This window comes from Phyllobacterium sp. YR531 (assembly GCF_000282595.1).
GTDB lineage: Bacteria > Pseudomonadota > Alphaproteobacteria > Rhizobiales > Rhizobiaceae > Phyllobacterium.
In genome coordinates this window covers 1-113,487 of record NZ_AKIZ01000014.1, presented here as the reverse complement: position 1 = coordinate 113,487, position 113,487 = coordinate 1, and the positions used below count along the sequence as shown (strand labels likewise).

Below are 113,487 nucleotides of genomic sequence, written 5' to 3'. Positions count from 1 at the left end.
GACGAACCATTGGATTCGGTGATCTCGGAAACCGTGCGGAGCGTGTAGGGGAACTGTTCCTTGGCAGGCAGAACCGGATGGATAGCGCGCCATGCAAGCTTGCCATGACCGATTTCACGACGGCCGGGCGAACCCATGCGACCTGTTTCACCGACCGAATAGGGCGGGAAATTGTAGTGCAGCATGAAGGTTTCTTTGTACATTCCGGTCAGCGAGTCGACATACTGCTCGTCTTCGCCTGTGCCGAGTGTGGCAACAACGATCGCCTGTGTTTCACCGCGTGTGAACAGTGCAGAACCGTGCGTACGTGGCAGAAGGCCAACTTCCGAAACGATTGGACGAACTGTGGAAAGGTCACGGCCATCGATACGGCTGCCTGTATCGAGAATGTTCCAGCGAACGATTTTCGCCTGAACCGACTTGAATACAGTTGCGATTTCTTCTGCCGAGAATTCTGGTTCTTCAACGCCTTCAGGGAAGAAGTGCGCCTTTACCTTTGCCTTGGCAGCATCAACCGCATTGTAGCGATCCTGCTTGTCCGTGATCTTGTAAGCTGCACGCAGATCGGTTTCGGCAACCTTGAGAACAGCTGCTTCAGCTGCTGACACGTCGTCTGCCTGGAAGTCACGAGGCTCTTTCGCAGCAACTTCAGCGAGCTTGATGATCGCATCGATTACCGGCTGGAAGCTGCGGTGACCGAACATGACAGCGCCGAGCATAACGTCTTCGGCCAACTCCTTGGCTTCCGACTCAACCATCAGAACAGCATCGCCAGTACCGGCAACAACCAGATCGAGGCTCGATTCTGGCATCTCGTCGACAGTTGGGTTCAAACGGTATTCGCCGTTGATATAACCAACGCGAGCGCCGCCAATCGGGCCCATGAATGGAACGCCGGAAAGGGTCAGGGCAGCCGAAGCGCCGATGAGCGAAATTATGTCCGGATTGTTTTCAAGATCATGCTGGATAACAGTCAGAACAACCTGTGTGTCGTTCTTGTAACCATCGGCAAATAACGGGCGGATCGGGCGGTCGATCAGGCGCGAAACCAGAGTTTCATTTTCGCTTGGACGGCCTTCACGCTTGAAGTAGCCACCGGGGATCTTGCCGGCTGCGTATGTCTTTTCCTGATAGTTTACGGTCAGAGGGAAAAAGTCCTGACCTGGCTTTGGTGACTTTGCGGAAACAACAGTAGCGAGAACGACTGTCTCACCGTAAGTGGCGAGAACTGCGCCATCTGCCTGGCGGGCAATCTTGCCGGTTTCCAGAATGAGCGGACGTCCGCCCCATTCGATTTCAACTTTGTGTTGATTAAACATATCTTGTCCTTGAGTGGAGAAAAACGCGCTTCCCTTTGGATCGCAGCATCTTTCTACCGTTTCGTTTCGACCAATCACGGGCAAGACAATTTGCAACTCGCATTCCGAGTTGCCAGCAATCCTGCCCCATGACCTGTCACATGGGTATTCTTCATCCCCTTAAAGGATGAGCAGAAACCGGCGGGACATGAATGCCGCCGCCGGTTTCAATCCGTTATTAGCGGCGCAGGCCGAGCTTTTCGATCAGCGTCTGGTAGCGGCTCTGATCAATCTTCTTGAGATAATCAAGAAGGCTGCGGCGCGTCGAGACGAGCTTGAGAAGACCACGGCGGGAATGGTTATCCTTCTTGTGATCCTTGAAATGTTCGGTCAAATTGACAATGCGCTCTGTCAGCACGGCAACCTGGACTTCCGGAGAACCGGTATCGCCTGGCTTCGTTGCATATTCAGTGATCACTGCCTGCTTGCGTTCAGCGGTTATCGACATCGTATATCCTTTCTTTTGAAGAGGAAAACAGGATGCCCACGGCCGGGATGTCGTCCAGCGGGGGCCAGTTAAAGCAACGGGCAAAGCCTGAAGCTTGGGGCCGTATAGTCGAAATTGTGACGAATTACCAGCCGCAAATGATTCCCCGCCCAAATGGCGCATTAGACTAATTGCTATATTGCATATTTGCCCCAGAAGAAGGCAGGTGATCCTTTTATACAATTCATAGGAACACCGATGGACGTATATCGCCCACAAGCCTCTGTCCGGGCAAAAGCAATTGGCCTTGTATGGAAGGCAGACAAGTTTTTGGCATTTGAGGTTGAGAACGGTGACGGAGAAGTCGATGGGGTCCGCCCGTTTGGCGGCCTTATTAAAACGGGAGAAACCAAGGAGAATGCCCTGGAGCGGGAGTTTCTCGAGGAGCTTGGCAGCCCGATCAAAATAGTCGGCCCATGGCATGATTTCGAGAGTAAGGAATACTCAGGTCAGGAACATCTGTTCGTAACAACCGTCGAACTAATGGATAAAAGCTATTATGCCCGCGAAGAAATCATTCATCGCGAAGCGGGTGATACAACCTGCTGGGCCAAATGGTACGATCCGCTGGAACTGAAGGCGGCAAACCTAAAACTGTATCCAGCCGGGCTTGATACAATCCTGTCCAATAGACGCGAGCATTCTTATCACGAATAATCAATAACCCATCGCAGGTGCAACATCCGCATCAATTGCACCGCTTTCCGAGTGCAGTATGCAATGGCTCAACCAGCTATTTTCTCCAGAAGAAATCAGTGGTTCTAACGCCTCAGTCCACGAGAGGAAAATTCAGTACAGTAATATGTGGATTGCACGCATCCGTTAGCTGTTGTGCGGTATTTTCAGGCTACGGTGGTAGAAACAATCTTCACCAATTACCCGGGGAGCCCAATGAGCGAAGACGCTATAATAAACCTGTTCTCCTACGGAACCCTGCAGCTGGAAAGTGTTCAGTTGTCTTCCTTTGGCAGGTTGCTTACCGGCACCAAGGATTCCATTTCCGGATTCCGCAGCGCGATGGTGGAAATCACCGATCCTGAAGTTATCCAGGCCAGCGGCAGCAATTTTCACCCTATCGTCGGACCAAGTGACAATCCTGCCGACGAGTTGGAGGGAACCGTATTCCAGATCACCGAGCGGGAACTGGCAGCCGCAGATGATTATGAGGTTTCGGACTACAAACGCATTGAGGTGCGCCTGAAGTCGGGTATCCAGGCTTGGGTCTATGTAAAAGCCTAGATAGTAAACACGCGCTTTGGATTAAACTGGCCGTGTTCTATGAAGCCGATCGCAAGCAGTTTGCCCTTTGCAGTTACACAAGCTTCATCCGCCTCCACGGGTGCGTCGCGACCACGCAGGATGATAGGGTTACCCATACGAATACGGTGGGCCTGATCATCCGTTATTGCCACCTGTGGCAAGCTTTCCAACGCAGCGCCTGTCTCAATGAGAAAGGCATCCATAACGGAAAATCGATCTGCAAGGCGCTCATATCCGCCCTCGTCGCCGGTCTCATCTGTTGGGACTGGCGGATGAGCAGCTTCCAATTCCTCCAGCGTCACAAAATCGGCTTCGTCAAAGGGAGCAACCTCTATACGACGCAGGTCAGCAATGTGACCGTAGCACCCAAGATCGCGGCCCATATCACGCGCAAGCGAGCGAACGTAAGTTCCCTTACCGCATTCCACTTCGAAAACAGCCGTTGCGTCATCAGGTCGCTCAATCAGCTCAAGGCGATCGATCTCGACTTCCCGTGACGGTATCTCGACCTCCTCGCCACCGCGAGCAAGATCATAGGCCCGCTCACCTGCAATCTTGATCGCAGAAAATTTTGGCGGCGTTTGCTGAATAACTCCGGTATATTTGGGCAGCAGTGCTTTAATTGCCGTCTCTTCCGGTCGATTGTCAGATGTCGCGCTGACTTCGCCTTCCAAATCATCGGTAGTGCGCTCGGCACCCCAACTGACCGTAAAGCGATAGATTTTTGTTCCATCCATGACATAGGGAACAGTCTTGGTCGCCTCGCCAAGAGCAATCGGCAACATGCCCGATGCCAGAGGGTCGAGCGTACCAGCATGACCCGCTTTTTCAGCCTTGAACAACCATTTGATCTTGGAGACCGCCTCCGTTGAACCCATACCCTTAGGCTTGTCGAAGATCAGCCAACCGGAGACCGGACGGCCCTTTTTCTTGCGCTGTCTTGCCATTTAATTATCGCCATGTCCTGGCACATCGCCCGGGTTGGGGTCGCCGCCGTCATCATCGTCATTGTCATCATCGGTGAGATCGCGGGTGACCTCCGGCTTGCGCAGCAGGGCATCAATTTTGGCGTAATTGTCAAAACTCGTATCAATGCGAAAACGAAATTCCGGCATATATTTCATGGACTTGAGATACACACCCGCGCGTCCGCGAATGAATCGCGCATGTTTGTTCAAGGCGCTAATAACCGCCTCGCTGTCTGTAGCTCCAACTGGCGAGACGAAACATGTGGCAATTTTCAGATCCGGAGACATACGCACTTCCGAGATCGCAATCACTGCATTCTCCAGTTGATCATCGCGAACATCGCCACGCTGCAGAACTTGCGATACTGCATGGCGCACCTGTTCGCTAACGCGCAACTGACGTTGGGAAGGACCTGATCCGGTAGCAAAACGAGCCATTATTACCTATCCAGACAAACAAGAGATCGCCGGATATTATTCCGGCGATCCTGTTATCATTAATCGAGACGCTTGGGTTTAGAGCGTGCGGGTCACATGTTCGACGCGGAAAGCTTCGATTGTATCGCCTGCGCGAATATCCTCGTAGTTTTCAAACGCCATACCGCATTCCTGACCCATCGGCACTTCGGATACTTCGTCCTTGAAGCGCTTGAGCGTCTTGAGTTTGCCTTCGTGGATGACAACGTTGTCGCGGATAAGGCGTACACCTGCACCACGTTCGACCTTGCCTTCCGTAACACGGCAACCGGCGACCTTGCCGACCTTCGTGATATTGAAGACTTCCAGAATTTCCGCGTTGCCGATGAAGGTTTCGCGGCGTTCTGGAGAAAGAAGACCGGACATCGCAGCTTTCACATCGTCTACGAGATCGTAAATGATGTTGTAATAGCGAATTTCGATGCCTTCACGTTCGGCCAGATCGCGGGCCTGCTTGTTGGCACGCACATTGAAGCCGATAATTGCGGCATTCGATGCTTCTGCAAGAGCGATATCGCTTTCAGTGATCCCGCCTGCCCCGGAGTGAATGATGCGCGCGCGCACTTCTTCCGTACCAAGCTTGTCGAGGGCGCCAGCAATCGCTTCGATCGAGCCCTGAACGTCGCCTTTGATGAGTAGCGGGAACTCTTTCAAGCCGGTGACCTGCAACTGGCTCATCATCTGTTCCAGGGAACCACGTGAACCAGCCTGTTTGGCCACAGCCTTTTCGCGAGCAAGACGTGTGCGATATTCGGAAATTTCGCGCGCCTTGGCTTCATTCTCGACGACGGCAAAGCGATCACCAGCCTGTGGCGGTCCGCCAAGGCCGAGAACCTCAACCGGCATGGCCGGTCCGGCATCCTTCATGTTTTCGCCGCGGTCATTGACCAGCGCACGTACACGGCCCCACTCGCTGCCTGCAACGATGATATCGCCCGGATGCAGAGTACCCTTCTGGACGAGAACGGTTGCTACCGAACCACGGCCACGGTCAAGCTTGGCTTCAATAACCACGCCCTCAGCGGTACGAGTCGGATCAGCCTTGAGATCCAGAACTTCAGCCTGAAGCAGGATTGTTTCGAGAAGCTTGTCGAGGCCAACACCAGTCTTGGCGGAGACTTCAACGTCGAGCGTTTCACCGCCCATTGATTCCACGAAAACTTCATGCTGGAGCAGGCCGTTACGCACCTTTTGTGGATCAGCGGAAGGCTTGTCGATCTTGTTGATGGCAACAATGATCGGAACCCCAGCAGCCTTGGCATGATTGATTGACTCAATCGTCTGCGGCATGACGCTATCGTCAGCAGCAACCACCAGAATGGCAATATCCGTCGCTTGCGCGCCACGTGCACGCATTGCGGTAAATGCGGCGTGACCCGGCGTATCGATAAAGGTGATCTTCTGGCCGTTCTGTTCGACCTGATAAGCACCGATATGCTGCGTGATGCCGCCTGCTTCGCCCGACACGACATTCGCCTTGCGGATCGCATCAAGCAGCGATGTTTTACCGTGATCGACGTGACCCATGATGGTCACAACTGGTGGACGGGAAACAAAAGCTCCCTGATCGTCTTGAACGTTGAAAATGCCTTCTTCAACGTCAGATTCAGCAACACGGCGGACCGTATGACCGAATTCTTCAGCAATCAGTTGGGCCATATCCGCATCAATCAGATCGCCCGGTTTCATCATCTGGCCTTCTTTCATCAAATATTTGATGACGTCGACCGAACGCTCAGCCATACGCTGGGCCAGTTCCTGAATGGTGATGGTTTCCGGAAGCACGACTTCACGCGCGATCTTCTCGCGTGTTTCCTGCTGCATGCCGCGTTTGAATTTTTCCTGGCGACGACGCATCGCGGAAAGTGAACGGCTGCGACCTTCATCATTGAGCGCGGAGCCCAATGTAAGCTTGCCACGACGGCGTTCATCTTCACCTTTTACAACCTTCGGTGCACGAACTTCAGGCTTTGCCGGAGCAGCACTGCTGCCACGGCGTGCGCCTGCCGGTCCACCGCGTCGTGTCTCTTCTTCTTCCGCAACATTGGTCTTGCGGACAGAAACTTTCGAGCCGGTATCTTCCGCAGCCGATGGTTCAGGCTGGCGCTTGCGCGATTCTTCCTCAGCGCGTTGCTTGGCTTGGGCTTCCTTGCGAAGGCGCTCTTCTTCCTCTGCCTGACGGCGTGCTGATTCTTCGCGTTCCTTGGCGCGCAATGCATCTTCTTCCGCGCGGCGGGCCGCCTCAACAGCGGCCTTTGCACGATCTTCGATATCACGCGCCTTTGAACCCTCAAGGGCCTTGCGGCGTGCCTCAAGTTCTGCTGCTGAAAGTGTATTCAACACCATGCCGGAGCGATCGTTCGGGCGCTGTCCTGCCGGACGATAGGGCTGCTGGCCCGCGCGCTGCGGCGAAGATGGCTGGGTTGGACGGCTCGCAGCAGGGCGCGCAGTCGAAGTCGATGCTGGCGCACTGGCCGCTGGTGCAGCGGGGGCTGGCGTCGGACGCGGGGCTGGCGCTGCTGCAACTGGCTGCGACGCAACCGTCGGCTGCGGTGCAGCAACAGGCTGTGGTGCAGGCGCTGCTGCTACTGGCGCGACCGGCTTGGGCGCTGCCGTCGGCTGGACTGGCGCTGGCGTTGGCGCAGCAACAGGTGCAACCTCCGGCTTTTGGTCCGGCAGGCTGAACTTGCGCTTCTTCGTTTCAACGACAACAGACTTAGTCCGCCCGTGGCTGAAATTCTGGCGCACCGTGCTTTGTTCGATACCGGGCCGCTTCAGGGTCAGGGTTTTCTTGTTGACGCCAAGCGTCTTGTCGTCTGTCGATTTTGTATCGCTCATTCCGTTTCCGTTTCCTTCGCAGCGGTTGCCGCTTTAGCGCTGGTCTGCTCGTCCAGACCTTCGCGAAAATGCTGTAGCATCCAGACTCGCTTCATAAGCCCGGCAGCTGCCCTCCCCTTGAGTACGGCAGCATGTATCACATTAACCCCACCCAATGCCAAATCCATTTCATCGCTACTGAACAATGAAAGGGCGGGTATATCAGGTCCGTCGGCATAAACTACCGAACGACGGGCCTGGTCAAGCTTTCGGACGCCGTCTTCCGCTGCTTCAAAAGCATGCAGCACGAGCCCGGCCGTGCCGTTGCGGATGGCGATATCCACTTTTGCGGCCCCTGTTATCACAACACCGGCCTTTCGCGCCAACCCAAAACTTCCCAAAGCTGATTTTGCCAGCATCTGGTCAACGATCTTTCCGAAATCATCCGGAACAATCACCGCTGTTTTCAGTCCACGCGGGAAAAGCTTCCGCTTCACCGCTTCGTCAATATAACGACGCTGGGCTTTGACCCAGCAACCCCGACCGGGAAGGTTGTGCTTCAAATCAGCAACAACCGATCCATCCGGGGCTACCACGAATCGGATCATGTCATCGACAGAACCTGCTTCACGCGTGACGATGCACGTTCTGTCGTTCATTTCCGCTTCCATATTAGGATCGTCCGGGATTAACCAGCGACCTCTTCGTCTGCTTCTGCACCGGTCTCGGTTGCAACCAGATCATCTTCAGTGATCCATCCAGCCTTCAAACGAGCAGCAAGCACCATCTGTTCCGCATCGGCACGGCTGACTTCGAATGCTGACAGGATGCCGGGGAAATTAACCGTCTCCCCATCCTTGCGTTCGCGCCATCCGGTCAATTCGTCAACAGCATATCCGGCGAAGTCTTCAACGGTTTTGACACCGTCTTCACCGACTGCAACCAGAATCGCATTGGTCATTCCAGGCAGGTCACGAAGCTCGTCCGAAACACCCAGCTCCTTGCGGCGGGCATCGCGCTCTTCTTCGATTCGGCCGAGATATTCCTGAGCACGCTGCTGGATTTCTGTCGCAGTATCCTCATCAAAACCATCGATGGAGGAAATGTCATCGCTATCAACATAAGCGATTTCTTCCACGCTGGCAAAACCTTCGGACGCAAGAACCTGGCCGACCATCTCGTCAACGTCGAGTGCTTCCATGAACAGGTTGGAGCGTTCTACGAATTCTTTCTGACGGCGCTCAGACTCTTCCTGCTCGGTGAGGATGTCGATATCCCAGCCTGTCAGCTGCGAAGCCAGACGGACATTCTGCCCGCGACGACCGATCGCTAGTGATAGTTGGTCATCCGGGACCACAACTTCAATACGCTCGGCATCTTCATCCAGAACAACCTTGGAAACTTCTGCGGGCTGCAAGGCATTAACGATGAAGGATGCAGGCTCTGGCGACCAAGGAATAATATCGATCTTTTCGCCCTGAAGTTCCCCGACGACTGCCTGGACGCGCGAACCGCGCATACCAACGCAGGCACCCACAGGATCAATGGACGAATCGCGCGAAATAACCGCGATCTTGGCGCGCGAGCCCGGATCACGAGCAACCGACTTGATTTCGATGATGCCATCGTAAATTTCCGGCACTTCCATGGTGAAAAGCTTTGCCATGAATTGCGGATGCGTGCGGCTCAGGAAAATCTGCGGTCCACGCTGTTCGCGGCGAACGTCATAGACATAGGCGCGAACGCGATCACCATATCGGAATGTTTCGCGGGGGATCAGCTCGTCGCGACGAACGATTGCTTCACCGCGGCCCAGATCGACAATCACATTGCCATACTCAACGCGCTTGACGCTGCCGTTGATGATCTCACCAACGCGATCCTTGTATTCGTCATACTGGCGATCACGCTCGGCTTCACGAACCTTCTGCACGATAACCTGCTTGGCGGACTGAGCTGCGATCCGGCCAAAATCCATTGGTGGAAGCTGGTCGGCGAGGAAGTCGCCTGGCTGTGCATCAGGGTTGCGGTCGCGGGCGGCATCCATACCGATCTGCGTAACCGGATCTTCAACATCGTCGACAACTTCAAGCAGACGTTGCAGCTTGATTTCGCCAGTTTTGGCGTTGATGTCAGCGCGGATATTGGTTTCCTGACCATAACGCGAGCGTGCAGCTTTCTGAATGGCATCGGCCATCGCCGCAATAACGATCTCGCGGTCAATCGACTTCTCGCGCGCAACCGCATCGGCGATCTGCAGAAGTTCTAGCCTGTTTGCACTGACTGCCATTTTCTTCTCCTTGGGTTCACCACCACGCTTCCTCTGCGGGTGTATGAAATTCAATCCGGTTGTTAGCTCTGCCCCTCTTCGGAAGCATCTGCTTCGTCAGGAGCATCATTGTTTTCTTCTGGTATACGGCCTTCGCGAAGATCCTTGTCACGACGCAATGCATCGCGAATGAGATCGTCCGTCAGAATGAGACGGGCATCGGCAATCATTTCAAACGGGACCTCGACAGCGGGCTTGTCGCCGTACGTGGCCTGATCGCTTTCAATCGTTATTGATTCATCGGTTACGTTAGCGATACGGCCACGAAATTTCTTCCGGCCTTCCAGAATTGCAGAGGTGTCTACCTTTACAATATGGCCGCTCCAAACTGTAAAATCCGATTTGCGCACGAGTGGTCGATCAATCCCCGGCGACGAAACTTCCAGATGATAGTTCCGGTCGATAGGGTCTTCCACGTCGAGTACTGGCGATAATGTCCGGCTTACCAGCTCGCAGTCTTCGACAGTCATTGTACCATCGTGACGCTCAGTCATGATTTGTAGCGTCAAACCATTGAGACCCGAAAGTCGCGCGCGAACAAGCCGGAAGCCAATGGATTCGAGAACAGGCTCGATGATCGAAGCGACGCGAGCGTCGATACCCGTTTCAGTAATAATACGCTCTTCCGATGCTGAAACCGGAACAGTTTGATGTTCTGTTTTGGTGCCGTCTGTCACACAAATTTTCCCTGTTTTGGCCCCAAGAAACAAAAAAGAGCGGGACCTGTGTGGACCCACCCCTGTTCTATCGACCAAGAATATGCGTTCTGTATACCGAAATGGGGGGAGACTTTCAAGCTCCGTAACAAATTTCTGCGAACTCGTGAAGCATTAGCCGTTATATCGCAATAATGCATAGCTGCCCTGCATAAGTGGCTCTTACCAAAAACGTGCCTCATCCCTATCTTTGCTGCATCGCAATATAAACGCGAAAGGATGATAAAATGCACAAGACATCAACAACTTCACGAATTGGCCGTATGCTGAATGTATTCGGTAGCGCCGTTGCAGTCGCATCAGCAACCCGCACTGGCCATCAGCCAATAGCTTCTGATCTGCGCACTCTGGGTATTGATCCTGTTCAGTTCAGCTCCATCCACCGGAACTAATCAATCCCGGTGGACGGTGAATGAGGCGACTAGTCTTCGTTCGCTGCAAGCGAGGCCAGAACTTTACCTTGGCCTCGGGCACGCATGATCAGCGGCACAACGACCGCACACACGGCGAGAACCAGCAAGGTTACCGCTATTGGTGATCCAACCAGCACGGTAAAGTCACCCTGACTGATCTGAATTGCACGGCGCAATTGCGTTTCGGCCATTGGCCCCAGGATAAGTCCTACGACCACAGGTGCAATCGGATATCCGAATTGCCGCATGAAGTATCCAAACAATCCAAAGAGAATCAGCATCGCAAGCTCGAATGAGAAAGCGATCCATCCCAATTGAAAAATGGCGGAGTTGGCGCCTATCGTGCCCAGTGTCGCGAAAACCAGAATCCCCGCATAAAGCCAAGGCTTGGGAATCGACAGCAGACGCACCCATAGACCGATCAATGGCAGGTTAAGAACCAGCAGCATAAGATTGGCAACAAGCAAACTTGCAATCAGACCCCAGACCAGTTGTGGGCTGGTAGCAAAAAGCAATGGTCCCGGCTGAAGTCCGAACTGCTGGAAGCCTGCAAGCATGATCGCCGCTGTCGCTGTTGTCGGCAAGCCCAATGTCAGCAGCGGAACCAGTGTCCCTGCAGCGGATGCATTGTTTGCTGCCTCCGGACCGGCCACACCTTCAATTGCCCCGTGGCCAAACTCTTCCGGTTTCTTCGATAGCTGTTTTTCTACTGAGTAGGAGAGAAATGTACCGATCTCGGCGCCGCCAGCCGGCATGGCCCCGATTGGAAACCCAATTGCTGTTCCACGCAACCATGGTTTCCATGAACGCGACCAGTCTTCCTTGGTCATCCAGACTGAACCCTTAACGGCCTCAATCTTCTCATCCATGGTAGTCCGCGATGCGGCAACGGCCAGCGTTTCGCCAATCGCAAACAGCGCGACGGCCAATGTAGTCACCTCAATCCCGTCAAGTAGATCAGGAATGCCGAATGCAAGCCGGGCCTGTCCGGTCAGTTGATCCTGACCGACCAAACCAAGCGCCAACCCTATGAACAGCGCAGTCAAGCCGCGAAGAGTCGAGTCGCCAAAGGCTGCCGAAACAGTCATGAAAGCAAGGACCATAAGTGCAAAATATTCTGCAGGTCCAAAAGACAGGGCAAATTTTACGATCCACGGCGCAATCAGTGCCAGACCGATAGTTGCAATCAAACCGGCGACAAATGAACCAATCGCAGCCGTCGCAAGCGCAGGCCCACCGCGCCCGGCACGGGCCATTTTGTTGCCTTCAAGCGCAGTGACGATGGACGCACTTTCACCCGGCGTATTCAGCAGAATGGACGTCGTCGACCCGCCGTACATCCCACCGTAATAGATACCGGCGAACATGATCAGCGAGCCTGCCGGGTCCAGTTTGTATGTTACCGGCAGCAACAAAGCGACCGTAAGAGCCGGGCCAATGCCTGGCAATACGCCAACAGCAGTACCGAGCGTAACGCCGATCAGTGCGTAGAGCAGGTTCATCGGGTCCATCGCCACAGCGAAGCCCTGGAATAGCAATCCAAAGGTTTCCATTGACCTTAACCCCCGAAAATCAAACGTTCTGGCGGTCCTGCCGGAAGAGACAATTGAAGCCCCTTGGCAAAGAGTATCCAGACGATAAAGGAAAGTACGATGCCAACAGGTATCGTCACCCATAATTTGGTTTTGCCGAAGCCTCTGGCCGTTGCAGCGAAAAGAAGCCCTGTCGCAATCGAGAAGCCGACGACATTGAGAAGCAGCATTTGAGCTGCAAGGCCACCGACGATCCAAAGGACGGGACCTGGCGCCTGTGCCTCACGTTCCGGAAATTCGCCGCGATATGCTTCGAATACCGTCCACACAGCCAGAATAAACAATACGATGCTGATGGCATATGGGAAAACGGCCGGGCCGATACGGGTGGCACTACCGCCATGAGTGGTGGCGGTGCTGTACCCGATTATTATGGCCAAGACCGCCAGGAAGGCTGCAATAAACAGCGCCGCCCGATCAGGGCGACGCGTTTTGGAGTTTGATGACTGTTGCGTCATTTTACCAAGCCGATATCTTTCAGAATAGCGGAAGTTGCTTCCGTATCCTTCGCCAACTGAGCCTTGAATGCATCGCCTGCGAGATATGTGTCAGCCCAGCCCTTGGCCTTTAACTGTTCCTGCCAGCCTTTGGATTTGGCCAGCTTTTCAACATCGGCACCAATGGCTGCTTCCTGTTCCTTGGTAATTCCAGGTGCTGCTGCAACCATGCGCCAGTTCTGGATAGAGACGTCTACGCCACCTTCCTTGAAGGTTGGCGCATCAATGCCTTCAACCTTTGCATCGCTGGAAATACCGATGATGCGGAGCGCGCCAGACTTGATCTGCGACTCAAACTCGCCATAACCGGAAATGCCAACCGTTACCTGGCCCCCGAGAATAGCTGCTAACGCCTCACCACCGCCGGAGAATGCAATGTAGTTTACCTTCGTTGGATCTACGCCTGCAGCCTTGGCCAGCAAGCCTGCCGTGATATGATCAGTACCGCCTGCAGAACCGCCGCCCCAGGATACAGCGCCCGGATCAGCCTTGAGTTTTTCCACCAGATCGGCCATCGATTTGATTGGTGATGCGGCTGGCACAACCAGAGCCTCATACTCACCGGTCAGACGCGCGATGGGCGTTACCTGCTCCAAAGTTACCGGCGACGCATTTGTGAGGATCGCCCCGACCATCACATAACCACCAACGATAAGCTGCGAAGGATCGCCTTTTGCCGAATTTGCAAACTGCGCCAGACCGATTGTTCCACCAGCGCCGGTAACATTGACAACCTGCACATTGCCCGAGATTTTTTCTTCCTGAAGAACTGTCTGGAGTGTGCGGGCCGTTTGATCCCAACCACCACCTGGGGCGGCCGGCGCCATAATCTTATAGTCTGCCGCAAAGGCGTGGCCGGAAATAACCATTGCACCGGCAGCTACAAAAGCAAGCAACATCTTACGCATTGTGTGAAGTCCTCCCAAAACGGCCCTCGGCCATCGTTTTTTCAGTTTCTCGAAGATCGGGAAGTTGTTTCAACGCAAACTGCAGGCCGTTGCTGCCTTGATTTTGCGCACAAAAATATGGACAGCCTCCCAGCGGTCTCCTCATCTTTAGAATGATACTAGAAAACTGTCAGGAAGCTGTCACGCGAAATAGCGTGCGAAAGAGTCAGCGGCGCAAAAACGTAAGGTAAGCGCCTATTCTGCCTTCGCGATGGGCCTTCTGTTCATAGCGGGTACCGGGCCATGCTTCATAAGGCGTATGCCAATCAGCAGAGGTTTGCGCCTGCCAGTCAAACTCGCCGTGTTCGTGGCAATGCTGCAACGTCCAGTTGACATAAGTGTCGATGTCGGACGCAAACCGGAAGCGAGCGCCTGATTTCAATACACGTGCAAAGCGGTCAAGATTTTTCTGACTGACAAACCGGCGTTTCCAGTGTTTTTTCTTCGGCCATGGATCGGGGTAGAAGAGATCGATGCCATCGAGCGACGCATCGGGCAGCCAGTCCAGCACTTGCGTCGCATCGTCATCGTAAAGTCGGATATTGCTCAACGGATTGTCGTGAAGATCAACAATCAACTTCGCCATGCTGTTCACGAAGGGTTCAACACCTATGAAGCCCGACTTTGGATGACGTGCGGCTTCATGCAGGAGGTGCTCACCGCCGCCAAAGCCAATTTCCATTCGCACCAGATCGACCTCCGCAGCAAACAGGCTGCGGAGGTCATCAGGCGCTTTAGCGGTAAGATCGAGCTTCAACTGAGGTAGAAGTTCATCCCGGATTGAGCGCTGCAAAGGACGTAATGTCTTGCCGTTTCTCCTGCCGAAGAATGCTTCCGTCGAACGCTCGCGTCTGGGCTCGGTCATACCAGTATCCATATCGGCCGCTTAGGCGGCCAATGCTGTCTTCAACTGCTTGGCAAGATCGGTCTTCTCCCAGGAGAATGAACCATCGCGGCCAGGCTTGCGTCCGAAATGGCCATAGGCAGAAGTCTTGGCATAGATTGGCTTGTTGAGATCAAGATGTTTGCGTATGCCGGTTGGCGACAGGTCCATGACCTTGCGCAATGCCTCTTCCACTGCATCTTCCTTGACTTTGCCAGTACCATGCAAATCGACATAAACCGAAAGCGGCTGTGCAACACCAATTGCGTAGGAAAGCTGGATTGTGCAGCGGTCAGCAAAGCCTGCAGCTACAACGTTCTTTGCAAGATAACGTGCTGCATAGGCTGCAGAACGATCAACCTTGGTTGTATCTTTGCCGGAGAAAGCACCGCCGCCATGTGGTGCAGCACCACCATATGTATCCACAATGATCTTGCGGCCAGTCAGACCCGCATCGCCATCTGGACCACCAATGACAAACTTGCCAGTCGGATTGATGTACCAGACGCAATCAGCAGCGATCTTGAGATCACCCATGGCCTCACGAATATAGGGCTCAACCACGCTACGGACCTTCTTGGAGTCCCAACTTGCATCCAAGTGCTGTGTCGAAAGCACGATTTGCGTTGCTTCCGCCGCAACGCCGTCAACATAGCGTACGGTTACCTGGCTCTTGGCATCTGGCCCAAGCTTGCCAACATCGCCTTCGCCTTTGTGGCGGGCTGTTGCCAGCAATTCCAAAATTTTATGGGAATAATAGATTGGCGCAGGCATGAGATCAGGTGTCTCGCGGCATGCATATCCGAACATGATACCCTGATCGCCGGCACCTTCTTCACCCTGACGGTCGGCGGCATTGTCTACGCCCTGAGCGATATCTGCTGATTGCGGGTGCAACAAAACATCAATCTTTGCTGTTTTCCAGCTGAAGCCTTCCTGCTCGTAACCAATATCGCGAATAGCGCGACGTGCAGCAGCACGGAACCTTGAAGGATTAATGACCGGATGCCCCTTGGCATCTTTAACAACGGCGCCGCTTTTATCTTTCTTGAGCAATGTATCCGGAACCCGGACTTCACCGGCAATCACAACCCGGTTCGTAGTCGCCAGCGTTTCGCATGCAATGCGAACAGTCCACGGATCAACACCCGTCTTCTTCGCCTCTTTGTAGATCATGTCAACGATTTCATCGGAAATACGGTCACAGACTTTGTCCGGGTGACCTTCCGAAACCGACTCACTGGTAAAAAGATATGAACTGCGCGTCACGGGGAACCCCTCTTGAAAGCAAACGAATGCCAGCAGGCAAATGCCGACTGGCCGCATAGTGTTTGCCAAGCTGCAGCGGTTCCGTCAATTGCTTTCACTTTCAAAAGGAATGCTTCAGGGGGATTTTTTTCCCGTTTCACACCGTAATGACGCGAACCCCGCTGAATTAGACTGCGTCATCCTCTTGACCAAGTGTGCGAACGAGGTCGAGTACTTTACGTCGGATTTTTGCGTCGCCAATCTTTGCAAAGGCCCGCGCCAACTGGATGCCCTCCGAGCTATTGAGAAAACCGACAACATATGTTGTCTCGCTTTCTTCATCAAAACCCCTTGGCTTATCCGGTTGACCCGGCATGTCATCAAAAAAGAAAGTAACAGGAACGTTGAGGATATTCCCGATTGCCTGAAGACGGCTAGCGCCCACACGATTCATGCCTTTTTCATACTTTTGAATCTGCTGAAACGTTATTCCAAGACTCTCACCAAGTTTTTCTTGGCTCAAGCCTATCATATTGCGCCGCAATCTAATTCTTGCGCCAACATGGATATCCACCGGGTTTGGGCTCTTCTTATTATCAGACATGAAAATCTCATTCGTATGAAATGGAAATGAAAATGAATTTTACCATCAATGTATCAACGCACCAAATATCACTTTATTCGATAGGGGCTGTACCAGAAATGTCAACCAACACGCCTTCTGCTACGCAAAAAATACCGCACCGCTACAATCAGAACCAGTAATAATACAACCGCAAATTGAATCTGATGAGCCGCCTCCCCCCAAGGTAGCCGTACCCGCGATGGAAGTTGGGCATCAATTACACCGACCGCATCCAGAGCAAGTGCATCAATGATTCGGCCATAGGGGTCGATCACAGCTGAAAGACCGTTATTAGCAGCTCGAACCATGGGCAATCCCTGTTCCACAGCGCGCAATTGGGCCTGTCTGAAATGCTGATAGGGACCGGGCGTGTCACCGTACCAAGCATCATTTGTGACGTTGACAATGGCATCAGCTGCAGCGCCCTGATAGGACATTTCGCCCGGGAAGATGGCCTCGTAGCATATCAGCGGCAATACCGAGAAGCCGCTGACGACTTCGAGAGATCGGCGCATCGATGCCGCGCTGAAGCCTCCCGGCAGCTCCACCACTTCACTGATGCCCATTTTGCGCAGAATACTTTCCAAGGGCACATATTCGCCGAAAGGAACCAGATGCACCTTATCAGCAGCACCGGTGATTTGCCCCGCACTGTCGATGGCATATATCGTATTATAATAGAGGGGTTCGTCCGCGCCTCCCGGCTCCTCCATTCTAATCGCGCCCGTTAAAAGAGTCTGCCCGTCGGCCAGTGCGTCGGCGATAGCTTTTAATGCTTCGGGCGTTTTAGTCAGAATATAGGGTACGGCGGTTTCCGGCCAAATTATAATCTGCGCCTTGAGCTTGCCGTCTTCCGGCTTCTCAGCTGTCATGGCGAGGTATTTATCGAGTATACCGCGCCGCGCTTCCGCATCCCATTTAAGTTCTTGGGAAATGGAGGGCTGCACGATACGGATATGAGGTCCGTCGAACTTGATCTCTGCTGTTGAAAGACGGATAACTCCAAAGCCGACATGGGCAATGATAAGCGCTATTACAACAGCAGCCCCGGCTATCCGGTTTTGCCGGGCGCTGTAGAGTGCCGGCATGGCAAATACGACAACCGCAAGCACATTCATTGCGAGCAGTCCCACAATGACTGACGACTGCATCATCACTGGCACCGGCATGGCGGCATAGCCGATCGCATTCCATGGAAAACCGGTCATGATAAAGGAGCGAAGCCATTCAGCGACGCCGAAACCAAAGCCCAGTGCAAATATGCGGCCAATCCCTTCGCTCCAGATGAGCCGGGCGAGTGCTGCTGCAACAGCATAGAAAAATGCCAGGAACGCTGGCAGGCCAAAGATTGCCAGCGGAATAGCCCAGGCAAAGTTTGCAGCATCGACCAGCAGAGCATTGCCGATCCACCAGAGCCCGAAAACAAAATAGCCGAAGCCGAACCACCATCCGACATAGGCGGCTGGCAGAAGCCGTCTGACCGGGCTTCCTCCGGCATTATCGACGGCACCGTCGAGGAGCCATACGAGGACCGGAAAAGCAATAAATGCTACAGCAAAAAAGTCGTAGGGTGGCAGCGCAAAACTTGCCAAAGCCCCCATCAGAAATGCCAGGCCGCTACGCCGCCAACCTGACAGAAGTACGATCCTGTCGATCAAACGCCGGATCATGCCCTGTCCAAATCAATAGAGATCATTCGTCATCCGCTGAAGGTTCAACGACACCCTGACGCTGGTTGCGTGGTTTGCGTTCCGCATGGCGCAGCGGAACAATGCGAACCCTGCGTATTCGGCGAGGATCTGCCTCCAGAACATGAAATTCATATCCAGGTACAGCCTGCACCATTTCACCGCGAACAGGAATGCGCCCGAGAATTGAAAAGATCAGGCCACCGACCGTATCCACATCCTCACCATGCTCTCCGACAACAAAACCGGCACCGATTTTCTCCGACACTTCGTCAAGATCAGCCCGTGCGTCAGTGGTAAAGATGCCTTCCGGATCCTCGACGATCATCACTTCGTCGTCGTCATGTTCGTCTTCAATATCTCCGACCACCATTTCCACGATGTCTTCAAGCGAAACCAGACCATCAGTCCCGCCATACTCGTCGATGACAAGTGCAATCTGAATGCGTTGGGCCTGCATGCGTCCCATCAGATCACTTGCAAGCATTGAAGGGGGCACGAACAGGATCGTGCGCATCAAATTCAAATCCGAGATCGTTTTAGTGAGATCGATGTTGGTCAGATCAAACTTTGCTGCAGTAGGCAGTTTGGTCGCGCGCGCAGTTTTGCGTTGGACTTTGACTTTGGAAATCTTGGTGATGTGGTTGACCACATCACGGATATGAACCATGCCACGTGGATCATCGAGCGTTTCAGCAAACACCGGCATGCGCGAGTGACCAGATTTTTCAAATATTTCCAGAAGATCGCCGAGACTGGTGCCGATTTCAACCGCTTCGATATCAGCGCGCGGGATCATGACATCCTCAACCCGTAATTCGCGCAAACGCAGTATGTTGTGAAGCATGGCGCGTTCTTCAGGTGAGAACGCCGTATCGCCATGATGATCTTCTGCAAGAGCTGCATCAAGGTCTTCCCTCAGGGAAGTGCCCGGGCGTGCGCGCAGGAATGGAAAAATCGTGGAAAGAAGCGAGCGCTTTTCTGGAGCAGGCGCTCTGGTGATACTTTGCCCTTCGGCATCACTCTCCTGCCCATTCATGCCCTTGGCTGGCGCAGCAGGATCGTTTTGGTGAGACGTGTCAGACATGGTCCTCAATCGAATTAATCGTCTATGACCGATAGCGCATATGGGTCGGGAATTGCAAGACGCGCAAGAATTTTGCGCTCAAGCTGCTCCATCTCCTCAGCCTCTTCGCTTGTGAGATGATCGTAGCCCAGAAGATGCAGGAAGCCATGTACAATCAGATGTGTCAGATGATGGTCAAAGAGCTTTTCCTCGTCATTTGCCTCGCGCAAAACAGTTTCTCGGGCAATAACAATATCACCAAGCATGGGTCCGGGCTTTTGCCCGGGCTTGATCGGAAAAGCAGGGAACGACAGGACATTGGTTGGCTTGTCCTTATGGCGCCAGTCATTGTTGAGTTCTTTGATCGATGCATCATTGGTGAATACCAGACTGAGCTCACTATCCGGCTGTTTGCCGGCGGCAAGCTCATCCCAGACAGCAGCTATTGCAGCTGATGATAAATTCGATAGCAGCGCCTCTTCCGGCCAGCCATCGGTTTCAACCAGTATATCGATATCGATCAAGCTGTTCCGTCAAGCTTTCGGCTTGGCGCCTTCCTTGTCGTATGCACGAACAATTGCTGCAACGAGAGGATGACGAACCACGTCAACATCCGAGAACTTGACAGTGACAATTCCCTGCACGTCATTCAGGATGTTGAGCGCCTCGACCAGTCCGGACTTCTGACCGGGCGGAAGATCGATCTGGCTTGGATCACCCGTGATAATCATACGCCCGTTCTCGCCAAGACGAGTGAGGAACATCTTCATCTGCATGGCAGTGGTGTTCTGCGCTTCATCCAGAATAATCGCAGAATGGGCAAGTGTACGCCCGCGCATGAAGGCCAACGGTGCAATTTCTATAACGCCAGCGGCAATCGCGCGCTCCACCTTATCGGCAGGCATCATGTCATACAGAGCATCATACAGGGGACGCAGATAAGGATCGACCTTCTCTTTCATGTCTCCGGGAAGAAAGCCGAGCCGCTCACCAGCCTCCACAGCGGGACGGGAAAGAATAATGCGATCAACCAGACCACGTTCCAGAAGCATCGCCGCGTGGGCAACAGCCAGATAAGTCTTACCCGTACCTGCTGGCCCAACACCAAAGACCATCTCCGAGCGGTCCAGCGCACGCATATAGGCATCCTGCGTCGGTGTACGGGCAAAGATCGTCTTCTTGCGGGTGGATATCTGGGCTACGGCCATCTTGCTCTTGTTTTCCATTGTGGGAAGCGTCAATTGATCATCGGCAGCAATTGCCATCCGCAATGCACCATCAACATCTGACGCGGATATATCGTGGCCTTTTTGAAGGTGCTCATACAGTTGATCAAGCGCTCGCCGGGCCTGCTCTGTTGCTCCCGGTTCGCCGCGGATAGCGAGCTGATTACCCTTGGAGCGGACGTCAACACCTAATTTCTTCTCGATGCGGGCTAGATTCTCATCAAACTGGCCGAACAGCGCACTCGCCAGCCGGTTGTTGTCAAATGTCAGTACGATATGCGCCAGATCCGAGGCTCCGGTGGGAGCGGGTTTCAGTTTTTCGGTGGCGTTCAAACGGCTCTCCTACAAAACTATTCGCCTGTTCATATAGTCGCTACTTGTCCTCAAACCATCTCCCGGACGCCGATAAGGCTGTTGGTTCCGGTGTCGATGATTCGTACATTGATAATGTCGCCGATTCTGCCGCCGTGTACATCGATAATTACAGGTTGTAACCAAGGAGATCGTCCGACCATCTGTCCGGGCACCCTTCCTGCCTTTTCGATGAGCACGTCAAAGCTTTTATTCACAAGGCTGCGCTGGAAGGCATATTGCTGCTCACTAAGCAAAGCCTGCAAGCGTTGAAGCCGTTCATCCTTGACCGCTTCATCTATATGATCAGGCAGATCAGCACCAGGCGTGCCTGGGCGCGGCGAATATTTGAACGAGTATGCGGCCGCATAGGTTACATCGCGAACCAATTGTAACGTTGCCTCAAAATCTTCATCGGTTTCTCCCGGGAAGCCGACAATGAAATCACCGGAAAGTGCTATATCCGAACGGGCATTTCTTATCCGCTCAATCAGACGCAGGTAATCGTCACCAGTATGCTTGCGGTTCATGGCTTTCAAAATGCGATCGGAACCCGCCTGAACAGGCAAATGCAGATAAGGCATCAGCATATCGAGATCACGATGCGCATTGATCAAGGCATCATCCATGTCGCGTGGATGGCTTGTGATATAGCGCAGTCTTGCAATACCGGGGATTTCAGCAAGCCGATACAGCAGTTCGCCCAATCCCCATTCACGACCGTCTGGGCCTTCGCCATGCCAGGCATTGACGTTTTGTCCAAGCAAAGTCAGCTCACGCACACCTGCATCAGCAAGTTTTTCTGCTTCTTTGAGTATCTGCGCAACGGGACGAGAGACTTCCGAACCGCGCGTGTAAGGCACGACGCAGAATGTGCAGAATTTATCGCAGCCTTCCTGCACTGTCAGAAAGGCTGTTACACCGCGGCTTCTCGTCTGTTCTTTTCCTGGAGAAGGCAGGTGCTCAAATTTGTCCTCAATCGCATATTCGGTTTCAACGACACGTTCACCTTTTGCTACACGGGCGAGAGCCTGCGGCAGACGATGATATGTCTGGGGACCAACGACAAGATCAACAACCGGCGCGCGGCGAGTAATTTCATCACCCTCGGCCTGCGCGACGCAGCCAGCGACGCCAACTGTCAGCTCACGTCCTTCCTTGGCGCGCGCATCTTTCATTTTGCGCAAGCGCCCGAGCGCTGAATAAAGCTTTTCGGAAGCCTTTTCGCGGATATGGCAGGTATTGATCAATACCAGATCTGCATCGTCCGCCGTATCTGTCGGGCTATAGCCTTCGGCAGCAAGACTATCTGCCATACGCTGACTGTCGTAGACATTCATCTGGCAGCCGTAGGTTTTCACATACACCTTGCGTGTATTGGCAAGTGCTGGTGAATTGATAAGTGCTGCTCCGGAGGTTTCGTCCGGCTGATGCTTGATACTGATATCGTCCATGGCTGAGGCTTCTAAAGCTTTTTAGCCTCTTTGAAAATAGCAGGATCGTGGAGATTAGTCACAGGATCGATATAATCACGCCCCTGAAGCGAGACCTGCATCATTGTCCGAACCCGCTCTTCCATAGTCCGTGCCAGAGCTTTTCGATCTGACTTACTGTCTATTACAACCGGTTCGCCAAACCGGACGTCCACATCGTAGGCACCCTCTTTCAACATACCGATGAGACTTGGCCCAAGCTCCACATCTCCCGGCCATGCAATAATCGGCCGGTGAAACCTCCCCATTGGCACCCCATGGACTTTTGTATAAGCGATAGCGACTGGCTGAATCGTCACCGTTTCAACACTGGTTTCGCGAATGGCGACCTGCGCAGCTCCAAAAAGCGATGTCTTGAAAGGCAATATACGATTGCCATCCGATGTCGTGCCTTCCGCAAACAAGACCATGACATCGCCATCAGCCAGACGCGTTGCTATCTCGCTCGCCTGATCATGTGTTTTGCCGCGTTTTTCACGCTCAACGAAAACGGAACGCTGCAATTTGGCAAAGAGGCCGAAGAGTGGCCAGGTTGCCACCTGCGATTTGGCAATGAACGAAACTTCCGCAACGGCTGAAAGGACAACAATATCAGCCCATGAAGAGTGATTGGCGGCCAGCATAAGCGGGCGCCCCTTTGCCATTTCACCATGCACGTGGATGCGAATCCCCAGCAACCGCCTGACAATTTTGTGAAAGAGCACAGGGAGCTTCTTTTGTAACGACCAGCCGGTTTTTACAAAAAGCAGCTGAAGCGGAAGCAGGGCTATCGTAACCAACACAAAGCCTGTCGCTGTGAAAACAAATCTCAGACGTGCCATCATATCAGCGGCCGGAACCTGCACGACGCCCAAGGTCGCGACGCATTGTCAACGCCGCCGAGCGCCCTGAGGGTGTCTCATAATAGCCTGGTCGTTTGCCGACCTGCTTGAAACCCAGCCCGCGGTATAATCCGAGTGCTGGTATATTCAGTTCATCTACCTCCAGAAAAAGCATGTCGGCCCGTTCATTGTGCAAATGGCGCAAGGTGGCATCCATCAAAGCATGGCCGACACCCTTGCGTTGAAACTGCGGAGCAACGGCAATGGTCAATATCTCGGCTTCATCAAGGACGAGCCGCGCCAGAACAAAACCGCCAGCTGGCGCGCCACGGTTTCCCTCTTCACGCGCAATGAAGCCAAACACATTGCCTTCACGCAACAGTGCGTGAAAATCATCCTCGTTCCAGGGTTGTCGGAAGGTTCCCGCGTGAATTGGCACCAGACTACCGGCGTCTTCGCGTCTGAGCGCTTCGATAATGAAGGTACGCGGTCGCAAATTGTCGAAAGGCAATCCCATCATTCTGCAATCTGCCTTTTCAACACGAAACCTTGCTGTGGTTTCACATCCAGACCGCGCAAATAGAGCGGGCTCGGCGGCGATAAATCCGCCGATTGCATGCCCAAACGAGCGAATGCCTCGATTGTGCCTGTAGCCATTGTTGAGACAATATCCAATGGATGATCAAGTGCGCTGTTGACCATACCGGATGCCGAGCCGGCAAGAACAAGATTGCCTTCGTAGTCTGCCAGCCGCTCGATAACTTCAGGTAAAGCCGCAACTATCGGATCAGAGGTCCCGTTGCCATCTGCGTCAAAAAATTGCGCATAAATCTCTTCGCGCCTGGCATCGATCACCGCTAGAACCGGCCGACCCGATGCGATTTCCCCCGCATCAAAAGCCAGCGCCTGTAGCGTGCTTATACCGATGGCAGGACAGCGCAGAGCCAGAGCAAGGCCACGTGCCGTCGCTACCCCAACCCGCACACCAGTGAACGATCCCGGACCGATACTGGTAACCACTTTACCTATTTCGCGGATGGAAGTTCCGGCACTTGCAACGGCCTGTTCAATCAGGGCCATGAGCCGCTCCGCATGACCTTTACCGATATCTTCGCTGACCTGCGCAACTATCATACCGGTTTCGGTATCGAAGATCGCAACAGAGCAAAGATTGGCAGCAGTATCGAGCGCAAGCAATTTCATGTGCTATCGCCTAAACAAGAATCAGTCGGCAAACAAGAGCACACTCATTTCAAGATCAGTTGACCTGCCGCGTCAGGCTGACCATTTCCGGAGAGTATCTGTGCCGCGCCCCGAACTGCGTTTCGAAATGCATCGTCATAACCAACGCCGCGCACGCCCCAGCGATAGATTTGACCGCCCGCACCCAACTCCCACTCGGCAATCCAACCCAAGGCCTCGTCGCTCCATCGCAAGGCTCCATATAGCGCAACGTCCTTGCCAGATCGTGGGAATCTGCCTGAAGGCTCCTCAAACATTTCCGGCAAAACAACAGGAAGCCCTACCTTGGCCGATGCAGCAGCAAGGGAGTCCCGCATGTTGTCATTGCTGTTCTTTGTCAGTTGAAAACGGTCCTTCATGCCGTGAACAAGAATAAAGGCCGTAATCTTTGGACGAGGACTTAGCCACGGCTTGCGACCCAGCGATGCCAAAGCATCATCAATCTTCTTGTGATTGAATTCCACGGTGAGATCGTGTGGCCGGTCATATGACCCCTGCTCGTCATGAATCGGTACACCCGTAAGACGGTCATGATAATCAAAGGAACTAACCAGATCTGAAGCCTTGCGCCTCAGGGTATCAACTCTCGGATCACCAATCAGTCGAGGGTCTCCCGAAACTTTGACGAGCACGTCCTCAAGACAAAGAGCCAGCCCGATCGTGCGGTTTTCTTCACTGCGACCGGAGACGACAGCTGTCGCCTTATAAAGGTCTGTGACTGCCGCAAAAGCTACACCACCCAGAACCAGTACAAGGGAAAGGAAAGCGGCGCAGCACTTCAACATACCACGCCGCCACATCTGATTAACTTTTTGCTTTCTGGTCTTTCAACTCCAGTCGCCTGCGATGGAGGACAGGCTCAGTATAGCCGTTTGGTTGTTCACGACCCTTGAAAACAAGTTCACATGCAGCCTGAAAAGCTACAGATCCTTCAAAATTACCGGCCATTGGCTGATAAAGTGGGTCGTCGGAGTTTTGCTTGTCAACGACTGCAGCCATGCGTTTCATCGTTTCCAACACCTGCGCTTCACTGGTGACACCGTGATGCAGCCAATTGGCAATGTGCTGGGCAGAAATACGCAACGTAGCGCGGTCTTCCATGAGCCCTACATTGTTGATGTCAGGCACTTTTGAGCAACCAACGCCCTGATCGACCCATCTTACAACATAACCCAGAATGCCCTGCGCATTATTGTCGATTTCGCGCTGGATATCCTCCGGTGTCCAGTTTGGTCGCGATACGACGGGAACGGATAGAATATCGCTCAATTTGGCGCGCCCGCGCGATTTAAGTCCCGCCTGAATCACCGCAACATTGATTTTGTGGTAATGCGTTGCATGCAGCGTGGCTGCTGTCGGTGACGGCACCCACGCAGTATTTGCACCGGCTTTCGGGTGAGCAATCTTCTGCTCCAACATGGCCGCCATCAAATCCGGCATCGCCCACATGCCCTTACCGATCTGCGCGTGGCCGGAAAGCCCGCACTCCAAACCGACATCGACGTTCCAATTCTCATAGGCACCGATCCAGGATGCCTGTTTCATATCACCCTTACGGATCATAGGCCCGGCTTCCATTGAGGTATGAATTTCATCACCTGTACGATCAAGGAAGCCCGTATTGATAAAAACGACCCGTTCCTTTGCAGCGCGGATTGACTCTTTGAGGTTGACCGTTGTGCGGCGCTCCTCATCCATAATGCCCATTTTGATTGTATTTGACTGCATTCCAAGCAGGGTTTCAACGCGGCCAAACAATTCTGATGCAAACGCAACTTCTTCCGGGCCATGCATTTTCGGTTTCACAACATACATTGAACCAGCACGCGAATTCATATGTCTGCCCTTCGGGCCAATGTCATGCAGTGACGCGAGGGCAGTGATCGCAGCATCCATGATGCCTTCAGGCACCTCATTGCCATCCTTGTCCAGGATCGCCGGATTGGTCATCAAATGCCCGACATTGCGTACGAGCATCAAAGAACGGCCAGGCACTGTGAACGGCTTCTCGTCCTTGCCCGTATATTCGCGATCAGGATTCAGCTTGCGGGTAACCGTCTTTCCGCCCTTTTCAAAGCTGTCTTCCAGATCGCCATTCATCAGGCCAAGCCAATTGCGATAGACAATCACCTTGTCTTCGGCATCAACTGCAGCAACTGAATCTTCGCAGTCCTGAATTGTCGTCAGAGCAGATTCGAGGAGGACGTCCGCTATATGCGCATTGTCGGTCCTGCCAATCGGATGATCCACATTGATAACAATCTCGACGTGCAGTCCGTTCTTCACCAGCAGGATTGCAGTCGGGTTTGCAGGATCACCGCGATACCCCGCAAATTGGCTCTCATCAATGAGAGAAACCGATGCAGCGCCGGACTTGAGAACGAGCTTTCCATCTTCAACGGCAAATCCAGAAATATCGGCCCAGTTCCCACCCTTTAACGGAGCACTGTCATCGAGAAAGTTTTTGGCCCAGGCAATGACCTTTGCGCCACGCACAGGATTGAACGTTTTGCCTTTTTCAGCCCCACCTTCGTCGGAAATAGCATCTGTCCCGTAAAGTGCATCATACAGTGATCCCCAGCGGGCATTGGCGGCATTAAGCGCATAGCGGGCATTCATGACGGGGACAACGAGCTGCGGCCCCGCCGTTACGGCGATTTCAGGGTCAACATTATTGGTGGATACAGAAAACCTGTCGCCTTCTGGCAGCAAGTAACCGATATCGCGCAGGAAAGCTTCGTACTCATCTTGAGAGTAACCGCTTTCCCGTTTGCCTTTATAGAAATCATCCAGTTTCAATTGAAACGCATCGCGTTTCGCCAACAGGGCGCTATTCTTCGGTGCAAGATCATCAACAATCTGTGCGAAACCTGACCAGAACTGTGCGGCATCGATTTCTGTTCCGGGAATGGCTTCATTCACGACAAAATCGTAAAGCTCTTCTGCCACCTTCAGACCATTAATTTCAATGCGCTCAACCATGATCACGTCCTTATGCTTTTACATTGAATACCCTTGAACACGCACAGGCCTTTCCAGTCAATTCTCCAATGGGTTGTGCCGGAATCTGTATCGATTGAAATGGGTTAGTGTGCGATGCGTGGGCGGCCTGATGCCGTGGCAATCAATACAGCTTCAATAAATTTTCGCTGATCTTCTACCGTAGCCGCGCTGATATGACGGGCAATAGTGATATGCGGTTCATCAGTCCCCGCATCAAGCGCCATTTGTTGCACCTGACGCCTCAGCGTTGTTTCGGCGAATACAATAGAATCCTCTTCAATCTGGAAATCCTGAAGAGCGTCACCAGCCATCACGCGATACAGACCTTCTACAGGCTGGCTTATATGTGCTTCCAGCGAAACCCGAACCTGCCCGACCACTGCGCCCAAAGCATTGGCCACATCAGTATCAACGGGAACGATACATTCAACACCAAGTTGGTTGCCCACTGCAGGATAATAAACCGGCGCGGATGCCCCTAACCCCACCAAAGGCCGATCAATCTGTAGCTTGATACCGGCGATTCCGCTTTTGCTCGACAGTGTCCGCTGAACGAGCGTGCTTGCAACCGTCTCCTGCCCTTCTAGCCCGTCCTCTGCAAAGACAGTTTCCAGAACCACCTCCGACGAGCGCCTTATGAGCGCATCATAGGTGCGGCGTGAAACTTCTTCCGGCGTATCGCAAAACGGCCTTCCGGCTCCATCTTTGCGTCTGGCATAAAGAATAGCACCATAACGTGCCGCTTCCGCATTCCAGTTATTCTGCAAACCGATAACGTGACAGGCATCCGATGGTGTGAAGCCTGAAAGATGCACCAGTCCGCGCGAAACCAGCCGCGTTATTGCTGCCGTCTGCGAAACAGAATTCAGCAGCCGGTCAAGTGGTTGCGGCTCAACCGTCATACGCTCGTAAAGTTCGGCTTCGCCTTTGCTCAAACCAGAAGCCATCTGTGCCGGAACACCTGTCAAAAGGGCGAAACGACCATCGAGACGTCCTGCATTGGCTGCCTTTACCTGACGCGCCAAATGCTGAATAACGACATCTCCATGATTGGCAGCAAGAAGAGACAGGGGCACCAGTCTTCTCGGGCCAAGCTTGATGCTCGGCGTCATGGCATTGTCGTCCAGCGACACCTCTGAATCGCCACCAAGGCCGAATGTGCGCATTGCCACAGCCTCTACCATAGTACGGAAACCGCCAACCGTAGCACCGTTAGGGTCCAGTCGCGGATGGCCATCGTCCAGCACGGCAACGTCCGTCGTGGTCCCGCCAATATCCGATACGATCGCATTGTCCAGACCGGTCATATGCCTTGCTCCGACGAGGCTGGCCGCAGGACCCGACAAGATGGTTTCGATTGGCCTGTGGCGTGCAAATGCAGCAGAGACGAGCGCACCGTCACCACGAACCACCATCAGAGGCGCATGGATTCCGCGCTTGTCCAAAAAGCCTTCTGTTGCATCGACAAGCCGATCTATCATTGCGATAAGCCGTGCGTTGAGCACGGTGGTTAACGCGCGCTTCGGACCGTTCAACTTTGCGGACAATTCGTGGCTGCAGGTAATAGGTAGTCCGGTTTTCTCATGCACAAGATCGCGTATTGCAATCTCATGTTCCGGATTGCGTACCGCAAAGTATGCGCAAATAGCAAAGCCCGTCACTTCAGATTTCAGCCGTGGCAGAGCCTCTTCAAGAATGGATGAATCGAAAGGTTGAGCCCGGCCATACACATCATGGCCGCCGGGTATAAAGATAACCGGATCCGTACCCAGCGCGCTTCTGAGCCCCGCCTTCTCCATATCCGCGTCGGAAAAACCGATCATCACCAAAGCAATGCGTCCGCCCTGACCTTCAACCAAAGCATTGGTGGCCAAAGTTGTTGACATCGACACAAGTCGTATATCGGCCGGACGCACAGACGCTTCTGCAATAATGGCATCTACAGCACCTGAAATGCCTACGCTCAAATCGTGGCGTGTTGTCAGCGCTTTTGCCTTGGCAATTACACCACGTTGTTCCGACCAGAGGACGGCGTCGGTATAGGTACCGCCGGTATCCAGACCCAGAAAAATTGCCTGTCCTGTTGTGGAATCAGTCATGATGCCCTGCATTGTTTGAGGCAGAGTTATCTCATGAAATGTAAAACCACTAGCGTCATACCGACTAGTTGCTGCCGCAACATGTCATTGCACTATCCTTGGCCGGAACAATACAAAAGATTCAGCGTTTTCCGAATAACAGGGGGCATTCCATGGCATCTCAATCGGCAACGGCGCATGCCGGATCCAAAAAAGTTATCTACGCGGCGATACTCGGCAACCTTCTGATAGCAGTAACGAAGTTCATTGCGGCCTTTTTCACAGGCAGCTCCGCAATGCTCTCCGAAGGCGTGCACTCTTTGGTCGATACTGGAAATGGCGGTTTGCTGCTTTATGGGCTTCGCCGCGCCGCCCGGCCAGCAGATAGAACGCATCCGCTCGGTCATGGGCGCGAGCTTTATTTCTGGAGTTTCATCGTCGCACTGCTGGTTTTTGCAGTTGGGGCCGGGGTTTCATTCTATGAGGGTGTAATCCACATAATCGACCCTGAACCGGTGGCTAACCCCATTGTCAACTATGTGGTGCTTGGCTTTGCCATGCTGTTTGAAGGCACCTCATGGTATATCGCGCTGAAGGAATTGCGCACTGTTAAAGGCAAGCTCGGCTATGTCGAAGCGGTGCGAATCAGTAAGGATCCCAGCGTTTTCACCGTTCTGTTTGAAGATACGGCTGCCTTGCTCGGACTTATTATCGCTTTTGTCGGAATTTCCGCCGCACAATTATTCAATATGCCGGAGCTGGATGGCGTTGCGTCCATCGGAATTTCGGTCATTCTCGGCGCAACCGCGATCTTCCTTGCCCGTGAAAGCAAGGGCCTGCTTATGGGCGAAGCTGCATTGCCGGAAGTCGAGCAGCAAATACTTGATATCGCCAATAAAGACCCTGCCGTTCAACGGGCGAATGGCGTTTTAACAGTCCATATGGGTCCAAAACAGATTGCGGCAGGCCTTAGTGTCGAATTTGAAGATCATGTGCTGGCTCCGGAGATTGAAGCCTGCGTTCAACGTATCGAATCTGCGTTGAAAAAAGCCAATCCCGATATCGTAACGCTTTTTGTGAAACCCCAGACCACGGGAACATGGGAGGTTCGCCGGAAGATCATCGAAGCTGGCTAGTCCTCGCCATCCACCACCCGCAATCGCAATTGACCTGTGGTTGATGCTGCCGAACGGCTTTGATCCGAAGACTTGGCTGGTTCACCTACAGGCGCTTCGGCAAACTCCAAAGCTTCAATCTTTTGGCCACGCTTGGTAACCTTGCCGGAAGAAACCAGAATATCGTCGATATCCTTGTTGGCTTGACCGAAATGAGTTTGCAAACGGCGGACCCGATCGTCCAGCCTGCCTACATCTTCCATAAGCCGTATGACTTCTCCCTGTATCAGATGCGCCTGCTCGCGCATGCGAACATCCTTGAGCACAGCCTGAATGACCTGAATGGAGAGCATCAACAATGAAGGTGACACGATAACAATGCGCGAGCGATGCGCCTTCTGTATCACGCCTTCAAAATTCTCGTGAATTTCGGCAAAAATCGATTCTGATGGAACGAATAGAAATGCTGTATCTTGCGTCTCGCCATTGATGAGGTACTTCTCCGCGACATCGCGAATATGAATCTCAATATCGCGGCGGAATTGGTTGCCCGCGATCTTCTTGCCATCAGGGGTCTCGGATTCGCGTATGGCGTTCCACGCTTCCAGTGGGAACTTGGCATCGATAACAAGATTGGCAGCACCATTTGGCATACGCACTACACAATCCGGCCTGCTTCCATTTGATAGCGTTGTCTGAAATTCGTAAGCGCCCTGTGGCAGGCCATCGGCAATAATTGCCTCCATACGTGCCTGCCCAAATGCTCCGCGGGTCTGCTTGTTGGCGAGAATCGCCTGCAATTGCACAACCTGCCCTGCCAGCGATTGTATGTTGTTCTGCGCCGTGTCGATTACCGCCAGACGCTCCTGCAGTTTGGCGAGATTTTCGTGCGTGGATTTGGTTTGCTCGGTCATTGTCTGGCCGATGCGGTTGGTCATTCCATCAAGACGTTCCCGGATGGATTGATTGAGCTCAGCTTGGCGAGAACCGAAAAGCTCGGCCATTGTCTGCATGCGCCCTTGCATTTCGGACTGGCTTTTCAGGATTTCTCCCATTCGCGCTTCCGCATCACGCGCGCGGTCTTCCGCCTGTATCTCTGCGACAAGCCGCATTCGAGCAGAGCGCATGACAGCAATAATGGCAAAGATCACGACCAAGGACGCGATAATTGCTCCAGCGAAGAGTGTAGCGCCCAATGATATAGACGTCGCACCAAGTTGAAAAAGCGTCTGATCTAAAGAGATAGAAGGTTCCATACTGTTAGACTAACCGATTCGAATGTCAAATGTGAGATCAAAACAGGAACATTTTTATGATTGGGTTCGATGCCTCATTGACGGCTGAAAATCGAGATATTAGGTGAAGGGCATGTCTATCAAACCACTCGTCATCCTTCCCGATCCGCTGCTACGACAGATTTCAAAGCCTGTTGAGAGCTTTGATGCGGATTTGCGTAAATTTTCCGCAGATATGCTCGATACAATGTACGACGCACCCGGCATTGGCCTTGCGGCAATCCAGATTGGTACACCACTCCAGATGCTGGTGATCGATCTTGCCAAGGAAGATGAGCCTAAAGCGCCGCAAGTCTACATAAACCCGAAGGTTTTGTGGTCCAGCGACGAGCGAAATGTCTACGAAGAGGGGTGTCTTTCGATCCCGGATTATTACGCGGAAGTCGAACGTCCAAAACAGGTGCGAGTTTCCTATCTCGACATTGACGGCAAAGCTCAAGAAGTAGACGCGGACGGACTTCTGGCAACGTGTCTTCAGCATGAGATTGATCACCTGAACGGTGTGTTGTTTATCGACTACATTTCCCGGCTCAAGCGGGAAATGGTTGTGAAGAAGTTCAAGAAGCTTGCGAAAGACCGTCCGCCAAGCCGATTGGCGGTTTAACCGATGAGTTTGCGCATAGTATTCATGGGCACGCCGGATTTTTCGGTGCCTATCCTGAACGCGCTGATTGGTCAGGGACATGAGATCGTCGCCGTCTACAGCCAACCGCCGCGCCCCGCAGGCCGCCGTGGTCTGGAGCTGACGCCGTCGCCGGTTCATCGCAATGCTGAACAGTTCGGCATCCAGGTTCGCACGCCCAAGAGCCTGAAAGATCCTGAAGAGCAACAGGCTTTCATCGATCTCAATGCCGACGTTGCTATCGTTGTCGCCTATGGCCTGATCTTGCCAAAAGAGATTCTCGAAGGCACGCGCCTCGGCTGTTACAACGGACACGCTTCGCTGCTCCCACGTTGGCGCGGTGCCGCGCCGATCCAACGCGCCATCATGGCTGGTGATCTCGAAACGGGCATCATGATAATGAAGATGGATGAAGGGCTCGATACCGGCCCCGTCGCCATGGTCGAGAAAATCAACATCACTGCCGATATGACGGCAGGTGAATTGCATGACCAGCTTAGCATGGCTGGGGCCGACCTGATGGTGCGTGCCGCTGCTGCTCTTGAACGCGACAGCCTGACTCTTACGCCCCAATCAGACGAAGGCGTAACCTATGCCTCTAAGATTACCAAGGTCGAGACACGTATCGACTGGACCCAACCGGCAATCGATGTCCATAATCGCATTCGTGGACTGGCTCCATTCCCGGGCACCTGGTGCGAAATGGAAATTGGTGATGACCTTGAGCGTATAAAACTTCTGCGTTCTGTACTCGCCACAGGTGTAGGCGCTCCTGGCACTGTATTGGACGAAGATTTGCGTATTGCATGCGGCGAAGGTGCTGTTCGTCTGCGTACATTGCAACGGGCCGGTGGCAAAGCCATGGACGGACAGGAATTTCAACGTGGTGCCAAGATCGTGCAGGGTGACCGGCTGCCATGAGTGCTATTGCTATCAGGGAAGTGAGACCAGGCGATTACAGCCAAGTTGCCAAACTTGTTGAACTTGCCTTCGGTGATCGTGGTGAAGCCGAACTGGTGTCCTCTCTAAGAGACCACAATGATGTCGTGTTGGAACTGGTCGGCCTGATCGCTGATGTCCCAGTCGGGCATATCCTGTTTTCCCGGGTAAAAGTTACCGGCGATCACGCCAGTGATGCCGTTGCTTTGGCACCCTTGGCGGTACTTCCTGATTTTCAGAAACAGGGTGTTGGAAGCCTGCTTATTAAAGCAGCACATCAAATACTTGCCGACAAGGCCGAGACATTATCATTCGTTCTGGGCGACCCCGCCTATTACACAAAGTTTGGTTACGACCGTCAGCGCGCTGCGGGGTTTGAGAGCGTCTATCAGGGCGAGTATCTGCAAGCCTTGGCTTTTGCCGATACGCCGTCGGCAGGCACACTGCACTATTCTCCAGCGTTTGGATCACTTTAGTGCCCCGCTATAAGCTTACCGTCGAGTATGATGGTACCCCATATGCCGGGTGGCAGCGTCAAGAAAACGGGCACACCGTTCAAGCTGCCATTGAACAAGCCATATTCAAGTTTTGTGGCGAAACCATATCCCTCGGTGCTGCTGGCCGCACGGATTCTGGCGTTCATGCCAGTGCACAGGTTGCCCATGTTGACCTGACCAAGGATTGGAGTAGCTCGAAGGTTCGCGAAGCGCTCAATGCTCACCTTGTTTTTGCGGACGAAACGATCAGCATTATGAATGTCGAGCTTGTTAGTTCGCAGTTTGATGCCCGATTTTCCGCAACCGGACGCCATTATCTCTACCGCATTGTTAATCGTCGGCCTCCGGCTCCGCTGGAAGCCTTTCGCGCATGGTGGGTGAAAAAGCCATTGGACGTGGAGGCGATGCATATTGCCGCGCAAAGACTGATCGGCACACATGATTTTACGACATTCCGCGCAACGCAATGCCAGTCAAAAAGCCCTGTCAAAACCTTGGACCATTTGAGCGTCAGCCGAAATGGCGAGATCGTGGAAATCAGAGCATCCGCCCGATCATTCCTGCACAATCAAATCAGGTCCTTTGCCGGTACCTTGCAGGAAGTCGGCTGTGGGCGGTGGGATGCGGATGACGTAACCGCCGCGCTTGAAGCACGTGACCGCCAGACATGCGGGCCTGTAGCTCCACCTCACGGATTATACCTGATAGGCGTAGATTACCCGCTTACCGCAGGCACGAAAATTCCCAGTGCGTTTTGAAGCGTGACCACCATCAATATCGATCCGATGATGAGCACCAGAAAAAATCCGGCCGACCAGAGGTAAGATTTCTTCAATGCCACATGGACCAGCCTATAGGTCAAAATCACAATCACCGCATAAATAGCCAGATTTATACTGGCGACCAGAGCCGGCCATTCAGGCAATAATGTCCGCACCAGCGTTGCTGGTGCTGTCAGCCACGAGCCGATTACCGATCCCCAATTGCTCGCAACGACATAGGGGCTGAAGCGCTTGGCAATTCCAAGTGGCCCGGCAAGAAAAGCCAATATTACAATGGGCAGAACCCATACTGCGAGGTCGATGAATGCAGCGCTTCCGATGGTGGAAAGACGACTTCCCGTTTGCGGGCGCACCGAAGCCACATCATTTGCAAGAGCAATCCAGCCCAATATAAGGGGCGGCAGGGAAATTGTGATGGCGTGGAAAGACTGCCAGAACCCGTCTTCCGAAAAATCGAGATCGTCGAGACCATCTGCATGACCGTTCATCATGCGCCAGGCACCTCGCAAGCTCCGTTGTATCTCGTTCCAGTCGGGCAAATCGCTCATCAACTATTCACGCAAAGAAATCGGCAATGAAACGTTCGTAAATCTGGGTCAGGGTTTCCAGATCAGCAACCGCTACCCGTTCGTCAACCATGTGCATTGTTTGGCCGACAAGGCCGAATTCGACCACCGGGCAGTAATCCTTGATAAACCGGGCGTCCGATGTGCCCCCGGACGTTGAAAGCTGTGGCCGCTTTCCTGTTACAGCCTCAACCGATGAAGTCAGCGTTCCTATCAGCTTTTCATTATGCGTCAGGAAAACATGACTTGGACGGTCACGCCAGATCAGTTCATAATTTACCGGCGTCTTTTTACCGGGACGCAACTTGCGGCGACCTGCAGCTTTGTCGAGGCGATTATGAATCTCGGCCATCAGGGTTTCGTCGGTCCACGTGTCGTTGAACCTGATATTGAAAGTCGCTCTGGCTTCAGCAGGAATGACATTGACTGCCGGATTGCCCACATCGATCGTCGTAACCTCAAGGTTGGTCGCCTGAAAATCCTTGGTGCCCTTGTCAAATGCAGGATAAAGCAGGCTGTCGACAAGCATTGTCAGGCCGCGGATGGGATTATCGGCAAGATGCGGATAGGCAGCATGTCCCTGGATGCCACGCACGACAATTGTGCCAGACAGTGAACCACGGCGGCCAATCTTGATCATGTCTCCCAGTTTATCGGGATTGGTCGGCTCTCCAACGATAGCAGCGTCCCAGCTTTCGCCTTTGGCTTTCGCCCATTCCAGCAATTTTCCGGTGCCGTTGATCGAGGGTCCCTCTTCATCGCCGGTTATCAGAAACGAGATCGAACCTTTAAGCTCTTTATTTTTTTCGAGGTAGCGGGCGACTGCAGCTGCAAAACAGGCGATTCCGCCCTTCATGTCCACCGCCCCACGTCCATACATCTCGCCATTGTGAATGGTGGCGGAAAACGGCGGATAAGTCCAATCTGCCTCATCACCGACCGGAACTACGTCCGTATGTCCCGCAAACATGAGGTGTGGACCATTGCCGGAGCGCCTCGCGTACAAGTTTTCGACATCGGGCGTCCCATCCTCGCTGAAGATTGGTCTTTCAATGGAAAAACCCAATGGAGCGAGCATAGACTGAACTGCCGTCAGCGCGCCGCCTTCAAGCGGAGTTACAGAAGGACACGCTATCAGGCGGGCAAGGTTTTGTACTGGATCAAAAGAGGATTTCATGTGTAATGCGATAATGGAAAAGCGCGATCCTGTCACGCGTCACGTGGCTGATTTTATGCCGCTTTTTGTTTGAAGGACATGCCATGGTTTCCGATAAATCGCGCATTGTTATAGCTGGCTCAGGATCTATTGGTTGTTATGTTGGCGGAAGTCTTGCAGCAGCAAATCGCAACGTAAATTTCTTTACAAGGCCGCGAGCTGAGACGAAATTGCGCCAATCCGGTCTCAGGATCGTCGACCTGGACGGAGCAGAGCATCTCGTTTCGACCGACAGTTTTCAACTGAACAGCGATCCCAAAATCGCGTTTGCAGGGGCGCAAATCATTCTTGTCAGCGTCAAAAGTGGCGCTACAGAAGAAATCGTTCAACTCATCAGCCAGTTTGCTCCGGACAATACAATTGTCGTAAGCCTGCAGAACGGTGTCAGCAATGCAGAAACTTTACGCCGGTTCTTGCCTGATACGATGACCGTAGTTGCCGGAATGGTACCATTCAACGTTGTTCAGTCTGACGAGACGGGACAACCACTGACAGTCCGGCGCACAACGCAGGGTACAGTCCTGATAGGCGATAATGTGCCGGAGCTGCCTCAGGTCCTCTCAACCCCCAGCATGCCTGTACAATCGCATACAGACATACAGGGCGTTCTTTGGGGCAAGTTGCTGATGAACCTGAACAACGCACCGAACGCATTGTCAAATCTCCCGCTGGCACAACAATTGGCAGACAGGAACTGGCGGAAGCTGGTTGCGGACCTGATGAGCGAAGGTTTGGCAGCAATGACGGCGCACAATATTCGGCCCGCAAAGGTTCAAGGCGTAAAGCCCGCCATTCTTCCATGGATATTACGGTTGCCAGACGTCCTGTTTCGCGTCATCGCACGTAGGATGCTGGCTATCGACCCGAGGGCCCGATCATCCATGTGGGAAGACTTTTCGCGAGGCCGCACTACCGAGATCGACTATCTACAGGGCGTTGTTATCAGACTTGCCAGCGAAAAGGGCTTGGCTGCTCCACTTTCAGCCAAAGTAATAGCCTGTGTAAAGAAAGCAGAGGGGAAACCCCTCCGCAGCCACTCGGTCGATGAAATCCGCGCTTAATCGCGCAGGAGTTCGTTTATCGATGTCTTGGAGCGGGTCTTTTCATCGACACGCTTGACGATCACTGCGCAGTAGAGGCCGGGGCCCGGCTCGCCATTCGGGAATGGTTTGCCCGGAAGCGTGCCCGCAACAACGACTGAATAGGCTGGCACTTCCCCGTAGAAAATTTCTCCGGTTGCGCGATCAACGATCTTCGTCGATTTGCCGATGAATACGCCCATTCCAAGCACGGCACCTTCGCGAACGATGCAGCCTTCAACGACCTCCGAGCGCGCGCCAATGAAGCAGTTGTCCTCGATGATGGTCGGGCCAGCCTGCATCGGCTCCAGAACACCGCCAATGCCCACGCCGCCCGAAAGATGCACATGCTTGCCGATTTGCGCACAGGAGCCGACTGTGGCCCATGCATCCACCATCGTACCCTCATCCACATAGGCACCAAGATTGACGAAGGACGGCATCAGGATGGCACCGGGCGCTATATATGCAGAGCGGCGTACAATTGCGTTTGGTACAGTACGGATACCCGCTTTTGCAAATTCTGTTGCACCCCAACCGTCAAATTTCGAGGGCACCTTGTCCCACCAGGTCGCGCCACCAGGGCCACCTTCGATAATACCCATGTGATTAAGCCGGAATGACAGAAGAACAGCCTTTTTCAGCCATTGATTGACCTTCCAGTTTCCGTCTGACTGTTTCTCGGCAACGCGCGCTTCACCGCTGTCAAGCAGCAGGAGCGATGTTTCGACAGCGTCGCGGATTTCGCCACGAGTCTCGGTGCTGATGGTATCGCGTTCTTCGAAGGCCTTATCGATAGTCTTTTCGAGGCCATTCAGATCGGGCTTGGACATTTTAAGGTCACTCCATTACACGGGCAGTTAATATCAATGGCCTAGTAAGATAAGTCTGTGAGAGGGTCAATCGCAGCACCATATGTTGGGTAAGAATCCCATTGAATGTCTGCTAGCGCCATGAGTGCCGCAGAAGGAGAAGTTAAAATTGAATACCGATGAAAAAAATAACTGGACACCATTCTCCCATTCTTCTGAAGCGGTCCGTCGCGTAGAAACAGCTCCCTCTACACCTCAAACCCAGTCGGATACTTATCGGCTGGCTTTTGCTGATCCCGATTTCATGACCAAACGCGAATTGCGTGCCGTTCGGCTGCAACTCGAACTGCTCAAGCCGGAAATGGCTTTGACCGAAAGAGGCATCCGCTCGACGGTTGTTTTGTTTGGTGGCGCGCGCATACCCGAACCGGGTGGTGAGGCTTGGGCGGCAAAGAATGAAACACAAAAGAAAAACCTGGAAGCCAACTCGCGCTATTATGCCGAGGCACGCAAATTCGCGCAGCTCTGTTCAACCTATTCCGCTAGCACCTACAACCGCGAATTTGTTGTCGTCACCGGCGGCGGACCGGGTGTCATGGAGGCCGGCAACCGCGGTGCTGCAGATGTTGGTGCGCCAACAATCGGTCTTAACATCGTTCTGCCGCACGAGCAGGCGCCCAACGCCTACGTGACACCGGACCTTTGCTTTAATTTCCACTATTTCGCGATACGCAAGATGCACTTCCTGATGCGAGCGAAAGCAATGGCCATCTTTCCCGGTGGCTTTGGGACAATGGACGAGACCTTTGAAGCGCTGACGTTGATCCAGACCGGTCGTATGGAGCGGATACCATTTCTGCTTTTCGGCAAGTCGTTCTGGGAAAAAACCATCAACTTCGACTACCTCGCCGAGCAGGGTGTGGTTTCTCCCTCGGATCTTGAACTCATCACGTTCGTGGACGAGGCAGAGGAAGCGTGGGATGTCATTCGTAAATTCTACGAACTTCCCTGATAATGGTGGCAGCCGATCACTAAATTGATAAGCGGCTGTTTGATCATTCCTTAGGCTGGAACAGGCCGATTGACCTGTCCCGGCAGAACAGAATTCAGGAATGCAGAAAGGTTATCGGTAACGTAATCAACATGATCGGTTTGATCAGGATCGCGCTCCCATATCTCCGAGAATGTCGGTTCAAAATTGTGCGGTACAATCAACACTGTTTTCATGCCCAGCGCTTTAGGCTCGATCAGATTGCGTGCCAGATCTTCAAACATGACACTGCTGCCGGGATCAATCTTGTACAAGTCCAGAAAACGATCATAGGTCGCTCTTTCTGGCTTTGGCATCAGTTGGGCTGCGACAATATCAAAAATATCATCAAACTCATCCAGAACGCCGAGTTGTCTGGCTGCGCGCTCCGCGTGACCGCGATCACCATTCGTGAAGATGAACTTTCGACCGGGCAACTGACGAATGGCAATGGTCAATGATGGATCAGGAACCAGCCATGAATAATCTATGTCGTGCACTTTCTGGAGAAAATCGTCAGAATCGATATCGTAGCGATCCATCAAACCCTTAAGAGTTGTCCCGTATTCCTTGTAAAACTGTTTCTGTACAACCCTTGCATCCGCACGGGAAAGCTTGAGCAGATCAGCCACATAGTCTGTCATTTTCACATCAATCTGTGAAAACAGATTGGAATGGTGCGGGTAAAGGGTATTGTCGAGATCGAACACCCAATCCGTCACGTGGGCAAAACTCAAGGGATCTGGCTGGTTTGTCATATTCGATCGGGCTTTCGCTCAGTTTCTCATCATAAGCAAATCCGGGGATATGCTCGCCTACCGAAGCAATAGAGGAAAAGAGACTTAACTACGACCGTTTTTAAGTTTTTCGCTAACTGCTGTTTCATGAATTCGCCGTAGTAATCCGTGTGTTGCTTCCGAGGTTTGATGTCCAGAATTCTTCTTAAATGTTTGGCGATAGCGATCATCTCCATCATATGTTCTCTGTTGATCACAGGGATCATCATGCATGCAAATGACATGCACAATAAAATGGGCTACGTAATCGCAACCGTTTGCCCCTTGCTGATCGCTCCAATCATATCCTTTATTGTTATTCGGCAATCGGAAAAGCTACGAAAGGCCCTCGAAACACTCAAGCTTGTCAAAGATGAACTTGAAGCCACCAACGCAAAGCTTTTTGAGAAATCATCCCACGACAGCATGACGGGCTTGCTCAATCGCGAAGCATTCTTCAATCGTCTGGAAAGTGTGCGGACATTACAGCCATGTTCGCTGTTGATCATTGATGTCGACCATTTCAAAAAGATCAATGATATTCACGGCCATTTTGTGGGTGATGGCGCGCTCATGGCCATTGCGCATTGCATTACGGAATGTGTTGGCAAAGATGATAGTATCGGCCGCATCGGCGGCGAGGAATTTGGTATCTATCTGGCCACAAAAGACGATACCCAAGTAACGGCCATAGCCGAGATTATCCGTGCAGAAGTTAACCGCATGGATTACAGAACGCCGCATGGTGAGTGTGTCCGGCTTAGCGTGAGCATAGGCGGGGTCGTCGACATATCCACCGGTGCCGTTGTGGATCATTTTCAGACGGCAGACCGAAAACTTTATGAGGCCAAGCGCAATGGCCGCAATTGCGTTTTCATTCAGAGTAGCTTGCGAAAAGCCGCTTGAAACTCAGACCACCGCCGGATCAAGCGGCTCGGTATCTTTCCAACGTGCCACCAATGTTGGCATATCCGCCTTGCTAAACGCATCTCGTAACGTGTCGAAAGATGGCAGCACGAAATATGCGCGCTGAAATTTATCAATCTCGTAATTTGTCCGCATTACCGTCTCCAAATCGAACGGAACGTGGTGCGCATCAGCGCTTGTTACTGCGAACTGCAATTCACTGAATGATGACATCAGACCCGCGCCGAACGCTTTGAGCGGTGCGCCTTCCTCCTGCATAAGACCGAATTCTGCCGTATACCAATAGAGCCGTGATACCATCTGGTCGCCGCCAATTTTCACTGCTTCGCCGCCTTTCTCGCCATAAAGCTGCATGAAGTCGGCAAAGACCGGCTGGCTCAAAATCGGCACGTGTCCAAAGAAGTCATGGAACATGTCCGGTTCGACGATGTAGTCCAGCTCTTTCTTGCTGCGCAACCAATTCGTCACCGGAAAACGGCGGTTGGCGAGATGATCGAAAAATGGCTCAATGGGAATAAGACCGGGTACTGCAACAATCTCCCACCCTGTCAGCTTGTGTAAACGCTCGCTGACCTCGTGGAAATCAGGTATCTGCTTCAGCAAGCCCAAGGCTTCCACGCCATCTAGATAGGAATGATGCGCGAGTTTTGAAGTCAGCTTCGTCTGGCGGTCACAAAGAGTTCGCCAAACCTCCTGGTCCTCACTGGAGTAATCATATTTCTGTTCGACGGTAAAATCAGATTTGCAGGCTGCATAATCGCCTCGCAATCCTTGCTCGGCACATTCACGGGCATAGGCTTCCACCGTAACAGTCATGATACTCTCCTCCTCTTATGAGCCCACATTAGAATAGTGCGAGAGGAGGATTTGACCTATTCATCTCAATGAGTAATCTTTTCGAGGAGATTCATGACTTGTGAGGAGAAACCTGAGTGAAAAACCCTCAGTTTGATGATTTTGAAGTCAAGATGCTCCGGTCGTTGCAAGACAATGGCCGCATAGCGGTTACAGACCTCGCTCAAGCGATTGGCCTTTCCGCCACGCCTTGTGCAAGGCGTTTTGACGAACTGCAGCAAAGCGGCGTGATCAAAGGCTTTGCCGCAATCCTCGACCGTAAAGCCATTGGTTTGATGGTGGAGGTATTCATTCAGGTTCGTTTGAATACCCATAGCGATGATTCGCCCGAAAAATTCATCGAGGAGATTCAACGGCTGAACGAAGTTTCATCATGCTGGACGATGACAGGGACGCACGACTTTCTGCTCCACGTCATGGTCCCGGACGTCGATGACCTCAACGCCTTTGTCATGCACAAGCTCATGCGTTTAAAGGGCGTACGCGATGTGCACACCCAACTTGTTTTGCAGAACATCAAAGGTCCCGGGAAAATACCTTTGGACCATTTGAAACGATAATCAGGGAACCAGCAGAGTTCCGGCACCACGCTCGGTGAAAAGCTCGAGCAGGACAGAATGAGGGGTTTTGCCATTGAGAATGACAACACCTTCAACGCCGCGATTGATCGCATCGATGCAGGTTTCCACCTTCGGGATCATACCTCCGGAAATCGTACCGTCCTTGATCAAGGCACGTGCCTGACCGACGGAAAGCTCTTTGATAAGCTCTTTGTTCTTGTCGAGCACGCCCGGCACGTCGGTAAGGAAAAGCAGGCGTGAGGCTGCAAGAGCACCAGCGATCGCCCCGGCGAACGTGTCTGCATTGATGTTGTAGGTGTTTCCGTCACGCCCCGGTGCAACAGGGGCAATAACCGGGATCATTTCTGACCGAGCCAGCAAATCAAGCAGCGTGCGGTCTATTTCAACCGGCTCTCCCACGAAGCCCAGATCAACGATTTTTTCAATATTGGAATCTGGATCAATGATGGTCTTCTTTGCCTTTTCGGCGAAGACCATATTTCCGTCCTTACCGCATAGGCCTATGGCCCATTCGCCTTCAGCATTGATCAGCGCCACGATCTCTTTATTGATCGAACCGGCGAGAACCATTTCGACGATTTCGAGTGTCTTTGCATCGGTAACGCGCAGCCCGCCCTCAAATTTTGATTCGATGCCCATTCGCGCCAGCATGGAGGCAATCTGCGGGCCACCACCGTGCACCACGATCGGATTGATTCCTGACTGTTTCAGCAGGGCAATATCACGCGCAAAGGCTTTGCCCAGTGCGGCATCCCCCATGGCATGCCCGCCATATTTTACAACAACAGTCTTGTTTTCGTAGCGCTGCATATAGGGAAGCGCTGCAGAAAGCAGGCTTGCCTGAATTTCGGCAGTGCGGTCGGCTTCGGTCGGGGATGACATGGATGCGTAAGCTCCAGTTTTGCAAGGACGGTGGGTTCTTAACGCTAAAGTCCGGATGGGGCAAACATGATTTCAGTCATTTCCGAATGTTTTTCTACACCAGCCATTGACAGCAAGTCCGGTGGGCAGATTTAACTTGGTGAAAATAGAAGAAAGTTGGAAACGCTGTCGTATGACGCCTGAAGGCATCTCTCAGCTCATATCGCGTGTCGCGCTGCGTGACCGCAACGCTTTCGATGCGCTCTATTCCTCCACGAGCGCGAAACTTTTTGGCGTGTGCCTGCGTATCTTGAACAACAGAACGGAGGCTGAAGACGCACTACAGGACATCTACGTGAAGATCTGGAACAAGGCGGACCGGTTTGCGGTGGCTGACACCAGTCCGATTTCATGGCTGGTTGCCATTGCACGCAACCATTGCATTGATGTCTTGCGCGCGCGCAAGCCAGCATCCACAGATATTGATCAGGCGTCCGAAATTGCAGAACCTTCAGCCAATCCGGAACAATCAGCTATCGCGACAGGTGAGTCGCGACGCATTTACGATTGTCTTGGCCAACTGGATCAGGCCCGTGCAAGCGCAGTACGCGGGGCTTATCTAAATGGCGATAGCTATGAAGAGCTCGCAGCTCGGCATAGTGTACCTTTGAATACAATGCGAACCTGGCTGCGACGCAGCTTATTGAAACTGAAGGAATGTCTCGAAGCATGAGCGCGACCCATACACATAGCACACCGCCGGAAGACGATGATTTCGTCGCCGCCGAATATGTGCTGGGCGTGCTTTCGCTTGCTGAAAAACACAATATAGAGCGGCGGATAGAGCAAGACGTTTCCTTTGCCCGCCTCGTCGCGCGCTGGCAGCAACAGTTTGACGGAATGAATGCCGAGTTCGAGCCGTCAATTCCCCCGTCCGACATGAAGGCCCATATAGATAGACGCCTGTTCGGAACCATTAACCCGCAACCAGCTCCGTTTTTCAGTAATCTGGTTTTCTGGCGAACCTTTGCATTTGCTTCGTTGATTCTTGCAGCAATCGGCTTCGGTCGTGACTTCCTGACCAACCCGTCTGTATCCGACAAACAGCTTGTTGCATCGATGGAGTCCGATGGCAGTATTTATCAAACGCTTGCGGTCTATAACAAAGCCAGCAACCAGTTGAAGGTCAGTTTTGTGGCTGGCGAGTTGCCCGCTGAGCACTCGCTTGAGCTTTGGTTGATTGCAGGCAAAGACGCTCCCGCCTCATTGGGCTTAATCAAGTCAGCACAGGTCACTGAATTTTCCGTCGACAGCGCGCTCGCAGAAAAACTCAAGGATGGCGCAACACTTGCAATCTCTATCGAGCCTGTTGGCGGTTCGCCTAGCAAAGCACCCACGGGCGCTGTCGTTGCAGCAGGCACCGTTCGCGAAATTTAATCACCGCAAATTTTTTCTGAAACTTAAATCAAACCTCTCCCGTATCTCCATTTGACCTCAACCGAGGGAATCAAACAGTGGAGAGAGACATGTTAAAGAAATCACTTGGCCTGATCGCACTTTCAACAATGCTGATCGCTGGTGCAGCCTATGCCAAAAACCCGATGGTTGGTGGTGCTGCAATGTACGAAAACAAGAATATCGTCGAAAACGCCGTTAACTCCAAGGATCACACCACACTCGTCGCCGCTGTCAAAGCCGCTGGACTTGTAGAGACACTTCAGGGCAAAGGCCCGTTTACCGTGTTCGCACCAACGAATGAAGCTTTCGCTGCATTGCCTAAAGGCACAGTGGAAACACTGCTCAAGCCTGAAAACAAAGACAAGCTCACCAAAATTTTGACCTGCCATGTCGTTGCGGCCAACGCTTCGTCAAAGGCGATTATGAAAATGGTCGATGACGATAAGGGTGCGCATCCAGTCAAAACTGTTGGCGGATGCGTCTGGACAGCAAAGTACAAAGGCAAGAAGCTCACATTGACCGACGAAAATGGAACAGTCGCGAATGTGACTATTGCAAACGTGAAGCAGTCAAATGGCGTGATTCACGTCATCGACAAGGTACTGCTGCCAAAGATGTAATCCGAACAACAGTCCTTTATGCGCAGACGGGCATCTGCGCATACTGCCCCGCACGATCCACCGACACCCGGATCAGGCGGGGCTTTTTAGCGATTTTCCTGCTCTTCCAGCAATTGCGCAATTGCCGCCCGCAGTTCATCCAGACCGGAACTTTTTTCTGAAGACGTTGCCAGAATATGCGGATAGGCGGCGGCGCGTTTTTTGATCGCCAGTGCCGTCTCTTCCATCAGACGTGGAACACCGGCAGGTTTGATCTTGTCGATCTTTGTCAGCACGATCTGGTATGATACTGCCGCACGGTCCAACAGATCGAGCACTTCGGCATCATTCTTCTTGATACCGTGACGCGCATCGATCAACAGATAGACGCGGCGAAGTGTGGTTCGGCCACGCAGATAATCGAAAACAAGACGTGTCCATGCATCCACCTGTTCCTTGGGCGCCTCTGCAAAGCCGTAGCCGGGCATATCAACGACAGCGAGCGGCGGCAGATCGCCTGCTTCTCCCGAATAGCCTTCTGGAACGAAGTAGTTCAACTCTTGTGTACGGCCCGGCGTATTGGATGTGCGTGCCAGACCCTTCTGCCCAATGATTGCATTTATCAGTGACGATTTGCCGACATTGGAGCGGCCGGCAAACGCGATCTCAAGCGGTCCTTCTGGCGGCAAAAACTTCATGGCCGGCACGCCGCGGATAAAAACCCATCCCTTGGCAAAGAGCATCCGACCTTTTTCGATCAGCCTGTTTGTGTTGTTCTGCGCTTCGTTCACGTCTTTTCCAGTTCATTCGGCAGTCAGTCCCAGACTGCATTCAATATTAATCGGGCTGTTGTCAACCGGAGGGCCTTCAAAAGAAAAGCCCCCGGTCATGCCGGGGGCTCTGAAACTTTATGCAAAACAGCCTATTCGGCGGGTTTCGGCTTTTTGCGGAATAATCCCGCCAGATTGTCCCAAAGTTCTACTTTCACACCCTGGCGCTTCATGATGATCGCCTGCTGCGTGATGGAAAGCGTGTTGTTCCATGCCCAGTAGATAACCAGACCAGCGGGGAAGCTTGCCAACATGAAAGTGAAAATCACAGGCATCCAGTTAAAGATCATCTGCTGCGTTGGATCTGGAGGCGTTGGGTTCATGCGCATTTGCAGGAACATCGTTACACCCATGATCAATGGCCAGATACCGATCATAAGGAATGCTGGTACAGTCCACGGAATAAGGCCGAACAGATTGAAAATTGACGTTGGATCCGGAGCAGCCAAATCCTGAATCCAGCCAAAGAACGGCGCATGGCGCATTTCGATGGTGACATATAGAACCTTATAGAGCGCAAAGAAGACGGGAATCTGGATGAGAATTGGCCAGCAACCAGCGATCGGATTGATCTTCTCAGTCTTGTACAATTCCATCATGGCCTGCTGCTGCTTGACCTTGTCATCCGCATATTTCTCGCGGATTTCGGTCATCTTCGGCTGCACCAGCTTCATACGCGCCATTGATGCGTAGGACTTGTTGGCAAGCGGGAAGAACAGGGCCTTCAGGATAACTGTGACGACAAGGATAGCGACACCAAAGTTGCCAATTGCCTTGTAGAGCCAGTCGATAAGATAGAACATCGGCTCAGTAATGAAATAGAACCAACCCCAATCAATGAGATTCTTAAATTTTGGAATCTTCAAATTGTTCATATAGTCGTTGATTTTGCCAACCTCTTTGGCTCCTGCAAAAACCATATTCTCGATTGTTGCAGATTGGCCCGGAGCTATCGTTGTCGGGTCGGACAGATAGTCGCTCTGGTAGCGCGGACGGCCATCTGCGAAGTATGACATTCTTGCCTGGAATGGAGTTGCGGCAGACGGTACAAGCGCTGCAGCCCAATATTTGTCAGTTATTCCAATCCAGCCACCGGTCGTTGCCTTCGCTGGAGAGACTTCTTTAGCATCTTCAATCGCAGCAAATTTGTATTCGACCAGCTTGTCAGCAACGAACCCAATGGGCCCTTCCTGGATAACATAAGTGCTCGCGTGCGCTGGCTTGGAAAAGCGTGTGATACGCCCATAGGAAGCCAACGAAATCGGCGCTGCAGTTGGGTTCGTTACAGCATCCTTGACGGTGAACATGTAGTTGTCGTCCACAGCAAAGGTACGCTTGAAAATTAATCCCTTATCGTTCGTAACCGACAGAGTGACCGGAGTTGCGGGCGTCAATTTGTTGTTACCTTCAACGGCCCAAACAGTTGTGGGCCCGGGCACGGTGCCAGTAGCTTCATTGCCGGTAAAACCGATTTCGGCAAACTGGCCATCTTTCAGGGGTGCAGGGCTAAGCAATTCAATTGACGGGGATTTGTCGTCAACCGTCTCATGGTAGTGCTTCAGCTGGAGATCATCGAGCCGCGCACCTGTCAAGTTGATTGAACCGCTGAGACTTGGAGTATCAATCTGGACACGGCTTGTCTGGCCCAATGCTGCGGCACGGGTCAATGTTCCAGCCTGCGCGCCATCTTGTGACTGGCCAGGAATATTTGCGCCCGGTGCTGCCGGTGTCGATGATGGAAGATTTGCCGAACCGTCCGGGTTCGTACCTGCTGGCGTGCTCGCCTGTCCGTCAACGCGTGTCTGCCCCTGCCGCGTCGCTTCTATCTGGGCTTGTTCACGCTGCTGTTCCACTCTGGGGTTCATGTAGAACACTTGCCAAAGCGTCAGGATCACAATGGATAAGGCAATGGTGATAAAGAAATTACGGTTGGTTTCCATTGTCAGTCCTTGGTCTGATCCAGTCGGGGCCGGGTTCAATCATGCCTGTCAGGGCTTGGGCGAACGCCGGTTCATTGATTTCTTGGCAACCCGTTTCGAGAGTTCCCGGGTCAAATCCGCAAACGGCGCTTTAAGAGCGTCGGGGCGGGCAACGATGACATAGTCGGTTCCGGCAGACATGTCATCAGCAACATTGACGCGCACAGCTTCCCGCAGGCGGCGTTTTATACGATTACGGACGACTGCGTTTCCGTTTTTCTTGGTGACCGTAAAGCCTACGCGGGTTGGACCGTCCCGATCTTCCCGCTCTTTGACTTCAACAAGGAAATAGGCGCCTCGGCGCTTTTCCCCATTCCGGACAGCCAAAAACTCCGCTCTCTTGCGAAGGCGGAGTGGCTTTTGCTCATTCATTCTTTAGTGCCAACTTTGGCCACCCGCACGAAATCGCGCGGAATGACTTATGCCGACAACCGCTTGCGACCGCGAGCGCGACGCGCTGCAATAACTTTGCGGCCGCCTGCCGTTGCCATGCGGGCACGAAACCCGTGACGACGTGCGCGGACAAGCTTGGATGGCTGATAAGTACGCTTCATTTGTTAAATACCGCGGTGTGCGGCCCTTCTTGTGGTCTGTTCTATGACAGGAGCATATCAGGACCGCCGTTAGCGTATTTCAAAAATACACCGTTGATAGAACGTCACGCGGGGCGGTCAACCCGGACGTGGGCGGCTTATAGATGCGGTAAGCCTATAAGTCAATTGATGGACGTGATTCAAAAATAGGCAAAATCCGGCAAGTGATTTATTGTATGGCACAGGCATATGACCTACACCATGTAGGGTCAATGGAGCATATATGGTAGCCAGTCAGCAAAAGCCCGGGAAGCGCGTGCAACTGCATGCAGGACGGCGTTTGCCTGTACTGAAGCGCCTTTCGGGCAAATTGCTGCGCCTTACCTTGCTCTTTGGCTTGCTAGCAGAAGTCATGATCTTCGTTCCGACCATTGCGGATATGCGCATTCGCTGGCTATCCGACAGGCTCAATACGGTAGCCGCTGCAAGCGTTGTTCTTGCGGCCAGCGATGCCAAGGATGTTCCGCAATCCGTACAGGACGATGTTCTGCTGGCTACAGGCACAAAGGCTATCGCCTTGCGGGAAAAGGGCGCGTCGCGTCTCCTCGCTGTTTCCGACATGCCTTCGAAAGTCGACAAGCATATCGACATCACGGTCACCGACCCGCTGACAATGATCCGGGGCGCATTTGACGAACTCATCAATGGTGGCGACCGCATCATCCGCGTTTACGGGCCCGTTGGCGACACAGGTAAGGTTATCGAGCTGCTCACCTCTGACGCCCCTTTACGCAATGCCATGCTGCTTTATGCCCGCAATGTGGCGCTGATCTCGCTGTTCATTTCCGTGATTACGGCAAGCCTTGTCTTCCTCGCCATCAGCCGCCTGCTCATTCGACCTATCCAGCGAATGAGCGACAACATGCTTGCCTTTGCGCAGGAACCTGATGATCCCCAACGCATTATCGTACCCGGAAAACGCGAGGACGAGCTGGGCATAGCAGAACGGGAACTTGCTGATATGCAGCATCGGCTACAGCGGACACTTTCCGAGCAGAAACACCTTGCTGACCTCGGCCTCGCTGTTTCAAAGATCAACCACGACATGCGCAACATTCTTGCGTCTGCACAATTGATATCCGATCATCTTGCCAATAGCAGCGATCCGGCCATACAGCGTTTCGTCCCGAAACTCGTACGGACGATTGATCGGGCCATCAATTATTCCCAGACGGTGCTAGCCTATGGCGGGACGCAGGAAGCTCCACCTCAACGGCGCAGGGTCAAACTCCATACCATCATCAGTGACGTGGAAGAGATGCTTGATCTTGATGCCAAGGCTGGAGCAGAGACGAAGTCGGGCGTTGAATTCAAGAATTTGGTCCCGGAAGCGTTCGAAATTGATGTCGATCCCGATCAGTTTTTCCGGATCATTTCCAACCTGTGCCGCAATTCCGTTCAGGCCATGCTTGGGGATACCCGCAACGACCCGTCATTGGTTCAGCGCCTGACGATCACAGCCGGACAAATTGGCACGACATCAATCATCGGCGTTGACGATACTGGACCCGGCTTGCCAGCAAAAGCACGTGAGAACCTTTTCACTGCATTCAAAGGCTCGGCGCGCTCAGGCGGTACCGGCCTCGGCCTTGCCATTGTCCATGAACTTGTCCGCGCGCATGGTGGCACCATCGAATTGCGTGACAATGAGGGCGCTGGAACCAGTTTCGAAATTCGGATACCCGACCAGCCGGTATCCTTGGCCGAATGGCGATCCCGCCGCAGTTCAATTTCATGACATGAAGTTCAAGCGCAATGTCTGAGTACCTTCCCGCCTACTGGCCGCAAATTTTCTTCGTCCTGTCTGTCGTTCTTGGCGTTCCAGCCGCCATACACGCGACGATGACAAAAGAAGAAGTGCGCGCTGCAATTGGTTGGGTCGGTGTGATCATACTCTCCCCGGTCATTGGTCCGCTTATTTATGCCGTGGTGGGCATCAACCGCATAAGGCGCTCCTCCATTTCATCACAGCGCGCGTTTCTGCATGAGATCGGACAAGACCACTTCCTGCGATTCGATGCTGCTGAAAAAGATGTTCTGGCGCACTTCGAAAAACGTCTTGCAGCGATGAAGACGTTGGGCGACCGTGTCAGCCGCTGCCGCCTTACAACCGGCAACAGCATCACAATGCTTCAGACCGGCGATGATGCCTATAATGCAATGCTTGAAGCTGTTGACTCTTCGGAGCGAAGCATTCTCGTTGAGACCTATATTTTTGACCGTGACAAGATTGGTTTACGACTTGCGGACGCCCTCATCGCAGCGACAAAGCGGGGCGTGGAGGTCCGCGTTCTGATCGATGCTGTGGGCGCGCGCTATTCCATTCCAAGCATCGTCGGCTATTTGTCCAAGCACGGCGTCAAGGTGGATGTGTTTAACGGCAATATCATTATCGGCCTTCGCCTGCCCTATGCCAACCTCCGCACGCACCGCAAAATATTTGTTGTCGATGGCAAAGTTGTATTCACTGGTGGCATGAACATTCGCGCAGGATTTTCCGCAGAGGTCGCAGGTGAGGATAACGCGCGCGATACGCATTTCCGTCTGACCGGGCCAATCGTAACCGATCTCTTCCATATAGCTTCTGAAGACTGGCGTTTTGCAACCGACGAAGCTCTGGTCGGCGAAGCATGGCATATCGCTCCTCCCGAAAAACAATCCGGTGAGCCGGTATTCATTCGTGCTGTGCCTTCTGGTCCGGATCGCAGTCTTGAAGCTAACCACAAAATGCTGATGGGCGCTTTTTCCATAGCGCAGAGCCACATACGCATCATGTCGCCCTATTTCCTACCCGACAGGGAACTCATCAGCGCATTGGTCACCGCAGCGCGCCGTGGCGTCGAAGTCGATATTGTTATCCCGTCGAATAACAATCTCAAACTGGTAGATCGCGCGATGACTGCACAGTTTGATCAGATATTGAAGAGCCATTGCCGGATATGGCGCGCCAACGGCAACTTCAATCACTCCAAATTGCTCTCAGTCGATGGCGTGTGGGCCTATGTAGGCTCGTCCAATCTCGACCCAAGATCACTACGCCTGAATTTCGAGGTGGACCTTGAGGTTATGGATGCTGAGTTTGCATCGAAAGTAGAGGGACTGGTTCAGAAAGCCTTGGATCATGCCACACCCGTGCTGCTCCAGCACCTTAGGGCCCGCTCATTTTGGGACCGCTTGCTCGACCGGATTATCTGGCTAGGCTCACCCTATCTTTGACAAAGCCTGTTTCAGCGACAGCTGATTTCAAATCGACATAGGCCTTGATCGGCAGATGGTCAGAAGCGACCCGTGCCAGTGGCGTATCGTGGACTTCGATAGACGTAACGAGATTGTGAGGATGACCCAGCACCCGGTCCAACGCCAGCACGGGAAATCGTGATGGAAAACTTGGAACGGCATTTTGTCCCGGATCGAAGACCGGCGACAGGAAATGCAGCGAAGAACCCTTGCCAACGCGCCATTCGTTCAGATCGCCCATCAGCAGGGTTGGACGCGAGGGATCGGCATTGACCGCCCGCAATATCGCTTCCGACTGCTGCTGGCGCGAATGCCTTAACAGGCCGAAATGCGCCGCGATTATCCGTAGCGGGCCTGCAATGAGATCAATGTCTACGACCAATGCGCCCCGTGGCTCGAGACCGGGCAATACGAGTTGCTGCACGTGACGTACAACGCCCTCCCTGAACAGAAGGAGATTGCCGTGCCAGCCGTGCCCTTTAGGATAAAGCGATGTTACCGGCACAGGAACAAGACTGTTTTCACGTTGTAAACGCGCAAGGTCCAGCAACCCCGTCCGCTCACCGAAACGCTTGTCTGCTTCCTGAATGGCGATAACGTCCGCATCAATTTCGCTGATGACGTGAGCAATCCTGTCGGGATCAAATTTCTTGTCTATGCCGACGCATTTGTGGACATTGTATGAGGCAATCAACAAATTGCTACGCGCAACGCGTATCACCCCGGTGGGGCGCTTTTTGCGATTTCTGACAGCGGCCAGAATACTTGCTGAGACGCTTGGCTTGATTGGCCGCGTCGGCTTCTTGCTATCCATACTATAGAGATAAATCGGTATGCTCTGAATGGCAAGCAGACCTTTAGCGTCCGGACCCTAGAGTCGGTTGCCAACCAGATGCGCCAACTGCGCGCCGACTTCATAATAGCCTTCGCGCAACCCCCTCATGCCTTCCTCTTTGGGTTTGGTCACCGGAAGGGGCAAATCAGCTTCACTGACACGCCCGGCAATATGTTCGGCCAGTATGCGACCGAAAACCGTACCCGGAGCAATTCCGCGACCGTTATAGCCGCTGAAGCTTATGAGGTTTGGAGCAAGTGTGTGGAACCGCGGAAGATTGTCATTCGTCATGCCGATCTTGCCATACCAGCCCGCCTCGAATGTCACGTCCTTGACCTGCGGGAAAAGTTTGCCGATCGATCTGGCTGCCCAAGCCTTGTGAACGGCCATGCCGGTTCCGCGCAATGCGCCAACGCTACCGAAAACAAGCCGCCCTGCACGATCCATGCGGAAAGAGCTGAGAATTTCCTTTGTATCCCAGCCGCCCTGCCGCTCCGGCAATATACTGTCACGCACATCCTGCGGCAAAGGCGTCGTGGCGAAATTAAAGTATGGCAGATGCAGGAGTTCTGATCGCAGTTCAGGCCATGGCGACGTCGTATAGGCATTGGTCGCGACGATCACCCAGTCTGCTGAAACCGTACCGGATTCGGTCCGCACCAGCCACTTCGTGCCTGAACGTTCGGTCGCATTCACGGGCGTGCGGGTATAAATGGCAACACCACTTGCCTGGGCTGCCTTGGCCAGACCACGAACATAGCCAAGCGGCTGTATGGTTCCAGCGCGGTTATCAAGCAACGAACCGGCAAATGCAGATGATCCCACTTTGGCTGCAGTCTCTTTCGCGCCCAGCAGATGAACATTTGCGCCCCGCGCCTGCCATTGCGCTGCACGCTGTTCAAGCTGTTTGAGTCCACTGTCACCGACAGCACAATGGAGTGTGCCCTTACGTTCCAGTTCGCACTCGATCTGGTGCTTATCAACAAGATTGAAAACCGATTGAGGAGCATTGCCCAAGAGTTCAAGCAGACGCTCTCCATGCAATTGTCCAAGCACTGCGGGCAAATCATTGGGCATGACCCACATGCCGGCATTGACGAGCCCAACATTGCGGCCCGAGCCACCGAAGCCGATTTCCACCGCATCGACCACGGCGACCTTTGTTCCAGCTTCGGCAAGATGCAACGCTGCCGACAGCCCGGTAAATCCTGCACCGATCACCGCTACATCAACAGAGATATCACCCCGCAACTGTTCGGTTTTGGGAGCGGCAGGTGCGGTTTTTTCCCAAAGGCCGTGGGAGTGTTCGTCATTCAGCATAGCATCACCATCTAGCCAGCATTCTTGTATCGATTGCTGTTATAAATGGGGTTTCAACCAACGGAAGTGAAATTTCCGACATATATTATGCTGTCACAGAATGACTGACATATCAGGCTGCTGCTCGCTGACCTGTGCAGCAATCCAACTGATAAAGCTTTGCACCAGTGGATTCTCCTTTTTGTGCTCCGGCACGACCAGATAGTAATTGTTCTCTGTTTGCAGCGGCTGGTCAAAGAGCACCAGCAACCGCCCGGTTTCGAGCTCCTTTTCTATGAGGTAGCGCGGAAGCAACGCAAATCCCAAACCTGCCAATGCCGCTTCTATAACCATGGAAAAATGTTCGAACCGATGTCCCTTATAGGGACTGACAACCTCTGCTTGCTGCGTTTCAAACCAGGACGCCCAGGCTTTCGGCCTTGTCGACAGGTGTAGCAGAGGTGCTGAACTTGCAAGCCCCGCAGGGGTATCGATCGGATTTGCCCGGCAAAGTTCGGGACTGCCTACAGGTACTATCATCTCGCTGCACAGATAGGTGCAAGTGGCATGGGCCCAAACCGGCTGGCCGTAATGGATCGCCAGGTCGAAAGGTTCTTCATCGAAATCGAAGGGCTGCGAGCGCGAAGCAACGCTTAACGCCATCTCGGGATGATCATTCAGAAAGTTCGGCAATCTTGGCATTAACCAACGGCTGCCAAATGTCGGCAATGTCGCAATGCTTAAAGATGATGCTGACTGAGATGCGGCCATGGCACGCAGCATTGTTTCTTCTGTCAGACCAAGCAGGCGCCGAACCTCCGGCAGAAATTTCTGACCCGCATCGGAAAGCACAACACGCTGACGGATACGCTCGAACAGGAGTACGCCAATCTGATTTTCAAGCTCGCTCAGTTGTCGCGATACGGCGCTTTGTGTGAGGCTCAGTTCCTTGGCAGCCTGTGTGAAACTGCCGTGGCGAGCCGCACATTCAAACGTTTGAAGAATATCGATGTCGGGGATCAAGCGTCTCGTTAACTTCATTCTCTTCTCGCATCAACTCAGTTTGAATCGTCGTAATACGCGGGTGCTGTCAGTCTGTATAATCCAAATTGAGCATGACAGGAAAAGATTTACTGTCCAACATCAATGCGGAATCGATCTTTATGAAATCATCGACGTTTCTTGCGCCGGATACGATCCGGGCGTCCTTCTCTTCGGCCATGTCTTCCATGTATCGCACCGAGGTTCCTGCCTACGGAACATTGTTGTCGCTCGTTGCCGAAGTGAACACGAAAACCTTGGCTGCTTCACCGGAAATGGCACAGCGTCTGGAACAGACTGATACACTCGACCGCATCTCCGAAGAACGTCACGGTGCTATTCGCGTTGGCACGCCAGCCGAACTTGCAATGCTTCGCAGGGTCTTTGCTGTTATGGGCATGCATCCTGTGGGCTATTATGACCTGACAGAAGCCGGCGTTCCTGTACATTCCACAGCATTTCGTCCGGTAGGCGACGCAGCCTTGAAGATTAATCCATTCCGGGTATTCACCTCGCTGCTGCGTCTTGATCTCATAGAAGATGCGATACTGCGTGAAGAAGCTCGTATGACGCTCAACGCTCGCCAGATATTCACTGCCAAGGCGATAACGCTCGTTGAAAAGGCTGAAGCGAATGGTGGCCTCGAAGCTGAAGATGCCGCGTCCTTCGTCGAAGAGATTCTTGAGACATTCCGCTGGCATGACCGGGCAAGTGTCAGCAGCCATCTTTATGGACGCCTCCATGATGCTCATCGTCTGATCGCCGATGTTGTCTCATTCAAGGGCCCGCATATCAATCACCTGACACCGCGCACCCTCGATATCGATGCTGTGCAGGCTCTGATGCCAGCCAATGGCATTTCGCCCAAAGCTGTGATTGAAGGCCCACCTACCCGCGAATGCCCGATCCTTTTGCGCCAGACATCTTTTAAAGCTTTGGAAGAGAACGTTTCCTTCATCAATGCCGAAGGCAATTGGGAGCAAGGCTCACACACGGCCCGATTCGGTGAAATTGAACAGCGGGGAATCGCATTGACGCCAAAAGGCCGGGCACTCTATGACCAGCTATTGGCCAAATCCCGTGAAATAGTTCGCCCTGCCGCTGATGGGTCCAATGCTTCGGACTATATCGCTGCCCTGCATGAAGCCTTCAAAGAGTTCCCGGACAATTGGGATACTATTCGCTCAGCGAAATTGGGCTATTTCCGCTATACGCCCGTTTCTGGCACCAAAGTCCGGAGCAACGAGCTCGAAGACCTCATCCGCGAAGGTGCCGTTCAGTTTGATCCCATCGTCTATGAGGATTTCCTGCCGGTCAGTGCTGCAGGGATTTTCCAATCCAATCTTGGCGATACCGATGTTCAGAAATTTGCTGCCAGCCCAAGCCAGCAGGAGTTCGAAGCACATCTGGGTGTGCCGGTGCTGGATGAATTTGAACATTACGCAAATCTGGAAAATGCATCTATCGAAGCCTGCCTGCAGCAACTGCGTCCAGTTGCACTCGCCAGTTAGGCCGTTTCAAAAATCCGCACCGGCTGATAAAAGCCGGTCAGCTCTTTCGACAGACAAAAGGTAAGCAAGATGACTATTGCTCAAGAAGTGAAGATCCTCCTTTCCAAACTCGGCGTTGCAGAGGCCGCCTATACGGGTGGCTCAATGGCTTCGTTCAGCCCTGTTACCGGCGAAAAGGTAGCAGATGTGGCGGTACACTCGGCTGCCGATACTGCGAAAGCGATCGAATCTGCCGATGCAGCTTTCCGCGAATGGCGCCTTGTCCCTGCACCGAAACGTGGTGAACTTGTTCGCCTGTTCGGCGAAGAGCTGCGTGCTCACAAAAATGATCTCGGCCGCCTTGTTTCAATCGAAGCTGGCAAAATTCCGTCGGAAGGTCTCGGCGAAGTTCAGGAAATGATCGACATTTGCGATTTTGCGGTCGGTCTTTCCCGTCAACTGTACGGACTGACAATTGCTACTGAACGTCCAGGCCACCGGATGATGGAAACCTGGCATCCGCTCGGTGTTGTTGGCGTCATTTCAGCATTCAATTTTCCGGTAGCGGTCTGGTCATGGAACACCGCGCTTGCTCTGGTCTGCGGTAATTCGGTTGTCTGGAAGCCTTCGGAAAAGACCCCGCTGACCGGTCTTGCATGCCAAGCCATTTTTGATCGCGCAGCAAAGCGTTTTGGCGATGTGCCAGCAGGATTGGCGCAAACCCTGATGGGCGACCGCACGATTGGTGAAGCTCTGGTGGACCATCCAAAGGTTGCACTTGTTTCGGCGACAGGCTCGACCCGCATGGGCCGCGAAGTCGGCCCTCGACTTGCGAAACGTTTTGCCCGTTCGATTCTCGAACTTGGCGGCAACAATGCAGGTATCGTTTGCCCGTCAGCCGACCTTGATATGGCACTTCGTGCCATTGCCTTTGGAGCTATGGGAACTGCAGGACAGCGTTGCACCACGCTTCGCCGCCTGTTCGTACATGAAAGCGTTTATGACACGCTCGTTCCACGTCTGAAGAAAGCCTATGAAAGCGTTTCTGTCGGCAGTCCGCTCGACACACCCTCTCTGGTTGGCCCATTGATCGACAAGGGTGCATTCGACAACATGCAGAAATCGATCAGCGAAGCCGTATCGCATGGTGGCAAGGTAACTGGCGGTGCACGTGTAGAAACAGATCACGCCAATGCCTACTACGTTCGTCCTGCCTTGGTTGAAATGCCGAAGCAGGCCGGACCAGTGGTCGAAGAAACCTTCGCGCCAATCCTTTATGTGATGAAATATAGCGATTTCGATCAGGCAATTGTTGATCACAATGCCGTGGGTGCCGGGTTGTCCTCGTCCATCTTCACTCTCGACCTGCAGGAAGCCGAACGCTTCCTCAGCCCGGATGGTTCGGATTGCGGTATCGCCAACGTCAACATCGGCACGTCAGGTGCAGAAATTGGCGGTGCGTTTGGCGGCGAGAAAGAAACTGGCGGCGGACGCGAATCCGGTTCTGATGCGTGGAAAGCTTACATGCGCCGCGCGACCAACACCGTGAATTACTCCAAGGCATTGCCTCTGGCTCAGGGCGTATCATTCGATATCGATTGATCCACACAAACAATAGATGATCCTCCCGCTGTCTCGACAGCGGGAGGATTTTTTTACGCCAGCTCAAGCGGCCTGAAACTTTTCCGCTACGAACGTCCAGTTGACCAGCTTGCCCAGTACGGCGGCAACATGTTCGGTCCGGCGGTTCTCATAATCGAGATAATAGGCATGCTCCCAGACATCGACACCTAGTAATGTCTTCTTGCCATCTGCCAGCGGATTGCCTGCGTCCTGCATCCCAACGACGACCAGCTTGTCACCGTCTTTTACCAGCCACACCCAACCGGTGCCGAACACCTTGTCCGATTCCGCGACAATCTGTTTCTGCAGTTCGTCAATACCGCCAAATGAGCTTTTGGCAGCATCCAGAAAAGCGCCCTCCGCGGCAGCCGGGCCACCCTTGAATTGTTGCCAGTAAAAATTGTGATTCCATGCCTGTGCCGCATTGTTGAAAATCGCTGTCTCATTTTCCTTTTTGGCACGCACGACAACCTCTTCCAGCGTGAGGTCAGCAAAGGGCGTTTTCTCCGTCAGAGTGTTCAGCTTTTTGAAATAGCCCGCATGGTGTTTTCCGAAATGAAGGCCAACGGTTCTCGCCGAAATAACCGGACTCAGAGCGGCACCCTCGTAGGGCAACTCGGGCTGCTTGAAGGGTGCGGCGGCCTGCGCACGAACTGACGGAGAAAAAAGTGTCGTGGCAGCCGCCACTCCGGATAACGCCAGCATGTGGCGGCGATTCATTTTCATTCCTGTTCTCCTGTGTTCCGTGGATCTCCATTACATGGGCAAACGACCGCGAAGCACCAGAGTTCCACCGCACACAATTACTTGTCCACTGCTTAGCCTATGACTTCTTCAATTCCGCTACGACAGCATCAAAGAATACATTTGGATCAATCGGCTCTTTGCCAACCGGCTTCGGCTGCGCTCCAAACGTCACAATGACGACTTTTTCCACCGGATCGATGTAGATGTTCTGACCCTGAATACCGATGGCAGAAAATGCACCATCCTTGATGGAGGGTTCTGTCCATGCCGTCCACCACATATAGCCGTAGTCGAGCTTCTTGCCGTCTTTAAGCGTTTTGGGCGTTGTCGCTTCTTTAACCCAGCCTTCCGGCAATATGGATTTGCCGTCGACCACACCATTGTTCATGAAAAACAGACCGAAGCGCCCATAATCCCGCAAGGTTGCGCTTATCCCGCTACCGCCGATTTCGACGCCATCCGGTGAATCAAGCCACCAGCTTGCGTCAGTTTCCATGCCGAACGGCGCCCAGATTTTCTCCGACAAATATTCGGCCAAAGGCTTCTTCACCGCTCCCCGAACGATCTCGCCCAGAATTTGCGTTTCGCCTGTACTATAGGTGTTCACGCTACCCGGTTCTGCGGCACGTGGCAGTTTTGCCATAAGCTCCACAGCTGAGCGTGGCTTCTGCGATATTTGCGCCCTTAAAAGGGCGCGGCGATCTGAATTCGGGTCCGTGTAAGTCTCGTTCCACTTGACGCCGGAGGACATCATCAGAACGTCCTTGACGGACACACCATCATAGGCGCTGCCCTTGAGTTCCGGAACATAATCGACAACCTGAGCGTCCAGCCCTTTGATCAAACCTTCCTTGATTGCGATCCCGGCGAGAGTTGAACTGACCGATTTTGCAACCGACATCGACATCCAACGCGTTTTTTCAGTGTTTCCCCGCTGATAAGTCTCAAAAGCAACTTTCCCGTCCTTGATAACGAGCATAGCCGTAATGCTGTCCAGCGCTATGAAATCATAGAGATCGTAATCTTTGTCCTCATATTTGAACTTTACGTTGCTCAGTTGCTTTTCAGCTTTTGGCAGTTCAAGCGCCTTCGCCCCGGCCTTGATCGTGCGCGTCGGGAAAAGCCGGTCAATATTTCGGTAAGTACTAACAGCCAGATCCGGCAAGAGCGCACCGTCATAGACCTGTTCGACGGTTCCAATGGTTTCATTGGCATGCGGATAGGCATTGTCTTGTGCCTGTGCTGGCAAAATTACTGCACCGAAAAGCGCCGTCACGCCCAAGGCAGATATTGCAGTTTTGAATTGTAATACGTTCCCGCAGTTTCGAAACATCAAGCATCTCCTCCTGTTATTGCCGGGAAAGAGTGCGGCGTTCTTGGCTCGGGTTCAATGCTTGGGAGCGGTTTTTTCTAAATTAAGGCTTCTGCTACCAGATAAAAACCGAGAATGAGCAGTCCTGAGAAGAACAGGCGCCGGAAGGTTTCGACACTCATGCGCAGTCTAAGCGCCTGTCCGATGATCATGCCAAACAATGCAGGAACAAGGGCAAGCAGTGACATCCCGACCAACATTGCCGAAGACGAGCTTGCATCAGCGCGCAGCCAAAGGCCGGCAGCAAGTGCGATGGTTGAGACTGTGAATGAAAGGCCCAAGGCTTGGATTAGATCTTCCTTTTCAAGCTTTAATGCCTGGAGATACGGAACAGCTGGGATAACGAAGACGCCCGTTGCTCCTGTAACAAAGCCAGTCAACAGTCCTACCAATGGTGAAAGCAGGCTTTCATGGCGCGGGTTAACATGAAACTTCACCTGCAAAAGACCAAGTATCGCGTAGAGCGCCAATGCGACACCCAGCCCCGACAGGGCAAGTCCGGAATGATTGCCCACCAGCCCGCCACTTCCGGCAATCGTCCCCACGACGACACCCGCCATCATGCCCCAAAGACGGGCAAGCAATCTGATAAATGAGGGGCCTGCAATCAATTGCCAGACATTGGTTATGAAGGACGGGAGGATCAGAATTGCCGCCGCTTGCGAGGGGGGCATGGATACTGCCAGCAGTCCCATTGCCACTGTTGGCAATCCCATTCCCACAACGCCCTTCACAAAGCCGGCGAGCAGAAAAACCGATGCGACAATCCCCCACGCCATTGGATCAGCCAAGAAACTGTCCACTGCCATGCGCGAGTAATCTGCCACCGTTTCAATCATTTGCTTAATCTCCTGCCAAGCTGCTGCCACACAGCCTTGACCTTTTTCCGCCAGGCTCACAATGTGGATTTCCGATAGCCAGCCTTCGTGCAGGCCGAAGGCACGGAGGATGTCTTGCGCTTTGACCTAGTCGATTTGAAACTGTTCTTGCACGTTGCGGAAGCCGGAAGCATCACAGCCGGTGCAGAGCGTTCCGGGCTGGCGCTGGCGTCGGCAAGCGCAAGAATAAAAGGCATGGAAGAAATGCTTGGTATTGCCCTTGTCGAGCGCAAACGCCGAGGCGTAACGCTCACTGCTGCCGGGCAGACATTGGTGTATCACGCCCGCACTATCCAAAATCAGATTGAAACAATGGCCGGGGATCTTGGTGAGCATGCCCGCGGCTTACGCGCCCATATCCGCCTGCTTGCAAACACAGCTGCGGGTTCACGCCTGTCTGATATTCTTGCGCGGTTTTTGGCAAACAATCGTAATATTGATGTCGAATTGGAAGAGTGGCCGAGCCATGTCATAGCGGAAAAATTGGCAAACAGTCAGGCGGATTTGGGTATCGCTGCGGGTTGGGCCAATCTTTCCAACCTGGAACAAAAACCATTCTGTAGGGATCAATTGGCTGTCATAACCGCAAAGGAAAGCGACATTGCCAAAGGGTTTCGTTCGATACGCTTTGAAGACATCCTTGCAGAGCCCTTTGTCGGACTTGGCTCGGGCAATGCCTTGCAGGAACATGTCATCCGGCAGGCCTCTCGCTTAGGACGGCATCTCAATTTCCGAGTGAAAGTCGCCTCGCTGGAGGCTGCATGCCAGCTTGTCGCCAGCCAAGTCGGGATCGCCATTGTATCACAGGCTGCAGCAAGCCGGTCTGCAGTTGTCCGCAACCTGAGAATTGTACCGCTATCGAACGAATGGGCGACACGGCACTTACAGCTTTGTGCGAAATGCTTCAGCGATTTGACGCCTCAAGCCAAACTTCTTGCGGATGAGTTGGAGAGGACCGCCAATGCGGAAGGTTTTGATCGTTGATCACACGGACCGTGCCCTTAAACCTGCGCCAGCAATATTCCTGCCAAGGCTTCCGGCTGCAGCCGGGCGATATTATGCCCGCAATTGAGTGAGAAGGTCTCCCACTCCGGATCAATGCTCAAACGTTCGTACAGCTCGAGAAACGGACTTCCTTCCCATCCATGTGCTCCAACATAGACCTTACGCGGGACTTCGCGCCAACGGCCGGATAGATCGATTGCCTGAAGGAATGTTCCCATCGGATGAGGGCGGCACCTTGCGTCAAGATTTGGTGGTGGAGCACAGTTTAACCCGTCGCCCATTGCTCCGGTGATGAAGGCTTCCCGAAAGCGAGGGCTTGTCAGTGACCATACGGACTCGCCCGCCTGCGGCACATAAGCGTCGAGATAGACCAGTGCACGGATATTGGCAGGTTCGGCATCGGCCGCTCCAGTCATGACCATGCCGCCATAAGAATGGCCAACCAAAACCACATCACCGGAACATTTTCCAATCACCTGAATCGCATCGTCGATGTGAGTAGTTAGATTTGCTGCCGGTGCCGGAACATCGCCGAGGCCGGTGAGCGTTAGCGTCTCTATCCTGTGACCACGTGCAACGAGGAGATTTGCCACTTTTTCGAATGCCCAGCCGCCCTGCCATCCTCCCGGTATCAAGATGAATGTCGCCATTTCAGCACCCATATTCTGCAGCAAACACGTCACATCGTGGCTAAAATAGAACTTTGGAGCAAGTGTTGGTTGCAAACATTACGAACGCCAGGCCCGCCTGCCGCTACTGTCACGGTTTTACTTCCGCCATTCTTAATCAAAATTCGCCATTGAAGCCTCGGCGCGCATCAGCTAGAACCGCTTCGCGCATGCGAGCTATCGCAGCCTCATGCACCCGTAGCTCAGCTGGATAGAGCGCTGCCCTCCGAAGGCAGAGGTCACAGGTTCGAATCCTGTCGGGTGCGCCATAAACCGTCACCAATTATATATGGAACCAAACACCCAGAATATTGTTGCAATATGTATCGCAAGGCGGCATTGCATCTGCTTGCCGTACGAAGCGCATATTTGTGCTGGGTAAACCCAAACATGGCCGTTCACCAGACCTTAATCGGCATTCGATTATTGCTGGATGGGCAACGTGACTCGCCAACGACAGAGTTCATTATGACACTGGAATCCGATTTGAACTTCTCTATCGCAGATATCGAACAGCTCGAGGATGCGCTGCACAGGGCAATGCTCTCCGGTGATACCGACGCATTGCAAGAATATCTGGATGACAGTCTTATTTCGATAGACCCTTTCGGGCGTAAGTTGAACAAACAGGAAAACCTCGATTTTCATCGGGCATGCATTCTTAAACTTGATCGGTTCGACCTTTTGGAACGATCGGTAAGGATCATGGAAAATGCGGCAGCAGTCTCATGGTCCGGCAAGCTTTCTGGAACCTACTATGGCGAAAGCTTCTCCGAGAAGCTGGCTTACAGCCGCGTTTGGTCGTTGCACGATGGTCGGTGGACAGTCATTCTCATCCACGCCACCAGAATTACGATGTGACAACCACACAAGCCTTATCTGCTTTTTAGACCACGAAGCGATTCCATCATCATGCGTAAACCGCGCGTCAATTGCTTATCGCGCCGGACGACCATGCCCAGCTGCCGTTTTAATTGAGGCCTGACCGGAGATACTTTCAAAAAATTGGCACGATCCCGCCTTAGCGCCAGTTCCGGCAGAACTGACCAGCCCAATCCGGCCGCCACAAGTTCCTTGATTGCCTCAATGCTCCCAAATTCCATTGATGGCTTGGCCTGCAATCCTGCTTGAGCAACCCAATTGTCAATGCATTTGCGTGTATTCCCACCGTCGTACAGCAAGAGGCTCTGTCCACAGAGGAATGCAGCATCCGGTCCATCTTCTGGCATTTCGGCGTCCTTTGGTGCAACGGCCAGCAGTTGCTCTTCGTAAAATGGCTCTATCTCAAACGGGCGGCCATGTGCCGGCAGCGCAACGATAGCAAGATCAAGAAGGTTTTCTTCAAGATCGTGTAAAATTTCGCCCACATTGCCTATCAGCACTGTGATCTCCAGGCCCGGCATACGCTTCTTCACTTTCGCAATGGCAAGCGGAAGAAGGTGAATAGACGTCGTCGCGCCCGTACCGATACGTAATCGTCCTGCGACTCCGTGCCTGTAAGGCAGCATGGCCTCTTCGGCAGCAGACGCTTCCTGAATTATACGTCGCGCATGGGTGAGAAAATCCAGCCCCGCTGCCGTTGGTTGAGCTTTGCGCCCGACACGCTCAATGAGTCGCACACCCAAACCCTGCTCAAGCAGCTTGACCTGCAAACTGACCGCAGGCTGCGTCAAGCCAATTTTGTCCGCAGCGGCTGTGAAACCGCCAAGCTCCACCACGTGAACGAATGTCGTGACGTGATCAATGCTCAAAGACACCAAAGTATTCCTTATGATTTGCATAACAATCATAAGCTTCTTTTCGCATGGATTCCACGGCATTTTATGCCGACAGCCAGAAAGGAAATTCCATGGCACTTTTTACAATTCCCGCCGGCAATCACAGCTGGAGTCATCCAAGCTGGTTTTTGGGTCCAGCCCGCGAAATCGCTGTTTATCTGGCAAAGCGCCGCAGCCGCCTCGCACTGTCAAACATGACCAGCGACCAACTGCGTGATATTGGAATAACACCAGACCAGGCTGAGGCTGAGATCGCGAAATCCTGGTTCTGGATATAAGCGGGCGAAAACGGCATCACCGCCCGTGTCATCACGGACAATCGCCACACGTTGCTGCTGTTCGCCGGACAACTCGTCCGGAAAGACATCATATTTGTGAGCCAGCCTTACCCGGTCGAGCATTTTACGTGCCATGATTTCTGTCTCGGCTTTCGAAGTTTTCTTGACGACCATTTGCGAAAGCGAGCCATTTCCGCTTGCAGAGAGATACGGGAAGAGATTGAACTGCTGGAAGATCAGGCCGACTTTCAATCGCAGTGCTTTCAAATGCAGCTCATCTGGAAGTAATTGCGCACCGGCAACCGAAATTGACCCGCCCTCGATCAATTCCAGCCCATTGATACAGCGAAGCAGCGTGGATTTTCCGGAGCCGCTTTTGCCAATAATGGCAATCACTTCCCCCGATCAATATCGATATTGATACCCTCAGGTATCTCACAATGAAAAATCGGTCATGTGCGAACTTTTTTCGGGAAAATGCATCTGCCTACAAAGTGCAGGGATTGGCGCAGCAAAATAGCCAACACCAAGTAGATCGCTGTCGTAATGAAATAGGCTTCGAACGCTCCGAAGTTCGGATAGGTCGTGTGGCTACAAACAAAAGGGTCCGCGATATCATTGAAATATCCGCAGACCCCTGAGACGCAGGATAAGTTATATCGCCGCTTTACCTGCTACCCGGTACACGGGGCAGAATAACGCGACTGCCTCCCACGCCTTGACGTTCCTGAAGCTGCCTCTGGGCGTCGGATGACATGCTCCGTTCTTTGGTAAACGTTGCCCGGTCAGGCCGCTCTGGCCGATCCGGACGGTCGGGCCGATCAGGTCTGTCAGGACGCTGAACAACCGGAGGCCTGATTGGCCGTGGGTCACGATTGGGATCACGGCCAATTGACGATCCTCTGTCGTCTGGTCGGTCTCTTCTATCGTCCCAATCACGGCGGGAACGGTCGCGGTCGCGCCGCCAATCCCTGTCACGGCGATCATAGCGATCCCGATCGTAGTAACGGTCCCTGCCGTAATATCCGTCATCGACATAGACTGAACTGTATCCGCCTGAACCGCCATAATAACCATCGCCGCCATCGTCAGCGACGCAACCGGATAGAACAACACCGGAAAGACCAATAAGTGCAGTAACGGCTAGAGATTTTATGAACATCATAGTTCCTCCATGCTCATGAACTGGTACCGCGCAGAAATGTTCCGCACAGTCGCCCCCGAAATAATCTGTATGGCCTTATTCATTCCAGCTCAAGAACCTCGCCAGCCGTGTACAGGACTTCCGGAGGGCCGTACTCTCCAACATCCGGCTTGGCCTCCCGTGCCCAGGCGATAACTCCCGCATGCTTTGAAGCGAGGTCTTTCGCCGTACGGATCGCGCGTTCTTTTGTCTCGAATTGCTGCGGCTCTCCAACTGGAAAAAGCTCGCCAGCATCTCCTTGATCAAAGGCCATAACAACAATCAATTGCACCGGGTCCATTGCGCGTACCTTACGTCAAATAATAATTTTCAAACTTGCTACAGAGAATCAGTCGCTCGGACCTTTAGCGGTATCAGCAAACACTTGGGACGTAACGCCCCGATACCAGTTAAACTCTAGACGTCGATAGCGGTTCCAATTGCGGCCACAGGGTAGATATTGCCCTAGGTGCAGTAACGTTTTATTTTCAGAGCGCACCTTGCGTGATCGGATAGGCCAATCCTATAATAGCCGATGAAAACCTCTCCCGAAAAAGATTACCCAGCACCAAGCCCTGATGCTCGTCCATGGCTCAAAATTCTCAGCCAATATCGCAAGCCACACAGGGGCCGCAGTGCTTTTGAACTTGCTGTAACTGTGGTCCCATTCGCAATCTTCTGGGCTTTATGCTGGGCAGCCGTTCACTATGGTTTCTGGTGGGGACTGATTTTGATCGTGCCTGCTGCGGGTTTTCTGTTGAGGCTTTTCATGATCCAACATGACTGTGGTCACGGATCATTCTTTGCTCATCGTCATACCGACGACTGGACCGGTCGTGTTATCGGCGTACTGACACTGACCCCATATGATTACTGGCGGCGAAGCCATGCCATCCATCACGCGTCAGCAGGCAATCTGGATGAACGCGGCATTGGTGATATAACTACGCTGACCGTTGCAGAGTATCGCGCGCTTTCGCGCTGGGGCCGCATCGGTTACCAACTCTATCGCCATCCGGTAATCATGTTTGGCATTGGCCCCGTATGGCTTTTCTTTTTCAAGCAACGTCTGCCTTTTGGCATGATGCGGTCGGGTGCTGAGCCATGGGTATCCACCATGGCAACCAATCTTGGTATTGCAGTCTGTACCATATTCCTGATGTGGCTCATTGGCGTTGGCCCGTTTCTCCTGATCCATTTACCTATCGTTACACTTGCAGGTGCCGCTGGCATCTGGCTCTTTTATGTCCAGCATCAGTTTGAGGAAACACACTGGTCATCTGCGCCGGAATGGCAATTCCACGAAGCTGCCCTGCATGGGTCATCCCACTATATTCTGCCGGGTTTCCTGCGGTGGATCACCGGCAATATAGGAATTCACCACGTCCATCACCTGTCGAGCAAGGTTCCTTGCTACCGGCTACCGCAAGTCTTGAAAGACTATCCGGAGCTTGGCGATATTGGCCGCATTACAATCATGGAAAGCCTGCGCTGCGTGAAGCTTGTCCTATGGGACGAGAACCGCAAAAGGCTGGTCTCGTTCCGGGAAGCGAGAGCACAGGTTTAAAATCTGTGCCCTCTTTTGCCTGTTGGTCAGGCTATTGAAAGCTGCTCACGTTTTGTGGCGCGGGCCAGCCGTATTACCGCAAGGCCGAGGATCGAAAGTATACTGCCAATAGTGCCGAGATAGGCCAGTCCCAGATTGGCGATAACCAATCCGCCGATCATTGATCCAATCGCCACTCCAAGATAAAGCGCCGAATAATTCAGCGACAGCGCAAGCGGCGCGCTTTCTGGCGCTATTGCCAGTATCCGGCTCGCTTGTGCTGGTGGAAACATCCAGGCGATCACGCCCCACAACACCATATGACCGATCAGCAAACTGCCCGCTATTTCATGCGGCAATGTCATGATCCAGCTGACAACCAGAAGAGCTGCGGTATTGAGGATTGACGCGGCAATCACCGTTTTTGTCGCACCGAAACGGTCGGCCAATTGTCCGCCCAGAAAATTGCCGAATGCCGCTCCAACACCAAAAGCCAGAAGAATTACAGGCAGATATTCGCGGCCAAGTCCCGTTCCTTGAACCGCAACGGCAGCGATATAGGTATAAACTGCAAATCCGCCTGCCATATAAAGCAGCATTGTCAGAAGCGCAGGCAACAAACCCGGATGACGAATGACACTGAGACGCTTGGCCAATGTCATTTTGTCTGCATAAAGACCGCGCGGCAGCAACACCCACACTATTAATGTCGCCAGAACACCAATCAAGGCAATGAAAATATAGGTGCCGCGCCAGCCTGCAAAACTGCTTATGAACGCGCCAAGCGGCGCACCAAAAGCCACGGCCAGTGTTGTTCCGCCTACGACTGCTGAAATTGCTCTTGCGCGGTGATGCGGCTCCGATATTGCGACCGCCGTCGCCTGTGCCGTTGCGGCATAAAGCCCAGCTACCACGGCAATCAGAAGACGCGCAATCAACAGAAGCATATATGTTGGAGCGATTGATGCGAGCAGTGCACCCAAAACAAACACCAATGCGCTGCCTGCCAGCACCAAGCGCCTGTCCAGCGCTCCGGTCAGGGCCGCGATAATCGGTGCGCCGATTGCATAGGCGAAAGCATAAGTTACAACCAGATAGCCAGCCTGCACAAGGCTGACACCGGTATCTCCCGCTATTTCAGGCAAAAGGCTGGCCACGACAAAGCCTTCAATGCCAATTGCAAACGTGCCCAATGCCAATCCAACCAGACGAATGTCCATGGTTAATACCTTAATGTTCAATGATCCTTGAACTATTCAGCGCTGACAAATTAAAGTCAAGCGATAAGTTCAAAAATTATTGAACATTGAAATCTCTCCTGCCAATTGCTATTACATCCCGTATGACGAATACACTGCATCATCCCTCTCCAGAAGAAATCACTTTGCCTGCTGTACTAGCGGCGCTTGGCGACGAGACCCGTCTCGCGATCATCTCCATGCTGGCAAGGTTTGGTGAGGACGAGCGCAACATGACCTGCAGTTACTTTCTTAGCCTCGGGTCAAAAACCGCGCTGAGCTATCATATTGGAAAGCTGCGTGAAGCAGGTATCATTCATGTTCGCCCGGAAGGCACGAAACGTTTGCTTTCCCTGCGGCGCACCGATCTGGAAAACCGGTTTCCCGGTTTTCTCGCTTCGATTTTGGCATCTGCCGAACAGCTCGCACCCGGCGCAGCCTCATCGTCGAACGAGTTTCCGGAACAGTCAGGATTGCAATCATGAAAATAACGCCGAACGGCTCAATGCCAACACGTCGCGCACCCGCCGACTGGTTTACCGGAACCGTGTGGCAAGATCCCATTATCGAAGCCGAAGCGCCAGCGCGGTTGCGCGCCGTTACTGTCCGGTTCGAACCTGGCGCGCGCACCGCCTGGCACACGCATCCGCTTGGTCAGACTTTACACGTGACATCGGGCTCCGGACTTGCCCAGGTTTGGGGCGAAGCGATAAGGGAGATCAAAGCGGGCGACACTGTCTGGATTCCTGCCGGTGAAAAACACTGGCATGGGGCCGGACCCACTACGTTCATGACCCATATTGCCATGCAGGAAGCGCTTGATGGCGTAGCGGTCGAGTGGATGGAAAAGGTTTCAGATACGCAATATTCCGGCCACGATTAGTCTGCTAGACTGACTGCCAGTTGCAGAGAAGGGAATAATCATGGCATTCGAAGACATTAAGGCACAAATCGCGCTTTTGGTTGAAGAGATGGTCAAGCGACCAGCGGACGCCCATGAAATTCACGAAACCCTGCGTGAGCATTTGAACGAACTCCGGGCCATGGGCATGCCATTGCCCGATGATCTTGTAGCGCTTGAACGCAAGCTCGAAACTGACTTCGATTCCTAGATCGCCCCTATCGCGGGTCGTTCAACAAACTGTCGACAGAGCGTTTTCGCCTAGAACCTCTTGCATTCTTGCCATCCAGAATACCGATGTCACGCAGCATGTGATCGGAGAATTCTTCCGTATGAAGGAAACTGGCAGTTTCGTTTCTTACCTGCTGTTTTTTCGATCCTCTGAACCAATCCATCAAAGCTGAAAATAGCGTAACAGCTGGTGCATGTGTCTTGGACATCATCATTTCCTTAACTCCAAAAAGCAGGGCAGTTAGTCCTCTTGTTGGAGTGAACATGCGCTTTCCTGTGGTTGTTTTCCAACAAAACGCAAAGTAGTATACATAAGGACAGCTTATGTGAGATAGACAATGCAACTTCCACCCTTATCGGCAATCCGTGTGTTTGAAGCTGCAGCTCGCCACGGCAATTTTACAAAGGCCGCGGAAGAACTCGGCATGACGCAGGCCGCCGTCAGTTATCAGATCAAGCTGCTTGAGGAACGTATCGGAGCGCTGCTTTTTCTGCGTAAATCGCGTCAAGTGATGCTGACAGAAATAGGAGCTCGCCTTTCCCCCGCGATCAGTGAAGCATTCGACCTGATGCGTGCGGCAATTGCAGCAACACGTGAGAATGCCGATGGGGTTTTGACCATCAGCACCATTCCAACCTTTGCTGCAAACTGGCTTGTTCCGCGGCTCGGCTCGTTCCAGCTGGCACATCCAGCATTGGCTGTGCGCCTGCAGGCCACGCGCGATATGATAGATTTTTCACGTCAACCGGCGGATGTTGGTATCAGATCAGGCAGTGGCAAATGGCCGGGCCTGATCAGCCACAGAATATTTGCTGCCGAGTTCTCACCCATGCTGACACCCGCATTGGCGGCGACAATCGGGGGCATCAAGACACCCGCTGACCTTTTGAAACTGCCGCTCATCGATACCGGCGATTACTGGTGGAAGTTATGGTTTCGGGCTGTGGGGATACAAGAGCCAAATCTGCTCGGTGATCCGAGAAGCCGCTTTGGCGATCAGCATCTTGAAGGAAGGGCTGTTCTGGCGGGGATGGGCGTCGGAATCCTTACTCCCGCCTTTTATCAGAACGAAATCAAACAAGGTCAGCTTATCCAGCCTTTTGATATTACAGGCGCTGATGGTGATCATTTTTACTGGCTGGTTTACCCGGAAGTGCGCAGAAACGTCCCTAAAATCCGCGCATTCCGCGACTGGATGCTTGGCCAGCTCAGCGATGCTTGAATTGAAAAGGGCGGGATAAATCCCGCCCGCTCCGATCTTTAAAATACTGCGAGATAGCGCAGCAGGGAGATAATACCGATCACCACAACGATGACCTGAATAATCTGCTTGGCGCGGCCATCCAGTGGCAGCATCTGCACGAGATAGAGCACGAGGAAAATCACCAGAACGGTGATCAAAAGACTGATCAAAATCGACATTACATATTTCCTGTTTTCTGGATCAATACGAGTGTAGCCCTCAGAAACTCTCATAAGCCGACTTTGGTTCCATCACATGCGGGTAAAAAGTGCATTTACGCTTTCGCCGCATTGTCTGGCTCGGGCCATACTGTTAGCTTCGGCTTCGCTCCCCATTGCTTTCAGGAATTCCCCCATGCGCTCCTTGTTTCATTTCGCCTATCACGTAACCGATCTTGATGAGGCCCGCCGTTTTTATGGTGGAGTGCTCGGATGCGAAGAAGGTCGCAGTACTGAGACTTGGGTTGATTTCGATTTCTTTGGCCATCAGATTTCATTGCATCTCGGCAAGCCATTTGAAACGACCAAAACAGGCAAGGTCGGAGATCATATGGTTCCCATGCCGCATTTCGGCATTATCCTTGCACTTGAGGACTGGAACGTGCTGGCGAACCGGCTTAAGGCCGCGAACATAGAGTTTGTCATGCCACCCGTCGTGCGCTTCCAAGGCGAACCTGGCGAACAATGGACCATGTTTTTCCGTGATCCATCGGGCAATCCTATCGAAGTCAAAGGTTTTGCAGACTTCGCCAGCATTTACGCAAAGTAAGGTCGCACTGAAAAATCATGGAAGTGCAGCCGTCGAATATCAGGGCCGCGTTCTGGATGACCGGATCGCTCGCCGCCATCATCTTGATGGCTGTTTCCGGCCGTGAAGCTTCACGGGAACTCAATGTCTTTCAGATCATGGAAATGCGATCGCTGATCGGCCTTGCCATGCTTTACCCGCTTATTCGTTCATCGGGCGGGTTTAAAGCCATGAAAACAAGCCGCATCTGGCAGCACGTGGGCCGCAACACAGCGCACTACGCCGGTCAGTTTGCATGGTTGATGGCTTTGTCCATGATACCGCTGGCACAGCTTATCGCGATTGAATTCACCACCCCCGCCTGGACGGCTGTGATGGCCGTGGCATTTCTGGGTGAGCGGCTGAACATCTGGCGTACGCTTACAATAGCTTTGGGTGTTATCGGAGTCATCATCATAGTCAGGCCAGGTATCGATACCGTCGAAATCGGTCAGCTTATCGTACTTGGCGCCGCTTTCACTTTCGGAATTTCATTCACCATGGTCAAATCGCTTACCCGAACGGAAAGCGTGGTGAAGATCATTTTCTGGATGCTGGTGATTCAATCCGGGATCGGCTTATTGCCTGCCCTCTATGTCTGGCAATGGCCGTCCCTGCAAATAATGCCATGGGTGATCATCATTGCCTTTACAGGCACATTTTCACACTTTTGCATGGCAAAGGCCTTGCTTTATGCCGATGCGACCGTTGTCATTCCAATGGATTTTCTGCGCGTTCCGCTCACCGCCGTTGTTGGGTGGCTGGTCTATTCCGAGCGGATTGATGCCTATACGGCGATAGGCGCGGCACTGATCCTTTCGGGAAATTTGCTCAACCTTAAGAATCGCGCACGCGCCGAGCCGGTGAAGCCGACTATCGCTTAGAGAATATTGCCGAGATTATAGGTGCCTTGCTTTTTGGTGGTTTCGGCAATTTCGGCTGCCTGATAGATTTTCACCAAGTCGGTCAGCCTTGTCTGATGGTTGGCAAGCTTGTCCAGATCATTGACTTGGTCTGCGTAAACCGCCTCTACGATTTCTGAGATTTCTTCAGCAACCAGATTTTTCAAGGCTTCGATTTTTTCAGCACGATTTGTCATATCCGTCTCCTTAACACTGCATTGTTAAAGGCTGGCGGGCGTAATTGTTCCAACATTACTGTGTAATCGGCCTATTCTTCCGGCTTCTCAGCGCTGCTTTCTGTAGCATCTTCTCCGGCCAAATCCCGCATTCGCGCTTCGGCTGCGGCCAATAAATGCGACCAGATTTTCTCAAGACTGCTGGCGGCGCGCTGATAGGTTCCATCCAGACCCGGTTCGTTGACCAGAGACTGGACCTCATGGAAGTCATCAACGCCTTTCTGAATGACGTTACGCAGTCTGGAAACCTGTTCCAAGGTAAGCCCTGACTTTGCGAGGGCTGCGGGAACCTGTTTTACCAGTTGCTGCACCAGATCTGCATGCTGTTTCAGTCGGGCGACGCCGCCATTTTCTTTTGTAGTCTCGTCGGTCATGGCTGCATATTCACCTGCATCACGCGCGAAAGACAGCACATATTTCGTATTATAGTTGTCAATGCTGGATTTGAGGTGTTACGTCAGGCAACCCGACTGAATGGGCTATACGATGCAGCTTGCTTGGTTCAGCGTCGGCACCGGTCTCAATGCAGTTGAGTTCTTCCACGGTCAGGCCGCAGGCAATCGCCAGATCTTCAGCGGTATAGCCGAATTTCTCCTTGATCGTTTTTACAAGATTGACACCTGCAGTGATCGCGGAGGCTGTTGTTTCAATCACATCGGCCATTGCCATCTCCTTGTTTTGGAAATTCGGTCTCCGGTAATGCGCCGCGCTGCATTTGGTTCCTGCTAACGGGGCATATTTTCGGCAAGAAAATCGATAAAGGTTCGCACGCGTGTGGCCAGATAATCATGACCGACAAATACAGCGTTTATCTGTTCCATATCACCGGCATTATAATCCTCCAGAATAACCTCAAGCCGCCCGGCCTCAATATCGCTGGCCAGATGGAAATAACCAAGCCGTGCAATACCCAGTCCTGCCAGAGACATCTGACGTACAATCGCACCACTGCTGGCGAGGAAGTTACCGGAAATGCCCATTGGCTCAACTTCTCCGGTATCGGGGTTTTTGAACGGCCATTCCTCAAGCGCACGGCGAAAGTTGAAGTTAAGGCAGTTATGATGTTGCAGATCAGACGGTCGCATCGGTCTGCCGCGGGCGGTGATATAATCCGGCGATGCAACGACAACTTTCCGGCTCTCGCAAAGTTTCCGCGCTTTCAGATTTGAGTCGCGCATAGGGCCAACACGGATAGCAATATCTGCCCGCTCGCCGATCAGATCGACCACACGCTCACTCAAGGTGAAGTCCAGTTCCACCTCCGGATACATTTTCAGGAACTTTGGCATAAGCGGCAATATGAGAAACTGGCCGACGGCGACGGAGGAATTCACACGCAGCAGCCCGCGTGGTGCCACGGACGCGCCCGAAGCGACGACGCGTTCCGTTTCTTCGATTTCCGAGATGATCCGCAGTGCGCGCTGGCGGTAAATCTCGCCTTCCGGTGTCAGTTGCAACGAGCGCGTTGAACGCACCAGCAGGCGCGTACCCAGCCGGTCTTCTATACGCCGGATCATCTTACTGACCGCTGATGGAGAGAGACCAAGCTTCCTGCCAGCCGCGGAGAAGCTGTCCAGTTCCACCGCTGTCACGAAGACGTCCATTTCTCCGGCTCTATTATCCATGTCATGATCCCGTTGTTATCTATGAATTAGTTTCACAACAGCTGAGCGATAACAAGCGATTATCATGGCAGGCGTTTCAAACCATATCCGGATGCACGGCCATTTAATATGGATGAACGGAGTTTTGGATCATCAAGCATTTGAAGCTGCCGCCAACAAATAAGGAAACAACAATGTTTAATGTAAACGCCAATGGCGCAAAGATCCCGGCAATCGGCTTCGGCACGTTCCGCATGCCCGGTGCCGATGTATTGCGTATGGTTCCAGCCGCGTTGAAGCTTGGCTATCGCCATATTGATACGGCGCAGATTTACGGCAACGAAGCTGAAGTCGGTGAAGCAATCCACAATTCCGGCGTTCCTCGTGGCGAAATATTCCTGACAACCAAGGTCTGGGTCGACAAATACAAGCATGACGCCTTTATCAAATCGGTTGATGAAAGCCTGTCCAAGCTAAAGACCGATTATGTTGACCTCCTGCTCCTTCATTGGCCAAAGAGCGACGTACCTTTGGCAGAGCGCATTGGCGCGCTGAACGAAGTTCGCGATGCGGGCAAAGTGCATAACATCGGTGTCAGCAATTTCAGTTCTGCCCTGATGGCGGATGCAGTCAAACTCAGCAAAGCGCCCATCGTCACCAATCAGGTGGAATATCACCCCTATCTCGACCAGAGTATCGTGTTGAAGGCAGCGCGCGATAGCGGCATGAGCATCACAGCCTATTATGCAATGGCAGATGGCAAGGTCATCAATGACCCGGTTGTCAACGCGATTGCTGCAGCCCATGGCAAGAGCGAAGCACAGATCGTTCTGCGCTGGTTGATACAGCAGGAGAGCGTCATTACGCTTTCCAAGACTGTCAGCGAAGAGCGTGCCCGTAACAACTTCGAGATCTTCGATTTCGAATTAACCAATGACGAAATGCAGGCTTTGCATTCTTTGGCGCGGGCTGATGGCCGTATCGTCAATCCGGGCAACCTCGCCCCCAACTGGGATTAATCCCTCCAAATATCGCGAGTAAAGCTGCGGCGTCTCTTCCACGTGAAGACGCGCCGCAACTGCATGTACCAACCTGTGAATTCAATTCATAAACGTTGAGCACCATCTGGTTATTATCAATGGAATGGCAAGGGCTCATATTGAGCGCAACCAACCAGTCATCAATTGTTTGAAATTCGAGGGCTGGCTCAAACGCAGCATCCATTCAAAGGATAGGATCATGCCTCTCGCACTTCTGGCGCTGACCATCAGCGCCTACGCCATCGGGACGACAGAATTCGTCATCGTTGGCCTTTTACCCACCGTCGCTACTGATCTCAATATCACCCTGCCACTAGCCGGCCTTATCGTCAGTGTTTACGCACTCGGCGTTACCTTCGGCGCACCCATCCTGACCGCCCTCACCGGACGTATCGAGCGCAAACCATTGCTGCTCGGGTTAATGGCTTTGTTCATCATCGGCAACACCGCAGCCGCACTGTCGCCAACTTATGAGCTTTTGCTTGTTGCCCGCGTCATCAGCGCTTTTGCGCATGGCGTATTCTTCTCCGTCGGCGCAACAATCGCTGCTGATCTGGTTGCACCCAATCGCCGCGCTTCTGCCATCGCCATGATGTTCCTTGGACTAACCGTCGCCATCGTGACAGGTGTTCCGCTTGGCACATTCATCGGCCAGCAGCTCGGCTGGCGTGCAACATTCTGGGCCGTTACCGTGCTCGGCGTTATTGCATTTCTTGCCATCGCAATGCTCTTGCCATCAAAGATTGCAAAAGCTCCCCCTGCTCGCATCATTGACCAGATTCGTGTTCTAGGCAGCGGCCGCCTTCTGCTTGCCTTTGCCATGACGGCGCTTGGTTATGGCGGAACATTCGTGATGTTCACATTTCTCGCACCTGTTCTTGAACAGATTACCGGCTATGCAAACTCCACTGTCAGTTTGATCCTCGTGCTCTATGGCTTGTCCATTGCCGTAGGAAACATGGTTGGCGGACGTGTTGCAGACGGAAATCCGGTCAAGGCTCTGGCTGTCATGTTCCTATTGCAAGCCATTGTCCTGGCGGTCTTTACCTTCACCGCAGTTTCACCGGTCTGGTCATTGGTAACGCTTGCCGCCCTGGGCGCATTATCATTCTCGAACGTGCCCGGGCTCCAGCTCTATGTGGTGCAACTCGCCAAGATTCATACGCCTGAAACAGTTGATGTGGCATCGGCTCTCAATATAGCCGCGTTCAATCTCGGCATTGCCGGTGGCGCATTCCTCGGCGGTATTATTGTTGCCTCGCCACTCGGCCTTGGCGCAACACCTTGGGTCGGCTCGCTGCTAGTCGTCGGCGCGCTCGGTCTCACATTGTGGAGTCAACTGCTCGATAGGCGCGAAACATCACGGGTACTCGCTCCTGCCTGTTAAACTTGGCAGCGCCGCAAAAATTGTTAAGGTCAGCATGAGATTCGCGAGGGGTTTTTCATGCTGGCCGAAGTGGCACTGCCCATCAAGCTTACTTTCAAGCTCTGGTTGCGCTTCTGGCCCCAATTGGTGGCCGTTGTGCTTCTGGGGCTTACTGTTTCCCATATCCTGATGTATCTGGCCGTCAAGACGGCATATATGAACCATTATGCCGGGCTTGGCGTGCTGACACTCGTCGCGCTTGCGCAATTGGTAACAACAGTCTCGCTGATTCAGATTGTTCGCCCGGGACTGCCTTCCGTCGTGGCTTCTCAACTGCAATCGGAAAAGATTTCCGACAGGAAGTTGAGCGGTATTTCTCGCCTGACCACGATTGTCGCAATTGCTCTCATTCCCTTCTTCGCTTACTACGCTGCCTGGGGATTTCTCAGCGACACCATTCGCCAATATTCGCGTCTCGCTTTGGTGATGATGCCTTTCGGCGGTGGCGGCAATGTTCTGGATGTCCTCGATTCCAAATGGATTCTCCTGTCCGTAGCAATCTCGTGGCTGTTGCGCTGGTTCGCAAAGCGCCTGAAGGAAAAACCCAACCGCTCGTTCTGGGAAATTGTCATCGTCATCTGCGAGACCAACTGGGTCTTCATCGGTCTCTACATTATCAGCCGCTGGAAAGACGAGTGGATGCAGGCATTGGTCAACGGCAAGCTCTGGTCGTGGTTTGAGCAATTGCTCGCCGGTATTATCCAGCCAGTCTCATATGCCTATGCCGCCGTGATGATTCCTGTGGAGCAGGTGCCGGAAAGCTTTGGAGCTGTTGCGACAAACCTCTTCTTTAACGCGCTCATTCCAGTGATCTGGCTCGTCATGGTTGCGCTTGTTTATGGCTATGACGTGCGCGATCAGAAAGAGCTTATGCGGGTTCATCACCGGATGGAGCGTTTTGGTGAACGTTATCAGTCCATTCCTAAATTCCTTCGTGACTTCATCAACCATTTCGTCGGCGGCTATCGCTCCCGCTATCTGCCTATCGCCAATGGCATCAAGCTGACCATGAATTCCGGCCTGTTGCTTATTATCACGCTCATCCTTGGATACCGGTTTATTGAATGGGCTGCGGCATGGGCCTGGCTTGGAGCAGCCCATATTATTGGCCCGCAATCGGGCAAGGTCTGGGAGTTTGTGGGTAATGCCGTCGTCTTCCTGTTCGGTAGTCCGATGCAGGATTCTTCTACCGGTGTGCTGGTTGAACCCTTGCGTATATGTTTCCTTGCCGCCGTGCTGGAAACCGCCTTTTCGATGAGGAAGACTCCAGCACAAGCTGATGTCGGCGCGGTGGCTACCCCAGTCGCATCCTAATTGGTCCGGGCAAATCTCAAATAGTGCGGTCGCTCGCTATAGACACCCAAGGTCGGGCGTAATTCATCCGCCACATTTACCGGCACGAGGAATCGCTCTTCGATCACCATTCGTGTGCCTTTTTCCGCGCCTGAAAACATGGCCGAAACGCATGTCTGAATGCCATTTTCAGCCGACCGCATTCCCGGAATGGAGGTAGGCGACCATGATCTTCCGGCATTATCCGTCAACCGGATTGCGCACATAAGCCACAGGTCCTGCAAATTGGTTTCACCGATTTCTACGAGAAACCGCGCTACGACCGGCACGGAACCCGCTGGCAAAGCGCCCGGACGGATGCCCTCTTCAACTTTCCGCGTCCCGTAAAACTGCCAGTCGCTCCCGCCATAATGCTTGACCTCACCTGCTGCCACTTCAGTGGGATAGAGGTCGGTGTAACGGCTCATCTCGACATAATCGCCATAGCTGATGGTGAACAACGATAGCGGCACTATCACTACGAGCGCCCATAGGCTGCGCCAGTACCAGCGACGTTCCCAACCCTGTGATTGCTGCTCCAGCGTTGTCATTGCATCAACTCCCGGCCGCCGGTTGCGGGCGTGAAATATCAAACCTGTCGACAATTAGCGGCTGCCCATCGTTGAACTTCTTGAAATCGTCAACTGCAATCCTCGCTTCCGAATCCAGCGAAGGGTCAAGTTGCGCCGAAACCAGCAAGGTTGCGCCATTTACCTGATCCGGCATTATTTCGAATGCCAGTTGCACCCGTTTTGGTAAGCCCGGCTCAAGCATGAATGGCGGCTGTCCCGCTAGCCAGCCAACGCGGTTGCTCTGCTCGAATCTCAGACCAGTCGGCCCCTGCCAGATGGCCGATGAAACGCCTGTGCTTTTGGTTGTTGCCGCTAGCTCAACCGCAGCAACAACCCAAAGGCCGGAGGTCGTCAGAACCTTTTCTTTGCCGAACTGCGTATAGGCTAACTCACGGGCAAAAGTGACTTGGTTGAGCTTCACCTCGAATTCACGCGTGTGCACTAGATCGTGCATCTTCCCGTAGGATACTATAGGGCCTGTCAGTTCACCGTAGCGGGGTTTAGTCACCCACATGCCGTAAAGCAGTGCCACCGCGACAAGAATAACGACGATATTCCACAGCCTGCGCATCAGCCCTGCTCCTGCTGCATTGGCATGCGCAACGAACCTACTATGCTCTTGCTCCACCAGCCCGGAGTTCCCGTCAGATTGTTGCGAAGCTTGAACGCCCAGGCCTCGATGGCCAAATCGACATCGCTATCTATAGATACACCTGCTGGAATTACCCATACGTAAGCCATTTTCTCAGGCATTCCCGGCTGCAGGCTCGGCGTCACCGATTCATCCCTCATCAGATAGATCATCGGCTGTTCGATCTTATCTGCAATAACCGCGGGCCATTGAAACGTAGTGTAATAGCCTCTGTCGGACTGTATCGTGCGATTCATCAGCTCGACTTCAAACACAACTGCCTTCTGGCCGTCCCTCGGCGTAATGCCATATATTTTCTGATTGGTCGTCCAGATTTTCAGCGGCTTTATGAGCCATTTGCCCGCTTCCATCGACTGACCGGCAGTAATTTGCGGAAGAACCGGCTTTTCAGCAGCCTCAAAGGCGCCCATGGCAAAGGCAACGCCCAGTGCTGCGAACGATCCAAGACCTGCTGTCAGCCAGGCTGAAGCCTTGCTGCGAAACGTGACGAAATGGGACCACATCTATCCGCGTCTCTCCGCTAGCGTTCCGAACTCACAATGAGTCGCACTTTGCGGAACCATGCAACAGCAAAGGGGCAGATTTCAACCCTGCCGCGAAATTCGTGGAAGCGACCTTACTTCTGGGCGACTTGCGGCAGGTAAGCATTGACGAGGCTGACGACTTGCGCATCGCGCAACTTGGCAGTTTCGCCGCCCATGACAACAGCAACGAGCTGGCGGCCATTATCATTGATTGAGGTCACAATGTTGAAGCCGGAGGCACGCACATAGCCTGTCTTGATGCCATCGGCACCGTTCAGCTGTGCCAGCACGCGGTTATGTCCATGAATGACTTTGCCGTCGAACATGAAGTCCTGCGTCACGAAGTAATAATACTGCTGCGGATAGTGCTTGCGCAGAGAAAGTCCCAGCAAGGCCATATCACGGGCAGTGGTAATTTGCTGTGGATCTGGCAAGCCGGATGCATTGTGGAAAACTGTACCGCGCATACCCAGCGCGCGGCCTTTCGTCGTCATCTGCGCCGCGAACTGCTCTTCTGTACCGCCGAGATATTCGGCCAGAGCCACGGCAATATCATTGGCCGATTTTACCACCAGTGCTTTGATGGCGGTGTCCACATCAATCGACCTTCCCGGTTTCAAACCGAGCTTGCTGGGGGCTTGCGAGGCCGCATGAGCCGAGATCGGGATTTGCGTGTCCTTGCTTATCCGGCCCGATTGGAGTGCCTCAAAAGTCAGATAAAGCGTCATCATCTTGGTCAGTGATGCCGGGATACGCGGCAGATCGGCGCCCGCCTGATAGAGCACCGCACCCGTACTGCCATCAACGACAATCGCAGCCGATTTTTCGGTAACGGCAACAGGCGCAATGGCTCCAACTGGATCGAGAGACGTGGCCGTCGTGCATCCACTTGCAACGCTGAGAACCAAACCAAATACAGCTGCGAATTTCACGACAGGATGCAGAAACATGGATACTCGCGGCACATTATGATTGGACATTGAGCGCCTTGTTAGCCGATTTCAGTGGCAACGCCAAGCTGTCCAGCCATTATGCGGTTAAAACAACCTTGACGCTGCGTGACCTGTCGAGCGCGGTGCGGAATGCCTCTGGTGCATCAGCCAGCTTGTACTCACCTGTCACAAGTTTGAGCACGTCAACCTTGTTTTCGACAATCAGCTCCACGGCTTCGAAAAACTCATCGCCGAAACGGAATGTGCCGATAAGGTCCAGTTCCTTGGACATGATTGCATTCGCGGGAACGGGGATAGACCCACCAGCCAGATTACCCACTTGAACGACCGTTCCGCCGCGCCGGACTGTGCGAATAGCTGAGGCCAGACCTGCCGGTGTACCGGAGATTTCAAAGGCAATGTCAAATGGCGTAGCCACAGCCACTTCCGCCAGCCTTTCTTCTCCGCCGGATATATCGACAATCTGGTCAGCGCCAAGCTCTTCGGCAAACTTCAAAGGGGCAGCGGCAACATCTACCATCGTAACGGATTCAGCTCCCGAATGTTTCAACGCGAGCAAGGTCAGAAGGCCAATCGGCCCGGACCCGAAGATTATCGTTGAAGTTCCCTTCACATGGCCCGCACGACGAACGGCATGCAGGCAAACCGCTAGGGGTTCAGCCAGAGCAGCCGCCTGAAATGGCAGCTCATTGGGTACTTTGACGCATTGCGCGGCCACCGCGTCGAATACGCTGGCGAACCCTCCCTGCATATGTGGTGTCTTGGAAGCAGATCCCATGAAATAGATGTTCTCGCAAAGATTGGGCCGTCCCTCATGGCAATAGGCACAGGTTCCACACCAGCGCGAAGGATTGACCGCAACCCGGTCACCAACAGCAATGCCGGTCACGGCGCGACCGACTTCGATGATTTCACCCGCAACCTCGTGACCCAGAATGAGCGGTGAAGTGACAACGAAATCGCCGGTTTTTGCATGGCGGAAATAGTGCATATCCGAGCCGCATATTCCGCCGGCACCGAACTTGACCCGCGCCATATTCGGCGCGAGTTCACCAAGCTCAATGTCGACTACGCGGAGATCTTCCGCTGCAAAAAGCGTTGCAGCGATACCTTTATTGCTCATTTTATAAGACCCAGTTGGGTTGGAAGCCAAAGTGTAATCGCCGGAATGAAGGTGATGGCGATCAGTGCAATAAACAGCGGTACGAGCCATGGCAGGATCGCCATGGTCGTTCGCTCGACGGAAAGTTTTGCCACACGGGATAGTACGAACAGTACCATTCCGAGCGGCGGATGCAGCAGCCCGATCATCAGGTTGAGTGTCATGATCAATCCGAAATGAACCGGATCAATGTCGAACTTCAACACAAGCGGCAACAGGATCGGCACGAGAATCGTTATGGCCGCGATGGTGTCGAGGAAGCACCCGACAAAGAGCATCAGGATATTGACCAGTATCAGGAACACCCATTTGTTCTCGGTGATCGAAAGGATCGCCGCTGACAAGAGCTGAGCCGCCTGACTGACTGTCAGCAGCCATGCAAATACCGAAGCTGCCGTGACGATGAACAACACGGAGGCTGTTGTTTCAATCGTGTCGAAGCTTGCCTTGGCAAGGCTCGCCATTGTCATGGTGCGGTAGCGCACCAGGCCAAGAAACAGTGACCAAAGAACAGCCGCAACGGCAGCCTCGGTTGGTGTAAACCAACCCATGGTCATGCCGCCAATCAGAATGACAGGCGTCATCAAAGCCATGACGGCTGAGAAATCGAAATACCAGTCAGCAGCGAGCAGCAGCACAAGTGCAATGCCAACCGAAGCATTGATAGATAGACCTGTCAGTGTGAGCAAATAGATCAGCACCGGAACGCAAGCGACGACCACAATTTCGAGCGAGGCTTCAAGCAGCTGCCTGATCTGAAATGGCGCATCGGAACCCCAGCGCTTCACATAGGCGAAGATCGCAACCGTAATCATCATCAGCACGGTCATCACGATGCCCGGCAGGATGCCCGCCATGAACAGCGCGCCAATGGAGACATTGGCCATCATGCCATAGATGACGAAAGGCAGTGATGGTGGAAAGATTGGGCCGAGCGTTGCGGAGGCGGCAGTCACCCCGACAGCTGCTTCCACCGGATAGCCGTGATCCTTCATAGCCTTGATTTCAATGGTGCCGATACCGGCGGCGTCGGCGAGCGCTGTTCCGGACATGCCGGAAAAAATCACGGAACCGATAATATTGACCTGCGCCAAACCACCTTTCATCCAGCCCACAAGCGAAACCGCAAATGAATAGATACGGCCCGTCACACCAGCAGAATTCATCAAATTGCCGGCCAGAATGAAAAACGGCACCGCAAGTAGCGGAAAGCTTTCAACACCGGCAATCATGCGCTGCGCGACGATGATGTCCGGGGCGACTCCGAAAAACACCAGGTAAAGCACTGAGGCGACAGCCATGGAAATGGCGACAGGAACGCCGACAACCATCAATAGTAGAAATGAACCAACAAGCAGCAACATGGATCAGCCCTCGACGCTCTGGAATTCTTCGGGGCGTTCCAGAACGGAATAACCACGGCGGATATTGGCAATGAAAACCTGAATGGAGCGGAGCAGCATCAGGACAAATGAAACAAGCACGCCGTAAAAGACGATGTTGCGGGGCAGATCGACGGTAACCATCATTTCGTCCGCTACGATCTCGACATAGCGCCACATCAGCCAGACAGCATAGGTAAAGAAGCCGATGCGAACGAGATCGACAAAGGTTGCCAGGATGCGGGCATAGGTGGCTGGAATATAATGATAGATTACATCCACCTGAATGTGACGGGAGACCCTCACGCACATGACGGACCCTAAAAACACCACGCCGATCAGGCAATTAATCGCAATTTCCTCAGTCCAGGCGTAACTGTCATTGAGAACATAACGCGTGAAAAATTGCAGGAAAACGCATCCGGTCATCAGCCAGAAAACGATGAGCGTCAACCAGTCCTCAACCGCATAATCAGATATGTTGGCAACCGGTGCCGCATCCTCAAATGAATGGGCAAGCTCTTCCGCTGTGACCTGTGTGTGAACTTCCTTGGACATGGCTGTCTCCGTCCGTCAATGCAGGAATGAGGCCGGGAGGCATTGCCGCCCGGCCAGGCCTATCGGGTTACTTGATGGCGCGAATGGCTTCCCAATCGGACTTTTCGTAACCGAAGTCCTCGAATTTGACCTTTTCGAGCACGGTCTTCTCGAAGTCAGCCTTGTCCACATCGGTGACGGACAAGCCCCGCTCCTTGAAGCTCGCAACAAGTTCCTTTTCCTTGGCAGCAATGTTCTTGGTGGTCTTTTCAGCAGCTTCCTGCATCACATCGCCGAAGATTTTCTTGTCTTCGTCCGTAAGGCTGGACCAGAGCTGCTTCGACACAACGGTGTTCAGATGATCGACAATATGGCCGGTCAGGATGATATTCTTCTGAACTTCGAAGAATTTCTTCGCTTCGATTGTTGTCAGCGGGTTTTCTTGTGCTTCGACAGTACCGTTCTGCAGCGCCAGATAGACTTCAGCAAAAGCGATAGGCGTAGTGTTCGCACCGCAAGCGCGTGGCATTGCCAGGTAGGCTGGAACATCCGGAACGCGGATTTTCAACCCGGCCATATCGGAGCATTTGGCAATCGGTTTGTTTGCCGTCGTATGACGCGTGCCATAATAGCTTACTGAAGCGATGTGGTTGCCGGTCTTTTCTTCATAACCAGCTGCCAGCCGCTTGAATACATCGCTCTTCGTATAAGCGATCAGATGGTCGGAATCGCGGAAAATATAGGGGAAATAGGTGACGCCGATAGGCTTGAAGTCACGGGCAGCAAAGCTTGACCCCGAAATGATGATATCTACCGTACCGAGCTTCAATCCCTGATTGATATCGGCTTCCTTACCCAGCTGCGACGCTGGAAACACGTCAATCTTGTAGCGGCCATTGGTACGCTTGCCGATTTCCTCCGCCGCCCAGACAGACTCCGTATGAAACGGTTCGGATGTCTCATAGACATGCGCCCATTTGAGTGCGGTCTGCGCCTGTGCAGCCACTGCCGATATGGCCAGAGCCGCCGCAGCGCCAAAGAGTGTAGCCAATTTGAATTTCATCTGTTTCCTCCCGGATTGAATTTCAATTCCCGTTATTTCTGTTTAGAGGCCTTCACAGGATGACCCCGGTCACTTTCCAGCTCCTCGTCGAAACTTCTGGAAAATCTCAATTGCGATTGCTGCAGGTGATACTGCATCGCCGATTTGGCGCGGGCCGGATCGCCGGCAGCAATTGCATCACGAACCGCACGGTGCTCTTCAAAAGCTTCCCGCCAAGAAGCGGCACTCTCGAAATAGCTGGCCAGCTTGGTGAAATAGGGCGTCATGCGTTGGTCGAACAATTCGCCGACAACGCGATCCAACGCTGCGTTTTCCATGATCCCGGCAATCGTCGTGTGGAATGTCCTATCAAGCGCGATCGAGACCTGAGGACTGTTGAATGTCCGCGCCATTTGCGTCAGCACATCATCCATTGCCGCAACATGTTCCGGGGTGACAGTACGCGCCGCCTCTTCTGCAATCGCGCATTCAATCAGCGCCCGTGCCCGCAGCAGCTCGAAAGGCCCTTCGAGCTCCTCGGCCTGAAGCAGGACCGGCTTTTCCCGTATCGGACGGGCGACATAAACACCTGACCCCATGCGTATGTGGATCAGCCCTTCCACTTCCAGCGCAATCAAGGCTTCACGGATGGTTGGGCGGGAAACACCCAGTTCTTCGGCCAGCTCGCGTTCACCGGGCAAACGTTCACCGACACCCAGCTGACCATGTTCGATCTGGCTGCGTATCTGGTCTGCCACCTGCCGGTAAAGCCGGCGCGACTGAATGGCTGCAAACATTTTGAACCTCCCCGCGCAGCTTCCCCATTCCGCACAACTGGTAAACTGGCCTTACCAATATCCAACTGATACATTGATATATATGATTGAGTCAACTGACGGTTGTGTACGGATGCACAGAGCCTGATCCCGGCATAATTTGGAGGCTTTGAAATGCTGCCGGACGCGTTGTTACATTTTGTATCAGAAAGTGATTGCCGCAACGGCCAGCGAACGCGCTATGAGAAACCATTCGTTAAAAGATATGCTTCGTCAAACCGGTGATAAATGCTGCCTGATACACGATCGCTTCGGACCTTTGCTTGCTTGAGCTTCGCCTTGATTTTGGGCGCTTGCACCACGACTGATCCCAAGCTGCCCGAAGCTGCATCCTTGCCAATTCCTGAGCAATCTCCGCGGGTTGCCGCTGCCGAGGCCGCTACAACTTCGGATGTAGCGACAGACGGCAAGGCAAATGTCGCAGTTGCAGCAACCACAAAAAATGCACCCGAATTCAAGGCGACCGGCACAGCGCTGGATAGTTTGATTTCGAAATACTCCGTTGCCTATGAAGTCCCTGAATCGCTGGTGCGCCGTGTTGTTCACCGTGAAAGCCGCGGTAATCCACAGGCCAGGAACGGTCCCTATTGGGGCCTGATGCAGATGCTGCCAGCGACTGCACGCGGTATGGGACACACAGGCAGTGCTCAGGATTTGCTCGATGCGGAAACCAACCTGAAATACGGCGTGAAGTATCTTGCAGGTGCCTACAGGGTGGCCGACAGCAATCCTGATCAGGCAGTACGGCTTTACGCACGGGGCTATTATTACCAGGCCAAGAAGAAGGGCCTGCTTGAAGAAACGGGCCTGAAGCCTTCTGCTACGCCTGTTGTTGAACCAGCCCCCGCCACGATGACCGCTATGGCGCCAGTCGAGACACCTGCTGCCCTGCCCACACAGCTTGCCTATTCGGATGAGCCTGCCATCGTGTTCCCGGCTGCAATACCGCTGCCAATGCAACGCCCGGAACTGGCAACTGCTACACCTGCCGGATCAACGGCCAAAGGTGTTGATACTTCTTCATCGGTGAGCGCTGCCGCACCGCTCTGAGATCGGGATTCGACCGTCTCAAGCATCTGTGCATGCAGCATGTCTGCTAGTTGAAACTTTATAGATTTCATGGCCTTGTGCATCCACACGGGGGTGTCTGGCATGTCTATTGTTATTGCAATCATAGCGTTGATTTTGGCTGGTTTATCCAGACAGCAGAGCAACATGCTTCAGCGCCGTATCGAGCAGCTTGAGAAATTACTGGCAACCAGACTTGCGGCAACGGGCGAACCTTCGAAAGCTTCCCCCCAGACCGCATCACTTCCTTCAGCAACTCTGCAGCCAACAGCCATAAACACTCCAAAGTCCGTGCCTCCTGCTGAGCCCGTTCCCGCCGTCCAACCACTACGCGCTGCTCCACAAAGTCCGCGTAAGATCGATCCGGCAATAGCAGCGGTAAAGGTAGCTGCTCCCAAAAAATCCTATGGAGATTATGAGCGTTCAATCGGACGTAACTGGCCGGTATGGATTGGCGGCATAGCACTGTTCCTCGGTGGCATCTTCGTCGTTCAATATTCCATCGAGAATGCTTTGCTCGGACCCGGTATCCGGCTTTGTATCGGTGCAATATTCGGGCTGGCTCTGCTCGCCGCTGGTGAGTATTTGCGCCGCAAGGATGCACCTTTTGCACTATCACCCAACGCAACAAACTATATCCCGGGTGTTTTGACAGCGGTAGGTTCCTCCGCCCTGTTTGCCGTGGTCTACGCTGCTCACGGCATTTACGGTTTCATTGGAGCACCTGTCGCCTTCACATTGCTTGGTGCGGTCGGCATCGCAACATTGCTGATCGCAGTTAAACATGGCCCATGGATTGCCGGACTTGGTCTCGTCGGTGCTTTTCTCACACCTGCAATTGTCAGCTCCGAGGCCCCTGCACCGTACAGTTTCGTCCTTTATTTGATTATAGTGGCCACGGTGGCAACAGCCTTGTCACGGCTCAAAAACTGGCAATGGATCGGCGGTGCCGCTATTCTCCTGGCTTCACTCTGGGGTGCCGCCTATGGCGGTTATACACTTGTCCCAAGCGGCGGTGCGCTGACCCTGCTTGTCATCTGCCTGCTTGGCCTTGCGCTATTCGGCCATTTGAAGCCAAAGCTCTATCAACTGTTTGACGGGTCAGAGAAACTCTATTTCGACCCCATTACGATAGCGGGGGCAATCGGCGTATTAGCTATTGGACTTGCCTGCGTCTCACATGGCCTATTCAGTCTCGCGCTTTCGCGCTTCCTGATAATCGCCGCTTTGATCATCGCTGCATCTGCCATCGTGCCGCTGTTTGTCAAACGCACATTGCCGTTCATTGTCACAGCAGCCTTCTTGGCAATCCTGCCGCTCTTTCAGGAAGATCTGATCTTTCTCTGGCGGGACGGTTTTTATTTCGCGCCCTATTCCTTCTATGATGAACACGCCTATCGCCTGTTCGCCATTCTGGGCGCAATCGCTCTTTTCATTATCGGCGCTGCCTCTGCCGGCCTTCTCGCTCGGCTACCCGATGGCATCCGTGCGCCTGCCTACGGCGCGCTGGGGTCCGCTGTTCCGCTGGCGATGATAACGATCATGCTCGTAACACTCGCTTATGAGCCGCAATGGACCGAGAAACTGCTAACCGTAGGTTTTGCCATCGTGACTTTGGGTGCAGCCACATGGCTCGCCGGACTTTGGAACGGCAAGAAAGCACTGGTTGACCCCTCGTGGCTGTTCGATGCGGCATCGCTCGCCTTTGCATTTCTCGCCTTGGTCGTGTGGTTCGAACCATGGGGCGTTGTACTGGGCGCCAGTGCGCTGGCTGTTGCATATACACTCATCACGCGCACGCGTCTGGCACCTGTACTGCGCTTCGCACCCGCCTTTTTCGCAGTCATCATCATTGGCGAGATCATCTATGACCCGACAATCGTCGGGGCGGATGCCCTCTCCCCCAGACCAGTCTTCAACCAGCTTCTGCTATATTACGGGGCGTTCGCGCTGGCGATGGTTGCCTCACAGATCATCTTGGCAAGGCGGATTAAAGATACGGCATATCGGCTGGCGCAGGCGCTCGGCGTTCTGGTAAGCTTTGTGCTTGTCAATGTCCTTGCTCATCACTGGCTCAACGGCGGAACATGGTATGGCGGCGATACGAATACGCTGAGCCAGCAGTCACTTTACAGCATCATCTCACTTGGTGCTTCGTTGTGTTTGATGATGCTCAGCCGTGGTGGACAGGATTGGCTCTATCGCATTGCTTCGATAGTTATCGGTTATCTCGGCATCGCCTACATTGCCGTACAGCATTTTGTTCTGCTGAACCCGCTTCTCACAGGCCATGTCGGCAATGGACTTATCTTAAACAGCTTGTTCCTCGGCTATCTGCTTCCCGGCCTCCTGACCACTCTTCTGGCGCTCAATGCCTTCGGTGGGCCGCAGATCAGGCTCTTCGGTCTGCCGATCGTCATGACGCAAACCAGTCGGCCAAAGCACTATGCGATAATATTGGCCATTGCCGCAGGTCTCATGCTCTTCACCTGGATCACTCTGACCATTCGCGTTTTCTATTGGGGATCAAGCATTGTGCTCGACTGGGGCATCGATTCCATGGAGATGTTCACCTATTCGGCGGTCTGGCTGCTGTTCGGCTTCGGATTATTCGGGCTCGGTGTATGGCAGCAAAACCGGTTGCTGCGCCTCATCTCGGCACCGGTGGTTTTCCTGGTTATTGCCAAAGTATTCCTGCTCGATATGTCGAACCTTGAAGGAATATTGCGGGCGCTCTCCTTTATCGGCCTCGGACTGTCACTGGTCGGCGTTGGCCTGTTCTATCAGCGCATTCTCAATGCCGATGCTGCACGGGCCACTGCTACGCCGCCCACCAGCGATAGAAATGATGAACCGGACCCCGCCCTCGACCGACTTTGAGCTTTTCGGCGGCGGCCATGGCCTCTGTCAGATAGTCCTTCGCATTTGAAACCGCGAGGTGCAGAGCCATGCCTTTTGCCAGACCGGCAGTAATGGCAGAAGCGAGCGTACATCCCGTGCCGTGATCATTTGCGGTTTTGATACGCACCGTTGAAAATTGCTTTATTGACGACCCGCCAAACAGCAGATCCGAGCTCATCAGACCCTTGCCGTGGCCGCCCTTTATCAAAACCGCGGCCGAGCCAAGCTTGAGCAACTGTTCTGCCTGCCGCCCCATTTGCGTTTCATCTTCGGCAATGGGCAAGCCGGTCAGCAAAGCTGCTTCCGGCAGATTGGGCGTCAGCACAAGCGCCCGTGGCAAGAGAAGCTGTCGCAACGCATCAATGGCGGCGGGTTGGAGCAAAGGATCGCCCGCGGCCGCAACCATGACCGGATCGAACACAGCCTGCCGCTGCCAACGATCCAGCCCTTCCGCGATGGTCTCTATTGTTGCGACTGTCGATACCATGCCAATCTTGATTGCATCTACATCGAGATCGGACAGAACCGCGTCCATCTGATCCCGAATAATCCCGGGAGAGAGGTCTTCAATGGCTGTAACACCCTTGGTGTTTTGTGCCGTAATGGCTGTGATGACACTGGCACCATAGACACCAAGCGCCGAAAAGGTTTTCAGATCGGCCTGAATGCCCGCCCCGCCGCCGCTGTCTGACCCGGCAATTGTCAGCGCTATTGCAGTCATGCCTGCTTCACCTGCCGCTCTTTCACCCGCAGTGCCTCATCTACAGCATCACGCAGACCTTTGGCTGCCGCTTGCGGGTCATTTTGCCGGAAGATCGCAGAAATGACGGCCACGCCGTCAGCGCCTGCTTCAATGGCAAGCGGTGTACGTTCCAAACCAATGCCGGCAATCGCGCCTACGGGTAGGTTCGGTTTCACCTTGCGGATGATGGCGGCAAGCCGCTTGAACCCTTCAAAACCGATAGGCTCAAGGTTCTCTTTCGTAGGCGTTTCGAACAGACCACCAATGCAGGCATAGTCGATATCGCCATCTATTGCCGCCTGTGCGTCGAGCTCGTTCTTCACGGTAAGACCGATAATGGCGTTTGGCCCGAGCAGGCGGCGGACATCGGCGACCGCCATGTCTTCGCGTCCCACATGCACTCCCTCGACCCCCGCAGCCAGAGCAACGTCAATCCGGTCATTGACGAGCAGCGGCACGCCTGTCGCCTTGATTGCCGCGTGTATTTCGCGCGCCCGCAGGATCATGTCGCGTGTTGGAGAATTCTTGTCACGATACTGGATGATTGTCGCGCCGCCATGGACAGCAGCAAGAGCCAGTTCTCCCAAAGCTTTGTCTGGACCGATAGCATCGAAATCCACAATGGCATTGAGGCGGTAATCTACTTTTGGCACGTCACGGACTCCATTCAAAATTGGAGACCCGGATATGTGCGATGAGAGACGAAATCAGCGCGAAGACTGCTCAATTCCCGTTCCTACGCCGGCATAATCCGGATCAGGTTCAAGGGTCTTGGCTCAACGCCATCTCAGCATCGTACGATGCCCCCCTCGGAATGAAGTCATGATGAGATGGCGCATTGCGGAAGTCAATGCGCCATCAAACTTTACTACTCAATGGGTCAGTCGGACATTTTCATTATCGACTGCCTTGCAGCCCGATGTGACTTCATAGAAGAAGTCTTGCAAAGCAAACCCACCGCCATCTTCCCAAGCATGCTTTAATCTGCTCCCGTCGCAATTAAACAGATCGTCGAGCGGCGGCTTGGAGCCCTGTTTCAATTGGACGCCGTCCACGAAAAGGTAATGCACGGTGTTTACATCGTCAGTTCGCAACGTTTTATTGTATTTAGAGTCTGCCGAGGCATTGCTCGTAACGCAGATCGTATGATTGCTATCCTTAGGGTCAGCCGAATATTTTTGACCAATTGGACAGCCGTCATTTTTGACTTCCATCTTGAGATAGAGGCTATCGAACTCCCCAAGATCGATGTTGGTGCCACTTGGCGGTATCGTTTCCTTCTTACCGGTGCCGCGACCGCTCGCACTGTTAGGGCCACTCCGGTATTCACTCGTATAAGATATCGTCCCCACTACTGTTTCTTTTCCGCCCTTTACGACGACAATCGATACTTTTTTGTAGTACCAACCATACATGTCTCCCGGATAGAATTTCACGGATGTTGGCTTCAGCGGTGCAAGAGCTTGGGAGGTCACACCGATGGCAACTTTATCCTTGTTCAGCAGCTGCATGAAAAGGGAATTTGTTTCTCCACTTATTGCAACAGTTACGCGTTGGTCAGCAGCGCTGAAAGTGATCTTTACCTTATCCGCTTCCGCGCCAAGGTTACCGCGCAAATAAGCGCGGGCGCTTTCTTCAGCAGCCGACTTATTAAGACCCGTGAAAACAGAAGCTCCAGCTAAAGCTGCAGAGTCTGCAGCGCCTTGCAACCTGGCTCGATCAGTGCTTGCGCGGGTGTAATCAACCGCCAGTCCGGTCATACCAACAATTGGCACAAGCAGCAGAGCAAATGTGACAGCCGTTGCCCCGCTACGGTCTTTCAGGAAGTTTCTTATTTTTTTCATGGCCCACTCCAGTCGTTGAGCAGACCATTGCTTCAGCCCTGTAAATTACGGCTTAGGAAATTCATTCAGATTTTCACTATTCTGCTGTCGCACTGCAGACATCGCAGAAACCTGCAATGATGGTAAAAATCCGGTGAACCTAAGATGGTGTTGCGGGTCGGACAAATCCCTCACTGGCGACCAGAAGATTGCGCGTATAATCCTGTTGAACAGCGTGACGCGCCAGTTCCGATGCTGACAGACGCTCCACCTCTGCGCCATTTTGCATAACCATCAGCCGGTCACACATGTGGGTAACAACTGCCAGGTCGTGACTGACCATCAGGAAGGTCAGCTTCCTGTCCCGCCTGATCTGTTCAAGCAGGTTGAGCACTTCTGCCTGAACGGAAGCATCAAGCGCTGAAGTCGGTTCATCAAGCAGCAGAATCGATGGCTCAAGGATAAGCGCCCGTGCGATGGCGACACGCTGGCGTTGTCCGCCCGATAATTGATGCGAATAGCGGAAGCGGAAGCTTGATCCAAGACCTACCTCATCAAGGGCACGCAGGATGCGCTTTTCGATATCTGCAAATCCATGCACCGCCAATGGCTCCAGCAGCAGGCGATCCACAGTCTGCCGGGGATGCAGTGAGCCATAAGGATCCTGAAACACCATCTGGACTTCTCGGTAAAATGCTTTGGTGCGGGATGATCCGAGCGTCTTGCCATTGACCGTGATCGTGCCACCCGTAACAGGTGCAAGTCCGGCAACCGCTCGCAGTAGGGTGGATTTTCCGGAGCCGGATTCGCCCACCAAGCCGAATGACTCGCCCTGATGGACATCAAGGCTGACCCCGCGCAAGGCACGGAAACGGTCATACTTCACTTCAAGATTTTCAACAGTCAAAGCCAGATTTTGCTGATTGTTCATGCGGCCCACTCCGGCTTGCGGTCAAGAACCGGCAGTGGATGCCGGTCAACGCCGATCTGCGGCATGCAATTCATGAGACCGCGCGTATAGGCGTGCTTGGCGTTCTTCAGATCGCTCGCGGCGATCTCTTCAACGATGCGACCGGCATACATAACGATTACCCGGTCGCAGAAGGACGAGACCAGTCGCAAATCATGGGAAATGAAGATCAGACCCATACCGCGATCGCGCACAAGATTGTCAAGAATACGCAACACATCCAGCTGGACAGTCACATCAAGCGCCGAAGTCGGCTCATCCGCAATCAGCAATTCTGGACCCGTTATCAGCATCATGGCGATCATGGCGCGCTGCCCCATACCGCCCGACACCTCATGCGGATGCAGGTCAAAGACACGCTCCGGGTCACGTATCTGCACTGCTGAAAGCATATCGAGAGCGCGCTTGCGGGCCTCAGACTTACTGACCTTTTCGTGGGTTCGCAAAGTCTCGACAATCTGCCTGCCGATGCTCATGACCGGATTGAGTGAATATTTCGGGTCCTGCAAAATCATGGCAATACGGTTGCCACGCAAATTCCGTCGTTCCTTGGCTGAAATATCGAGAAGGTCCGTCCCATCGAAATTCAGCGTTTCAGCGGTGATCTTCGCGTGTGGAGCTGTCAGCCCCATAATCGCGCGTCCGGTCTGTGATTTTCCTGAACCGGACTCACCAACGATACCAAGCCTTTCACGTCCAAGGGTAAATGACACTCCGCGCACGGCATCAACCACGCCCGTACGTGTGGGAAACTGCACACGCAAATCCTTGACCGTCAGGAGGGCGCTCATTGATTGTTACCCCGCGGGTCAAGTGCGTCACGCAAACCATCACCAAGCAGATTGAAGCCAAGGCTGACGATAAGAATGGCTACCCCCGGTGCCGCAGCAACCCACCATTGATCCATGATAAAGCGGCGACCGGAAGCGATCATCGCGCCCCATTCAGGTAATGGTGGCTGGGCACCAAGTCCGAGAAAGCCAAGACCTGCCGCGACCAGAATGATTCCCGCCATGTCGAGCGTTACACGGACAATCAACGAGGAAAGGCACAGCGGCATGATGTGGCGCATAACGATGCGGATCGGCGACGCGCCCATAAGTTGCACGGCGGCAATATAATCCGAATTGCGGACTGTCAGTGTTTCAGCTCGGGCGATACGCGCGTAGGGCGGCCATGAGGTAACTGCTATGGCAATCACAGCATTCTCGATACCGGGCCCAAGTGCAGCCACCAGAGCCAGTGCCAGGATAAGTTTGGGAAAGGCCAGAAAAATATCGGTCAGGCGCATCAGGATCGCATCCAGCCACCCGCCGGCATAACCGGCGATGGTGCCAACAAGCAGCCCAATCGGAGCGGCAATGATTGCCACGAGAACAACCACATAAAGCGTCAGCCGCGAGCCGTAGATCAGGCGCGAAAGAATATCGCGACCCTGATCATCAGTACCCAGCCAGTAGTCTCCACCCGGTGCCAAAAGACGCGCATTGCGCAGGTCACCTGCAACCGGTGAATGCGGAGCCAGCAATGGAGCGAATATGGCGACCAGAACCAGCGCAAAGATGATGCCAAGGCCGATCACCGCTAGCCTGTTGCTCGCAAAGCGGCTCCAGATCAGATAGGCGCGGCCAAGCCGGGCCTGCATACGCGATTGTGGCCGGTCACTCATAAGCCATTCGCGGCGCGAAAATGGTTTTGCAATCTCACTCATCGTGCGCGCGTCCGTGGGTCAAGTAACCGATACAGGAGATCGGAAAGAAGGTTGATGGCAATAAATACGGCACCAATGATAATCGTCCCGCCGAGCACTGCATTCATGTCGGCATTCTGCAGGGAATTGGTTATATAGCTGCCAAGACCGGGCCACGAGAAAATCGTTTCGGTCAGCACCGAACCCTCAAGCAGGTTGGCGAAAGACAGAACGATCACAGTCAGCAGCGGTACCGCCGCATTACGCAACGCATGCGCCCAAATGATCCGGGTTTCGGACAAGCCCTTGGCACGTGCCGCAACAATATATTCCTGCTCAAGTTCGTTGAGCATGAAAGATCGTGTCATCCGGCTGATATAGGCGAGCGAGAAGTAGCCCAGCACCGATGCGGGAAGGATAATGAAGCTGAAAATATTGCGGAACACTTCCCAGTTGTTCTGCAGGATAGCATCAAGCAGATAGAGGCCCGTGATCGGCGTAAACGTGTATTCGTAGACGACATCGATACGCCCGGGACCGGAAACCCAGCCAAGTTTGGCGTAGAACAGTACAAGGCCAAGGAGGCCGAGCCAGAACACCGGCACGGAATAGCCGACAAGCCCGATCACCCGCACGATCTGGTCGAGGATGGTGCCGCGTTTGACTGCTGCAAGAACGCCAAGTGGAACGCCTACGAATGCGCCGATAAAGGTGCCAAGCGTCGCCAGCTCGAATGTCGCCGGAAAAACGCGGATAATGTCGGTCATCACCGGATTGCTGGTCAGAACGGAATTGCCGAACTCACCTTGCAGAATGCCTTTGAGATAAAGGAAAAACTGCTGGTAGAGTGGCAGGTTCAAACCCAGCTCTTCACGCACACGCTCTACAACATGAGCCGGTGCGCGGTCGCCGACAATTGCCAGCGCCGGATCAATCGGAATAACGCGACCGATAAAGAATGTGACAGCCAGCAGGCCGAGAAAAGTGATGGCGCCGATGAGCAGAAACCTGCCCACGGCCCAAGCGAAGTTTGAAGCCCAGGCGCCTGAGCGCCCGGCCTCCAATTGCATGTCAGAAGTGCTCACCGGTATGGTTTCCGGGTCACTTGGTTATGTTGAAAACGTAGTTGGTGTCGAATGATGGGCCAAGCTTGAAGTTCTTGATGTTCGAACGCAGGCCAGCCACTTCCGTTTGCTGGAAGATCAGAATGAACGGGCTGGTTTCAAGCACCTTCTTCTGCAGGTCCTGATACATAGCCGCACGCTTTGCATTGTCACGCTCAAGCAGCGCTGCTTTGGTCTCTTTCGTCAGCTCTGGCACGTCCCAGGCATTGCGCCAGGCAAGTGTCTTGTTGGTACCTGTATCCGCATTGTCCGGATTGCTGGTGAAAGTTTCCGCGTTGGAATTCGGGTCCCAGTAATCCACGCCCCACTGACCGATGTAGGAGTCGTGCGTACGGGCGCGATATTTGGTCAGTGTCTGCTTGCCGTCGCCCGGGATGATTTCCATCTTGATGCCCGCCTGCGCCAGACTCTGCTGAACAGATTCAGCAATTCCGGTAACGGGCTGGTTGTTGCGTACATCCATGGTGAAGGAGAAGCCATCTTTCAGACCGGCTTTCTCAAGCAGTTCCTTGGCCTTGGCCACATCCAGCTTGAAAGGCTTTTCGTCGAGTTCGCCCAGAATATTCTTCGGCAGGAAGGTCTGGTGAATTTCACCGATACCCTTGATCAGCTGTTCGCCGATTGCATCGTAATCGACCAGATATTTGAACGCCTGACGAACTTCCGGCTTGGCCAGGTTTTCGTTCTTCTGATTGAGGCTGATGTAATACAGCGTGCCCTTTGGAGCGCTGGTCGTCGTGATTTCCTTGTTCTTGACGACCTGTTCCAGATCGTTTGGTTCAAGATTGCGGGCAACATCAACATCGCCTTTTTCAAGCAGAAGGCGCTGCGCAGCACTTTCCTTGACATGGCGGTAGATGACACGGGCTAAGGGCGCTTTGGTGCCATAATAATTATCGTTGCGCTCTAGTACGATAATCTCATTGGCACGCCAGTCGCGAATCTTCATCGGGCCGGAGCCCGCATAATTCGTTTTCATCCACGCATTGCCAAAGTCACCATTGACGATGTGATCGGAGATCAGCTTCTTGTCGACAACCGAAGCCACAGTCGATGTCAGGCAGTTCAATACAAAGCTTGGCGCATAGGCCTGATCGACAGTGAAGACAAATGTTGAAGCGTCGGTCGCCTTTGCCTTCTCGGTCACATTATCCTTGTTCAAGCCAAACTGTGTGAGAATGAAAGCAGGGCTCAGATCAAGCTTCACTGCGCGTTCAAATGAATAAGCAACATCTTCGGCTGTCAGCGGATTACCGGAAGCAAATTGCAGGTTGGGCTTGAGCTTGAATGTATAGGTCAAACCATCATCAGAAACGGTCCAGCTTTCTGCGACATCGGCGATGATCTTCGATGGATCATTGATGTCGAGCCGTACGAGCTTGTCATAGGTATTGCCGTTGATCTCGCCCATCGTCAGCTCGAAAGCTTCGCCCGGATCAAGTGTGATGACGTCATCAATCGCCCATGCCTCGACCAACGTGTCAGCTGGCGTTTCGGCAAAAGCAGTCGTGCCCGACAGTATAATGGCGGACATGGCCGCACCGCCGAGCATCATTCGGAATTTTGGATTCATCTTGGTCATCAACATTGTTCTGGTTCCCTGTTTAGAGCTGTCGGCTCGAGCATATCCGAGATTGGCTCGAGCCTTTGTTTCTTTTTATTGTTCATGCCAGGCTGAGCCAAGCACGCGCAGCCAATTTTTACGACAGATTTTTGCAAGATCATCCTCTGAATAGCCCGCTTCACGCAATGCCTCGACCAGTTTCTGATTGCCGCTTGCATCGGCAATTTCACCGGGGATTTTAGCACCATCGAAGTCAGAGCCAAGTGCCACGCAATCAATGCCCATGCGATTGACCATATAATCAATGTGTCGAACCATATCGGTCAACGGCGTATCGGCATTTTCCCGTGCATCGGGACGCAACATGGCTACCGCATAATTGAGCCCGACGAGCCCTTTGCTCTCGCGGATGGCATCAAACTGCTTGTCAGTCACGTTGCGAGCCACTGGTGTCAGCGCATGCACATTGGAGTGGCTCGCCACCAGCGGTTGATCACTGAGCCGCGCCACATCCCAGAAACCCTTTTCTGTAATATGCGCCAGATCAATGAGAATTCCGAGACGATTGCAGGCTTTAACCAGCTCCTCACCCGCGCCGGTCAATCCCGGGCCAGTATCCGGGCTCATGGGATAGGCAAATGGAACACCGTGGGCAAAGACATTATTGCGGCTCCAAACAGGGCCGAGCGAACGCAGCCCTGCAGCATAGAACACATCAAGCGCCGCCAGATCAGCACCAATCGCTTCACAACCTTCCATGTGGAGAACTGCTGCAAACTGATCCTGCTCAATGCATTCGGTAATTTCGGCTGTACTACGACAGAGTTTCCAGCCACCCGCCTGCTGCAACCGCAAGGCAATTGATGCCATTTCCAGCGCGATATCCAGCGATGGAGCCCGCTCAAGCGGTGCAGCCAATGGTGTGGAATAATGCCCGTTGGCATCAGGAGCTTTGAAAGCCAGATCGCCTGAGGGAACGTAGATTGCGCAAAGCCCGCCAATCAGGCCGCCTTTCAGCGCCCGCTTCTTGTCTATGTGGCCGGAAGCTGTTCCTTCGATGAATTCCTGAACCGGATCGGTTCCGCTTTTCGAATGTTTCCACAACCGGTAGAGCACGTCGTTGTGACCATCGAAGACTGGCTGCATTTCAATTCCCGTTCAGATTCATGTAAAAGACATGCGCCCGACGGTAATCGTTTCATTGGATTGCCCGGCGCCACTTTTTGCCAAAAGATCATGCCCGCCGTGAACATTCAAGTGAGTTATTACACAAAAGTATAATTAGCAGGCTGTCCGGCAATCTGCACAGACATTGTGCAATCTGATAGGTGACCTGCGCCGCTTTATCCATGAAGACTGCAGCGTAAAATATCGAAAGGCGGCAATCTGCCGGATTGCCGCCTTTCTCATTATCCTGATTAATTTCAGCAAGCTGACTGCTGATGAATTTCTAAACGTCCAGATTTGCGACGCTCAGTGCGTTATCTTGAATGAACTCGCGGCGTGGCTCTACATCATCGCCCATCAGCCTTGAGAACAAGCTGTCCGCATCGGTTGCATCATTCACCCTCACCTGCAACAGCGAGCGTGCATTGGGGTCAAGCGTGGTTTCCCAAAGCTGATCAGCGTTCATTTCGCCGAGCCCCTTATAACGCTGCAATGACAGACCCTTTCGTCCTGCGGCGAAAACCGCTTCCAGCAGTGAAATCGGACCCGCAATCGTGTCCGATTTTTCCTTCCGGCGAAGGACCGGCGGTTTGGAGTAAATATCGTGCAGTTTCGACGAATAACGGTCGAGTTGGCGCGCATCAGCAGAGCCGATCAGTGCCATATCGAGTGTTACAGTTTCCTTCACACCGCGCAGCGAGCGCTCGAATACATAGCCATCAACACCGTCATCCGGCGTCGCCAACCGGCCACTCCAGCCTTTTTCGGTTTCTTCGGCAATGAGATCAAGACGCCCTGCAACCTCTGTCACCAGCGATTGCGCACGCGCCGTATCCGAAATGGCTTCCGGATTAAGCGCACCAGCTATCGTAGCCTGCTCCACAACCGCCCGATCATAGCGCGTATTCAGGCCCTGCAGGAGATGGCGCACGGCCATTGCGTCATTGATAACCGAGCGCAGATCAGCACCTGTGCGAACTTCACCGCTGTCCAGCTCCATCGAAGCTTCTTCCAGACCGGATTCGATCAGAAACTCCTCATAGGCAATCTCGTTCTTGATGTATTGCGAAGACTTGCCGCGAGAAACCTTATAAAGCGGCGGTTGGGCAATATAGATGTGGCCTCGCTCGATAAGTTCCGGCATCTGGCGGAAAAAGAACGTCAGCAGCAATGTACGAATGTGAGCACCATCGACGTCGGCGTCGGTCATGATGATGATCTTGTGGTAGCGAAGCTTGTCCGGATTGAACTCATCCTTGCCAATGCTTGTGCCGAGCGCCAGGATCAGTGTGCCGATCTGGTCAGATGACAGCATGCGATCAAGCTTGACGCGCTCAACGTTCAAAATCTTGCCGCGCAGAGGCAGAATGGCCTGGTTCTGGCGCGAACGCCCACCCTTGGCAGAGCCACCGGCGCTATCACCCTCGACGATGAAGATTTCAGACTTGGCCGGATCTTTCTCCTGGCAATCGGCAAGTTTGCCCGGGAGCGAGCTGATGCTCAACGAATTTTTACGGGTGATGTCGCGAGCCTTGCGGGCCGCCTCGCGGGCAGAGGCGGCCTGAATGACCTTGTCTACCAGCACCTTGCCTTCAGTCGGATGCTCTTCAAGCCATGTCGACAAAGCCTCGTTTACAAGACCTTCAACAACGGCGCGCACTTCTGAGGATACGAGCTTGTCCTTCGTCTGCGACGAGAACTTGGGATCAGGGACCTTCACCGAAAGAACTGCGGTGAGACCTTCACGGCAATCATCGCCGGTAAGTGTAACCTTGGCCTTTTTGGCCTGTCCGGTGCTTTCCGCATAACCGGTCATCTGGCGCGTCAGTGCGCCACGGAACCCGGCCAGATGCGTGCCACCATCGCGCTGAGGAATATTGTTGGTGAAGCACAGGACATTCTCGTGATAGCTGTCATTCCACCACATGGCGACTTCAACAGTCGTATCGTCGCGTTCGCCGCGAATATAGATCGGTTCTCCAACCAGCTCTTTCTTGGAGCGGTCAAGATACTTCACATAGGCAGTCAGACCACCCTCATAGAACAGTTCCAGATCCACCGGATCGGCATGACGGCGATCCGCAAGCAGGATACGTACACCGGAATTGAGGAACGCCAGTTCCCGCAAACGATGTTCCAGCGTCTTGAAGTCGAACTCGACCATGGTGAAAGTTTCGGTTGAAGGCAGGAACGACACTTCCGTACCTGTCAGATCACCAGCATCGCCCGTCACCACAAGCGGCGAATCCGCAACGCCATGGGTGAAGCTCATCTCGTGAATCTTGCCTTGACGGCGAATCTTCAATTTCAGCCATACGGAAAGCGCATTGACCACGGAAACGCCAACGCCGTGCAAACCGCCGGACACCTTGTAGGAGTTCTGATCGAATTTACCGCCCGCATGCAGCTGGGTCATGATGACTTCGGCCGCCGACACACCTTCCGAGTGCATGTCGGTTGGAATACCGCGACCGTTGTCGGTAACCGTGCAGGAACCATCGGGATTGAGTGTTACGGTAACGCGGGTTGCATGACCGGCAAGCGCCTCGTCAATAGCATTGTCCACGACTTCGTACACCATGTGATGAAGGCCGGAGCCATCATCCGTATCACCGATATACATTCCGGGGCGCTTGCGAACCGCATCCAACCCCTTGAGAACCTTGATGGACTCCGCGCCATATTCCGGCGAGGTTTCGACTGGCATCTCGGGTGTTTCACTCATGTAAATTCAATCTTTTCTGAAGGCAGGAACAGTGCGTCTGTCTTTATATCATATCTTGGGCGAATCATGCCCAACCTGTGCTTAGATATAGTGATTTATATCGCTTTTTCCAATTCATGCCGCTTGGCTGTCCACGGATGATCGCTCGACTAGGCCTGCACTATGGATAATCTGTGTCTTGAGAGCTGAAAAAATTCAAAACAACGCAGAGAGAAACCGTATGCGGACCTCTTTGCGTTGTTTCTTGCTGTTCTGGTTGATTGCCTGCAAGCAAACCTTCCGGTTGCAACACGCGCAGGCGATAATGCCAACGACTATTCGATAATCTGAATTTCCTGCGAAACAGGTCTTTCGATTGGTAATTGTGGTTCTAGGAAACCCTTGACCTCGCTAAACCTCAGACTGCCATCCTGATCCTTGTCGATCTGAGAGAAATTATCGATAAAGTATCCCACACCTGCCCTGTCGGCTGAGGCAACTGTCACCAGATGCGTCACCGGATCTGCTGCCCTGTCGAAAAGCGCACGAATACGATCATCGACGGCGTTAAGTACAGTTTCTGGAGTAATCGGAACGGCAGTTCTTTTGGCGGGGATTTTGGATGGAGAAAGGATTTTTCCAGAAATTGCCGCGCCAAATCTCTGCGGCTTTGTCAGCGTGACAGAATTATCCGCAGCCAATGCGCCTCCTTGAAACGCAGTGGAAGATACGAGCAAAACAATGAAAAATCTTAAACTGATCATGGCTTCCTCGCTTCCGGCAAAACCGAGTTAAGGGCGGCGAGCTTCACTGCTGGCAGATCATAAAATGCCTTGAGTTCCGTTAGTACAGTTTCATATTTGTCGGTGTCAAAAGGGCCTACTCCATGACCGCCAGAATAACTTTTTACAGAGATCTTTGACGATAATTTCGCATTTTGAATATCCACCTCCGACTGGTAGAATGGCGTATTGAGATCGTAGTAACCGTGCTGGACGAGGACTTTAAGCTCTGGATTTAGTGTCATGCTGTAACCTAAGTCAGGAATTGTACTTCCAAACCTGTCATCCGTTAGAGAGAGGCGCTGATCCGGCTCAAAATTCCATTGGCCGATAATCTGGCCGTTGCTACCAAGGTAATTTGATTGCGCTTTGTAGTTAATGAAATCGGCTTGATATAATTTGACGTAGTCGTAATTCACATCCCTTCTGTCAAGCGCCGGATCGACCTTGCCTTGGTCCAGAAAAAACCGTCCGTCACCCAGCAATAGCTTACCTTTTGCGGGATCAAATCTCTCGGCAAACGCACTACTGTTCATATTTGGATTGGCAATCCAGGGATTATCGGCGGCGTTATCGGTTGACTGGTAAAGTTTGCCTATTCCCGTCAATTGGTACAACTGATTTAGGAAATCTGCTGCCTCTGTCTTGTTGAGATAGGCCTCCCATTTGGACCGGTCCGGTACTTTCTTATCAACGCTTTGGAACACATCGAGGTAAAGTTCCTTGAATTTACCCGCAAATGTACGGGCTGCTGCAAGAAAGATCGGCGCATCAAAATCCTCCTTCTCTGTAGCTTTATCGTGAAATGCCTTCACCATTGCATACGTGGGAAGAGCACCATGGCAAGAAACGTAGTAATTGTAACAATCGGTTTTTTTATCAAGAATTGGCGAATTTAAGATCAAGCCGCTCAGCACGTTTTCGGATTTTGTTGGAGAGCTCGCAGCAGATTTCCCTGCCCCGCTTTCAAGCAGCAAACGCCCAATAATCGGTGCACGAAGCCCCCCATATGATACACCGTAGATATACTTTGGTGAGCTGTGGCGATTATTTGTCTCGACAAAACGTGCTATGAAACTACTCAAAATTTTTGCATCGCTGTCCACGCCCCAAAAATCGCGGTTTATGAACGGGCTGACGGCGGCAGAATAGCCTGTGCCAACTGGGTCGACGAAAACAAGGTCAGTCTTATCAAGAAGAGTGTTCGGATTATCCTTTAAACGTGGAGCTCCTGCTTTTTCAGAAGCTTCTTCATCGTAACTTTTCGGGCCCAGAAAATCGAGATCAAGGGGCGCTGACGCCCCGCCGGGGCCGCCGTTAAATACAAATGTCACCGGCCGGTTTTCTTTTGGCAAACCATCGCGCGTATAGGCAGTATAGAAGATGGCAGCGTCGGCTTTTACATATGCCAGCCCACTTCCAATTTGGACCGACCCCGTCGAAACAAGATGTCCGGCTGAGGCGGTGAATTTGATTGGAGTGCCATTTATATTGATGCTGTGCGACTTGCTTGACGGCTCTTCGCTTACTTTCCAGCGTATAATCCCATCCTCTGGACCGTACTTGAAAACATCTGAGCCGGTCCTTGGCTTGACGTTGGTTTGAGGAATAATTACGGGCGGAGGCGCGAACGTTGATGTGGTTTCTTCTGGCTCCGAATCTGAACCGCCACCACTACAGGCGGCGAGAAAAACCGCTAGCGTCAGCCAGCAAGAACGAAAACGCATGATTTAAAAACCTCACAATAAAAATTTCGAATTAAATATTTGATATAATTATATAATACTTTGGTCTAACGTCGATAAAAACACCTCTTGGGCGTGGTTTGACTAGAGCCCACCGAGGCGTTCCGGTCAAGAAAAATTGCGTCAATTTGGCACATAAATTTGCAAAGTTTACCTAAACCTTGCCCTGCCAAATTTGTGGACATCGGGCATAATCGTCCCCACATCGGATTCATGGAGACGCAATGGACACTCTGAGAACCGCATTCACCCCCCCGGCACCCGTTCCGCGTACTGGCCCGGTTGGTACGCTGCAGCTCATCCGCACCATTTATCGCAATCCGCTGGAATTGTGGGGGGAGCCTTCCTACAACGAGCCATGGGTTTCGATCGAGTGGTCTTTCGCTCACACCATCATCGCCAATGACCCCGGCCTTATTCGCCATGTGCTCGTCGACAATGCCAGGAACTACAGGATGGCTGCTGTCCGCCAGCGCATCTTGCGCCCCATTCTTCGCGATGGCTTGCTGACAGCGGAAGGCGACACATGGAAGCGTTCGCGCAAAGCCATGGCGCCGGTTTTCACACCCCGCCATATCAATGGTTTTGCAGCGAGTATGAAACGCGCGACCGAGAATTTCGCCAATCGTTATGACGGACTGACCGGCATTACCGACGTGTCCCGCGACATGACCATGTTGACCTATGACATCTTGGCTGAAACGCTGTTTTCCGGCGAAATCGCCGGCGACCCCGATCAGTTTTCGCATGAGGTAGACCGCCTGTTTGAAACCATGGGGCGGGTCGACCCGCTTGATCTTCTTGGCGCGCCGGAATGGCTGCCCCGCTTCACGCAAATTCGCGGTCGCCGGGCGCTTGCCTTCTTTCGCCAGATTGTTGCCAACACAATCGAACTGCGCAAAGCCCGCATGGACAAGGAAGGCGACAGGGTTCCAAATGATTTCCTGACGCTTCTTCTACGTGCTGAGGGCCCTGAAGGTCTTTCACGTGCTGAAATTGAAGACAATATCATTACATTCATCGGCGCCGGTCATGAAACAACTGCGCGTGCACTTGGCTGGACGCTGTACTTGGTGGCACGGGCGCCATGGGAACGTGACCTGATCGAGCAGGAAATCGACGCTTTCATGGATCAGCGCGATATACCGCCGCCACATGAATGGCTTGATGCACTACCCTTCACACGCGCTGCTTTTGAAGAAGCCATGCGGCTTTATCCGCCTGCCCCATCAATCAACCGTGAACCTGTCGAAGACGACCAGTATAAGGACTTGAAACTCCCGAAGGGCGCGGCCGTTCTCGTCATGCCCTGGACCGTGCACAGGCACCGTCTCTATTGGGAGGAACCGGAAGCCTTCATGCCATCGCGCTTTCATCCGGAAAATCGCGGTAAGATCGACCGCTTTCAGTATCTGCCCTTCGGCGCAGGACCACGCGTGTGCATAGGGGCGAGCTTTGCCCTGCAGGAGGCGATAATCGCGCTTGCGGTTCTTCTCCACCGCTTCCGCTTTGATATGGCAGGCAGTGTAAAGCCTTGGCCCGTGCAGAAATTGACAACGCAACCGGATGGCGGTCTGCCTATGAGTGTTACTTCAAGACGTTAATAGTGCTTGGTTCGCTCGGGATCAGCATGCAGGCCACCTCACCTTCCTCATGGTGGGCTTGTCGAACAACGCAATACTTCGATGCATAAGGTTGATTTCACCAGAAATTTATTGTACTTATATTTCCAGTGAAAGGATGTGTCATGCGAACTACCGCTCAATATAAAGAAACACCAAGCAAGACCACGGTGGTATCCAAGGCGCTGCTGCGTTCCGCTGAGTTGCTTGGGCTGACCGCCAAGGAGCTTTCCAATATTGTCGGCCTGTCAGAACCCAGCCTGTCACGCCTGAAGCGCAGCCTTGATGGCTCGCCGCTGACCGGCAAGAGCTATGAATTGGCCCTCCTGTTCATCCGTCTTTACCGTTCGCTGGATGCAATTGTTGGCGGCGATGACGCTGTCGCACGGCAGTGGATACGAACCGACAACACCATGCTTGGTGGCAAACCGCTTAACCGCATCAAAACCATTGACGGTCTTACCCATGTCCTCGCCTATCTGGACGCCCGACGCGCTCCGATCTGAGTCCCGTGTTGTTCATGGCGCCTGCTGGCGTCTGGTTGAGGCGCAGCACCGCGTTTCCACGATGAAGCTTGTCGATACGCTGGACGAGCAGGCTTTGCTCGAGGATGAGCTGGAAGCAACCAAACCTCCCTTGCCTGCCGAATGTGCGCATCTTGATTACCTGCTGGCCACGCCATTCCGCTATGGCCGTTATCCCGGCAATTCCCGTTTTCGTCGGGAAGGCTATTCGCCCGGAGTTTTCTACGCCAGTGAAGCAGTTGAAACAGCGGTTGCCGAAACAGCATTCTACCGGCTGCTGTTCTTTGCAGAAAGCCCTGGCACACCATGGCCGCATAATGCGCTGGAGTTTACGGCTTTCGAATCGCGCTATGCCACGACCAAAGCGCTTGATCTCATGGCACCGCCTTTTCTGGAACAGGCAGCCCAGTGGACACATCTTAGCGATTATTCCGCCTGTCTCGATCTGTCCGACAAAGCCAAACAGGCCGATATTGAACTGATCCGCTATCAATCAGTCCGCGACCCTGATCGCCGTGCCAATCTTGCCCTGCTTTCATGTGCATGCTTCGCCATGCCGCGCCCCACGAAGATGACCACATGGCGGCTGCATTTCTCCAGCTATGGCGTCAAAGCCATCTGTGACCAGCCGGACCTTCGTCTTGGTTTCAACCGTGAGACATTTGCCGATGACCCACGCATGGCGATAGTCTAGCCCAATCTTTCCGCATGCCAGGCGATATGATCTGCCATGAAAGTCGCGATGAAAAAATACGAGTGGTCGTAGCCGTCATGCATGTTCAAGGTCAACGGAATGCCGGCTTTCTCACAAGCTTCCTCAAGCAGCCATGGCCGCAGACCATCATCCAGAAATCCATCCGCCTTGCCCTGGTCAACCAGCAGCTCCGGCAGGCGATGGCCATCCTCGATCAAGGCCACACTGTCATAGGCGCGCCATGATTTTTCATCGCTGCCCAGATATTTCTCGAATGCCGGACGCGACCAGCCCGCAACCATGGGACGGGCAATGGGGGCGAAAGCGGAAACCGATTTGTAGCGCCCGGGATTTTTTAGTGCCAATGTGATTGCGCCATGCCCGCCCATAGAGTGACCGAAGATGCTCTGACGCTGCATATCAACCGGGAAATTCGCAGCGATCAACGCAGGCAGTTCTTCGCCAATATAGGTCGCCATGCGATAGTTGGTGGCAAAGGGTTCCTGCGTCGCATCGAGATAAAACCCGGCTCCGTTGCCGAACTGCCAATTGTCTTTCTCATCCGGCACGTCTTCGCCGCGAGGACTGGTATCGGGACAGACGATTGCGACGCCAAGCTCCGCTGCGGCCCTGCGATATTCTCCCTTGTCCATGACGTTCTGATGCGTGCAGGTCAGGCCCGACAGATACCATAGCACAGGCACCGGCCCGTCCTTTGCCTGCGGCGGCAGGAATACGGCAAATGTCATGTCACACAGGCAGGCATCACTGCGATGGCGATAGACGCCTTGTGTTCCGCCAAAGCTTTTTGCGATCGATAGCGTTTCCATGACTATTCCCGTGAGTATTATTGGCCGAGCGAAACGGCGACGTTGACTGCAGCGGCAACGAGCACCGTGTTGAAGAAGAACGATACGATTGCGTGTAGCAGGTTAATCTTGCGCATATCTGTACTGGTGATTCCGGTATCGGATGTCTGCGCGGTCATGCCGATAACATAAGAAAAATACAGAAATTCGATGCCGCCGGGCTCCTTGTCACCGGGAAAATCCAACCCGCCCACATGCCTTCGCGTTTTACCCTTTGCACCTTCCGCATTCTCATCCGGCTGCCAGTAGAGATGCGCATAGTGAATGGCTGTCATCATGTGGATGGTCAGCCAGCCGAGCGGTACCGCAGCCAGTGCCAATGCAAGGTCTAGCGGTTGCGGGTTCTGGCTGGAGTTGATCAGCACAAACAATGAGCCAACCGCAACGACCACAGCACCAAAGGTAACCGCGAAAATGATCCAAACCGGCTCGTCGGACCGGGCCGCATTGCGGCGCAGATAATCCGCCGTCAACTTGGGGATTCTGAATGCCATGAGAACCAGATAGACAATGAAAAAGGCATTAGCCGCAATGACATAGGCTATGCGCGGCGTGAAGGCCAAGGCAAACCCTAACGCAGCAATCCCTATTACGGCGGCAAGATAGAAAGGTGTGTGCCGCTTTTGCATCGGATACTACTCGGAGGTCACAGCCGCAGGTCGCTGCATATCGACATGCGGAATATTGTCTTCCAGATATTCCTCCGAGACCACCACGAAACCAAATGACGCGTAGAAGCGTGACAGATGGCTTTGCGCTGAAAGCTTGATCGGGCTTTCCGGATAAAGCCGCTCACATTGCGAAATCGCCTCGACCATGATCCTGTCGCCAAGCCGCTTGCCGCGATGCTCCGGTGATACCACCACCCGGCCAATCCGTGCTGCAGGATCGCTCTTTGCGGGTTTGCGAATGCGTGCGCTGGCTACAAGGGCCCTGCCACTGAGTATCCGCAGGTGCAGCGCATCGACATCCTTGCCGTCAAGCTCGGGATAGGGGCATTTCTGCTCGACGACGAATACATCGACACGCAGCTTCAGCATGGCATAAAGGTCGCGTGGCGAAAGCTCATCGAGACCTGAAAGAACGACTTTGTAGACCTCTGCGTCCATCAGAAAGTCACAACGCTACGAATGGACTTGCCCTCATGCATCAAGTCAAACGCCGTATTGATTTCAGGCAGCGGCATGGTGTGCGTGATCAGGCTGTCAATGTCGATCTTGCCTTCCATGTACCAATCCACGATTTTCGGCACATCGGTACGCCCACGTGCACCGCCAAATGCCGTGCCGCGCCAATTGCGCCCCGTAACAAGCTGGAAAGGCCGCGTCGAAATTTCCTTACCCGCTTCCGCAACGCCGATAACAATACTTGTGCCCCAGCCGCGATGGCAGCATTCCAGCGCCTGCCGCATGACATTGGTGTTTCCGGTTGCGTCGAATGAGAAATCAGCGCCGCCATCGGTCAGATCCTGAATGGCGGAAACCACTTTGTCGTTGCCCACTTCAGTCGGATTGATGAAATGGGTCATGCCGAATTGCTTCGCCATCGCCACCTTGCCGGGATTGATATCGACACCGATGATCTTGTCCGCGCCAACCATACGTGCACCCTGAATGACATTGAGACCGATGCCGCCAAGGCCGAACACTACAACATTGGCGCCGGGCCAGACTTTACCCGTGTAAATCACCGCGCCAATACCTGTCGTCACACCGCAGCCGATATAGCAGATCTTGTCGAAGGGGGCGTCTTCACGCACTTTCGCCAAGGCGATTTCCGGCAGGACCGTAAAATTCGAAAAGGTCGAGCATCCCATGTAATGGAAGACCTCGCCGCCATCGCAGGAGAAGCGGCTGGTCCCATCCGGCATGACACCCTGCCCTTGCGTGGCACGGATGGAAGTGCATAGGTTGGAGCGTTGCGACAGGCAGGTTTTGCACTGGCGGCATTCCGGCGTGTAGAGCGGAATGACGTGATCACCGGCCTTCAACGACGTTACGCCTGCACCGACTTCCCGTACTATCCCTGCGCCTTCGTGACCAAGGATCGCCGGAAACTTGCCTTCGGAATCGAGCCCGGAAAGCGTATAGGCATCCGTATGGCAGACCCCTGTCGCCATGATTTCGACGAGAACTTCGCCGGGCTTGGGTCCACCTATCTCGATTGTTTCGATGGTGAGTGGCTTGTTGGCTTCCCATGCAACGGCGGCGCGCGATTTCATGAATATCTCTCCCAATACGTCTTTTAGTGATTTGCTATGTGGCACTATCAAGATCGCAGGTGGGATCGTCAATCAAATCGGCGACATTTCCCGCCGTGAAACCGCTTTGTCGCAGCTAATTCGTTGATCGCGCCGTTGGTTCTCACAGTTAAAAATTGTTGGACTTCGCGTAAGAAAAATTGTCAAACGCGACAATAACAATTAGCGGATATGCCGTGCCAGTTCTCCCCACCCTTCCCGTAACCGAGATTTTTCCTGCGCTCGACAATGCGCTGATTACGGGCAATTCTGTCGTGCTGGTTGCGCCGCCCGGTGCCGGCAAGACCACGCTCATACCCTTGCACCTTCTCAATACCCCCTGGCGCGGCGATGGCATGATCATCCTGCTGGAGCCGCGACGCCTTGCCGCCCGTGCCGCTGCCAGTCGTATGGCGAGCCTTCTAGGCGAAGAGGTCGGCGCAACGGTCGGCTATCGTATGCGGCTGGAAAACAAGGTTTCGGCGAAAACCCGCATCCTCGTCGTCACCGAGGGCGTTTTCGCCCGTATGATCCTAGATGATCCTGACTTGAAGGACGTTTCCGTCGTACTTTTCGATGAGTTTCACGAGCGCAGTCTCGATGCGGATTTTGGCCTCGCGCTAGCGCTGGATGTGCAGGCTGCCTTACGTCCTGACCTCAAGCTGCTCGTCATGTCGGCGACGCTGGATGGCGCACGCGTCGCAAAGCTGCTTGGTGATGCGCCTGTATTGGAAAGCAAGGGCCGCTCATTCCCTATCGATGTCCGCTACCGCGAGCGCAAGCCCGACGAGCGTATTGAAGATGCTATGGCCAGAGCCATTCGCGATACGCTGGCCGACGAGACCGGCAGCATTCTGGCCTTTCTGCCCGGTCAGCGTGAAATCGAGCGCACTGCCGCAGCGTTGGAGGGACGCGTGTCCGCCGATACACTTGTCGTACCGCTCTACGGAGCGCTCGAAGGGCGCGATCAGGATGCGGCGATCAAGCCTGCACCGCAGGGACAACGAAAGGTCGTTCTTGCCACCTCCATCGCTGAAACATCGATCACCATTGATGGCGTGCGTGTCGTCATCGATAGCGGGCTTGCCCGGCTGCCCAAGTTCGAACCCGCAACCGGCCTCACGCGACTGGAAACTGTTCGCGCTGCCCGCGCCGCGGTCGACCAACGCGCAGGTCGTGCGGGACGAACAGAACCCGGCATTGCCATCAGACTTTGGCGGGCTGAACAGACTGCTGCACTCGAAGCCTTTGCCCCTCCGGAAATTCTCGAGGCGGACTTGACCGGCCTTGTGCTGGATTGCGCCGCGTGGGGTGTTTCCGACCCTTCTACCCTCGCATTTCTTGATACGCCGCCTGCTCCGGCTATCAAAGAAGCAAAGACCCTTCTGGAGAATCTCGGTGCGCTTGATAGAGACCACCGTGTTACACCTATGGGCAACCAGATGCGGGGACTGGCACTGCCCGCGCGCCTTGCGCATATGGTGCTGACCGCACGCGAACGCGGGCAGGGATTCCGGGCGGCAGAACTTGCCGTCCTGCTTACCGAGCGCGGACTCGGCGGCAATGACACCGATCTCGACGTGCGGCTGTCCCGCTTTCAGCGCGAGCGTGGAGATCGTGCGACGCGAGCGCGGGGACTGGCGAAGCGGCTGGCCGGGTCAGGGCGGAGTGCTGCAGGAGATGACAGTGTGGGCCGTCTGCTCATCGGCGCTTATCCGGACCGTATCGCCAAGTCACGCGGCAATGGCCAGTTTACACTTGCCAACGGGCGGGGCGGCGAAGTTGATCCTGCCACTTCATTGGCAAAATCCCCTTGGCTCGTCGTGGCCGACATTTCGGGGCGTGCCGGACGGGCAAGAATCCTTGCTGCGGCAGAGGTGAGCGAAGCGGAAATCCGTGAAGCGATGGCGGGTCAGATCGTCAGCGGGCGGCAGGTCACCTATGATGCTTCGCGAAACGCGCTTCAGGCACGTGATGCCACGCGGATCGGCGCAATCGCATTGTCGGAAAAGACCATGCCCGCTCCGACGGGGGAAGAGGCCGATCTTGGCGTGATCGCCGCCGTGCGAACGCATGGGCTGGATATCCTGCCTTGGTCGAAAGAGGCGGCAACCTTACGCCGTCGTCTGGCCTGGCTGCATAAGGGGCTAGGTACTCCTTGGCCTTCAATGGACGACGATGCACTGCTTGGGTCCCTCGACGACTGGTTAAGGCCTTTCCTCACGGGCGGTGCGCAGCTCAACCAGATTCCAGCGCATGTGCTGATCGAGGGACTACGCTCGGCTGTCCCTTACGATCTGCAGCGCAAGATCGAAACATTCGCGCCAACACATTTTGAAGTTCCCACGGGGTCGAATATCCCGATCCGCTATGATGAAGGCGAGCCTGTTCTGGCTGTCCGGGTGCAGGAGCTTTTCGGACTGGCTGTCCACCCTGCCATCGCCAACGGCACGATACCTCTGCTGCTGGAATTATTGTCTCCGGCACATCGCCCCATCCAGATAACCCGCGACCTTCCTGGCTTTTGGAAAGGCTCGTGGGCAGATGTTCGCAGCGACATGCGCGGCCGCTATCCCCGGCACGTCTGGCCGGAAGACCCAGCCAACGCCGCTCCAACTGCACGGGCCAAACCACGGGGAACGTAAGTGCTCCTTAATCAGGTTTGCACAAAAGTAATGCGTG

At 53.4% G+C, this 113,487-nt stretch carries 115 protein-coding genes, 1 tRNA gene, 3 pseudogenes and 1 riboswitch (1 of these 120 only partly in view); of the genes and pseudogenes, 39 read left to right on the top strand and 80 right to left on the bottom strand.

Annotated features, from left to right (window positions below; translation table 11 throughout):
- Positions 1-1,319, bottom strand: partial view of a polyribonucleotide nucleotidyltransferase gene (pnp, locus tag PMI41_RS05005; RefSeq protein ID WP_008122442.1) — the 5' portion only. The gene continues 823 nt to the left of window position 1, outside the view; 1,319 of the gene's 2,142 nt are visible here — the first part of the coding sequence; its start codon is at positions 1,317-1,319; the stop codon falls past the left edge of the window.
- A 217-nt stretch (positions 1,320-1,536) separates the two neighbouring features.
- Positions 1,537-1,890 carry a 30S ribosomal protein S15 gene (gene rpsO, locus PMI41_RS05000; RefSeq protein WP_348225792.1) on the bottom strand — a complete coding sequence of 118 codons (354 nt, stop codon included), beginning with the start codon at positions 1,888-1,890 and terminating at the stop codon, positions 1,537-1,539.
- Between the two features lie 153 nt (positions 1,891-2,043).
- On the opposite strand from rpsO, the gene PMI41_RS04995 reads away from it, so the two are divergent.
- On the top strand, positions 2,044-2,502 hold the full coding sequence (locus PMI41_RS04995) for an NUDIX domain-containing protein (protein WP_008122437.1): 459 nt from the start codon (positions 2,044-2,046) through the stop codon (positions 2,500-2,502).
- Between the two features lie 234 nt (positions 2,503-2,736).
- Positions 2,737-3,084 carry a gamma-glutamylcyclotransferase gene (locus tag PMI41_RS04990; protein ID WP_008122435.1) on the top strand — a complete coding sequence of 116 codons (348 nt, stop codon included), beginning with the start codon at positions 2,737-2,739 and terminating at the stop codon, positions 3,082-3,084.
- Here the strand turns inward: PMI41_RS04990 and truB are convergent.
- The 6 genes from truB to rimP all read right to left on the bottom strand — a co-directional run bounded on the left by truB (position 3,081) and on the right by rimP (position 10,373).
- Complete coding sequence (gene truB, locus PMI41_RS04985; RefSeq protein ID WP_008122433.1) at positions 3,081-4,052, bottom strand: tRNA pseudouridine(55) synthase TruB; 972 nt, start codon at positions 4,050-4,052, stop codon at positions 3,081-3,083. The genes PMI41_RS04990 and truB overlap by 4 nt on opposite strands.
- Positions 4,053-4,511 (bottom strand): 30S ribosome-binding factor RbfA, encoded by a 459-nt coding sequence (gene rbfA / locus PMI41_RS04980; protein WP_008122431.1) that lies wholly within the window; start codon positions 4,509-4,511, stop codon positions 4,053-4,055.
- 78 nt (positions 4,512-4,589) lie between these two features.
- Positions 4,590-7,388: a translation initiation factor IF-2 gene (gene infB, locus PMI41_RS04975; protein ID WP_008122429.1), complete on the bottom strand. Its 2,799-nt coding sequence runs from the start codon at positions 7,386-7,388 to the stop codon at positions 4,590-4,592.
- Positions 7,385-8,038: an RNA-binding protein gene (locus PMI41_RS04970; RefSeq protein ID WP_008122426.1), complete on the bottom strand. Its 654-nt coding sequence runs from the start codon at positions 8,036-8,038 to the stop codon at positions 7,385-7,387. Before PMI41_RS04970 ends, infB begins: the two co-directional genes overlap by 4 nt.
- A gap of 17 nt (positions 8,039-8,055) precedes the next feature.
- Positions 8,056-9,657 (bottom strand): transcription termination factor NusA, encoded by a 1,602-nt coding sequence (gene nusA, locus PMI41_RS04965; RefSeq protein WP_008122424.1) that lies wholly within the window; start codon positions 9,655-9,657, stop codon positions 8,056-8,058.
- A gap of 62 nt (positions 9,658-9,719) precedes the next feature.
- The gene (gene rimP / locus PMI41_RS04960) at positions 9,720-10,373 is read right to left on the bottom strand and encodes a ribosome maturation factor RimP (RefSeq protein WP_008122423.1); all 654 of its coding nucleotides are present in this window, start codon (positions 10,371-10,373) and stop codon (positions 9,720-9,722) included.
- A gap of 266 nt (positions 10,374-10,639) precedes the next feature.
- Here rimP and PMI41_RS25235 point away from each other — a divergent pair, with 266 nt between their 5' ends.
- Positions 10,640-10,804 carry a hypothetical protein gene (locus PMI41_RS25235; RefSeq protein ID WP_008122421.1) on the top strand — a complete coding sequence of 55 codons (165 nt, stop codon included), beginning with the start codon at positions 10,640-10,642 and terminating at the stop codon, positions 10,802-10,804.
- Positions 10,805-10,833: 29 nt separating this feature from the next.
- On the opposite strand, the gene PMI41_RS04955 is transcribed toward PMI41_RS25235, so the two are convergent.
- The 17 genes from PMI41_RS04955 to PMI41_RS04875 all read right to left on the bottom strand — a co-directional run bounded on the left by PMI41_RS04955 (position 10,834) and on the right by PMI41_RS04875 (position 29,606).
- The gene (locus PMI41_RS04955) at positions 10,834-12,378 is read right to left on the bottom strand and encodes a tripartite tricarboxylate transporter permease (protein WP_008122418.1); all 1,545 of its coding nucleotides are present in this window, start codon (positions 12,376-12,378) and stop codon (positions 10,834-10,836) included.
- A gap of 5 nt (positions 12,379-12,383) precedes the next feature.
- A complete protein-coding gene (locus PMI41_RS04950; RefSeq protein ID WP_008122416.1) occupies positions 12,384-12,875 on the bottom strand; it encodes a tripartite tricarboxylate transporter TctB family protein in 492 nt (163 codons plus the stop codon).
- Entirely contained in the window at positions 12,872-13,822 is a 951-nt protein-coding gene (locus PMI41_RS04945) for a tripartite tricarboxylate transporter substrate binding protein (protein ID WP_008122414.1), read from the bottom strand. Before PMI41_RS04945 ends, PMI41_RS04950 begins: the two co-directional genes overlap by 4 nt.
- A 205-nt stretch (positions 13,823-14,027) precedes the next feature.
- Entirely contained in the window at positions 14,028-14,726 is a 699-nt protein-coding gene (locus PMI41_RS04940) for a tRNA (guanine(46)-N(7))-methyltransferase TrmB (protein WP_008122412.1), read from the bottom strand.
- A 21-nt stretch (positions 14,727-14,747) separates the two neighbouring features.
- On the bottom strand, positions 14,748-16,013 hold the full coding sequence (gene metK, locus PMI41_RS04935) for a methionine adenosyltransferase (RefSeq protein ID WP_008122410.1): 1,266 nt from the start codon (positions 16,011-16,013) through the stop codon (positions 14,748-14,750).
- A 166-nt stretch (positions 16,014-16,179) separates the two neighbouring features.
- Positions 16,180-16,596 (bottom strand): helix-turn-helix domain-containing protein, encoded by a 417-nt coding sequence (locus PMI41_RS04930; protein WP_008122409.1) that lies wholly within the window; start codon positions 16,594-16,596, stop codon positions 16,180-16,182.
- 101 nt (positions 16,597-16,697) lie between these two features.
- Positions 16,698-18,287, bottom strand: a complete 1,590-nt coding sequence (lnt, locus tag PMI41_RS04925) for an apolipoprotein N-acyltransferase (RefSeq protein ID WP_008122408.1) — start codon at positions 18,285-18,287, stop codon at positions 16,698-16,700.
- 22 nt (positions 18,288-18,309) lie between these two features.
- Complete coding sequence (locus PMI41_RS04920; RefSeq protein WP_008122407.1) at positions 18,310-19,392, bottom strand: hemolysin family protein; 1,083 nt, start codon at positions 19,390-19,392, stop codon at positions 18,310-18,312.
- Positions 19,393-19,406: 14 nt separating this feature from the next.
- Positions 19,407-19,895: an rRNA maturation RNase YbeY gene (gene ybeY / locus PMI41_RS04915; RefSeq protein ID WP_008122406.1), complete on the bottom strand. Its 489-nt coding sequence runs from the start codon at positions 19,893-19,895 to the stop codon at positions 19,407-19,409.
- Between the two features lie 9 nt (positions 19,896-19,904).
- Complete coding sequence (locus PMI41_RS04910; protein ID WP_008122404.1) at positions 19,905-20,930, bottom strand: PhoH family protein; 1,026 nt, start codon at positions 20,928-20,930, stop codon at positions 19,905-19,907.
- Between the two features lie 50 nt (positions 20,931-20,980).
- Positions 20,981-22,402 carry a tRNA (N6-isopentenyl adenosine(37)-C2)-methylthiotransferase MiaB gene (gene miaB, locus PMI41_RS04905; RefSeq protein WP_008122403.1) on the bottom strand — a complete coding sequence of 474 codons (1,422 nt, stop codon included), beginning with the start codon at positions 22,400-22,402 and terminating at the stop codon, positions 20,981-20,983.
- Between the two features lie 11 nt (positions 22,403-22,413).
- Positions 22,414-23,265, bottom strand: a complete 852-nt coding sequence (locus PMI41_RS04900) for a 1-acyl-sn-glycerol-3-phosphate acyltransferase (protein ID WP_008122402.1) — start codon at positions 23,263-23,265, stop codon at positions 22,414-22,416.
- 1 nt (position 23,266) lies between these two features.
- On the bottom strand, positions 23,267-23,782 hold the full coding sequence (locus PMI41_RS04895; protein ID WP_157179316.1) for a GNAT family N-acetyltransferase: 516 nt from the start codon (positions 23,780-23,782) through the stop codon (positions 23,267-23,269).
- Positions 23,779-24,465 carry a tRNA (adenosine(37)-N6)-threonylcarbamoyltransferase complex dimerization subunit type 1 TsaB gene (gene tsaB / locus PMI41_RS04890; RefSeq protein ID WP_008122400.1) on the bottom strand — a complete coding sequence of 229 codons (687 nt, stop codon included), beginning with the start codon at positions 24,463-24,465 and terminating at the stop codon, positions 23,779-23,781. The genes PMI41_RS04895 and tsaB overlap by 4 nt, the downstream gene beginning before the upstream one ends.
- Before the next feature lie 44 nt (positions 24,466-24,509).
- A complete protein-coding gene (locus PMI41_RS04885) occupies positions 24,510-25,289 on the bottom strand; it encodes a DUF2066 domain-containing protein (protein ID WP_008122399.1) in 780 nt (259 codons plus the stop codon).
- 19 nt (positions 25,290-25,308) lie between these two features.
- Positions 25,309-27,486: a malate synthase G gene (locus PMI41_RS04880; protein WP_008122397.1), complete on the bottom strand. Its 2,178-nt coding sequence runs from the start codon at positions 27,484-27,486 to the stop codon at positions 25,309-25,311.
- 104 nt (positions 27,487-27,590) lie between these two features.
- Positions 27,591-29,606, bottom strand: a complete 2,016-nt coding sequence (locus PMI41_RS04875; protein ID WP_008122394.1) for a hydantoinase/oxoprolinase family protein — start codon at positions 29,604-29,606, stop codon at positions 27,591-27,593.
- 152 nt (positions 29,607-29,758) lie between these two features.
- Between PMI41_RS04875 and PMI41_RS04870 the strand changes: the two genes are divergently transcribed.
- Complete coding sequence (locus PMI41_RS04870; RefSeq protein WP_008122393.1) at positions 29,759-30,721, top strand: cation diffusion facilitator family transporter; 963 nt, start codon at positions 29,759-29,761, stop codon at positions 30,719-30,721.
- On the opposite strand, the gene PMI41_RS04865 is transcribed toward PMI41_RS04870, so the two are convergent.
- Positions 30,718-31,956, bottom strand: a complete 1,239-nt coding sequence (locus PMI41_RS04865; RefSeq protein ID WP_008122391.1) for a DNA recombination protein RmuC — start codon at positions 31,954-31,956, stop codon at positions 30,718-30,720. The genes PMI41_RS04870 and PMI41_RS04865 overlap by 4 nt on opposite strands.
- Before the next feature lie 112 nt (positions 31,957-32,068).
- On the opposite strand from PMI41_RS04865, the gene def reads away from it, so the two are divergent.
- From def to truA, 4 genes are read left to right on the top strand one after another with little or no spacing between them, the layout of a single operon-like run.
- The gene (def, locus tag PMI41_RS04860; protein WP_008122390.1) at positions 32,069-32,599 is read left to right on the top strand and encodes a peptide deformylase; all 531 of its coding nucleotides are present in this window, start codon (positions 32,069-32,071) and stop codon (positions 32,597-32,599) included.
- A 9-nt stretch (positions 32,600-32,608) separates the two neighbouring features.
- The gene (gene fmt, locus PMI41_RS04855; RefSeq protein ID WP_040853871.1) at positions 32,609-33,538 is read left to right on the top strand and encodes a methionyl-tRNA formyltransferase; all 930 of its coding nucleotides are present in this window, start codon (positions 32,609-32,611) and stop codon (positions 33,536-33,538) included.
- A complete protein-coding gene (locus PMI41_RS04850) occupies positions 33,535-34,032 on the top strand; it encodes an N-acetyltransferase (RefSeq protein ID WP_008122386.1) in 498 nt (165 codons plus the stop codon). The genes fmt and PMI41_RS04850 overlap by 4 nt, the downstream gene beginning before the upstream one ends.
- Positions 34,032-34,811 carry a tRNA pseudouridine(38-40) synthase TruA gene (gene truA, locus PMI41_RS04845; protein WP_008122384.1) on the top strand — a complete coding sequence of 260 codons (780 nt, stop codon included), beginning with the start codon at positions 34,032-34,034 and terminating at the stop codon, positions 34,809-34,811. The genes PMI41_RS04850 and truA overlap by 1 nt, the downstream gene beginning before the upstream one ends.
- On the opposite strand, the gene PMI41_RS04840 is transcribed toward truA, so the two are convergent.
- Together PMI41_RS04840 and dapE are read right to left on the bottom strand one after the other, a co-directional pair.
- Entirely contained in the window at positions 34,769-35,383 is a 615-nt protein-coding gene (locus PMI41_RS04840; protein ID WP_052025835.1) for a hypothetical protein, read from the bottom strand. The two genes, truA and PMI41_RS04840, sit on opposite strands and share 43 nt — an antisense overlap.
- 7 nt (positions 35,384-35,390) lie before the next feature.
- Complete coding sequence (dapE, locus tag PMI41_RS04835) at positions 35,391-36,578, bottom strand: succinyl-diaminopimelate desuccinylase (protein WP_008122380.1); 1,188 nt, start codon at positions 36,576-36,578, stop codon at positions 35,391-35,393.
- 83 nt (positions 36,579-36,661) lie between these two features.
- Between dapE and PMI41_RS04830 the strand changes: the two genes are divergently transcribed.
- The gene (locus tag PMI41_RS04830) at positions 36,662-37,678 is read left to right on the top strand and encodes a 2-dehydropantoate 2-reductase (protein WP_008122378.1); all 1,017 of its coding nucleotides are present in this window, start codon (positions 36,662-36,664) and stop codon (positions 37,676-37,678) included.
- Here PMI41_RS04830 and dapD read toward each other — a convergent pair.
- Positions 37,675-38,529: a 2,3,4,5-tetrahydropyridine-2,6-dicarboxylate N-succinyltransferase gene (dapD, locus tag PMI41_RS04825; RefSeq protein ID WP_008122375.1), complete on the bottom strand. Its 855-nt coding sequence runs from the start codon at positions 38,527-38,529 to the stop codon at positions 37,675-37,677. The genes PMI41_RS04830 and dapD overlap by 4 nt on opposite strands.
- A gap of 148 nt (positions 38,530-38,677) precedes the next feature.
- On the opposite strand from dapD, the gene PMI41_RS04820 reads away from it, so the two are divergent.
- Positions 38,678-39,520 carry an LOG family protein gene (locus PMI41_RS04820; protein WP_008122373.1) on the top strand — a complete coding sequence of 281 codons (843 nt, stop codon included), beginning with the start codon at positions 38,678-38,680 and terminating at the stop codon, positions 39,518-39,520.
- 50 nt (positions 39,521-39,570) lie between these two features.
- On the opposite strand, the gene PMI41_RS04815 is transcribed toward PMI41_RS04820, so the two are convergent.
- Positions 39,571-40,296: a pyrimidine 5'-nucleotidase gene (locus tag PMI41_RS04815; protein ID WP_008122371.1), complete on the bottom strand. Its 726-nt coding sequence runs from the start codon at positions 40,294-40,296 to the stop codon at positions 39,571-39,573.
- Positions 40,297-40,542: 246 nt separating this feature from the next.
- On the opposite strand from PMI41_RS04815, the gene PMI41_RS04810 reads away from it, so the two are divergent.
- A complete protein-coding gene (locus PMI41_RS04810; RefSeq protein WP_008122368.1) occupies positions 40,543-41,220 on the top strand; it encodes a GGDEF domain-containing protein in 678 nt (225 codons plus the stop codon).
- Positions 41,221-41,223: 3 nt separating this feature from the next.
- On the opposite strand, the gene phhA is transcribed toward PMI41_RS04810, so the two are convergent.
- Complete coding sequence (gene phhA / locus PMI41_RS04805) at positions 41,224-42,057, bottom strand: phenylalanine 4-monooxygenase (RefSeq protein ID WP_008122366.1); 834 nt, start codon at positions 42,055-42,057, stop codon at positions 41,224-41,226.
- A gap of 116 nt (positions 42,058-42,173) precedes the next feature.
- Between phhA and PMI41_RS04800 the strand changes: the two genes are divergently transcribed.
- Positions 42,174-42,656: an Lrp/AsnC family transcriptional regulator gene (locus tag PMI41_RS04800; RefSeq protein ID WP_008122363.1), complete on the top strand. Its 483-nt coding sequence runs from the start codon at positions 42,174-42,176 to the stop codon at positions 42,654-42,656.
- Here PMI41_RS04800 and argB read toward each other — a convergent pair whose 3' ends face one another.
- Entirely contained in the window at positions 42,657-43,559 is a 903-nt protein-coding gene (gene argB / locus PMI41_RS04795) for an acetylglutamate kinase (RefSeq protein WP_008122361.1), read from the bottom strand. It lies immediately after the preceding gene.
- 172 nt (positions 43,560-43,731) lie between these two features.
- Between argB and PMI41_RS04790 the strand changes: the two genes are divergently transcribed.
- The 3 genes from PMI41_RS04790 (at position 43,732) to PMI41_RS04780 (ending at position 45,616) form a co-directional block, all read left to right on the top strand.
- Positions 43,732-44,271 (top strand): sigma-70 family RNA polymerase sigma factor, encoded by a 540-nt coding sequence (locus PMI41_RS04790; protein WP_008122359.1) that lies wholly within the window; start codon positions 43,732-43,734, stop codon positions 44,269-44,271.
- Positions 44,268-44,975 (top strand): anti-sigma factor, encoded by a 708-nt coding sequence (locus PMI41_RS04785; protein ID WP_008122357.1) that lies wholly within the window; start codon positions 44,268-44,270, stop codon positions 44,973-44,975. The genes PMI41_RS04790 and PMI41_RS04785 overlap by 4 nt, the downstream gene beginning before the upstream one ends.
- A gap of 89 nt (positions 44,976-45,064) precedes the next feature.
- Positions 45,065-45,616, top strand: coding sequence for a fasciclin domain-containing protein (locus PMI41_RS04780; RefSeq protein WP_008122355.1), 552 nt, complete (start codon positions 45,065-45,067; stop codon positions 45,614-45,616).
- An 86-nt stretch (positions 45,617-45,702) separates the two neighbouring features.
- On the opposite strand, the gene yihA is transcribed toward PMI41_RS04780, so the two are convergent.
- The 4 genes from yihA to rpmH all read right to left on the bottom strand — a co-directional run bounded on the left by yihA (position 45,703) and on the right by rpmH (position 48,958).
- Complete coding sequence (gene yihA, locus PMI41_RS04775; protein WP_040853868.1) at positions 45,703-46,338, bottom strand: ribosome biogenesis GTP-binding protein YihA/YsxC; 636 nt, start codon at positions 46,336-46,338, stop codon at positions 45,703-45,705.
- A gap of 179 nt (positions 46,339-46,517) precedes the next feature.
- Positions 46,518-48,365, bottom strand: coding sequence for a membrane protein insertase YidC (yidC, locus tag PMI41_RS04770; protein WP_008122350.1), 1,848 nt, complete (start codon positions 48,363-48,365; stop codon positions 46,518-46,520).
- Between the two features lie 48 nt (positions 48,366-48,413).
- Entirely contained in the window at positions 48,414-48,776 is a 363-nt protein-coding gene (gene rnpA / locus PMI41_RS04765) for a ribonuclease P protein component (RefSeq protein WP_008122348.1), read from the bottom strand.
- A 47-nt stretch (positions 48,777-48,823) separates the two neighbouring features.
- A complete protein-coding gene (gene rpmH / locus PMI41_RS04760; RefSeq protein ID WP_040853797.1) occupies positions 48,824-48,958 on the bottom strand; it encodes a 50S ribosomal protein L34 in 135 nt (44 codons plus the stop codon).
- A gap of 262 nt (positions 48,959-49,220) precedes the next feature.
- On the opposite strand from rpmH, the gene PMI41_RS04755 reads away from it, so the two are divergent.
- Positions 49,221-50,735: a HAMP domain-containing sensor histidine kinase gene (locus PMI41_RS04755; RefSeq protein ID WP_008122347.1), complete on the top strand. Its 1,515-nt coding sequence runs from the start codon at positions 49,221-49,223 to the stop codon at positions 50,733-50,735.
- A gap of 17 nt (positions 50,736-50,752) precedes the next feature.
- On the top strand, positions 50,753-52,213 hold the full coding sequence (locus tag PMI41_RS04750; protein WP_008122345.1) for a phospholipase D-like domain-containing protein: 1,461 nt from the start codon (positions 50,753-50,755) through the stop codon (positions 52,211-52,213).
- Here the strand turns inward: PMI41_RS04750 and PMI41_RS04745 are convergent.
- The 3 genes from PMI41_RS04745 to PMI41_RS04735 form a co-directional block, all read right to left on the bottom strand.
- Entirely contained in the window at positions 52,185-53,048 is an 864-nt protein-coding gene (locus tag PMI41_RS04745) for an endonuclease/exonuclease/phosphatase family protein (protein ID WP_008122343.1), read from the bottom strand. The two genes, PMI41_RS04750 and PMI41_RS04745, sit on opposite strands and share 29 nt — an antisense overlap.
- Before the next feature lie 57 nt (positions 53,049-53,105).
- Entirely contained in the window at positions 53,106-54,389 is a 1,284-nt protein-coding gene (locus PMI41_RS04740) for an FAD-binding oxidoreductase (RefSeq protein ID WP_008122340.1), read from the bottom strand.
- Between the two features lie 93 nt (positions 54,390-54,482).
- Positions 54,483-55,409, bottom strand: a complete 927-nt coding sequence (locus PMI41_RS04735; RefSeq protein ID WP_008122338.1) for a LysR family transcriptional regulator — start codon at positions 55,407-55,409, stop codon at positions 54,483-54,485.
- A 122-nt stretch (positions 55,410-55,531) separates the two neighbouring features.
- Between PMI41_RS04735 and PMI41_RS04730 the strand changes: the two genes are divergently transcribed.
- Complete coding sequence (locus tag PMI41_RS04730; protein WP_008122336.1) at positions 55,532-56,920, top strand: VOC family protein; 1,389 nt, start codon at positions 55,532-55,534, stop codon at positions 56,918-56,920.
- A 69-nt stretch (positions 56,921-56,989) separates the two neighbouring features.
- Complete coding sequence (locus PMI41_RS04725) at positions 56,990-58,501, top strand: aldehyde dehydrogenase family protein (RefSeq protein ID WP_008122334.1); 1,512 nt, start codon at positions 56,990-56,992, stop codon at positions 58,499-58,501.
- A 63-nt stretch (positions 58,502-58,564) separates the two neighbouring features.
- Here PMI41_RS04725 and PMI41_RS04720 read toward each other — a convergent pair whose 3' ends face one another.
- The 3 genes from PMI41_RS04720 to PMI41_RS04710 form a co-directional block, all read right to left on the bottom strand.
- Entirely contained in the window at positions 58,565-59,248 is a 684-nt protein-coding gene (locus tag PMI41_RS04720; protein WP_008122331.1) for a superoxide dismutase, read from the bottom strand.
- Positions 59,249-59,345: 97 nt separating this feature from the next.
- A complete protein-coding gene (locus PMI41_RS04715) occupies positions 59,346-60,602 on the bottom strand; it encodes a serine hydrolase (RefSeq protein ID WP_008122329.1) in 1,257 nt (418 codons plus the stop codon).
- Positions 60,603-60,679: 77 nt separating this feature from the next.
- On the bottom strand, positions 60,680-61,420 hold the full coding sequence (locus PMI41_RS04710; RefSeq protein ID WP_040853864.1) for a sulfite exporter TauE/SafE family protein: 741 nt from the start codon (positions 61,418-61,420) through the stop codon (positions 60,680-60,682).
- A gap of 174 nt (positions 61,421-61,594) precedes the next feature.
- On the opposite strand from PMI41_RS04710, the gene PMI41_RS04705 reads away from it, so the two are divergent.
- Positions 61,595-62,503 (top strand): LysR substrate-binding domain-containing protein, encoded by a 909-nt coding sequence (locus PMI41_RS04705; RefSeq protein ID WP_008122324.1) that lies wholly within the window; start codon positions 61,595-61,597, stop codon positions 62,501-62,503.
- A 17-nt stretch (positions 62,504-62,520) separates the two neighbouring features.
- Here the strand turns inward: PMI41_RS04705 and PMI41_RS04700 are convergent, their stop codons facing one another.
- Positions 62,521-63,174 (bottom strand): alpha/beta fold hydrolase, encoded by a 654-nt coding sequence (locus tag PMI41_RS04700; protein WP_040853861.1) that lies wholly within the window; start codon positions 63,172-63,174, stop codon positions 62,521-62,523.
- Between the two features lie 210 nt (positions 63,175-63,384).
- Between PMI41_RS04700 and PMI41_RS04695 the strand changes: the two genes are divergently transcribed.
- Together PMI41_RS04695 and PMI41_RS24155 are read left to right on the top strand one after the other, a co-directional pair.
- Positions 63,385-63,461, top strand: a tRNA-Arg gene (locus PMI41_RS04695).
- Positions 63,462-63,582: 121 nt separating this feature from the next.
- Complete coding sequence (locus tag PMI41_RS24155; protein ID WP_210160784.1) at positions 63,583-64,053, top strand: nuclear transport factor 2 family protein; 471 nt, start codon at positions 63,583-63,585, stop codon at positions 64,051-64,053.
- A 14-nt stretch (positions 64,054-64,067) separates the two neighbouring features.
- On the opposite strand, the gene PMI41_RS04685 is transcribed toward PMI41_RS24155, so the two are convergent.
- Positions 64,068-64,949: a LysR family transcriptional regulator gene (locus PMI41_RS04685; RefSeq protein WP_008122320.1), complete on the bottom strand. Its 882-nt coding sequence runs from the start codon at positions 64,947-64,949 to the stop codon at positions 64,068-64,070.
- Positions 64,950-64,996: 47 nt separating this feature from the next.
- Between PMI41_RS04685 and PMI41_RS25620 the strand changes: the two genes are divergently transcribed.
- Positions 64,997-65,248, top strand: a complete 252-nt coding sequence (locus PMI41_RS25620) for a DUF1127 domain-containing protein (RefSeq protein ID WP_348225791.1) — start codon at positions 64,997-64,999, stop codon at positions 65,246-65,248.
- 33 nt (positions 65,249-65,281) lie between these two features.
- Here PMI41_RS25620 and PMI41_RS04680 read toward each other — a convergent pair.
- The 4 genes and pseudogenes from PMI41_RS04680 to PMI41_RS04670 form a co-directional block, all read right to left on the bottom strand.
- Positions 65,282-65,697, bottom strand: a pseudogene (locus PMI41_RS04680) (ATP-binding cassette domain-containing protein); the annotation flags it as partial.
- 3 nt (positions 65,698-65,700) lie between these two features.
- Positions 65,701-65,820: pseudogene (locus tag PMI41_RS25395) on the bottom strand (amino acid ABC transporter permease); the annotation flags it as partial.
- Positions 65,821-65,915: 95 nt separating this feature from the next.
- Positions 65,916-66,413 carry a hypothetical protein gene (locus tag PMI41_RS04675; protein WP_157179315.1) on the bottom strand — a complete coding sequence of 166 codons (498 nt, stop codon included), beginning with the start codon at positions 66,411-66,413 and terminating at the stop codon, positions 65,916-65,918.
- A gap of 79 nt (positions 66,414-66,492) precedes the next feature.
- Complete coding sequence (locus tag PMI41_RS04670) at positions 66,493-66,732, bottom strand: hypothetical protein (protein ID WP_008122311.1); 240 nt, start codon at positions 66,730-66,732, stop codon at positions 66,493-66,495.
- Positions 66,733-66,966: 234 nt separating this feature from the next.
- Between PMI41_RS04670 and PMI41_RS04665 the strand changes: the two genes are divergently transcribed.
- Entirely contained in the window at positions 66,967-67,998 is a 1,032-nt protein-coding gene (locus PMI41_RS04665) for a fatty acid desaturase (RefSeq protein WP_008122309.1), read from the top strand.
- A gap of 26 nt (positions 67,999-68,024) precedes the next feature.
- Here PMI41_RS04665 and PMI41_RS04660 read toward each other — a convergent pair whose 3' ends face one another.
- A complete protein-coding gene (locus PMI41_RS04660; RefSeq protein ID WP_008122306.1) occupies positions 68,025-69,197 on the bottom strand; it encodes an MFS transporter in 1,173 nt (390 codons plus the stop codon).
- Positions 69,198-69,361: 164 nt separating this feature from the next.
- Between PMI41_RS04660 and PMI41_RS04655 the strand changes: the two genes are divergently transcribed.
- The 3 genes from PMI41_RS04655 to PMI41_RS04645 are packed head-to-tail and all read left to right on the top strand — an operon-like array spanning position 69,362 to position 70,327.
- On the top strand, positions 69,362-69,700 hold the full coding sequence (locus PMI41_RS04655; protein ID WP_244423900.1) for a helix-turn-helix domain-containing protein: 339 nt from the start codon (positions 69,362-69,364) through the stop codon (positions 69,698-69,700).
- Positions 69,697-70,098, top strand: coding sequence for a cupin domain-containing protein (locus PMI41_RS04650; protein WP_008122302.1), 402 nt, complete (start codon positions 69,697-69,699; stop codon positions 70,096-70,098). The genes PMI41_RS04655 and PMI41_RS04650 overlap by 4 nt, the downstream gene beginning before the upstream one ends.
- 40 nt (positions 70,099-70,138) lie before the next feature.
- Positions 70,139-70,327 (top strand): hypothetical protein, encoded by a 189-nt coding sequence (locus PMI41_RS04645; protein ID WP_008122300.1) that lies wholly within the window; start codon positions 70,139-70,141, stop codon positions 70,325-70,327.
- A gap of 7 nt (positions 70,328-70,334) precedes the next feature.
- Here PMI41_RS04645 and PMI41_RS04640 read toward each other — a convergent pair whose 3' ends face one another.
- The gene (locus tag PMI41_RS04640) at positions 70,335-70,562 is read right to left on the bottom strand and encodes a hypothetical protein (RefSeq protein WP_157179314.1); all 228 of its coding nucleotides are present in this window, start codon (positions 70,560-70,562) and stop codon (positions 70,335-70,337) included.
- A 123-nt stretch (positions 70,563-70,685) separates the two neighbouring features.
- Between PMI41_RS04640 and PMI41_RS04635 the strand changes: the two genes are divergently transcribed.
- Positions 70,686-71,570 (top strand): LysR substrate-binding domain-containing protein, encoded by an 885-nt coding sequence (locus PMI41_RS04635; RefSeq protein ID WP_008122295.1) that lies wholly within the window; start codon positions 70,686-70,688, stop codon positions 71,568-71,570.
- Between the two features lie 38 nt (positions 71,571-71,608).
- Here PMI41_RS04635 and PMI41_RS25230 read toward each other — a convergent pair whose 3' ends face one another.
- Positions 71,609-71,770, bottom strand: a complete 162-nt coding sequence (locus PMI41_RS25230) for a Thivi_2564 family membrane protein (protein ID WP_008122293.1) — start codon at positions 71,768-71,770, stop codon at positions 71,609-71,611.
- 175 nt (positions 71,771-71,945) lie between these two features.
- On the opposite strand from PMI41_RS25230, the gene PMI41_RS04630 reads away from it, so the two are divergent.
- Together PMI41_RS04630 and PMI41_RS04625 are read left to right on the top strand one after the other, a co-directional pair.
- Positions 71,946-72,359, top strand: a complete 414-nt coding sequence (locus PMI41_RS04630; protein WP_008122290.1) for a VOC family protein — start codon at positions 71,946-71,948, stop codon at positions 72,357-72,359.
- 17 nt (positions 72,360-72,376) lie between these two features.
- Positions 72,377-73,261, top strand: a complete 885-nt coding sequence (locus tag PMI41_RS04625) for a DMT family transporter (protein ID WP_008122289.1) — start codon at positions 72,377-72,379, stop codon at positions 73,259-73,261.
- Here the strand turns inward: PMI41_RS04625 and PMI41_RS04620 are convergent.
- The 4 genes from PMI41_RS04620 to PMI41_RS04605 all read right to left on the bottom strand — a co-directional run bounded on the left by PMI41_RS04620 (position 73,258) and on the right by PMI41_RS04605 (position 75,140).
- The gene (locus tag PMI41_RS04620) at positions 73,258-73,476 is read right to left on the bottom strand and encodes a hypothetical protein (protein ID WP_008122288.1); all 219 of its coding nucleotides are present in this window, start codon (positions 73,474-73,476) and stop codon (positions 73,258-73,260) included. The genes PMI41_RS04625 and PMI41_RS04620 overlap by 4 nt on opposite strands.
- Before the next feature lie 71 nt (positions 73,477-73,547).
- On the bottom strand, positions 73,548-73,889 hold the full coding sequence (locus PMI41_RS04615; protein WP_157179313.1) for a hypothetical protein: 342 nt from the start codon (positions 73,887-73,889) through the stop codon (positions 73,548-73,550).
- 58 nt (positions 73,890-73,947) lie between these two features.
- Complete coding sequence (locus PMI41_RS04610; protein ID WP_008122286.1) at positions 73,948-74,178, bottom strand: helix-turn-helix domain-containing protein; 231 nt, start codon at positions 74,176-74,178, stop codon at positions 73,948-73,950.
- Positions 74,179-74,240: 62 nt separating this feature from the next.
- Positions 74,241-75,140 (bottom strand): LysR family transcriptional regulator, encoded by a 900-nt coding sequence (locus PMI41_RS04605; RefSeq protein WP_008122285.1) that lies wholly within the window; start codon positions 75,138-75,140, stop codon positions 74,241-74,243.
- Positions 75,141-75,313: 173 nt separating this feature from the next.
- Here PMI41_RS04605 and PMI41_RS04600 point away from each other — a divergent pair, with 173 nt between their 5' ends.
- The 3 genes from PMI41_RS04600 to PMI41_RS04590 all read left to right on the top strand — a co-directional run bounded on the left by PMI41_RS04600 (position 75,314) and on the right by PMI41_RS04590 (position 78,899).
- Positions 75,314-76,138 (top strand): aldo/keto reductase, encoded by an 825-nt coding sequence (locus PMI41_RS04600; protein ID WP_008122284.1) that lies wholly within the window; start codon positions 75,314-75,316, stop codon positions 76,136-76,138.
- Positions 76,139-76,358: 220 nt separating this feature from the next.
- Positions 76,359-77,546 (top strand): MFS transporter, encoded by a 1,188-nt coding sequence (locus PMI41_RS04595; RefSeq protein WP_008122283.1) that lies wholly within the window; start codon positions 76,359-76,361, stop codon positions 77,544-77,546.
- A gap of 57 nt (positions 77,547-77,603) precedes the next feature.
- Positions 77,604-78,899: a hypothetical protein gene (locus tag PMI41_RS04590; RefSeq protein WP_008122282.1), complete on the top strand. Its 1,296-nt coding sequence runs from the start codon at positions 77,604-77,606 to the stop codon at positions 78,897-78,899.
- Here PMI41_RS04590 and PMI41_RS04585 read toward each other — a convergent pair.
- From PMI41_RS04585 to PMI41_RS04545, 9 genes are all read right to left on the bottom strand, one after another.
- Complete coding sequence (locus tag PMI41_RS04585; protein WP_008122281.1) at positions 78,896-79,468, bottom strand: hypothetical protein; 573 nt, start codon at positions 79,466-79,468, stop codon at positions 78,896-78,898. The genes PMI41_RS04590 and PMI41_RS04585 overlap by 4 nt on opposite strands.
- Before the next feature lie 4 nt (positions 79,469-79,472).
- Positions 79,473-80,060, bottom strand: a complete 588-nt coding sequence (locus tag PMI41_RS04580; protein WP_008122277.1) for a hypothetical protein — start codon at positions 80,058-80,060, stop codon at positions 79,473-79,475.
- Entirely contained in the window at positions 80,060-80,644 is a 585-nt protein-coding gene (locus PMI41_RS04575) for a hypothetical protein (protein ID WP_008122275.1), read from the bottom strand. The genes PMI41_RS04580 and PMI41_RS04575 overlap by 1 nt, the downstream gene beginning before the upstream one ends.
- Positions 80,645-80,757: 113 nt before the next feature.
- A complete protein-coding gene (locus tag PMI41_RS04570) occupies positions 80,758-81,645 on the bottom strand; it encodes a D-alanyl-D-alanine carboxypeptidase family protein (RefSeq protein WP_244423899.1) in 888 nt (295 codons plus the stop codon).
- A gap of 49 nt (positions 81,646-81,694) precedes the next feature.
- A complete protein-coding gene (locus tag PMI41_RS04565; RefSeq protein WP_008122271.1) occupies positions 81,695-82,741 on the bottom strand; it encodes an L-idonate 5-dehydrogenase in 1,047 nt (348 codons plus the stop codon).
- Positions 82,738-84,144, bottom strand: a complete 1,407-nt coding sequence (locus tag PMI41_RS04560) for a TRAP transporter large permease (RefSeq protein WP_008122269.1) — start codon at positions 84,142-84,144, stop codon at positions 82,738-82,740. Before PMI41_RS04560 ends, PMI41_RS04565 begins: the two co-directional genes overlap by 4 nt.
- A gap of 3 nt (positions 84,145-84,147) precedes the next feature.
- Positions 84,148-84,720 (bottom strand): TRAP transporter small permease, encoded by a 573-nt coding sequence (locus PMI41_RS04555; RefSeq protein WP_008122267.1) that lies wholly within the window; start codon positions 84,718-84,720, stop codon positions 84,148-84,150.
- Between the two features lie 67 nt (positions 84,721-84,787).
- On the bottom strand, positions 84,788-85,762 hold the full coding sequence (locus PMI41_RS04550; RefSeq protein WP_008122264.1) for a sialic acid TRAP transporter substrate-binding protein SiaP: 975 nt from the start codon (positions 85,760-85,762) through the stop codon (positions 84,788-84,790).
- A gap of 32 nt (positions 85,763-85,794) precedes the next feature.
- Positions 85,795-86,538, bottom strand: coding sequence for a FadR/GntR family transcriptional regulator (locus tag PMI41_RS04545; RefSeq protein WP_008122262.1), 744 nt, complete (start codon positions 86,536-86,538; stop codon positions 85,795-85,797).
- A 450-nt stretch (positions 86,539-86,988) separates the two neighbouring features.
- Here PMI41_RS04545 and PMI41_RS25615 point away from each other — a divergent pair.
- Both PMI41_RS25615 and PMI41_RS04535 read left to right on the top strand, forming a co-directional pair.
- Positions 86,989-87,627 (top strand): annotated as a pseudogene (locus PMI41_RS25615) (lytic transglycosylase domain-containing protein); the annotation flags it as partial.
- Between the two features lie 102 nt (positions 87,628-87,729).
- Positions 87,730-90,525, top strand: coding sequence for a DUF2339 domain-containing protein (locus PMI41_RS04535; protein ID WP_008122260.1), 2,796 nt, complete (start codon positions 87,730-87,732; stop codon positions 90,523-90,525).
- Here the strand turns inward: PMI41_RS04535 and thiD are convergent.
- The 12 genes from thiD to PMI41_RS04475 all read right to left on the bottom strand — a co-directional run bounded on the left by thiD (position 90,467) and on the right by PMI41_RS04475 (position 104,839).
- The gene (gene thiD / locus PMI41_RS04530; protein WP_008122259.1) at positions 90,467-91,267 is read right to left on the bottom strand and encodes a bifunctional hydroxymethylpyrimidine kinase/phosphomethylpyrimidine kinase; all 801 of its coding nucleotides are present in this window, start codon (positions 91,265-91,267) and stop codon (positions 90,467-90,469) included. The two genes, PMI41_RS04535 and thiD, sit on opposite strands and share 59 nt — an antisense overlap.
- On the bottom strand, positions 91,264-91,941 hold the full coding sequence (gene thiE / locus PMI41_RS04525) for a thiamine phosphate synthase (protein WP_008122258.1): 678 nt from the start codon (positions 91,939-91,941) through the stop codon (positions 91,264-91,266). The genes thiD and thiE overlap by 4 nt, the downstream gene beginning before the upstream one ends.
- 63 nt (positions 91,942-92,004) lie before the next feature.
- Positions 92,005-92,108, bottom strand: a riboswitch (TPP riboswitch).
- Positions 92,109-92,160: 52 nt separating this feature from the next.
- The gene (locus PMI41_RS04520) at positions 92,161-93,132 is read right to left on the bottom strand and encodes a TadE/TadG family type IV pilus assembly protein (RefSeq protein ID WP_008122257.1); all 972 of its coding nucleotides are present in this window, start codon (positions 93,130-93,132) and stop codon (positions 92,161-92,163) included.
- 139 nt (positions 93,133-93,271) lie between these two features.
- A complete protein-coding gene (locus PMI41_RS04515; RefSeq protein WP_008122255.1) occupies positions 93,272-94,042 on the bottom strand; it encodes an ABC transporter ATP-binding protein in 771 nt (256 codons plus the stop codon).
- Positions 94,039-94,872 carry an ABC transporter ATP-binding protein gene (locus PMI41_RS04510; RefSeq protein ID WP_008122253.1) on the bottom strand — a complete coding sequence of 278 codons (834 nt, stop codon included), beginning with the start codon at positions 94,870-94,872 and terminating at the stop codon, positions 94,039-94,041. Before PMI41_RS04510 ends, PMI41_RS04515 begins: the two co-directional genes overlap by 4 nt.
- Positions 94,869-95,792 (bottom strand): nickel transporter permease, encoded by a 924-nt coding sequence (gene nikC, locus PMI41_RS04505; RefSeq protein WP_008122250.1) that lies wholly within the window; start codon positions 95,790-95,792, stop codon positions 94,869-94,871. The genes PMI41_RS04510 and nikC overlap by 4 nt, the downstream gene beginning before the upstream one ends.
- Positions 95,789-96,841, bottom strand: a complete 1,053-nt coding sequence (locus PMI41_RS04500; protein WP_008122249.1) for an ABC transporter permease — start codon at positions 96,839-96,841, stop codon at positions 95,789-95,791. The genes nikC and PMI41_RS04500 overlap by 4 nt, the downstream gene beginning before the upstream one ends.
- Positions 96,842-96,872: 31 nt before the next feature.
- Positions 96,873-98,483 (bottom strand): ABC transporter substrate-binding protein, encoded by a 1,611-nt coding sequence (locus PMI41_RS04495; RefSeq protein ID WP_008122248.1) that lies wholly within the window; start codon positions 98,481-98,483, stop codon positions 96,873-96,875.
- Positions 98,484-98,552: 69 nt separating this feature from the next.
- Complete coding sequence (locus tag PMI41_RS04490) at positions 98,553-99,605, bottom strand: dipeptidase (protein ID WP_008122247.1); 1,053 nt, start codon at positions 99,603-99,605, stop codon at positions 98,553-98,555.
- Between the two features lie 304 nt (positions 99,606-99,909).
- Positions 99,910-102,351 carry a DNA topoisomerase (ATP-hydrolyzing) subunit B gene (gyrB, locus tag PMI41_RS04485; RefSeq protein ID WP_008122245.1) on the bottom strand — a complete coding sequence of 814 codons (2,442 nt, stop codon included), beginning with the start codon at positions 102,349-102,351 and terminating at the stop codon, positions 99,910-99,912.
- A 314-nt stretch (positions 102,352-102,665) separates the two neighbouring features.
- The gene (locus PMI41_RS04480) at positions 102,666-103,094 is read right to left on the bottom strand and encodes a hypothetical protein (protein WP_008122243.1); all 429 of its coding nucleotides are present in this window, start codon (positions 103,092-103,094) and stop codon (positions 102,666-102,668) included.
- Positions 103,091-104,839, bottom strand: coding sequence for a carboxypeptidase C (cathepsin A) (locus PMI41_RS04475; protein ID WP_008122241.1), 1,749 nt, complete (start codon positions 104,837-104,839; stop codon positions 103,091-103,093). Before PMI41_RS04475 ends, PMI41_RS04480 begins: the two co-directional genes overlap by 4 nt.
- A 242-nt stretch (positions 104,840-105,081) precedes the next feature.
- Here PMI41_RS04475 and PMI41_RS04470 point away from each other — a divergent pair, with 242 nt between their 5' ends.
- The 3 genes from PMI41_RS04470 to PMI41_RS04460 all read left to right on the top strand — a co-directional run bounded on the left by PMI41_RS04470 (position 105,082) and on the right by PMI41_RS04460 (position 107,697).
- Positions 105,082-106,461: a cytochrome P450 gene (locus PMI41_RS04470; protein ID WP_008122239.1), complete on the top strand. Its 1,380-nt coding sequence runs from the start codon at positions 105,082-105,084 to the stop codon at positions 106,459-106,461.
- 143 nt (positions 106,462-106,604) lie between these two features.
- The gene (locus PMI41_RS04465; protein ID WP_008122238.1) at positions 106,605-106,985 is read left to right on the top strand and encodes an MbcA/ParS/Xre antitoxin family protein; all 381 of its coding nucleotides are present in this window, start codon (positions 106,605-106,607) and stop codon (positions 106,983-106,985) included.
- The gene (locus PMI41_RS04460) at positions 106,945-107,697 is read left to right on the top strand and encodes an RES family NAD+ phosphorylase (RefSeq protein ID WP_008122236.1); all 753 of its coding nucleotides are present in this window, start codon (positions 106,945-106,947) and stop codon (positions 107,695-107,697) included. The genes PMI41_RS04465 and PMI41_RS04460 overlap by 41 nt, the downstream gene beginning before the upstream one ends.
- Here the strand turns inward: PMI41_RS04460 and fghA are convergent.
- The 4 genes from fghA to PMI41_RS04440 are packed head-to-tail and all read right to left on the bottom strand — an operon-like array spanning position 107,694 to position 110,787.
- On the bottom strand, positions 107,694-108,527 hold the full coding sequence (fghA, locus tag PMI41_RS04455; RefSeq protein WP_008122233.1) for an S-formylglutathione hydrolase: 834 nt from the start codon (positions 108,525-108,527) through the stop codon (positions 107,694-107,696). The two genes, PMI41_RS04460 and fghA, sit on opposite strands and share 4 nt — an antisense overlap.
- A gap of 17 nt (positions 108,528-108,544) precedes the next feature.
- A complete protein-coding gene (locus tag PMI41_RS04450) occupies positions 108,545-109,195 on the bottom strand; it encodes a DUF1345 domain-containing protein (protein ID WP_008122232.1) in 651 nt (216 codons plus the stop codon).
- Between the two features lie 6 nt (positions 109,196-109,201).
- The gene (locus PMI41_RS04445; protein ID WP_008122230.1) at positions 109,202-109,675 is read right to left on the bottom strand and encodes a GNAT family N-acetyltransferase; all 474 of its coding nucleotides are present in this window, start codon (positions 109,673-109,675) and stop codon (positions 109,202-109,204) included.
- Positions 109,675-110,787 carry an S-(hydroxymethyl)glutathione dehydrogenase/class III alcohol dehydrogenase gene (locus PMI41_RS04440; protein ID WP_008122227.1) on the bottom strand — a complete coding sequence of 371 codons (1,113 nt, stop codon included), beginning with the start codon at positions 110,785-110,787 and terminating at the stop codon, positions 109,675-109,677. The genes PMI41_RS04445 and PMI41_RS04440 overlap by 1 nt, the downstream gene beginning before the upstream one ends.
- Before the next feature lie 215 nt (positions 110,788-111,002).
- Between PMI41_RS04440 and hrpB the strand changes: the two genes are divergently transcribed.
- Entirely contained in the window at positions 111,003-113,450 is a 2,448-nt protein-coding gene (hrpB, locus tag PMI41_RS04435; protein WP_008122225.1) for an ATP-dependent helicase HrpB, read from the top strand.
- The last annotated feature ends 37 nt before the right edge of the window (positions 113,451-113,487 follow it).

Coding starts and splice junctions, on each gene's coding strand:
- PMI41_RS04945 (WP_008122414.1), bottom strand. CDS start 13,822: ATGCGTAAGATGTTGCTTGCTTTTGTAGCTGCCGGTGCAATGGTTATT.
- PMI41_RS04590 (WP_008122282.1), top strand. CDS start 77,604: ATGCTGGCCGAAGTGGCACTGCCCATCAAGCTTACTTTCAAGCTCTGG.
- PMI41_RS04930 (WP_008122409.1), bottom strand. CDS start 16,596: ATGTCTGATAATAAGAAGAGCCCAAACCCGGTGGATATCCATGTTGGC.
- rpmH (WP_040853797.1), bottom strand. CDS start 48,958: ATGAAGCGTACTTATCAGCCATCCAAGCTTGTCCGCGCACGTCGTCAC.
- PMI41_RS04475 (WP_008122241.1), bottom strand. CDS start 104,839: ATGCGTTTTCGTTCTTGCTGGCTGACGCTAGCGGTTTTTCTCGCCGCC.
- PMI41_RS04785 (WP_008122357.1), top strand. CDS start 44,268: ATGAGCGCGACCCATACACATAGCACACCGCCGGAAGACGATGATTTC.
- PMI41_RS04865 (WP_008122391.1), bottom strand. CDS start 31,956: ATGGAACCTTCTATCTCTTTAGATCAGACGCTTTTTCAACTTGGTGCG.
- PMI41_RS04610 (WP_008122286.1), bottom strand. CDS start 74,178: ATGGCCGATGTGATTGAAACAACAGCCTCCGCGATCACTGCAGGTGTC.
- PMI41_RS04465 (WP_008122238.1), top strand. CDS start 106,605: ATGCGAACTACCGCTCAATATAAAGAAACACCAAGCAAGACCACGGTG.
- rbfA (WP_008122431.1), bottom strand. CDS start 4,511: ATGGCTCGTTTTGCTACCGGATCAGGTCCTTCCCAACGTCAGTTGCGC.
- PMI41_RS04830 (WP_008122378.1), top strand. CDS start 36,662: ATGGTTTCCGATAAATCGCGCATTGTTATAGCTGGCTCAGGATCTATT.
- lnt (WP_008122408.1), bottom strand. CDS start 18,287: ATGATCCGGCGTTTGATCGACAGGATCGTACTTCTGTCAGGTTGGCGG.
- PMI41_RS04950 (WP_008122416.1), bottom strand. CDS start 12,875: ATGACGCAACAGTCATCAAACTCCAAAACGCGTCGCCCTGATCGGGCG.
- PMI41_RS04810 (WP_008122368.1), top strand. CDS start 40,543: ATGCATGCAAATGACATGCACAATAAAATGGGCTACGTAATCGCAACC.
- truB (WP_008122433.1), bottom strand. CDS start 4,052: ATGGCAAGACAGCGCAAGAAAAAGGGCCGTCCGGTCTCCGGTTGGCTG.
- PMI41_RS04745 (WP_008122343.1), bottom strand. CDS start 53,048: ATGGATAGCAAGAAGCCGACGCGGCCAATCAAGCCAAGCGTCTCAGCA.
- PMI41_RS04665 (WP_008122309.1), top strand. CDS start 66,967: ATGAAAACCTCTCCCGAAAAAGATTACCCAGCACCAAGCCCTGATGCT.
- PMI41_RS04470 (WP_008122239.1), top strand. CDS start 105,082: ATGGACACTCTGAGAACCGCATTCACCCCCCCGGCACCCGTTCCGCGT.
- PMI41_RS04510 (WP_008122253.1), bottom strand. CDS start 94,872: ATGAGCGCCCTCCTGACGGTCAAGGATTTGCGTGTGCAGTTTCCCACA.
- PMI41_RS04995 (WP_008122437.1), top strand. CDS start 2,044: ATGGACGTATATCGCCCACAAGCCTCTGTCCGGGCAAAAGCAATTGGC.
- PMI41_RS04700 (WP_040853861.1), bottom strand. CDS start 63,174: ATGGCGACATTCATCTTGATACCGGGAGGATGGCAGGGCGGCTGGGCA.
- PMI41_RS04715 (WP_008122329.1), bottom strand. CDS start 60,602: ATGTTTCGAAACTGCGGGAACGTATTACAATTCAAAACTGCAATATCT.
- PMI41_RS04520 (WP_008122257.1), bottom strand. CDS start 93,132: ATGAAAAAAATAAGAAACTTCCTGAAAGACCGTAGCGGGGCAACGGCT.
- PMI41_RS04560 (WP_008122269.1), bottom strand. CDS start 84,144: ATGTTGCTGCTTGTTGGTTCATTTCTACTATTGATGGTTGTCGGCGTT.
- PMI41_RS04545 (WP_008122262.1), bottom strand. CDS start 86,538: ATGTTTGCAGCCATTCAGTCGCGCCGGCTTTACCGGCAGGTGGCAGAC.
- PMI41_RS04580 (WP_008122277.1), bottom strand. CDS start 80,060: ATGCGCAGGCTGTGGAATATCGTCGTTATTCTTGTCGCGGTGGCACTG.
- PMI41_RS04440 (WP_008122227.1), bottom strand. CDS start 110,787: ATGAAATCGCGCGCCGCCGTTGCATGGGAAGCCAACAAGCCACTCACC.
- PMI41_RS04730 (WP_008122336.1), top strand. CDS start 55,532: ATGAAATCATCGACGTTTCTTGCGCCGGATACGATCCGGGCGTCCTTC.
- miaB (WP_008122403.1), bottom strand. CDS start 22,402: ATGGACGATATCAGTATCAAGCATCAGCCGGACGAAACCTCCGGAGCA.
- PMI41_RS04815 (WP_008122371.1), bottom strand. CDS start 40,296: ATGACAAACCAGCCAGATCCCTTGAGTTTTGCCCACGTGACGGATTGG.
- PMI41_RS04565 (WP_008122271.1), bottom strand. CDS start 82,741: ATGAGCAATAAAGGTATCGCTGCAACGCTTTTTGCAGCGGAAGATCTC.
- PMI41_RS25230 (WP_008122293.1), bottom strand. CDS start 71,770: ATGTCGATTTTGATCAGTCTTTTGATCACCGTTCTGGTGATTTTCCTC.
- PMI41_RS04780 (WP_008122355.1), top strand. CDS start 45,065: ATGTTAAAGAAATCACTTGGCCTGATCGCACTTTCAACAATGCTGATC.
- PMI41_RS04735 (WP_008122338.1), bottom strand. CDS start 55,409: ATGAAGTTAACGAGACGCTTGATCCCCGACATCGATATTCTTCAAACG.
- PMI41_RS04450 (WP_008122232.1), bottom strand. CDS start 109,195: ATGCAAAAGCGGCACACACCTTTCTATCTTGCCGCCGTAATAGGGATT.
- nikC (WP_008122250.1), bottom strand. CDS start 95,792: ATGAGTGAGATTGCAAAACCATTTTCGCGCCGCGAATGGCTTATGAGT.
- PMI41_RS04570 (WP_244423899.1), bottom strand. CDS start 81,645: ATGTCCAATCATAATGTGCCGCGAGTATCCATGTTTCTGCATCCTGTC.
- PMI41_RS04535 (WP_008122260.1), top strand. CDS start 87,730: ATGTCTATTGTTATTGCAATCATAGCGTTGATTTTGGCTGGTTTATCC.
- PMI41_RS04740 (WP_008122340.1), bottom strand. CDS start 54,389: ATGCTGAATGACGAACACTCCCACGGCCTTTGGGAAAAAACCGCACCT.
- PMI41_RS04940 (WP_008122412.1), bottom strand. CDS start 14,726: ATGACCGAGCCCAGACGCGAGCGTTCGACGGAAGCATTCTTCGGCAGG.
- PMI41_RS04630 (WP_008122290.1), top strand. CDS start 71,946: ATGCGCTCCTTGTTTCATTTCGCCTATCACGTAACCGATCTTGATGAG.
- PMI41_RS04575 (WP_008122275.1), bottom strand. CDS start 80,644: ATGTGGTCCCATTTCGTCACGTTTCGCAGCAAGGCTTCAGCCTGGCTG.
- argB (WP_008122361.1), bottom strand. CDS start 43,559: ATGTCATCCCCGACCGAAGCCGACCGCACTGCCGAAATTCAGGCAAGC.
- PMI41_RS04550 (WP_008122264.1), bottom strand. CDS start 85,762: ATGAAATTCAAATTGGCTACACTCTTTGGCGCTGCGGCGGCTCTGGCC.
- PMI41_RS04880 (WP_008122397.1), bottom strand. CDS start 27,486: ATGGTTGAGCGCATTGAAATTAATGGTCTGAAGGTGGCAGAAGAGCTT.
- dapE (WP_008122380.1), bottom strand. CDS start 36,578: ATGAAATCCTCTTTTGATCCAGTACAAAACCTTGCCCGCCTGATAGCG.
- PMI41_RS04670 (WP_008122311.1), bottom strand. CDS start 66,732: ATGGACCCGGTGCAATTGATTGTTGTTATGGCCTTTGATCAAGGAGAT.
- gyrB (WP_008122245.1), bottom strand. CDS start 102,351: ATGAGTGAAACACCCGAGATGCCAGTCGAAACCTCGCCGGAATATGGC.
- def (WP_008122390.1), top strand. CDS start 32,069: ATGTCTATCAAACCACTCGTCATCCTTCCCGATCCGCTGCTACGACAG.
- PMI41_RS04725 (WP_008122334.1), top strand. CDS start 56,990: ATGACTATTGCTCAAGAAGTGAAGATCCTCCTTTCCAAACTCGGCGTT.
- PMI41_RS04875 (WP_008122394.1), bottom strand. CDS start 29,606: ATGACTGATTCCACAACAGGACAGGCAATTTTTCTGGGTCTGGATACC.
- PMI41_RS04750 (WP_008122345.1), top strand. CDS start 50,753: ATGTCTGAGTACCTTCCCGCCTACTGGCCGCAAATTTTCTTCGTCCTG.
- PMI41_RS04640 (WP_157179314.1), bottom strand. CDS start 70,562: ATGATGATGTCCAAGACACATGCACCAGCTGTTACGCTATTTTCAGCT.
- PMI41_RS04515 (WP_008122255.1), bottom strand. CDS start 94,042: ATGAACAATCAGCAAAATCTGGCTTTGACTGTTGAAAATCTTGAAGTG.
- yihA (WP_040853868.1), bottom strand. CDS start 46,338: ATGCTCTTTGCCAAGGGATGGGTTTTTATCCGCGGCGTGCCGGCCATG.
- PMI41_RS04490 (WP_008122247.1), bottom strand. CDS start 99,605: ATGCAGCCAGTCTTCGATGGTCACAACGACGTGCTCTACCGGTTGTGG.
- PMI41_RS04615 (WP_157179313.1), bottom strand. CDS start 73,889: ATGACCGACGAGACTACAAAAGAAAATGGCGGCGTCGCCCGACTGAAA.
- PMI41_RS04895 (WP_157179316.1), bottom strand. CDS start 23,782: ATGATGGGATTGCCTTTCGACAATTTGCGACCGCGTACCTTCATTATC.
- yidC (WP_008122350.1), bottom strand. CDS start 48,365: ATGGAAACCAACCGTAATTTCTTTATCACCATTGCCTTATCCATTGTG.
- rnpA (WP_008122348.1), bottom strand. CDS start 48,776: ATGAATGAGCAAAAGCCACTCCGCCTTCGCAAGAGAGCGGAGTTTTTG.
- fghA (WP_008122233.1), bottom strand. CDS start 108,527: ATGGAAACGCTATCGATCGCAAAAAGCTTTGGCGGAACACAAGGCGTC.
- PMI41_RS25620 (WP_348225791.1), top strand. CDS start 64,997: ATGGATTCCACGGCATTTTATGCCGACAGCCAGAAAGGAAATTCCATG.
- PMI41_RS04600 (WP_008122284.1), top strand. CDS start 75,314: ATGTTTAATGTAAACGCCAATGGCGCAAAGATCCCGGCAATCGGCTTC.
- phhA (WP_008122366.1), bottom strand. CDS start 42,057: ATGACTGTTACGGTGGAAGCCTATGCCCGTGAATGTGCCGAGCAAGGA.
- PMI41_RS04885 (WP_008122399.1), bottom strand. CDS start 25,289: ATGTTGAAGTGCTGCGCCGCTTTCCTTTCCCTTGTACTGGTTCTGGGT.
- nusA (WP_008122424.1), bottom strand. CDS start 9,657: ATGGCAGTCAGTGCAAACAGGCTAGAACTTCTGCAGATCGCCGATGCG.
- PMI41_RS04660 (WP_008122306.1), bottom strand. CDS start 69,197: ATGGACATTCGTCTGGTTGGATTGGCATTGGGCACGTTTGCAATTGGC.
- PMI41_RS04605 (WP_008122285.1), bottom strand. CDS start 75,140: ATGGATAATAGAGCCGGAGAAATGGACGTCTTCGTGACAGCGGTGGAA.
- PMI41_RS04675 (WP_157179315.1), bottom strand. CDS start 66,413: ATGATGTTCATAAAATCTCTAGCCGTTACTGCACTTATTGGTCTTTCC.
- PMI41_RS04480 (WP_008122243.1), bottom strand. CDS start 103,094: ATGATCAGTTTAAGATTTTTCATTGTTTTGCTCGTATCTTCCACTGCG.
- PMI41_RS04585 (WP_008122281.1), bottom strand. CDS start 79,468: ATGACAACGCTGGAGCAGCAATCACAGGGTTGGGAACGTCGCTGGTAC.
- PMI41_RS04625 (WP_008122289.1), top strand. CDS start 72,377: ATGGAAGTGCAGCCGTCGAATATCAGGGCCGCGTTCTGGATGACCGGA.
- thiD (WP_008122259.1), bottom strand. CDS start 91,267: ATGACTGCAATAGCGCTGACAATTGCCGGGTCAGACAGCGGCGGCGGG.
- PMI41_RS25235 (WP_008122421.1), top strand. CDS start 10,640: ATGCACAAGACATCAACAACTTCACGAATTGGCCGTATGCTGAATGTA.
- PMI41_RS04850 (WP_008122386.1), top strand. CDS start 33,535: ATGAGTGCTATTGCTATCAGGGAAGTGAGACCAGGCGATTACAGCCAA.
- PMI41_RS04495 (WP_008122248.1), bottom strand. CDS start 98,483: ATGTTGATGACCAAGATGAATCCAAAATTCCGAATGATGCTCGGCGGT.
- infB (WP_008122429.1), bottom strand. CDS start 7,388: ATGAGCGATACAAAATCGACAGACGACAAGACGCTTGGCGTCAACAAG.
- tsaB (WP_008122400.1), bottom strand. CDS start 24,465: ATGAAATTGCTTGCGCTCGATACTGCTGCCAATCTTTGCTCTGTTGCG.
- PMI41_RS04920 (WP_008122407.1), bottom strand. CDS start 19,392: ATGTCTGACACGTCTCACCAAAACGATCCTGCTGCGCCAGCCAAGGGC.
- PMI41_RS04755 (WP_008122347.1), top strand. CDS start 49,221: ATGGTAGCCAGTCAGCAAAAGCCCGGGAAGCGCGTGCAACTGCATGCA.
- PMI41_RS04870 (WP_008122393.1), top strand. CDS start 29,759: ATGGCATCTCAATCGGCAACGGCGCATGCCGGATCCAAAAAAGTTATC.
- PMI41_RS04555 (WP_008122267.1), bottom strand. CDS start 84,720: ATGTCCAAGGAAGTTCACACACAGGTCACAGCGGAAGAGCTTGCCCAT.
- PMI41_RS04645 (WP_008122300.1), top strand. CDS start 70,139: ATGGCATTCGAAGACATTAAGGCACAAATCGCGCTTTTGGTTGAAGAG.
- dapD (WP_008122375.1), bottom strand. CDS start 38,529: ATGTCCAAGCCCGATCTGAATGGCCTCGAAAAGACTATCGATAAGGCC.
- PMI41_RS04955 (WP_008122418.1), bottom strand. CDS start 12,378: ATGGAAACCTTTGGATTGCTATTCCAGGGCTTCGCTGTGGCGATGGAC.
- PMI41_RS04840 (WP_052025835.1), bottom strand. CDS start 35,383: ATGAGCGATTTGCCCGACTGGAACGAGATACAACGGAGCTTGCGAGGT.
- PMI41_RS24155 (WP_210160784.1), top strand. CDS start 63,583: ATGGCCGTTCACCAGACCTTAATCGGCATTCGATTATTGCTGGATGGG.
- PMI41_RS04635 (WP_008122295.1), top strand. CDS start 70,686: ATGCAACTTCCACCCTTATCGGCAATCCGTGTGTTTGAAGCTGCAGCT.
- PMI41_RS04790 (WP_008122359.1), top strand. CDS start 43,732: ATGACGCCTGAAGGCATCTCTCAGCTCATATCGCGTGTCGCGCTGCGT.
- PMI41_RS04720 (WP_008122331.1), bottom strand. CDS start 59,248: ATGAAAATGAATCGCCGCCACATGCTGGCGTTATCCGGAGTGGCGGCT.
- PMI41_RS04620 (WP_008122288.1), bottom strand. CDS start 73,476: ATGACAAATCGTGCTGAAAAAATCGAAGCCTTGAAAAATCTGGTTGCT.
- PMI41_RS04595 (WP_008122283.1), top strand. CDS start 76,359: ATGCCTCTCGCACTTCTGGCGCTGACCATCAGCGCCTACGCCATCGGG.
- PMI41_RS04500 (WP_008122249.1), bottom strand. CDS start 96,841: ATGCAATTGGAGGCCGGGCGCTCAGGCGCCTGGGCTTCAAACTTCGCT.
- PMI41_RS04900 (WP_008122402.1), bottom strand. CDS start 23,265: ATGATGGCACGTCTGAGATTTGTTTTCACAGCGACAGGCTTTGTGTTG.
- PMI41_RS04990 (WP_008122435.1), top strand. CDS start 2,737: ATGAGCGAAGACGCTATAATAAACCTGTTCTCCTACGGAACCCTGCAG.
- PMI41_RS04445 (WP_008122230.1), bottom strand. CDS start 109,675: ATGGACGCAGAGGTCTACAAAGTCGTTCTTTCAGGTCTCGATGAGCTT.
- PMI41_RS04460 (WP_008122236.1), top strand. CDS start 106,945: ATGTCCTCGCCTATCTGGACGCCCGACGCGCTCCGATCTGAGTCCCGT.
- PMI41_RS04710 (WP_040853864.1), bottom strand. CDS start 61,420: ATGGCGTGGGGGATTGTCGCATCGGTTTTTCTGCTCGCCGGCTTTGTG.
- PMI41_RS04970 (WP_008122426.1), bottom strand. CDS start 8,038: ATGGAAGCGGAAATGAACGACAGAACGTGCATCGTCACGCGTGAAGCA.
- PMI41_RS04650 (WP_008122302.1), top strand. CDS start 69,697: ATGAAAATAACGCCGAACGGCTCAATGCCAACACGTCGCGCACCCGCC.